This is a genomic window from Allokutzneria oryzae (genome assembly GCF_042429765.1).
GTDB lineage: Bacteria > Actinomycetota > Actinomycetes > Mycobacteriales > Pseudonocardiaceae > Allokutzneria > Allokutzneria oryzae.
Map to the genome: position 1 here is coordinate 390,914 of NZ_JBHLZU010000010.1, position 110,042 is coordinate 500,955.

Genomic DNA, 110,042 nt, shown 5'->3' on the forward strand with positions numbered 1-110,042 from the left:
GGGACCGGCTGGTACCGGTCGATGCCGGTCGCGTTCGAGGTCATGGCCCAAGACTCCAGCTTCGTCGGTCCCCGCTCCATCCGGCGGTCCGCACGACGTGGGTGGGGCTAGCCCCACCCCGCCTCACCTGCGCGGCGCCGTTCCCCGCAGCCGGTGTGGCAGCTCCTCGTGCGTCAGCAGGATCGTATGGTCCGTGGTGCCGGAGACGATCCGCGCCCGCTCCAGGTTGTGCGCCAGGTAGGCCCACTCGGTCTCGTCGATCTCCTCGATGCCGCGCTCGATGGTGGCGGTGTCCGGCGTGCCCCACGCCACGGGCACGGCGACCACGAAGTCCCAGTAGCCCATCCGCGCCCACGGGTGGTCGGGGGTGCTGGCGAAGCCACAGGTGACGGGAACCTTCTCGCCCACGGCGAGCTTGTGCCCCGGCAGGTTCTCCGCGCGCAGCGTGTGCAGCGCGAAGCGCCTAGGCACGCCCCGCGTCGTCGTCACGTCGGCGAGCACGAGCACCGTCGCGGCGCCCTTGCTGTCGATGTGGGCGATCATGCCCGGGTTCAGCGTGCCCCGGCGGAAGTACTGGTGCGGACTGCCGTTGGTGCGCCGCGCCCGCAGCAGGAACAACCCGCCGAGCGCCGCGAGCCCGAACGTCGCGGCCGCGAACACGTAGTCCCACCACTGCCCGTCGAGCACGAACCACACGCCGGCGGCCACCAGCAGCGCTCCGCCCGCCGCGACGGTGAGCAACCACGGGCGGTCCCCGCGCCGGTAGATCTCGTTGAACTTGCGGGCGTGCCCGCGATCGGGCTCGAAGTCCAGCCGCCGGTCGGCGAGCTTCCCGTCCGGTCTCGGCGGTGGGGCCGGCGAGGTGATCTGCGGGAACACCGGCACGGCCTGCGGGGAGATGTGCGGCTGGCCGCGCTCGTCCCACGCCAGCTCCACGCCGAAGCGCTGCCTCGGGTAGCGCAGCTCGGTCGGCAGCTTGTCTGCGGGCAGCACCATCGGCCGGTCCTTGCCCTTGAGCTGGCTCGCGCTCCTGGCGAGGTCGCCGAGCAGCACCCACTCCGCCGCGTCGATCGAGGTGCCGACCTCGCGCAGCACGTGCTTGTCCGCCGTGGCCCAGGAGACCGGGGCGGCGTCGAAGTTCGACCAGTACGCCGAGTTCTTGCCGCTGAGGTCGAAGGCGACGCACGGGATGCGCTCGCCCGGCGACCACATCGCGCCGCCCGGCAGCTGAACCAGCCGCAGCGCGAAACGCGGCACGGTGGTGGGGGAGCGCGACATCTCGGCCATCACCAGCAGAGCGGCCCTGCCGTCCTTGCCGACTTCGAGCACGACGCCGGGGACCACCTGCCCGCCCCGGTAGGGCCGCCACGGCTGCTTGCGGCCCGCGAGGATCAGGACCAGTCCGCCGAGCACGACCAGGGCGCCGACCGCGCCGAGCGCCACCGCCCACCACGGGCCGGTCAGCGCCCAGACGCTCAGCGCCAGCACCGGCACCCCGGCCCACAGGCCCCGCGAGAGCCCGGCCTTCCACTGCGCGTAGTGCCCGCTGGCGTTCCGCAGGTGCGCGTCGTCGACCTCCCACTGCTGGTAGCGCTGTGGGTGGGTGGCCGGAAGGCCGTGCCGCGGCTGGTTCAACTCCTGCGCTCCCATGATCGGACCCGTTCACCAGGAACTTACTTGAGCCGTTGCTCCGACTGCCGGACACACGCAGGCGTACATACGTATGACTGGAATAGGCTCGTTCCGTGGGACATCGTGAGGAGCTGCTCGCCGGAGCGAAACAGTGTCTGTACGAGCGCGGTTACGCGCGCACCACGGCACGGGACATCGTCGCGGTGTCGGGAACCAACCTCGCCTCCATCGGGTATCACTTCGGTTCCAAGGAGGCCCTGCTCACCCAGGCGCTGATCGAGGCGACCAAGGAGTGGGCGGCGGCGGTCGACGCGATCTGGGACACCGACCCGCGGGCGCCGCTGATCGAGCGCTTCGAGGCGATGTGGATCACGGTGGTGGACTCCCTCGTCGAGCACCGCAACCTGTGGCTGTCCACCTTCGAGGCGTTCAACCAGGCGGAGCGGCTGCCCGAGCTGAGGCGCCAGCTCTCCGGCGACGTGGAGACCGCGAGAGTGGCCTTCGGCGGGCTCTTCGGCCCGGCACAGGAACCGGCGGACGAGCGCACCGAACGCGCGATCGGCTCCTTCTACCTGGCGCTCATGCAGGGCGTGACGGTCCAGCGCCTGCTCGATCCGGAACGCGCGCCCACCGGTGAGGACATCGCACTGGCCTTCCGCGCCCTCCTCACCCGCTTCACCCCCTGACCCCGCCTCCGCCCCTGCCATTCGCGGGCTTATGGACGCCTTTCGAGCTCCGGACAGGTCCATAAGCCCGCGAATGGCGGTCAGGGGGTGAGGATGACCTTGCCGATGGTGGCGCGGGTGACGAGTGCGGTGTGGGCGGCGGCCGCCTCGGCCAGCGGGATCGGCGGGTTCACCAGCGGGACCAGCTCGCCCTTGGCCAGCGCCGCCATCGAGCGTTCCTCAAGGGCGCGGAGACCTCCGGCGCGCTGGATGACCGCGGGGCCGATCGCCACGCCCGCCGTGAGGCTCTTCGCCCACAGGTCGTCCTGGGTGAGCTTGGTGGACTCGCCCGCCGACCAGCCGAAGAAGTAGATCCGGCCGCCCGCGCCGAGCAGGTCGAGCGAAGCCCGGCCGACCGCTCCGCCGACGCTGTCCATGACCACGGTGACCTCGCGGTCGCCGAGCTGCTCCCGCACGCGCTCCGCCCAGTCCGGCCTGGTGTAGTCCACGGCGATCTCTGCGCCGAGGCCGCGCACCAGATCGACCTTGGCGGCGCTGCCTGCCAGGCCGACCACGGTGGCGCCCACGTTGCGCGCGTGCTGCACCAGCAGGTTGCCGATGCCGCCCGCCGCCGCGGTCACCAGCACGACGTCGCCCTCGGTGATCGCGGCGACGTGCAGGACCGCCATGGTCGTGCGGCCGGTGCCGATCATCGCGACCGCCGCGCCGTCGTCGACGCCGTCCGGGATCTCGTGCAACGCGGTCACGTTCGCCACAGCCAGCTCCGCGTAGCCACCGCTGGCCATGCCGAGGTGCGCGACGACGCGGCGGCCCAGCCAGGCCGGGTCGACGTCCTCGCCGAGCGCGTCGACGACTCCGGCGACCTCGCGGCCCGGGGTCATCGGCAGCTCCGGCAAGGGCATCGGGCCGCCGTCGGTCCCGGCCCGGATCGTGGTGTCCAGCAGGTGCACGCCGGCGGCCGCGACCGCGATCCGGACCTGGCCGCTTCCCGGCTGTGGATCGGGAACCTCTTGGTGGACAAGGGTTTCCGCTGGACCGAACTCGTGCTGGCGGATCGCGTGCATCGTCGTCTCCTGCTTCGGGGGTGGATCGTCAGGAGCGACGGTAGAAACCGAACCTTGGTTGAGGTCAAGTCGAGATCGGCCCCGGTCAGAAGGGCTGCTTGTTGGGCTTGCAGACCAGTCCTGCCGCGGGCAGTGCCAGCTTGGTCAGGTACTTCTCCACCGCGGAGTCCACGCACGCGCTGGACCCGATGCTGGTGTGCCCGAACGCGTCCACGTCCAGCAGCCGCGCATTGCCGAGTTGGGCGGCCATCCGCTTCGAGAACGAGTACGGCGTCGCCGGGTCGTTGTAGATCCCGACGACCAGCACCGGTGCCGAGGTCCTGGCGTTCCACGGCCCCCGATAGACCTCCTTCGCCGTCACCGGCCAGTTCGCGCACCCGGCGAAGTCGGTGAACGCCTGCCGCCGCCCGAAGGTCGGAGCCTCGCGTTCCCACGCGGCCGCGACCGAGGGCACGATCGCCGGCGTCCTCGGGAAGGGCTTGTCCGAGCAGTTCACGCCGTAGAACGCGTCGTGCCCGGTGTAGGGCGCGTCCGTGCCCGTGGTCCGCGGGGCCGGGACCGTGTGCAGCTCCTGGAGCTCGATCGCCAGCTTGGCGAGGTCGGTCTGGCCCAGCATCGCGATGGACTCCAGCACGTCGCCGACCTTGGCGGTGAACTGGCTCAGCGTGATGGTGCCGCCGCCGGGCAGGTTCAGCGGTCCCTTCCGCAGCCGCTCGCGGATCGCGTCGAACTTCGCCCGTGGGTCACCCTCGCTGAACGCGCACTTCGGGCCCTCGTCCTTGCAGCGCTTGAGAAAGGCCGACAGCGCGCGCTCGAAGGCCAACGCCCGCTCCCGGTCGTAGCGCAGGGCGTCGTTGGTGCGCAAGGCGGGATCGACCGCGCCGTCGAGGATCATCGCCCGGACCTTGTCCGGGAACAGGTTGGCGTAGGTAGCGCCGAGCAGGGTTCCGTAGGACAGGCCGACGTAGTTCAGCTTCTGCTCGCCGAGTGCGCCGCGCAGCACATCGAGATCACGTGCGGTGTCCTCAGTGGACATGTGCTTGATGATCGGCCCGCCGACGGTGCCGCAGCCCCGCCCGTACTCGGCGTAAGCGTCCACAGTGGACTTAATCTCCGACGTGGTGACCGGGACCGGGATCATCCTGGCCCGCACCGCGTCCGCGCTCTCCTGGGTGGTGAAGCACTTCAGCGGGTTGCTGCGGCCAACGCCGCGTGGATCGAAGCCGACCAGGTCGAAGTGGTCGGGAACGGACGAGGGGAACACCACGCTCGGGATGGTCGCGAGCAGCAGGCCGTCCGCCCCGGGGCCGCCGGGGTTGATCAGGATGGAGCCGATGCGCTCGGCCGGCTTGGAGGCGGCCCTGCGCACCAGCATCAGGTCGATGCTGCCCGCGCTCGGCTCGGCGTGGTCGAGCGGAACGGCCTGTTTGCCGCAGCCGTAACGGAAACGGTGCTCCGGCGGCACCAGTGCGAGGACGTCCTCCGGGCAGGGGCCCCAGGCGATGGAGCCGGTCGGCGCGGGCACCGCCGCGACCGCGGGCGCCGCGGACAGCGTCAACGCCGTGACCAGCAGGGCGATCCGCCCCGCCGATCTCGTCGGTAAACGAACCACAGTGGTCCTCCTCGGGGTTGGCCCGAAGCGTCCCATTCGCCCGTGCGGAGCGGAATTCACAAAAACACTGAGTCAGTCGAGGGCCCGCAGGAAGCCCTCGATGCCGTCCAGCGTCCTGGCCAGCCCGAACTCGAACGAGCCACCCTGCTCGCTGAAGGCGTCGGTGTCGAGAACCCTGGTCAGATTCGGGTAGTCGGCGCGCGTGAAGTGCTTCTCCCAGAAGAACTGCCGCGAGGACCACCACTGGTCGTCGCTGATCCCGGTCCGCTTCTCGGCCTGCGCGGAGTCGACGGAGTGGCGCGCCTTGCCGCGCACGTACCCCTCCACGAGATCGACGAAGGCGACCATGTCCCGCTCGTCGAGCCCCGCGTGCGCCAGCGCACCGAGCGCGTCGTCGTAGGCGCGAAGCTCGTTGGGCCCGAGCACCGGCCGGTGCCCGGTGACCTGGAGCATCCACGGATGCCGGTGGTAGAGCCGCCAGTGCTCGCGGGCGAACAGCTCCAGGCGTTCCCGCCAGCCCATGCCCTCCTCGGGGCGTCGCACCTCGGCGGTCGCGCGGTCGAGCATGAGATCGACCAGCTCGGCCTTGGCGGGAACGTAGGTGTAGAGCGACATCGTGCCGACGCCGAGCCGCTCGGCGACCTTGCGCATGGACAGCCCGTCGAGCCCGTCGGCGTCGGCGACCTCGATGGCGGTGGCGACCACCCGGTCGACGGTGAGCCGCTGCTTGGGGCCTCGGCTCGGTGGCTCGGCCGTGCCCCAGAGCAGGGCGATGCTGCGGTGCGGGTCGCCGAGGCCGCTGTACTCGGATGGGCTCACTCTGGCTCCTCGTCCCGGTCGCTTGACGCCCCATCCTAAAACTCCGTAGCTTGTACGAAGTAATAACTCCGTATGCGGTACGAAGTTTTAGGGGGCGCGGTGACGATCCTGGTGACAGGCGCGACGGGCAACGTGGGGCGCAACGTCGTCAGCCAGCTGCTCGAAGCGGGTCAGGGGGTTCGGGCGCTGACGAGGAACCCGGCGACGGCGAACCTGCCCTCGGCGGTCGACGTGGTGCGCGGGGACCTCGGCGATGTCACGTCGTGGTCAGCGGCCTTCACCGGAGTGGAACGCATGTTCCTGTTCCCCTCCGACGCCCCGGAAGTGGTCGCGGCAGCGGAGAGCGCGGGCGTGCGGCGCATCGTCGCACTGTCCTCCATCGCCGTGGGTGATGCCACCGACGAGACGGACCTGGCGGGCTACCACCACGCGAACGAGCTCGCCGCGGAGCGCGCGCTCCGGGCTTCGACGGTGGAGTGGACGATCGTGCGCCCGGGGGAGTTCATGGCGAACGCCTTGGGCTGGGCCGACGTGATCCGCGCTGGTGACGTGGTCCGGGCGCCCTCTGGCGACGTGGCGGGCGTGCCGGTCGACGAGATCGACACGGCAGCGGTCGCGGTGACGGCACTGCTCAATGACGGGCACGCGGGTGCGGTCCACGAGGTGACCGGCCCGGAGCTGATCACCCCAGCCGAGCAGGTCCGCGTGCTCGGCGAGGTGCTCGGCCGCGAGATCCCCTTCGAGGCCCTCTCGCGCGAGGAGACCCAGCGCTACTGGCAGGGCTTCGGCGTGCCCCAAGACATGATCGACTGGTTCCTGACGCTGGAGGACGCGGTGACGGAGCCGCTGAAGACGGTGGAGAACGTGGTCGGACGGCCGGGCAGCACGTTCCGCGCATGGGCGACGCGCCATGCCGCCGAGTTCGGTCCTCGGTGAGGCGCGGGCCGATCGCAAGCCATGCCGCGATCAGCTGCCCCTGGGGGTGGTTGCAACGAGGGCATTGTTCAACGCCTCGGCCGGGTTGTACCAGTCCAGGGTCTGGCGGGGCCGGGTGTTGAGCAGCCAGGCCACCTGGTCGCAGTCGGCCTGGGGCAGGGACCGCAGGTCGCTGCCCTTGGGCCAGTACCGGCGCAGCAGACCGTTGGTGTTCTCGTTGCTGCCGCGCTGCCAGGGTGAGCGGGGGTCGCAGAAGTAGACGGGCAGGCCGCGGGCGAGGGTGAACTGGGCGTGTTTGCTTATCTCCTTGCCCTGGTCCCAGGTCAGTGACCGGCGCAGGACCTCGGCCAGGGCGGTGATCATGCGGGCCAGTTCGCCCGTGACGATCTCGGTGGTGCGCTGTCCCGGCAGGGGCGCCAGGAGTGCGAACCGGGAGGCCCGTTCGACGAGGGTGATCACCGCGCCCTTGCCGGTGGCACCCAGCAGCAGATCGCTTTCCCAGTGCCCGGGGACCGCTCGGTCCTCGGGCTCGGGCGGTCGCTCGCTGATGTTGACCATCCCCGGGATCTTCCCGCGATCGTCCAGACGGCCCTGCGGTGTGCGGCCGGTGCGCAGGAACCGGGCCAGGTCTTTGCGCACCTCACCCCGGCCCTGGACGAACAGTCCCTCGTAGACCCCGAGGTAGATCGTCTCGTGCGAGGCTCGCATGCTCTCATCGTCGCCGAACATCCGCTTCAGCATGGCGCTGATCTGCTGCGGTGACCAGCCCGTCCCCAACAGCACCGCAACCCACCCCTGGGGCTCCAGCTTGCCCGGCCGCGCCCGCGTCCCGCTGCGCTGGCACCGCCCGGTTCACCAGTCACGACGGTTGACCCACTTCCCGGCCCGAGCCAACTCCCGAGGCACCGTCGACCGATCTCCGCCGCCGACAACCCCAGCGGGCTGGCGGTGGTGGGTGGTCAAGGAAATCCGCGCCCGAGTCCGGAAGAATTCCAGGGGGCAACCCGACGAGGTCGGGGCGGCAGCCACAACCACCCCAGCCAGTTAATAGTCCGGCAGGTGCGGCAGTGCGGTCTCGGACAACCAGGACTGGAACAGCGGAGCCAGGTCCGCATCGGAGTACCGCTGGGCAAGACCCACGAAGTCCGCGCTGGAAGCGACGGAGTGCCGGTACCGCCTCGTCCACTCCCGCAGCAGGGGGAAGAACCGCTCGTCCCCCAGCGTCAGCCGGAGCGCGTGCAGCGTGAGCGCTCCCCGCTGGTACACGCGGTCGTCGAAGATCCGCCGAACCCCCGGAGCCCCGATGCTGATGTCCTGCGGCAGCCGCGCCAACCCGGCCCGCGACCGCTGGGCCAGCTCGTGGCAGGACCGCCCGGCCTCCTCGGCCCACAGCCACTCCGCGTAGTTCGCGAACCCCTCGTGCAGCCAGATGTCCCGCCAGTCGGCCACGGTCACGCTGTTGCCGAACCACTGGTGCGCCAGCTCGTGCGCCACCAGGTGCTCCGCGCCCCCGCGGCCGTCGACGTGGTTGGCCCCGAAGATCGACATCCCCTGTGCCTCGACCGGAACGTCCAGGTCCTCGTCCACCACCACGATCCCGTACTCCGCGAACGGGTACGGCCCGAAGAACCGCTCGAACGCCCGCACCATCCGGGGCTGGTCGGCGAAGTCGTGCCGGAACGCCCGTAGCAGGCGCGCGGGAACGGCGGCGGGCTGCCGCACCGGTCCCGAGGCGATCTCCAGCAGCTCGTACCGTCCGATTTGGACAGTCACGAGGTAAGTCGACGTCGGCTCCGGCTGGTCGTAGACCCACGTCGTCCCGGCGCGCCCCGAGGTCCGCGAGACCAGGACCCCGTTGGCCACCACCGCGTACGCGGGCGCGGTCGTCACCGCGATCCGGTAGGCGGCCTTGTCCGCAGGCCGGTCGTTGCACGGGAACCACGACGGCGCACCCGTCGGCTGGCTCGCCACCAGCGCTCCGTCGTCGAGCTGGTTCCAGCCGATCTCACCCCAGTGGCCGCGGATCGGCCGGGGGATGCCCGAGTAGCGGACCTCCACGGTGAACTCCGTGCCCGGCGCGAGCTCACGCCCCGGCCGGACGCGCAGCTTGCCGAGCCGGTGCGCGAACCGGACCTGCCTGCCGTCGAAGAGCACCCGGTCCACTCGGAACGCGCCGAGGTCGAGGCTCACGCCGTTGAGCGCCGAGCGGGCCACCGCCGTGACCAGCGCCCGCCCCGCGAGCCGGTTGGAGCCCGGGTGGTAGCTGAGGTCGAGGTCGTAGCGCAGGACCTGGTAGCCGTCGTCCCCGTGCGCGTCGAGGTAGGGGAGCTGCTTCATCCCCTGCGGGCCTTCCCGGCCCGCCACGCCGTGATCGGGTTGCCGAGCCACCGGGTGTCCTGTGGCACGCTCTCCCCGCTCATCACCAGCGAGGCCGGGCCGACCGTCGCCCGCGCGCCGATCGTCGTGCCGGGCAGCGCGATGCCGTGCGGCCCCAGCGTCGCTCCGTCGTCGAGGGTGACCGAGTCCATCCGCATGATCCGATCATGGAACAGATGGGTCTGGACGACACACCCCCGGTTGACGGTCGCACCGGAGCCGACCCGCACGAGGTCGGCCTCGGGCAGCCAGTAGGACTCACACCAGGCGCCACGACCGACGCGTGCGCCGAGCCCGCGCAGCCACAGGTTCATCAGCGGTGTGCCGCCGACGAAGCCCACCAGCCATGGCACGGCCAGGACCTCGACGAAAGTGTCAGCCAGCTCGTTGCGCCACACGAAGGAACTCCACAGTGGACGCTCGATCTTGCGGAACCTGCCCACCAGGAGCCACTTCGCCAGACACGCCACCAGGCAGGCCATCACGCCCGCGCCCAGCAGGACCAGGCCGCCCACCGCCACCGCGACGGCGAGCCCCACAGTCTGGAACACCGCGAGCACCGCCACCGCGAGCGCCACCGTGCACATCACGGGAAGGACCCGGCACAGCTCGACCAGTGCCCGCGCGACCACCAGCTTGCGCGGCGGGTCGAACGTCCGGCTCTGGTCGCCGGTCTCCACGGTCCGGGGCAGCTTCATCGGCGGCATGCCGAGCCAGGAGCTCCCCGCCTTCGCCCGCTTCGGAGCCGCCGACAGCACGCCGACGAGTCCCCGGTTCGGCACCGAACGACCCGGCGCGGTCATGCCCGAGTTGCCGAGGAAAGCCCGCTTCCCGACCCGCGCCGCCGCGATGCGCAGCCAACCGCCGCCGAGCTCGTAGGTGCCGACCATCGTGTCGTCGGCCAGGAACGCGCCGTCGCCGACGGTCGTCATCGACGGCAGCGCCAGCACGGTTGACGCTTCCACGCGCCGCCCGACCCGCATCCCAAGCGCGCGAAGCCACACCGGCGTGAACAGGCTGGCGTAGAAGGGAAACAGAGCTACCCGAGAGGAGCTCATCAGACGCTCGGTCGCCCAGGCCTGCCACGCGATCCGCCCGTGGACGGGGTGGTAGCCCTCGCGCAGACCGATGCTGAGCACCCGCACGCTGACCAGCACCAGCACCGCGTAGGTCAGCATGAACAGCACGGTCACCAGGGGAACCGCCGCGAGCGCCCCGGTCAGCGGCGCCGGGCCGCCGAGGAACACGCCCAGCACGAACAGGCTCGGGACCGCTGCCGCCACCGGCAGCAGCTCCAGCGCCAGCGAGGTGAGGTTGTAGGTGACCGCCCACCGACGGCTGTGCTCCGGCCGCTCGTCAGGCCAGCGTTGCGCTGCCTTGCCGGAGCGCGCGGCCGGAACACCGGCCCAGCGTTGTCCGGCGGGCACCGAACCCATCACGCACGAGCCCGGCGCGATCTGCGCGCGCTTGCCGATCCGCGCGCCCGGCAGCAGCGTGCTCCGCGCGCCGATCGTCGCGCCCGCGCCGATACGGATCTTGCCGACGTGCAGCACATCGCCGTCGAGCCAGTGACCGGCAAGGTCGACCTCGGGTTCGACCGCGCTTCCCTTGCCCAGCTTGAGCATCCCGGTCACCGGCGGCATCGAGTGCAGGTCCGCGCCGGCGCCGATCCGCGCTCCCAGCGCCTTCGCGTAGTAGGTCGTCCAGGCGCCGGACAGCTTGGTCGCGCCGCTCAGCGCGGCCAGCTTCTCGGCCGTCCACAGTCTCAAGTGGACGCTGCCGCCCCTGGGGTAGTCGCCGGGCCGCAGACCGCGCAGCAGCAATCGGGCTCCGCCGACCGCGATGCACAGACGGCCGACCGGGCTGATGACCAACAACCAGCCCAGCGCCACCCACCACCACGACACCGTCGGTGCCCATGCGTAGGAGCCGAACCACGACAGCACGTTGTTCGCAGCGGCGAGCACGACGATCCACCGCAGCGCCACCAGGGTCAGCAGCGGCAGGAGCAACGCGACCTGCGCGAGCCCCGTGCCCACCCGTGTCGGCAGGACAACACGCTCGGTGGCCTCGGTGGTCTTGAGCTCGTCGAGCCGTGCGCCCAGTTCGCGGACCGTCGAGCGTTGGTAGACGTCGTTGACCGAGCAGCTCGGATAGCGCTGCCGGATCAGCGAGACCAGTTGCGCCGCGGCGAGACTGCCGCCGCCACTGGCGAAGAAGTCCGCGTCCTCGCCCGCCGGTGGACGGCCGAGGACTTCCGCCCACTGCTCGGCAAGCCATGCCTCGGTGCCGTCCAGGTCGGCGGTCTGCTCGGCGGAGCCGGGCAGCGGCCACGGCAACGCGTTGCGATCGACCTTGCCGGAGGTGCGGGTCGGGAGCGTGTCCACGACCGCGAGCAACGGCACCAGCGCGGCGGGCAGCGCGGCACGCAGGCGTTCGAGCGCCGCCGCCTGGTCAAACTCGTCCACTGTGGACACCAGGTAGCCGACCAGGATCTGGTTGCCGCCCTTGGTCCTGCGCACCGCCGCCGCCGCGCCAGCGACATCCGGCAGTGCCTGGAGCGCCGCGTCGACCTCACCGAGCTCGATTCGCCGACCGCCCAGTTTGACCTGTTCGTCCGCTCTGCCGAGGAACACCAGGCCCTCGGGCTCGGCGCGCACGAGGTCGCCGCTGCGGTAGGCGCGGTCCCAGCCCAGCGACGGCAGCGGCGCGTACTTCTCCGCGTCCTTGGCCGGGTCCAGGTAGCGCGCCAGGCCGACACCGCCGATCACCAGCTCGCCGGAGCCGCCCATCGGCACGAGCTCTCCCGCCGCGTCCACGACGGCCAGTTCCCAGCCGTCCAGCGGCAGCCCGATGCGCACCGGGCCCTCGCCGGTCATCTGCGCACCGCACGCGACCACCGTGGCCTCGGTGGGGCCGTAGGTGTTCCAGACCTCGCGGCCCTCGACGGCGACCCGCTCGGCCAGCTCCGGCGGGCAGGCCTCGCCGCCGAAGATGAGCAGCCGCACCTCGTCCAGTGCCTCCGACGGCCACAGCGCGGCCAGCGTCGGCACGGTCGAGACCACAGTGATCTCGTGCTCGACCAGCCAGGGACCGAGGTCCATTCCCGTGCGCACCAACGCCCTCGGCGCGGCGACGAGGCACGCGCCGTGCCGCCACGCCAGCCACATCTCCTCGCACGAGGCGTCGAAGGCGACCGACAGCCCGGCGAGCACGCGGTCGCCCGGTCCGATCGGTTCGTCCACAAGGAACATCCGCGCCTCGGCGTCGACGAACGCGGCGGCGCAGCGGTGACTGACCGCGACTCCCTTGGGCCTGCCGGTCGAACCCGAGGTGAAGATGATCCACGCGTCGTCGTCCGGGCCGGGCTCACCGGCGACGCGCATCGGAGTGCCGCGGAGGGCCAGCTGCCGCCGCTCGCCGAGGACAGCGCAGACCCCCGCCTCGGAGAAGACGAGCTCGGCGCGTTCTTCGGGGTCCTCGGCGTCCACGGGCACGTAGGCGGCGCCCGCGGCGAGCACCGCAAGGATGCTGACGTAGAGGTCCGTCGTGCCGGAAGGAACACGCACGCCGACCCGGTCGCCGACGCCGATCCCCGCCGCGGCAAGGGAAGCCCGAAGGGCCTCGACCTCCGCCAGCAGCGCGCGGTAGCTCAGCACGGTCGAGCCGGCGCGGAGCGCGTGTGCCGTCGGGTGCAGGCGGGCCGTCTCGGTGATGATGTCGAGAAGGGTGCGCTCCGGCGGTGCGGAGGAACCCGCGAACAAGGCCGGAACCAGCGTCTGCACCGAGGTCATGCGGTCCTCCGAACCATCTGGCGCTCTCCGCTGCGTGAGGTGTGGACGCGCTTTCCGGCTCTGTGATTCGGTTCTGTGCAAGGAAAATCCGATGGGCGCGACCGCCGAGCTTACCTCGGAGCCGGAAGAACCGCCGCACACGAGGTGTGAGCCGTGCGAGGAGTCACACCAGCCGGAGCCTCGGCCGTGCCTCGGTGAACCCGACGAGACCGCGCAGCGTCGCGACGTCGACGTGCAGGCAAACGGCGAGTGCCGACAGCGGAAGTCCGTGCTCCCCAGCGAGATCCGCCGCGCGAGAGAGCAACTCGGGTCGCTCGCCGGAGTGCTCCCTGTCGACCGGTTCAGCGGTTCGCCACCCGAGTTTGGTGATGGTCGTCAACAGCCGCCGGTGTGCCGCGTCCGTCAGCAGCCCGAGGCTCCTGCCCCGCGCGGCGAGCGCGGAGACGGAGACGCCGTAGGAGTCGCTGAGCTCCTTCAGCGCGGTGAGGTCGGCGCGTGCCGGGAACGTCTCGGTGATCTCCTCGGCCGGCATCAGGAACTCGGCGGCGAACGCGTCCGCCTCCGACTCGTGCTTGCGGCTGCCGGGCGCCGCGTCGGGGTGCAACAGCAGATGACCGAGCTCGTGCGCGACGGAGAACCGTTGGCGCAGAGCGTCCTGCTGCTCCGTCAGCACGATCATCGGCCTGCCGTGCAGCGCGGAGGAGAACGCCTCGACGCTCGTGCCGATCGTGCTCGGCAACCGGCTGACCACCACGCCGCGCGATTCGAGGTTGCGCACCAGGTGCGCGACGGGACCGCTGTGCACACCCCACGCCTTGCGGACGGCACGGGCGTTGTGCGCGGCGTCACCGTGCTGAAGGCCGAGCGGGAGACCAAGATCGATCCGAGGCAGCTCCACGACGCCGTCGAGCGCGTTGGCCACCTCCCACAGCAGCTCGACGTGCGCGAGGGCCCGCCCGCGCTGCGCGGCCGTGGTGGCACGCAGGGAGCGGAAGTGCGCGTGCGCGGTGTCCAGCCGCAGGTGCGGCCTGCCGGAGGAGAAGAACCCGACGCCGACGCCGAGCCGCTCCGCGCACCGCTCCAGCGTCTCCGCGGTCGGGCGTGCCTGGCCCAGCTCGTACTGCGAGATCGTCGCGGCGTGCCCGGCGATCGCCTCGGCGAGGTCGTGCCTGCGCAGGCCCGCGAGCTCGCGGGCCATCGACAACCGCGCCGGGTCGAAGGCCCGCGCTGCTGCGTGGGCATCCGTCGTCACGACGTCGTCTCCTCGGGTCATCGCCAGCAGCGACTGGCCCGAGCATCATCTCCCACCACCCGATCGGGTCGGCGCACCGGCCGGTCGGGTTCAGCCAGCCTCCGTGCCCGCCTCGTCCGTTCTCGGCCGCAGATCCACCTTCGGCTCGGGTCCGTCGAAGCCGGTCGCCAGGTGCGTTCCCGGTGGGCCGTCAGGTGAGCCGGTGACCAGGTGGTCGAACGACAGGCACCAGTCCCAGTCGATCTTCTTCTCGGCGTTGAGCGCGCCGGACCCGATCCACGCCTCGCGCAGGCCGCCGGTGTCGGTTCCCGCCCACGGGAGCAGCACCAGCTCGCGCCCGCCGAGGTGGAGAAAGGCCCCGGTGAGCAGTTCCAGCTGCCCGGTGTCCGCCGGCTCGTCGCTGAGCAGTTCCTCCCGGAAGTCGCCGGCGCGCACGAGTCCGTGCGGTGGGTTCTCCATCCGGAACTGGTAGATGGCGGCACCGTTGAGGTTCAGCACCAGCGAGCCGTGCGGGCGCGCGACGACCAAATCAGGCAGTTCCCTGACGAGCGTGTCGGCCGTGCGAAGCAAGAACTGATACCGATCTGTGCCGAAACTGTTCTGGTTGACCCAATCGCCGCGGGAACTCACCTCCCGCCGCTGCTGAAGGGTTCCGGCCTCGTAGTGGGCGTCGGTGAGCCACTGGAGAAGAACACCGCGCAGGACCGCCGGATGAACGGGGTGGATGAGGGTGGCGAGGCGGTGGAGACCGTCGAGCACGCATTCCCCCTTGACTCGGGTGCCGGGAAGCGTCGGCTGAGCCCGAATTCTAGGCCGAATTCCGCTCGATTTCCGATGTGCATTTTGCGAGCTTGGCAAATGCCTAGAGTCGTCGAAGGGGGAATTCCCCGATCGGCGGTTGACCTTCTGTCCGATTCTTCAGTTGATCACACGCCATTGACCAGCATGTCCACCGTTCTCGGGACAACTCATGCTGTTGTGGAAACTCGTTTGGGCGATCACGACGTGTAGCCGGTCGCTTACTGGAGTCGCTAGGCTGCTTGCTCTGCGCGCAAAGGAATCAGCGAGGAAACCGTGGCGTCACTCATCCCCGCGCTGTCCGAAGTCCTGGCCGGCGTCCGCTCCGGTGACCGGGTGCGATGACAGTTCCGCTCCCGGACCGGCCGTTGCACTCGGCGGAGACCAAGTCCTCCGCCGAGTCGGTGCGGCGCGCCCGCGCCAAGCTCGCCAGGAAGTGGGCGTACCTGGTCAGCACGACCACCTACATCCCGATGGCGCAGCAGGACATCGAGCGCACGCTGCTGGAACTGGTCGACGTCCTGTTCGAGGTGGTGGGCAGCGAGCCGTTCTCCGCCGACGACGCCAGCGCGGTGGGCGCCCGGCTGGTCGCGCTGAACTTCGCGGGCCGGACCAGCCTGCGGCGGACCGTTGAGGTCGTGGGCAAGTCGCTGCTCGGCATGGCCGACCTGCTGCCCGTCGAGCGGCTGCCGGAACGGGTCATCGGCCTGCTCGGCGCGCTCACGTCCGGGTACGTCGAGGCCGTCCGGCTGTCCCTCTTCGAGCAGCAGGAGAACCTCAACCGCGCGTTGATCAAGGCCGCGCAGGACGCGCAGCGCGACACCGAAGCCAGCGAGGCGCGCTTCGACGAGGTCTTCACCTCCTCCAGCAGCGGCATCGCCATCACCGACCCCGACGGCAAGTTCGTGCGCACCAACGCCGCGCTCGGCGAGATCCTCGACTACACCGTCGCGGAGCTCGGCACGCTGACGCTGTTCGACGTGATCGCGCCGGAGGACGTGCCGTTCGTCCGCAACGCCTTCCGCGACCTGCACGACGGCAAGGTCCAGCGGCTGCGCCAGCGCCGCAGCATGCTCGGCAAGGACGGCGAGACCGTGCAGGCGCAGCTGACGATCTCGCTGCTGCGCGACAACGACGGCAACCCCAACCACTACGTCACCATCGTGGGCGACGACACCGAGCTGACTCTGTTGCAGGGCCAGCTCAGCCACCAGTCGCTGCACGACGTGCTGACCGGCCTGCCGAACCGGCAGTTCTTCACCACCAGGCTGGAGCGGGTGCTGCGGCACGCCGACGAGACCTTCGGCGTGACCATGTACCACCTGGACCTCGACGCGTTCTCGGTCATCGCCAACGGGCTCGGCGGTCACGTGGCCGAGGCGCTGCTGAAGAACGTCGCCGAGCGACTGCTCTCGATCTTCGCGGGCGAGAGCGCCATGGTGGCCAGGCTCGGCGGCGACGAGTTCGGTGTCCTGGTGCAGAACGAGGTGGGCACACCGGACGTGGTGAGCACCATCGAGCGCATCAACGAGGCCCTCGCTGAGCCGTTGTACGTCGACGGCAACGGCGTCGCGGCCTCGGTGAGCATCGGCGTGGTGCACCGCCCGCCGTCGGACATCGAACCGAGCGAGCTGCTGCGGGTCGCGGACATGACGCTGCGCAGGGCGAAGCGCAACGGCCTGCGCCAGTGGGGCCTGTACGACCCGGAGCGCAACGAGCTCGACCGCTCGCGGTTCAGCCTCGCCGCGACCATGCCCGGCGCGTGGGAGAGCGGCGAGGTCGGCGTGTTGTCGCGGCCGCTCATCCGCCTCGACGACGGCAGGACCGTCGCGGTGGAGGCGTTGCTGCGCTGGCAGCACCCGGAGCTGGGGCTGCTGCCGCACGAGCGGTGCCTGGAGCTTGCCGAGCAGATCGGCCTGATCATGCCGCTGGGCACCTGGCTGCTGAGGTCGGCGTGCGGGAGCATGGCTGACCACGAGGTGCCGCTCGGCGTCGCACTCACCCCGAACCAGGCGACCGACCCCGACCTGGTCGGCGAGATCCTCCAGGTGCTCGACGACACCGGCCTCGACCCCGGCAGGCTCCAGCTCGGCTTCCCGGTCCGCGCGCTGCTCGCCGACTGCGGCGAGGAGGCCTCCGACAACCTCGGGGTGCTGGCCGAGGCGGGCATCGGCGTCGTGCTCGACGGCTTCGGCACGGCGGCCGCCGACCTCGCCTGCATGGAGGACCTGCCGGTGAGCGCGATCCGCATCGCCAGGTCGGTGGTCGAGCTCCAGGCCAGGCGCGCGGGCACGAGCTCGATGGTGGACCGCACGCTGACCGAGCTGGTCGGGCTCGCGCACGCCGCCGGCGTGACGGTGGTGGTCGACGGCATCGACACCGTCGACCAGCTCGCGTGGTGGCGCGTCGCGGGCGCGGACCTGGGGCTCGGCCGGGTGTTCGCCTCGGTGCCCGTGCTCTCCTGAGCTCGTGCTCCTGACCGGGGCGACTGTCCTAACCGGACTGGGGAACTCGGCTGCTTGTACGCTCGTTCACCTTGTGGCAGCGCTGCTGGTGGGGGACGGGAATGGTGATGGACGACGGCTCGCGAGCCGCCACGAGCGGGGAGAACTCACTGGTGCGCCGTTCGCGCTCCGAGGTCGTCGGCAGGGACATCGGCCCGCCCGCGCTGGAGGTCTACCGGCAGCTCTCGCAGTTCCTGCTGGTGTACAAGTTCGCCGTCGAGGAGCTGATGACGAAGCTGCGGATCCTCAGCGAGGAGTTCGACTTCGTCCACCGGCACGACCCGATCGAGCACATCACCAACCGGGTCAAGCGGCCGGAAGCGATCATGGAGAAGCTGCGCCGCAAGGGGCTGGAGCCCGACCTCGACGTGATCGCCGAGCACCTCGACGACGTCGCGGGCGTGCGGGTGGTGTGCCCGTTCGTCTCCGACGTCTACGGCGTCGAGGAGATGCTGCGCCGCCAGCACGACGTGAAGATCCTGCGCACCAAGGACTACATCGCCAGCCCGAAGCCCAACGGCTACCGCAGCCTGCACCTGATCGTGCAGATCCCGGTGTTCCTCTCCGACCGCGTCGAGCACGTCAAGGTCGAGGTCCAGATGCGCACCATCGCGATGGACTTCTGGGCCACGCTGGAGCACAAGCTGTTCTACAAGTACGACGACCACGTGCCCGCCGACTTCGCCGACGAGCTGGCCAGCACGGCCGCGATCGCCGCCCAGCTCGACGCCCGCATGGAGTCGCTCCACCAACGCCTGCACCACTAGCTCGCGCTCCGCACGCAGCGGCACCGGCCGGTCACTCGCGCTCCGCACACAGCGGCACCGGCCGGTCATCGGCCACCACCTCGCCGGAGCCCACCTCACGCGACCCCCGTTTCGCGTTTTGTCACCTTGATGCGAAATGGGAGCGCTCTTTCGCGCATTAAGGTGACAAAACGCGCACACCCTCGATCACGCCAGGTCTCCGGCGGCGCGCATCCGCGCTTCGCCCGCAACCTCGGCACGGCAGAGTACGGCGGGGTCGGCACCACGACGGCGCCGGTCGCCAACCACGTCCAGCACGACTCACGGATCTTGTTGCCGGTGTGGTGACCGCGTAGATTCGGCCGCTGAGGGTTCTCCGCCGCCATCCCGGTTCCCCGTGCTGTGGTGCGAAGGAGAGCGTGCATGAACAAGCTCGCGGCAGTGCTGGCCGTGCTCGTGGCGGTGGTGCTCGCGCCCGTGGCGAACGCCGCGCCGAACAAGCGGGTCGTCGTCTACTACCAGACCCAGTACAGCAACGGCAGCACCGGAGACTACGTCTCCCCGCTGCCGTTGCTGACCAACAACACCGGTGTGACGGACGTGATCGTCGGCGCGATCCACCTCAACGACAACAAGATCGTGCACCTCAACGACCACCCGCCCGCGCACGAGCGCTACAACCGGATGTGGCGTGACCTGCGGGAGATGAAGTCCAAGGGCGTCAACGTGATCGGCATGGTCGGCGGCGCGGCCCAGGGCAGCTACCAGCGGTTGGAGCGCGAGTTCGACACCTACTACCCGTTGCTGCGCAACGTGATCACCACCTACGGGTTGAGCGGTGTCGACCTCGACGTCGAGGAACGCATGTCACTGGCGGCGATCCAGAAGCTCATCGACCGGCTGCGCGCGGACTTCGGCAGCTCCTTCGTGATCACCATGGCCCCGGTCGCCACCGCGCTCTCCGGTGGCGGCAACCTCTCCGGCTTCAGCTACGAGGACCTCTACCGCAGCCACGGCTCGAAGATCGACTGGTTCAACGCGCAGTTCTACTGCGGCTGGGGAAGCCTGGCGAGCACGGCGGGCTACGACCGGATCATCGCCCGCAACCTGGTCCCGCCCGCCAAGGTGGTGGCGGGCGCGCTCACCAACCCGTCGGGCTGCCAAGGCTTCGTGGACGTGCCACGGTTGCGGAGCACGGTCACCGAGCTGGTCAGGAAGTACCCGACGTTCGGCGGCGTGGACGGCTGGGAGTACTTCAACTCCCTCCCCGGCGGGACCGCCCGCCCCTGGGAATGGGCCGCTGAGATGACCGCCGCGCTCCGAGGCTGACCGGAGCCCGCTGCCGGGTGTTCGTAACGCGGATGACGACCGAGGCCAAGAACTGTCGTCATGAACATCTGGGAGACGGGTGAGCGGATGAGCAGCCGACGACTGCGCGCGAACAGGGCGTGACCCCGCCGACTTCACCGGGGACCGCACCGTGGTGATCGAGACCTCGGGCGGCGGGGATGCCGCAGGGCTCCGGGTGAGCTTCGCCGAGGGGCCGGTCGGGGCGTGCGTGCCGGTGGACGCCCCGCGGCAGAACGAGTCCGGCAACAGCGGTGGCGGTTCGGACGAGAACCGGTGACCGCCGATCGCAGTAGGCTCGGCGGAGACTAGTCATTCTGAGCCGTGAAGCAGACGGAGCGATGAAGCAGCTGCCAGCGAAGGACCGCCCCGGTGTCCAGGCATGGCTCGGACCGCTCTCGCTGGGGCTCGGAACAGTCAGCTGGATCGTGCCCGGGGGAAACCTCGTCTTCGTCGTCGCGGCGTGCGTCTGCGGCGTCGTCTCGATCGCCACCAGGAAGTGGTACAGCGTCGACTGGACCGCTGTCGCGGGCATCTGCGTAGCGCTCGCCCAGGCACTGCTCTCGTTGTTGTTGCTGGCCGCGTCGATGCATCCGTAGGGACCGCCTCCACGGCTACCCGCCCAGCCGCACGGGGAAGGTCAAGCGCACCGTCGCGATCCCCGGAGCGAGGTCGCGCCCTCAGACTTCGACGGCGCGGCGGTGGGGATCGAGATCACCCTCGACCCGGTGCCGTCAGCGTGAGGTAGTCGGCGCCGCCGACGTAGACGGTGTGTCCCGTTTCGAGCGGCTCCACCACGGCCTTGGCCACCTCGGCGGCGAACTCGCCGACGGTGGGCAGGCTCCGCGCCTCGGCCCGGCGGGCGTCGACGATGCCGGGTTCGGCGCGGTCGAGCAGCGTGACCGTGATCGTCCCCTCGATCATGTCGCCCGACACCACGACCAGGCCGACACCCCGCTCGCGCAGCTCCGGGATCTTGGCCCGCAGCGCGTCCTCCCCGGCTCGCTTGCTCTCGGCGACCGCCTCGTAGGCCGCGTACCCGGGCCGCCTGCCGTGGAAGTGCGCCTGGTGGCTGGTCACGAACACCACCCGCGAGAGCGCGGGCATCAACGGCAGCGCAGTCTCCAGCACCCGCACCTGGGCATCCCGGTTGAGCCGCATCGCGTAGCCGAGGTCGCGATCCCGTTCCATGCCGCCAGAAGCGTTGAGCACCAACGCGTCCAGCCTTCCGCTGCGTTCGCGCACCTCGTCGAGCATCGCGGTGACGGCGATCGGATCGGTGAGATCGGCCTTGAGCGGCCAAGCTCTGCCGCCCGCCGCGACGATCTCGGCGACAACCCGTTCGGCGCGCTTCGCCTTGTCGCGGTAGTTGACGTACACGTGCGCGCCCGAGGTGGCGAGCAGCCGGGCGGTCTCCGCGCCGACACCGCGCGAGGCACCGGTCACGAGCACCACTCTGCCGGTCATCACTTCTTCCGTCCCGATGCTCGGAGCCGCTCCGCGGCCGCACCAATGCCTTCGAGCAGCTCCACGCTGCGGGGTGCTCGCCGCCGGGGGAGCTGGGAGTTGAGCGCGGTGCCGAAACCGGCCATGCGGATGGTGGCGTCGATGATCTCGTTGACGTCGTCCGGCCACGGCAGCGCGGGCTGGGTGATGAGCAGTGCGGCGCAGCCGTGCACGGCCGTCCACATGGTCAGCGCCAAGGTTTCCGGATTTCCTTGCAGCACACCGCTTTCCACACACGCCGTGACCGCGTCCACCATGTAGCCGAAGCACGCTGCGGAGGCCGGTGGGACCTCTGCGGAGGTGGCGGGCCGCATCATCAACAGCCGGTACTGCACCGGGTGGTCGAGTGCGAAGTGCACATAGGCGCGCCCGCACTCACCGAGCGCGATGAACGGATCGGTGACACGGCCGACGGCGTCGGTGATACGGCGGCCCAGCTCATCCCACACACGTAGGCAGACCGCTTCCACCAGCGCTTCTTTGCCGGTGAAGTGCAGGTACACCGAGGGCGTCGTGACCCTGGTGCGCTGGGCGACCGCGCGCAGGGTCAGAGCGTCCTCGTTGCCGGTCTCCACGAGCAGCTGTTCCGCGTTGCGGAGGATCTCCTCACGCAGGTGTGCTCCGTCGCCCGCGCGGGCGCGGACCCGTCTGGCTTCCACGCGGCCATGTTGACACCGTTAAGTTGACGGTGTCAATCTGTGGGCGTGATCGAGGTCAGGCCGTTGGGTCCGCAGGACCGCGCGAGGTGGGAGACCCTGGCGCGCGGCTACAAGAAGTTCTACGAGACAGTCGAATCCGATGAGTCATACGAGAGAACATGGCAGCGGTTGCTGAAAGGTGACGAGCTGCACGGATTTGCCGCGCTGCTCAACGGGAAAGTGGTGGGCATCGCGCACTTCCTCTTCCATGCCGCCGTGTGGACGGATGGTTCCTGCTACCTCCAGGACCTCTACGTCGATGAGGCGGCACGCGGTGAGGGAGTGGCACGTGCCCTCATCGGCCGAGTGGCCCAGGTGGCGCGAGACCGTGGTGTGCCTCGTTTGTACTGGCAAACCAAGCAGGACAACGCGACCGCGCGCACGTTGTACGACAAGGTGGCTCGCTTCCGCGGGTTCGTTGTCTACGACCTCCCGCTGAGCTAGCGGTTCGCGACCCCCTGTTTCGCGTTGTGGAGCCTTAACGCGACATGGGAGCGCTCTTTCGCGCAACAAGGTGACAAAACGCGAAAGCTCTGACCGCGCCAGCCAACCCGCACGCGCACCACGATGGTCGCTGTTTGACGCGCATGGGTTTCAGCGCTTTCTGAGCTGCACGATGACAAGCGCCGCGAGCACGACGAGCCCGCCGACGGCCTGGGACGCGGTGAGTTCCTGGTGCAGGACGAGCCAGCCCAGCGTGGTCGCGACCACAGGGCTGAGAAGGCCGAGGAACGTGACATCGGTGGGGGAGAGCGCTCGGATTCCCCTGAACCACAGTGCATACGCGAGCGCCGCGCCGATGATCGCCAGGTAGCCGTAGCCGAACAGGTTCTCCGTGCTCAGCGTCGCCGGTGGCAGTCCTTCGACGACGAGTGCGACCGGGACCAGCAGGACTCCGCCCGCCACGAGCTGCCACCCCGTGGTCGCCAGCAGCGGAGCGGGCGACGTCCACCGCTTGCTGAGGACGACCCCGGTGGCCATGACGACCGCGCTGCCGACCGCGGCCGCGATCCCGAGCGCGTCGAGCCGCGCGTCCGCACGGAGCACGAGCAGGCTGACTCCGACGACACCGGCCGCCGCAGCGAGCACGGTCCGCGTGGTCAGGCGCTCGCCCAGCAGGCCGGCCGCGAGCCCGGCGACCAGGAGCGGTTGCAGGGCGCCGATGGTGGCGGCGACACCGCCGGGCAGCCGGTAGGCGGCGACGAACAGCAGCGCGAAGAACGCCCCGATGTTGAGGGCGCCGAGCACCGCCGCGCGCCACCACCAGGCTCCCGTCGGCAGCCGCCTGGTGAGCGCGACCAGCAGCAGGCCGGCCGGCAACGCGCGCAGCACCGCCGCCAGGAGCGGCCTGCCGGGAGGCAGCAGCTCCGTGGTGACGAGGTAGGTGGTTCCCCAGATGGCCGGTGCCAGGGCGGTCACCGCGACCAGTCCGACCCGATTGCTTAGCACTAAGACAAACTAGCTTAGTGCTAAGTTATCTGTCGAGGGAGATCCGCCTCACGGTCGAGGCGCTGGCTAGGCTGAGCCGATGGCGGACCACGTCGACCTCGTGCTGGCGCAGTGGGCGGAGCAGCGTCCCGACCTCGATGTCTCACCGATGGCGGTGATCGGCCGCCTCAGCAGGGTGTCCACCCGGATCAGCGCGGAGCTGAAGCGCACGTTCGCCGAGCACGACCTGGACACCGCGTCGTTCGACGTGCTGGCCACACTGCGCCGCAACGGGCCGCAGCGCTGCCTGACCCCCGCCGAGCTGATGCGGTCGGCCATGGTCACCTCCGGCGCGATCACCCAGCGGCTCGACCGCCTCCAGGCGCGCGGCCTGATCACCCGCACGCCGAGCGAGTCGGACGGCCGTGTCGTGCTGGTCGCGCTCACCGAGGACGGCCGGGCGCTGATCGACCGAGCGTTGCCCGATCACGTCGACACCGAGCACAGAGTCCTCAGTGGACTGACGTCGGCCGAACGGGAGCAGTTGGCCGAACTCCTCCGCAAGCTCCTCGAATCCTTCGATATGTGACCCCGGCCAGCCGCCCCGTCACTGGGCCCGCCCACCCCGTCACCCCAAGCCCACCGCACGCACCCCTCATCTCGCGTTTTGTAGCCTTAATGCGAAATGGGAGCGCTCTCTTGCGCATTAAGCCTACAAAACGCGAAGACCCTGACCACCTCGCCGGGAGAGGAGACGCCGAAGGCCGCGCGGCTGCGGTGGGTCGAGCTCGCCAGGCATGCGCTGGTGTTCGGCCGAGCGGGGGAGTGAGGCCGGGAACCCTTCCGGCTCAAGCGAAAGCTCGGCCGGATAAGGCCATGACCGTTGTTGGTCGTGAAGGCCGCTCATACTGTCCGCCGTGTGACCCGCAGCCCGTTCGACCAGGCCAACGCAGGTAACCCCACTCGGCGAAAGTTCCTGACAGCCACCGGAATGGCTGCGGGACTCGCGTTCACCGGTGCGCTACCCGGCATCGGGACCTCCAACGCCTCCACCGTCGAGGTGAACCGGCTCCGCGACTACCCCTTCGCGCTCGGCATCGCCTCCGGCGACCCGTTGCCCGATGCCGTGGTGATCTGGACCAGGCTCGCGCCCAAGCCGCTCGACCCGTTCGGCGGGATGAACGACCGTCCCGTCGCCGTGGTCTGGCAGGTGGCCGAGGACGACCGGTTCCGCCGGATCGTCCGCAGCGGCGTCGAGTTCGCCAGGCGCGAGTCCTCGCACAGCGTCCACGTCGACGTTCGCGGACTGCGACCGTGGCGGCACTACTACTACCGCTTCATCGTGGGCGGGCACATCAGCCCCGTCGGCCGCACGCGCACGGCTCCCGCGCCCCGCCAGTCGGTGCCGGGCATGGCGTTCGCGTTCGCCTCGTGCCAGGCGTGGTGGGAGGGGTTCTACACCGCCTACCGCGACATGGCCCGCAAGGAACACGACGTCGTCTTCCACCTCGGCGACTACATCTACGAGTACGGCGTCGGCGCGGACTCCGGTGTTCGCCAGCAACCGGTCCCGGTGGACTTCACCCGCGAGACCATGACGCTCGACGAGTACCGGGGCCGCTACGCGCTCTACAAGACCGACCCCGACCTGCAAGCCGCGCACGCCGTCGCGCCGTGGATCGTCACCGTCGACGACCACGAGGTCGAGAACAACTGGGCCGGGCCGATCTCGGAGAACAACGCGCCGCGCAACGAGTTCCTGGTCCGGATGGCCAACGCGTTCCGCGCCTGGTACGAGCACATGCCGGTGCGGATCGCCCAGGCTCCGAACGGGCCGGGCGTCCAGCTGTACCGCCGGTTCCAGTACGGCGACCTCATCCGGTTCAACCTGCTCGACACCCGCCAGTACCGCGACGACCAGGCAGCGGGCGACGGGATGAAGCCGCCCAACCCCGGCTCGCTCGACCCGAACCGGACAATTACCGGGGCGGCGCAGGAGAAGTGGCTGCTCGACGGCTTGGCGGAGAAGTCCGCGCGGTGGGAGGTGCTCGCGCACCAGACCGCCATCGCACAGCTCGACCTCCAGCGCGGCCAAGGGTTGCTGGTTCCGATGGACACCTGGGACGGCTACGACGCCTCGCGGAAGCGAATCCTCGGCGGCGCAAGGGAACGCGGCGTCCGCAACCTGGTCAGCATCGCGGGCGACCTGCACCGCAGCGTCGCCTCCGAGCTGCGACCGGACTACGCCGACGCGTCCTCTCCTGTGGTGGGAACGGAGTTCGTCGGCACCTCGATCTCCTCCGGTCGCGACGGTATGGACCACGACGCGGACGGTCTCACCATCCTCGCGGAGAACCCGCACGTGAAGTTCCACAACTTCCAGCGCGGCTACGTCCGGTGCGAGGTCAACGCCACCCAGTGGGTCGCCGACTACCGCGTCGCGGACCGGGTGACGGTGCCCAACGGCACGGTGACCTCGCGCTCCCGGCTCGTCGTCGAGGACGGCAACCCGGCCATCCACGCCACCTGAACCCCGGAGAGGACAGTCCATGCAGCGCAGAGTTCTCGCCGTGACCGCCGCGGCGGTGATGTTCGGTTCAGCGGCGGCGCCGGCCAGTTTCGTCGCCCTGACCGTGAACCCGGAGCGCGTGCAGGTTGTCGGCATGCCCTGCCTGCCGAGTTCGGTGAAGGTCGGCCTGACCAACACCGGCACCGCGGACCGCTACGTCGACCTGGAGATCGGCGCACAGGCGCCGGTGACCCCGGACCGCAGGATCATCTCCACGTGGCTGCCCGCGTGGGACCCCGACCACACGGTGAGCACGGCGATCGGGATCACCGTTCCGCGCAACGCTAAACCCGGCGACTACGAGCTGAACCTGAGCGTCGACCGGACACGGCGCACCGTGCCGGTGAAGGTGCTTCCGTTGCCGTCCAAGGGAGAAGGCGACAACCTCGCGGTCGGAGAACAGGCCAGATCCTCGTCTACGCACGGCAGCTTCCGCACCTGTGGCGCTGTCGATGGCGACGCGAACCCGGAGAACTGGTCCACCAGCACCGGGTGGAACGACGCCACCCGTGGGGCTTTCCCCGACGACTACACGGTAACCCTGGTCGCGCCGACGACAATCGGCAGAGTGGAGCTCCAGACGCTCGACTCCGCGAAGTATCCCGCCGCGCAGAACGGTTTGCGTGACTGGGACGTGCAGGTGCGGAGTGCTGGCTCCTGGGCGACCGTCAGCCAGGTGCGCGGCAACGTCCTCGGCAGGGTGAAGTCCACATTCCCCGCTGTGACAGCGGACGCGGTGCGGATCGTGGCGTTGGACTCCAATGACCACGCCTACTCGCGGATCGTGGAGCTGGAGGTCTACTCGCGCTGAGCGCCGAACACGGCCAGCAGACGCTTCCAGAGCACGTCACTGAGGGCTTGCGCATCAGCGTCAGGACGCAGTTCTCCTTGTGCGACAAAGGTCTTCACCGCGTCGCGCAACCTCCTCCCGCTCGTGGAGTTCGATGGACTCCCGGAACAGCGCTTCCTTCGAACCGAACGCCAGCGCCTCCGGGCCCAGCCAGCCCGCGCCGAGACGGGTTCGGGAACGTCCTGGAGGGCAAGGGGTGGCGGTGCCTCCGCTCGACTGTTCTGTGTCGATCGACCAAGCACCAGCGCGGCCGGGCGGAGGCGGTCAACGACGCTGGGGTTCTCAGTAGTGCCTGGCCACCACGCCGATCAGGTCGTGCAGCGCCTGCCGCACCCGCTGGTCGAGCGTCATCGATGCCAGCGTCCGCCTGGCTGCGCGGACCCGCTCGCGCAGCATCGCGCGGACCTCCTCCAGAGCGCCGGAGGATTCGATGATCCTCCGAGCTTCGTCCACATCGGACTCGCTCAGGCCGGGGTCGCCCGCCAGCTCCAGCAACCTGTCGGTGGACGCCCGCGTCGCGCGCGCCAGCGTCGCGGCGATCAGCGTGGTCCGCTTGCCCTGGCGGATGTCCTCGCCGACCGGCTTGCCGACCTCCGCCGCGCTGCCGAAGACGCCGAGGACGTCGTCGTGCATCTGGAACGCCTCGCCCAGTGCGGCGCCGAACTCCTCGAACGCCCGGATGGTGTCCTGGCCGACGCCGCCCGCGATGGCGCCGAGCCGCAGTGGGTGGCTGATCGAGTAGTTGCCCGACTTCAGCCGGGCCAGCCGCAGCGCCGCGCTCATCGACGAGTCGCCGGAGTGCCCGGAGACAATGTCGAGGTACTGGCCGGAAATGAGCTCCAGCCGCATGTCGTCGTAAGCGAGACGGAACCGTTCCCGACGATCTTCCGGAAGCGGGTTCGCGTTGACGACGCGGTCCGCCCAGACCATCAGCGCGTCACCGAGAAGGATTCCGGCGGAAAGGCCGAAATGATCAGCGTCACCATCCCACGCGCGTTCCCGGTGCAGGGTCGCGAGCTGCTTGTGCGCGGTCGGAACACCGCGTCGGGTGTCCGCGCGGTCCATCAGGTCATCATGCACGAGCGCGAACACATGGAACAGCTCGATCGCGACCGCCAGCTCGATCACTCCGTCGCTGTCCGGCTCGCCACCGGCGCGGAAGCCCCAGTAGAACAACTGCGGCCGGATGCGCTTGCCGCCCGCCTCGGTCAACCGTGCCGCGGCAGTGACCAGGTCGGTCGTCTCGCGCGCGCTCTGACCGGTTACCTGCCGGAACTGGTCCATCGACGCCGCGAGCGCCGCGTCGATGCGGGCCACGAGCGATCGGCTCGAAGCCGCGTGCCCCGACCGGTCCGATCCCCGTGCGGGGGTGTGCGGAGGAGCCAACTTCGCGAAGGGAACGCTTTCGGCGGTCATCGTGATTCCTTCCGGCTCGACAATCTGCGAGGAAACGCTTCGCCCCCTGCCGGATCGAGTTGCGGGAACCCCTTCCTGTGATGGCCCTGTTCATTCTGTGAAGGCTCACCCCTGCGCCGTGTCTACCATGTGCCAGGGTCTGCGTCGATCGTCGGCATCGGTGACGAAATCTTGCCTCTCCGGTGATCCGGTCCTCCAAGGCAAATATGAACCCGCATCGGGTACCTGCGCCCCCTGCTCGATGCCGTATTTCCTCAACCGCCGAGCGGGTGTACTTCGGTCTCCAGCGGTGTTGTCCCGGCCATGGTCGGTTCTTGCGGTCCGCGGCAGTCGTCGTGTTACTGTCGTGCCGTGCCCCGGATGGGCCTACGCATGGAGGTAGCGGCTTTCTGAGCCACTAAGAGACCGGCAGGAGTCCGTTCTCTCGCACATGGCATCCCTTGTCCTGGGGTCATGACGTCGTTCTTCAACGCGTAGCCAGCATGCGGGGTTTTCTCGTGCCGTCTCCTGGTGGTTCTCCGTCCTCCGATCCCGTGGATCGACAAGGAAAGGACCACATGACCGATACGTACGACGACTTCGACTTCGCCGACTTCCAGCGGCAGGTCATCACCGAGTTCCGCGCCAGCGGTGGCAAGGTCGGCGGGATGTTCGAGGGCGCGACCCTCGCGCTGCTGACCACCACCGGAGCCAGGACCGGACTGCCCCGCACGAGCCCGTTGGGCTATCTGGAAATCGACGGGCAGCACGTGGTGATCGCATCCGCGATGGGTGCGCCAACGCATCCGGCCTGGTACCACAACATCCGCTCGAACCCGGTGGTCACGGTGGAGACCGGCACCGAGACCTACGAGGCGATCGCGGGCATCCCGACAGGTGACGAGCGGGACCAGCTTTTCGCCAAGGTGGTTGAGCAAGCGCCGGGATACAGGGAGTACCAACAGAAAACGACCCGCGTGATCCCGGTGGTCACGCTGCACCGCGTCGAGCCGACCCCGGGGGCCGACCGCGTCAGGGGGCTCGGCGACTTCGTGGTGGAAGTCCACGACTGGCTGCGCAAGGAACTCGTCGAGCTGCGCCGCGAGGTGGACGAGATCATCGACGGGCGCGCGGACTCCGTAACCGTCGACCGCTCACCTTCCGACCTCGCCAGGCAGATGCGCTCGCACTGCCTGGAGTTCTGTGGCGCGTTGACGAAACACCACACGGGGGAGGACTATGGCGCGTTTCCGATGCTGGCGCAACGGTTTCCCGCCCTGGCCCCAGCGCTGACGAAGCTCGGTGAGGACCACGAGGTCGTGGCGCGGCTCCAGGCGGAGATCCGCCAACTCGTTGACGACTACACGCCGGGCGAGAGCGATCCGGTCCGGCTGCGCGGGGACCTCGAACGCCTGGCAACGGAGTTGGAGGATCACTTCGCCTACGAGGAGAAGACGATCGTCACCGCCCTCAACGCAATGGGGCCGGCGCCTCAGGGGTAGGGCTGGCCCCATCGCGAGACGGGGCGGTACATGACGCCGGCGGGGGCGCGCAGCCCGGCACCGTGAGAACCATGTTCAGTCGAGTAGCCGCAGTTGTCGCAGCCTTGATGCTGACGATCGCAACCACCACTGCGAGCCAAACTGGTCGCGCTCCCGATCGAGAACAGTGACCTACGGACACCCCGATGCCATTGCTACGGCCACAGTGGACGGTCTCCGTGCGACTCGGGAGATCCCACGACAGCAAGGAAAAACGCTCGACGACGAAGTGCTGGTCAGTAGCTTCTCCCAGGGAGACCCGGCGACGACGACGGTGGGTCGCGCGCTCCACGAGGGCGCGGCCCCCTACTTCAAGCCGACGCCTGCCAGTGCGCAGGGCGCTTCCCCGGGTGCTGAGTCCCCCTAGCGCTGTCCTGCACGTCACCCCGATGCCCCGAGGGGGCGCGCCGCCCCCGTGCCCCCGTGGGCTGGCTGGCGTGGTCGGGGTCTTCGCGTTTTGTCACCTTGATGCGCGAAAGAGCGCTCTCATTTCGCGTTAAGCCTACATAACGCGAAATGAGGGGTGCGCGGGTGAGGGTGCCAGGGGGTGATGAGGCTGTGGCGCGATCTCCCCGCTCAGGCCGACCGCGCCGATCCTGGTGAGCGGGTACCAAGTGCCCGCCGAGCAGCTGACTGTCCCTTCGGCGTCGCACGAAAGCCCCTCCTGTTCCTGAATGGTGGACAACCTGAGATGCCCCTGTGTGGTCTTAACAAGTAGTTCGGACAACCGAACTCGTTGTGCTCCGGGGGAGAAGGCATGAAGACGCGTTTCGTTGGTGCTGCGCTTGTCGCGGCTGTGGCTGTCGGATGCATGACCGGTGTCGCTCAGGCGTCCGAACGCAACATCCTCGGTCCGACCGGCTACAAGGGAATCGAGCTCGGCGCGAGCGAGGCACAGGCCGTCGCGACCGGCCTGCTCGTGGACGGTGAGGGCGGCGAGTTCTGCCGCAGGTACTACTTCGCGCCGACCGAGGGCACCATGCCGAGGGCCAGCGGAGTGTTCATCTCCGGTAGTCGGGGCGTCACGCTCATCGGCGGCACCTCCAGGATGCGGACGAACGAGGGAGTCGGCCGCGGCTCGAAGCTGGCCGACGCCAAGCGCGTGTACCCGGACCTGACCAGGGACCCGGAAGCCGACTGGCTTTACACCTCGCCCGTTCCTGGAAACAAGGACGCGAAGTACAAGTTCGTGGTGCTCAACGACATCGTCGATGACTTCAGCCTGGAGTCCAACGACCGCGGCGGCTGCTAACTCCGCGGCCCGTCGCCATTTTTCACGTGTTCATCAGGAGAAACGAATGAACAAGCGTCTCGCCCTGTGCGCTGCCGCCGCGACGTCGATCGCGTTGGTCATGGGCGCCCCCGCCGCGATGGCCACTTCACGCGCGGCACTGCCGGAGGTCTCCGCCGACGCTGTCGGCCAGGTCGCGTTCCCCGGCGCGCTCAAGGTCCGGATCGCCAAGGCGCAGAAGTACGCCGAGAGCCGTCCCGGACTCACCGGTATCGTCGTCCGGGACCGCCTCACCGGCGCGGTCTGGCGCAACAACGCGGCGGGCACCCACGCGTGGGCGTGTTCGACGCCGAAACTGGCGATGGTCGTGGATCTGTTGCTGCGCAACGACTCCGGTGCGGTGAAGCTGACGGCTGAGGACCGCGAGCTGATGCACAAGATGCTCAACTCCAGCGACGACGACGCGGCCCACACGCTGTGGAACCGCTACGGCGGCGAGGCCGAGTTCGCCAAGCGCTTCCCGTCCTACGGCATGACGGACATGAAGTTCACCGACCAGCACAAGCACCACTGGGGCTGGATCCTCACCACGCCGAACGACCTGGACCGCCTGATCAACTACGTGCTGGAGAAACTGCCGGCCAAGCACCGCGAGTACATCGTCAAGGAGATGAGCGCGGTGGACGCCAACCAGCAGTGGGGCGTGTGGGGCGCGGGCGCGAAGGCCAAGCCGGGCAACAAGAACGGCTGGTCCGACGACAACGACGACGGCTCCTGGATCATGAACTCGGTCGGGTTCGTCGGCCCGCACCAGCGCTACACCGTGGCGATCATGAGCAACACCAAGGTGATCAAGGATGGCTACGACGTGGGCAAGGAAACCACGACGAAGATCAGCGAGATCCTGTTCAGCGGCTACTTCGGCTGACCAAGGGCCTCAGGAACCCGGTGGTCGACATTCCTGTCGACCACCGGGTTGCGTCTGTCAGGGGCGCCGGACGAGCAAGGAACAGCGCTGACTGGCGTGCTCGACACCGGGATGCGGACCGCGGTCGAGCCGCGCGACGACCTCCAGGCCGACCGAGCCCAGCGCCTGGATCTCCGCGACGGGGGCGAGGAACCGGAAGGTCAGGTCCACGTCGTGGCCCCATCAGTCGCTCAGCACCTTCTCGCCGCCCATCGGGACGTCGGCGTCACTGATGTGGAACGAGACCAGCGCGTGCCCGCCAGGCCGAAGCACGCGGGCGAACTCCGCGTAGGCGGCGGCGCGTTGTGCGGTGCCGAGATGGATGACCGCGTACACGCACACCAACCCGGCCAACGTCCGCGATCGCACGGGTAGCGCCGTCATGTCGGCCGCGCAGAACGGGAGCGACGTGCCCCGCTTCGCGACGTCGCACATCCCGGGCGACAGGTCCATGCCAACCACTCGGACCCCACCGGCTGAGAGGTAAGCGGCCACGTGCCCAGGACCGCATCCGACATCGGCGACAACCCCGCCGCTCGTGAGCTCAGCGAAGGCGTCCAGCATCGCCCGGTCCAGCGGCTTGTGCCGCAACTCGTCGCCGAGCGCAGCGGCATAGTGGTCGGCCACCAAGTCGTAACTCCGACGCGTCCGCGTCACCTCACCCATAGCCGACCAACCTATGAGCCCCTCACAACAGGACTTCTTCGTCCCGTTGCCGCCCCACCCGACCACTGCGGTCCGGTGCTCGCCCCCACCCGGCGGCTGGGGTCCGGTGCTCGCTCCCACCCGGTGACGGTGGTCCGTGCTCGCCCCAAATCGACCACTGGGGTCCGGGGGCGTGCCCCCGGCGCGGGGCCTGGGGGCTCGGCCCCCAGAAAACACAAAAGCCCGATCTTGTGAGCGTGGTTCGCGAACAAGATCGGGCCAATCGGGTGCCCCCGGCAGGATTCGAACCTGCGCTCCCGCCTCCGGAGGGCGGTGCTCTATCCCCTGAGCTACGGGGGCCCATCGCGCTTGCGACTGCTGAAGCTTAGCGCATGCCCCGGCGATGCTCGTGCGGGCACCCCCGGTGTGCCCCAGGGCACGATTGCTCATATGCGCATCTCGCTATATGTTCGTGGTGAGAGGAGGTCCGATGGGACACGGACATGGGCACGGCATCGCGGCGAACAACCCCGAGAGCGCGTCGGCCAAGCACCTCAACCGGCTGCTGGTCGCGGCGGGGCTCGGCCTGTTCACCCTGGTCGCGCAGGTGGTGGTGGGACTGAGCACGTCTTCGCTCGCGCTGCTGTCGGACTCCGCGCACGTGTTCACCGACGTCCTGGGCATCATCCTCGCCGTCGTCGCCATCCTGCTCGCCCGCGGGGCCCGCAGCTCCGCCAGCCGCACCTTCGGCATGTACCGCGCCGAGGTGCTCGCCGCGCTGGCCAACACGCTGTTGCTGTTCGGAGTGGCGATCGGGGTGCTGATCGAGGCGATCGACCGGTTGGGCGCGCCGCCGGAGGTGCCGGGGCTGCCGGTCACCCTCGTCGCGCTCGTCGGGCTCGCGGCGAACGTGATCGCGTTCTTCCTGCTCCAGGCAGGGGCGAAGGAGAGCATCAACGTCCGCGGCGCCTACCTGGAGGTCATGGCGGACATGATCGGATCGATCGGGGTGCTGGTGAGCGGCCTGGTCACGATCTTCTTCGGCTGGCGGTACGCCGACCCGGTGATCGGCGTCGCGATCGGGCTGTTCGTGCTGCCGCGGGCCTACGTGCTCGGCCGCAACGCGCTGCGCATCCTCTTCCAGCACGCGCCGGAGCGGGTCGACGTCGCCTCGGTGCAGGCGGACCTGGTGAAGCTGCCCGGGGTCGTCGAGGTGCACGACCTGCACGTGTGGACGCTGACCTCCGGCATGGAGGTGGCCTCGGCGCACCTGATCACCGAGCCCGGCATGGAGCACACCGAGGTGTTGCTCGCCGCGCAGCGGCTGCTGGCCGAGAACTACCACATCGAGCACGCCACGCTTCAGGTCGAGCCCGCGGACTGCGCGACGCCGTGCCGGGAACTAGCTTGGTGAACCCGGCGCGCTGACCGCGATCACGAAGGCCGCGCGGGCGGGCATGCCCAGGGCGCTCCACAGGTCGCCACCGCCTGGATCGGCAAGGCGCACAACGGTGTCGGCGGCCAGCTCCGGTGACGCGGTCAGAGTCCGCAGCGCGCGGTCGAGGAGGCGGTGTTCTCGTTCGATGTCCTCCGCCCGCGCGGTCACCAGGTAGCTGAGTTCGCGACGCCCCACCCCGGGCAGGGAGGGGTCGTCGCGCAGCTGGAAGAGGAACAGGTGCACGGTGGGCCGGGGATGGGGTTCGGCCAGCCAGCTCGGGGTCGGCGGGTCGAAACGCACGAGGGTCCCGCGCGACAAGGTCTCCCGCAGCGCCGCGCGGAGCGCCTCGTCCACTTCGCTGATCACCCGGGGACCCCCGCCCCGAGCCGGCCGGCGGTCAAATCAGCCCCTCCCGCAACGCGAACGCGACCGCGTGCGGGCGGTTGCGCAGCTGGAAGCGGCTGATGATGTCGTGCAGGATGCTCTTCACCGTCCGCTGCGAGTAGTTCAGCCGCTCGGAGATCTCCCTGGTGTCCAGCCCGTCGGCCACCATGCGCAGCACCTCCGTCTCCCTCGGCGTCATCCCGGTGACCGTCCCGCCCCTCCGGGACCCCGGCCGCCGCAACCGGGACATCCGCTGGATCAGCCTGCCGAGCAGCTCCGGCGGCAGGGTGCTCTCCCCGCTCGCCGCCGCCACCACCAGGCGCAGCAACGCCTCCGGGGTCGCCTCGGCCCTTCGGAGCACCCCGCAGACCCCGACCTCGACCGCCGTCAGCAACTCCGCCTCGTCGAACTCCGACGCCACCAGCACCAGCTTGGTGAGCCCCCGGTACCTCAGCTCCCGCAGCACCTGCGAGCTGCGTGCGTCCGTGCGGTCGGTGACCACCATGGCCACCGCGTCCGGCCGCGCTTCCTCGACGCTGACGAACCGGACCTCCTGTCGTGGGCCCAGCGCGGCGGCCACACCCGCGCGGGAGATGCCGTCCGTCGCATGCAGCAGCAGCGATAGCCGTTCGGTCATCAACGTGCTCACTTCTTCGATCCCCCTAGATCGACCCTGCCTTGGTTCGCCTCACCAGAGTGGACCGGAGGGTGTCCCGGGCACATGGGACCGCGAGTCCCGTCTTTGCCCGGAGGGGCCGCTACAGCCCGGCCTCGCGGGCGCGCATGATCGCCTGCGCCCGGTCGGCCACGTGCAGCTTGCTGAAGATGTTGGACACGTGGTTGCGCACCGTCTTCGGGCTGATCACCAGCTGCCGCGCGATCGCGGGGTTGCTCTCGCCCTGCGCGATCAGCGACAGCACCTCGCGCTCCCGCGAGGTCAGCTCCGGGAACGCCTCCACCGGCTGGGCCGGGGTGCTGCCGAAGAACCCGAGCAGCCGGGTCGCCACCGCCGGGCCGAAGATCGCCTCGCCCTGGCCGACCGCGCGGATCGCCCGGACGATCTCGTCCTCACCCGCGCCCTTGAGCAGGTAGCCGCGGGCGCCCGCGCGCATCGCCGCGAACACCGACTGGTCGTCGTCGAACATGGTCAGCACCAGCACCCCGATGTGCGGGCTGGTACGGGTGATCCGCCTGCTCGCCTCGACCCCGTTGAAGTCGGGCATGTTCAGGTCCATCACCACCACGTCCGGCTGCAGCGACGCCGCGAGCGACACCGCGGCCGTTCCCGTCGCGGCTTCGCCGACCACCTCGATCTCCGGCACCGTCGACAACATCGCGCACAGCCCGTACCGGAACAGCGGATGATCATCGACAACCAGGACGCGCATCGGCTCCATCCTCAGGCTCCCCCTTCTGACAACGGCAGGCGGGCGAGCACGCGGGTCCCGCGTCCCTCCGCCGGCTCCACAACGCAGCTCCCGCCCAGCTCCAGGGCGCGCTCCCGCATCGAGTGCAGCCCGACCCCGTCGCGGTAGCGGGACGGCAGCCCGACCCCGTCGTCGGTGACCTCCAAGGCGAGGTGACCGTCCAGCCCCAGCCGGACCGAGCAGCGCCGTGCCCTGGAGTGTCGCGCCACGTTGGTCAGCGCCTCGCACACGATCCGGTACGCGGCGACCTCGACAGCGGCGGGCAGAGCGGGCAGCTCCGGTGGCAGGTCGATCTCCACGCGCAACGGCCCGAGGCGCCCCGCGAGCGTGTTCGCGTGCTCCCGCACCGCCGTCACCAGCCCCAGCTGGTCCAGCACGGGCGGCCTCAGCTCGTTGGCGACGCGGCGGATCTCACCGATGGCGTTCTGCAGGTCGTCTTCGAGGCGGTGCAGCATCTCCTTGGCGGCAGGGGGATTCGTGGCCAGCAACCGCCGTGACGCCTGGAGGCCCAACGTGGCCGCGGCGAGCGTCGGGCCGACCCCGTCGTGCAGGTCGTGCAGCAGCCGCCGTCGCTCCTCCTCGCGCGCCTGCACGATCTGCGCGCGGCTGCGGGCCAGGTCGGTGGTCAGGCGCGCGGTGTGCACGATCGCTCCCGCGTGCCGCGCGATGTCCGCGAGCACCCCGCGGTCCTTGCGGTTGAACCGTTCGCGAGGAGCCTGCGCCACGACAAGATCACCGAGCACTTCGCCCTGGTATCTCAGGGGAAGCCGCGTCAACTGGCCCACCGGCGTGCCGAACACGGCGACCTGCTCGGAGTCCTCGCCACGCCGTAGCTCGATCGCCGCATAGGGGAGCCGTAGTGCCTGGCCGACCGTCTCCACCACGGCCTGCACGGTCTCCTGCGGTGTCTTCGTGCCCTGGAGCCGGTCGGAGAGCACCGAGACAACGCGATAGGGGTCCTGGCGCGCGCCGAACAACCGCTGGTTGATCACCGCGTGCACCCGGTCGCGCAGCGGCAGGATCAGCGCGGCGGCCACACCCGCCGCAATCGCCTGGTGCCACAAGCTGTTCAGCCCTGGCAACGTCGCCGACAGCATGCCGACGATCACCGCGTAGCCCGCGCCGACACAGGCGGACAAGCTCGCGTACGCCAGTGACCGGCTGACGACGACCTCGATGTTCAGCGCGTGGTAGCGCAGAACCGCGGCGGCGAGAGCGAGCGGCGCGGGCATGAACGCGACCGGGTACAGCTCCCGTGGCAGCAGCGGGGTTCCCTGCGCCATCTCCGGGAGCACCCAGAGCAGCACGTACAGCAGCGACGCGCCGCCGAGAGTCGCGGCCAGCCATCGCAGTCGCTGTTGTGCGAGCGCGTCCTCGCAGGTGCGATAGCGGTACAGCAGCATGCCGAAGACCATTGCGGGGTAAAAGAAGACCAGTAGCCGCACCGGTGCTCCGACCAGCTCCCAACGGGCGAGCGGCGTCACCGCCCACGGCAGCCGCATCGCGACGTCCGCCGCGTACAACAGCACCGGGCCGAGGTAGGCGAGCACCACCCAGCGCGGTCGCATCGGCCCGGTCAGCGCCGTCGGGAAGGACAGCGCGAAGTGCAGGATCGAGCTCCACAGCAGCGCGAACCCGGCCTGTGCGAGGTACCAGCGCCAGAACTGCGTTCCCGCGACGAGGTCGAGCGCCTCCAGCTTGAAGTAGCCGCTGCCCGCGCTGCAGAAGTGCGAGGTCATCGCGATCAGCAGGGACGCGCGGGCGGCCGGGTCCCGTGGCCGGTTGGCGAAGACGAACAGCGCGACGCTGATGATGATCGAGATGAGCAGCACCATCGGCCACTGGTGGGCGAGCGCGGCCACCACGGGGAAGCGCACGAGCGGGACCGAGACCTCGACGCGCTCGCCGCCGCGCAGCACCACGTAGGTCAGCCGGTCCCCGACGGCGGGGGAGAGTGCGCCGGGCCGGATGTCCTCGGCCAGCACCCTGCCGCCGATCGAGACCACCTCGTCGCCCGCGCGCAGCAGTCCGTCGGCGCGCCCCTGCTGCACGACGACCTTTCCACCGCTGAACGCCACGTCGCCGACGTTGACGACGGTGCCGTCCGACGGTGCCGCGGTCCGGGACCAGAAGCACAGCACGCTGAGCACGAGCAGGACCAGGGAAGCGGCCGCCAGCGGCACGGTGCTTTTCCGATCCCCCCGATCGTCGAGGGCGACCACCCGCTCAGTGTGCCGTCGATACCCTGCCCCGGTCACGGGAGTAGGTGTCCCGAATGGGGCAGGACATCGTCACGACTTCCTGGGCGCCTACGGCTCGGTCAGGAACTCCTCGCGGATCTCCTTGGGGCCGAACGGCCACGAGCCCTCGCGACGGGCCCAGACCAGGAACGCGACCACGCCGAGCGCCACCCAGCCGAGGGACAGCATGAACTGGTTGATGCCGGTGCCCGGGATCTCCTGCTGGCCGGAGTGCAGGTAGACGAAGCCCCAGCCGAGCAGGGCGATGACGCACGGGATCGGGTAGAGCCACTGGCGGTACGGCCGCGCGAGGTCCGGCTGCCGCCGCCGCAGCACGATCAGCGCGAGCACCTGGGCGATCGACTGCACCAGCACGAACACCGCCGTCAGCATCGCGATCACGGTGGTGAGGTCGAACAGCGAGCCGAGCGCGGTGACCACGCCCATCGCCAGCAGGCCGACGTGCGGGAAGTGCAGCCGCGGGTGCAGCTTGCCGAACCACGACAGGAACACCCCGTCCTTCGCGGCGTTGTAGGGCACCCGGGAGCCGCCGAGCAGCCCGGCGAAGATCGACGCGAACGCGGTCACCACCACGAGCACGGTGAGCACCTGCGCGGCGGCGGCACCCCAGTTGTGCTCGACGACGGTGGAGGCGATCGGGCCGGGCTTGGCGGCCTCCTCCCACGGCAGCACGCCGAGGATGCCCACCTGCAGCACGAAGTACAGCGCCATGATGCCCAGGATCGACAGCACGATGGAGCGCGGGATGTTGCGGCCGGGGTCGCTGATCTCCGCGCCGAGGTAGGCGCTGGTGTTGTAGCCGAGGTAGTCGTAGATGGCGATCATCAGGCCCGCGCCGAGGCCGAGCCAGAACGAGCCGCCGTCCAGGGAGAACGTCCCCGGGGTGAAGGTGAAGGCCAGTTCCGGGTGCCAGTTCGAGTACGCGGCGATGATCACGGCGAACACCGAGACGAGCATGACGCCGAACAGGACCGTGGTGAGCCGGGTGATCTCGCCGATCCTGCGGTAGAGCATCAGCACGACCAGCGCCACGACACCGATGCCGACGGCGTGACCGGTGAAGGTGGTGGCGCCGTCCGCGTCGACCAGGCCTGGCACCAGGTACCCGAGGTAGGTGACGAGGCCGATCACCCCGGTGGACATGATCAACGGGATGAACAGCATCGCCGTCCACGCGAACAGGAACGGCATCAGCCTGCCGGTGCGGTACTGGAACGCCTCGCGCAGGTAGAGGTAGGTCCCGCCGGCGCCGGGCATGGCCGCGCCGAGCTCCGCCCAGACCAGCCCGTCGGCCAGCACGATCACCGCGCCGATCAGCCAGCCGAACATGGCCTGCGGGCCGTTCATCGCCGCGATCATGCCGGGGATGGTGATGAACGGCCCGATGCCGCACATCTGGGTCATGTTGATCCCGGTGGCCTGGAGCAGTCCGATCCGGCGCTCGAAGCCTCCGTCCGGGGAGGGTGCGGGTGGGGTGACACCGGCCACGGGAACCTCCTGGTCGAATTTGGAAAACTTCTTAACATAGGCTGGGGGTGAAGGGAATCCTCTGCTCGGCCGCCGCGCTGAATAGACTTCCGTGGTTCTCGGACGAAGGCAGGTCGCCTTGACCCCTCCCCTCGGCACCCCGTCGAGCATGCGCACGCTCAACCAGCGAGCCGTGCTGGACCGGCTGCGTCACGTCGGACCGGCCACCAGGCCGCAGATCGCGAAGGACACCGGGCTGTCGAAGCCGACGGTCGGTCAGGCCCTGCTCGGCCTGGAGGAGGCGGGACTCGTCCGCGCCGCCGGGCGCACCTCGGCCGGACCGGGCCGCTCGGCCGTGGTCTACGAGGCCGACCCCACCGCGGGGCACGTGCTCGTCGTGGACATCGGCCGCCAGCGGTTGCGGCTGGCCGCGGTCGACCTCACCGGCGCCGTCGTCGCCCGCCGCGACGAGCGAAACCGTTGCCGCTCAGCCAGTTCGCTGGTGCGCACGGTCCGCCAGCTCGCGGAGGAGCTGCTCGACGGGGCCGGGCTGTCGCTGGACTCCGTTATCACCAAGGTCGTCGGCAGCCCCGGCGTCCCCGACAGCGGCAACCGAGCACTGCAACACGCCCCGAACCTGCCGGGCTGGGGGCGCAAAGGCCTGCTCGACGAGCTGGAAGCGGAGCTCGGCGCGGGCCTGATGGTGGAGAACGACGCCAACCTCGCGGCGCTGGGCGAACGCGAGCAGGGCGCGGCGCGCGGTGCGAACTCCTTCGTGCTGATCACCGTGGGCACCGGCCTCGGCATGGGCATCGTGGTGGACGGCAAGCTGTTCCGCGGCGCGCACGGAGCCGCGGGCGAGATCGGCTACCTGCCCTACGGCCGCTTCGACGAGGCGATGCTGCTGAAGGGCGGGCTCACCCCGCCGCCGGGCGGCATGCTCGAACGGGTCTCCGCGGCGAGCTCGGTGGTCGAGCTCGCGGCGGCCTTCGGCATGGCCGAGCCGGACAGCGCCCGCGAGGTCTTCGACGCCGCCCGCGCCGGAGACGGCCAGGCACTGCGCGCGGTGGAGCTGGTCGCGGTCCGGCTGGCCTTCGGGGTCGCGGCGGTGACCGCCGTGATCGACCCGGAGCTGGTGGTGCTCGGCGGCGGCGTCGGCCGCAACGGCGACCTGCTGCTCGAACCGCTCCAGCGGGCGCTGCACGGCTTCACCCCGTTGGTGCCCTCCATCGTCGAGGGCGAGCTCGGTGAGGACGCCGTGCTCTCCGGGGCGATCGCGGTCGGGCTCAGCAAAGCGCAGCAGCTGGTTTTCGACCGCCACCTCGGCAGTGCCTGATCAGGCGGGGAACCGCTGCTCGTTCCGGTCCATCTTGGCGTGCGCGGCGGCGAGCAGATCGATGCCGCTCGCGTTCGCCAGCTGCATCAGGTAGAGGAAGACGTCGGCGGCCTCGTCGGCGAGCCGCTGCTTCAGCGGGCCCTCCGCGAGGCCTTCGGTGATCTCCGCGTCGCTGAGCCACTGCAGCTCGGCGACGACCTCACCCGCCTCGCCGGCCAACGCCATCGCGAGGTTCTTCGGCGTGTGGAACGGTTCCCAGTTCCTGGCGGCGGCGAAGGCGCGCAGGCGTGCGGAGAGTTCGGCGAGCTCGGACATGCCGCCACCGTAGACAGGCCGAACCCCGGCCCGAGCGCGGGCCGGGGTTCACGCGGGCTCCGCTACTCCCAGCGGAACCAGCGGGCCGCCACCAAGCCGGCGAGCACCGTGAAGCCCAGCATCACCAGCAGGTGCAGCGGCTGCGGCCACGCCCCCTCCCAGGCCGCCTTGATCGCCTGGCTGCCCGCGCCGAGCGGGCTGAACGAGGCGATCCCACGCAGGAGCTCCGGCATGACCGGCCCCGGCGTCCACAGACCGGCCAGGAACGCCACCGGGAAGAACAACAGCGAGCCGATCCCGGAGGCGAGACGGCCGGTCCTGGCGAGCGCGGCGATCATGAGCCCGATCGCGAACACCGAGGTCGTCGCGAGCAGCAGCGCAAGCGCGAACCCGAGCGCGTTGGCTGGCATCGGCAACGCGAACCCGATGCCGCCAACGGCCAGCAGCAGGCCGACGGCGACCAGCGCCATCAACAGGTGCGTCACGAGCTGCGCGGTCAGCAGCAGTCCGGGCCGCACGGGCGTCGTGGCCAGCCTGCGCAGCACTCCCTTCTCGCGGTAGGAGGCCAGCACAGTCGGTAACGAGCTCAGCGCCAGCATCGCCAGCGAGGTGGCGATCAGGGCGGGCACGTACACGTCGATGAAGCGTTCCCCGTCGAGGTCCGGGTTGGGCGCGGCGAAGGACGGGATCGATCCGAAGATCACCAGGAGCAGGGTCGGCAGCGCGATGCCGAAAAGCACGGTCATGGGCTCGCGCAGGAAGAGCCGGAGCTCGACGACGGTGATGCGGGCGAGGCGGGTCATGGTGTTCTCTCCGGTTTCTCAGCCGACCAGCTTGCGGCCGGTCAGCGCCAGGAAGGCGTCGTCGAGGGTGGTGTGCTCCACGCGCAGGTCGGTGGGGGTGACGCCGACCGCGCTGAGCGCGGAGGAGACCTGGGTGAGCAGGTCGCCGGTGCCGGTGACCAGCACCTGGGGGCCGGTCCTGCGCGCCGATGTCACGCAGGGCAGCGCGGTGAGCACGGCGGTGTCCAGCGGGCCGGACACCCGGAACCGCAGCCGCAGCTCCGCGTCGACCCGCGCGATCAGCCCGGTGGGGCTGTCGGTGGCGACCACCCGGCCCGCGTCGATCAGCGAGAGCCGGTCGCAGAGGTACTCGGCTTCCTCCATGAAGTGGGTGACCAGCAGGACGGTCACGCCGCGGTCCCGGACGCGCTGGACCACCTCCCAGGTGTCCCGGCGGGCCTGCGGGTCCAGTCCGGTCGTCAGCTCGTCGAGCACGGCGACCTCGGGGTTGCCGACCAGCGCCAGGGCGATGGACAACCGCTGCTTCTGGCCGCCGGAGAGCTTGCGGAAGGCGGTGTCGGCCTTGTCCGCGATACCGAGCTGGTCCAGCAGCTCCCGCCAGTCGGCGGGGTCGGGGTAGAAGGAGCTGTAGAGCTCCAGCGCCTCGCGCACCCGCATCCGCTCCGGCAGCTCGCTCTGCTGCAACTGCACGCCGACCCGCGCCGTGAGCCGGTCACGGTCCCGGACCGGGTCCAGGCCCAGCACGGAGATCGTGCCGCCGTCGGGCCGGCGCAGGCCGATCACGGACTCCACGGTGGTGGTCTTCCCCGCGCCGTTCGGGCCGAGGATGCCGAAGATCTCGCCCCGCTCGACGCTGAAGGACACGTCGTGCACGGCTACCTTGCCGGGATAGCGCTTGTGCAGGTTGGTGACCTCGATGACCGGCATCTCGCCCGCCCCTTTCGACTGTGCTGCGGTGACGGGAAGAACGCTATGGACCGCGACGCCTTGCCAGAATCCGTCTGGCTCCCGAGTGGGGGTGGGCCTAGCACCACCCCACCGGGGCCCTGGGCGCAGTGCGCGGATGAGGTGCCGGGCCGCAGACTTGTCCGCGTTGTGGTTGGTGTCGAACAGTCAGGAGCGGTCCATGGTGCGCAGGTACGCCGTCGCGATGGCACGAGGAGTCGCGCTCGCGGGCGTCGCGCTGCTCGGGTTGGCGGCGTGGATCGTGACACTGCTGGCGCTGCTCACGCTCATGGTCGGTCTTGTCATCACGTACATGCCCGCCGTGAAGCACACCCGCTTCGTGCCCCGGCTCGCCAGGCGCCTCGCGGGCAGGTGGTCCACAGTGGACATACCGGATCCGTACCGGCCCGAACCGGAACCCGCCCAGCCCGGCGAGGACGGCTGGTACCGCGACGGGAACCAGCTCTACAAGACCGGTTGGTGGCTGAACTACCAGCGCAGGCTGACGTGGTACGCCGAGGACCCCGCCACTGGGCGCGACTGGCTCTGGATGCTCACCAACGGAGTCGTCGGACTGGTGCTCGGTCTGCTGCCGGCCGCCGCGTTCGGCTACGGGCTGTTCGGCATCGCCGCGCCCTGGCTGCCGTCCGGAACCCATTGGTACGCAGGCATTCCGCTCGGCTCTCTCCAGTGGGCCTCGGTCCCGGCCGGCCTCGCGATCGCGGCGACCGGAGTGCTCGTCGCGCCCTGGCTGGTCCGGCTGCACGGCAGGTGGACCAAGGTGCTGCTCGGCCGCCGTCGCGAGCGCGGCCCCAGGTCGAAGCCTCGCGTGTGGCTGGCCGACCGGCTCACCGCGATCGGTCACGGAGCGGTCATCACCGCGTTCGGCGTGCTGGGCTTCCTGCTGTTCCTCGCCCACCTCCTCGGGATCGTGCTCTTCACCTTCCTCGGTCTCAGCGGTCTGGCGTGGGCGCCGTTGGTGGAGGCCGGTCGTTCCCTGCCCAACCTCGTCCGCACCAAGGTCAAGGAGGTGCTCGGCGAGCCGATCCCCGATCCCTACCTTCCGGAGCCCGGCCTGCCCCGGCCGCGCCCCGACGGCATGTACCTGGCCGGTCGCACCCTGCACCGCAGCGCGGGCCCGGTGATCCGTCACGAGCGCTGGAAATGGGTCATGTCCGACCGAGCCACCTGGAGGGACATCGCGTGGATGGCGGCGAACACCGTGGTGAGCCTGCTGCCGCTCCTGCCTGCGATCCTCGCCTGCATCGGCGTGTTCGGTCTGGTGTTCCCGTGGTTCTGGGAGCCGCTGATCGCCTACTTCTTCGACGCGACACCGAAACCCGGGTACACCGTCGCCGACCTGCTCGCGCCGAAGGCGACCCTGCTCGGTCACCTGCCCGGTGTCGTCGAGCCGGTCCTCGGCGTGCTGCTGACGACGCTCGCCCTGGTGATCGCCCCGTGGTTCGTCCGGACCTACGCGAGGTGGAACGGGGTGCTGCTCGCTCCCACCCAGGCGGCGCTGCTCGCCAAGCGGGTCCAGGCGCTGACGACGTCCAGGGCCGAGGCGTCCGACGCCCAGGCGGCCGAACTGCGCCGCATCGAGCGGGACCTGCACGACGGCGCCCAGGCCCGTCTGGTCGCGATGGGCCTGAAGCTCGGTGCAGCCGAAGCCCTGATCGAACGGGACCCCGCCGCGGCCAAAGCCCTGGTCGCCCAGGTCCGCGAGGCGTCCTCGGTGGCCCTGCGCGAACTCCGCGACCTCGTCCGCGGCATCCATCCACCGGTGCTCGCCGAACGCGGCCTGGTCGACGCCGTCCGTGCGCTGGCCCTGGACAGCGCGCTCGACGTCGAGGTCAGCGGCACGCTCACCGGCCGGCTGGAGGCGCCGGTCGAGTCCGCGGCGTACTTCGGCGTGTCCGAGACGTTGGCCAACGTCGCCAAGCACGCCGACGCGGTCCGCGTGTCGATCGCACTCGACCACGACGGCGACCGACTCCGGATCACCGTCACCGATGACGGGCACGGCGGAGCGGACCCGGAGCGGGGTAGCGGGATGCGGGGAATCGAACGCAGGTTGGCGACATTCGACGGTACGTTCACCGTCGACAGCCCGAGGGGCGGGCCGACCAAGGTGATGATGGAGCTGCCGTGCGTGTTGTCCTCGCTGAAGACCTCTACCTCCTTCGAGACGGCCTGACGCACCTGTTGCAGGCGCACGGGTTCGAGATCGTGGCGGCGGTGGAGAGCGGCCCGGAGCTTCAGCACGCGCTCACCGAACTCCGCCCGGACGTGGCCGTCGTGGACGTCCGGCTGCCGCCGACCTTCACCGACGAGGGCCTCCAGGCGGCGCTGACCGCCCGCCGCGCCGTCCCCGGCTTGCCCGTTCTCGTACTGTCCCAACACGTCGAGCAGCTCTACGCCAGAGAGCTGCTCGCGGACGGCACGGGCGCCATCGGATACCTGTTGAAGGACAGGGTGTTCAACGCCGAGCAGTTCGTCGACGCCGTCCGCCGGGTCGCCAGGGGCGGCACGGTGATGGACCCAGAGGTCATCTCGAAGCTGTTGGCCAGCAACGCCCGCAACGAACCCATCGGTCAGCTGACCGCCCGCGAACGGGAGGTGCTGGAACTGATGGCCGAGGGCCGCTCCAACGCCGCCATCGCGCAGCGGTTGTTCATCAGTGAAGGCGCCATCGGCAAGCACACCGCGAGCATCTTCACCAAGCTCGGCCTCACACCCTCCGACGACGACAACCGCCGCGTGCTGGCGGTCCTCGCCTACCTCAACGGCTCGCTCCGGCCCCGCTAGCTGCGCACCTACCCGGACGTCCTGGGCTAACGCCAAGGTATGTACTTACCAGCAGTAAGCCTGGCGGCTAGCGTGCGCTCGACACCGAGTCCCGTTCGAAGGGGAGCACCATGGTCGAGTCACGCCCGGTCGCCTTGATCACCGGAGCCGGAAGGGGAATCGGCGCGGCCATCGCCCGCGATCTCGGCTCCCGCGGCTACCACGTCGTGGTCAACTACCGCAGCGACGCGGAGGCAGCCAGGGTCACGGTGCGCTCGATCACCGACGCCGGTGGCACCGCGCAGGCGATCGCGGCGGACATCCGCGACGCGGACCAGGTGACCGCGTTGGTGGAGACGGTTCTCGCCGAGGCGGGTCGAGTCGACGCGTTGGTGTGCAACGCCAACATCCAGCCGCCGTTCCTGGACCTCCAATCGCTGTCGTGGCAGGTGTTCCTGGACAAGGTGGGTGGCGAGCTGGCGAGTGCCTTTCACGCCACCCAGCAGGTTCTCCCGTCGATGCGGGAGCGCGGTCGGGGTCGGATCGTGTACATCTCCAGCAGTGTCACGAGTAAGGCCGGACCAACCTTGCTCGCGCACGGCGCTGCCAAGACCGCACTGGAGGCGTTGATGCGCAACGTCGCCGCCGACGCGGGCCGGTCGGGCATCACGGTGAACGCGGTCGCGCCCGGAGCGGTCGACACCGACGCCACGGTCGGGGTGCTCCCGGCTGAATACCGTCAGCATCTCGCCGGTCGGTCAGTACTCGGCCGCATGATGGCTCCCGAGGACATCGCCCGCGTTGTCGGGCTTGTCCTGGATGACGGATTCGCGGCGGTGACCGGCCAGGTCATCCTGGTGGACGCCGGATTCGACATCCTCGAGCCCACACCCGTCTAGCGCTGGCGTCGTCACGGATCTCCACCCGTGTCTCCACCCGTGGGAGGTCCAACTCCACAGTGCTCCCGCCCTAGCTTTCTCACCGGAGAAAGGGGAAGAGATGGAGCACGTGATGGAGTTCTACCTGATGCGGGTCGGCATCATCGCCGCAGTTGTCGTAGGGCTGGTGATTCTGGGCATCGTCCTCCTGGTGGTGTTGAAGAAGCTGGGGTTGCTGGGGCAGGCGAAGTCCGTTGTCGAGCCGGTGTTGCGGCGAAGCACCCGTGACACCGGCGTCAAGGGCGCGGTGGCCAAGGTGGTGCTCGACCGCCTCGATGACTCCCACCGTCGGTAGCCGCGGCGAGCCGCCAACCGCGTGGCCGGTGATACTGGCCGGAAGCGGAGGTGTGTGCTGATGGCTGGGCTGGTGGCACGACTACGGCTTGCTGAGCGGCTCGCACCCGGTTGGCTCGTCGTCCAGGTGCTGGGCACATTGGTGCTGATCGCGACGGTCGGCACCGCGAAGCCGACGCCGATGTGGGTGTGGCTGCTGTACGTGTCGAGCCTCGCCTGCTGGCTGCTGTGGCTGGTGGTGGATTCGTGGTTGCCGCGAACCTCCCTCCTGTTGTTGGTGGCGGCGTCGGCGCTGCCCGCCTTGGCTGTCGGTGCGAGCACCGACAGCACCGCCTTGATCATGCTGTGCGTGGTCCTGGGGCGGTTGGCCACGCTGTCCACGGTGAGCGCCGCCGTGATCGTTGCGGTGACCTTCCTCAACGCCGTTGTGGTCGTCGCCAGCTCGCTCGCCTTCGGTGGCTCGGCGAGCCTGGCCTTCGGTAGTGCGGTCGCCTGCGTGTTCGTGATGTTGGTGGGCATGCACCCTCGTCACTACGAGCTCCAAGCCGTCCGCTCCCGCGAGCTGTTGGAGCAGACCCGCCTCGCCCAGCAGGAGCACGCCCGCGCGGCCGCTCTGGACGAACGTGCCCGCATCGCCAGGGAGCTGCACGACGTTCTCGCGCATTCCCTTGGGGCGCTTGGCGTTCAGTTGGAGGTGGCCGAGGTTCTGCTCACCGACAAGGGCGACGTCGCGGGCGCGGTGGAGCGCGTGCGCCGGTCCCGTCGGCTGGCCGCGGAAGGGCTCGCCGAGGCCCGCCGTGCGGTCGCTGCACTGCGAGCCGATGTGGCTCCACTGGCCGAGGCGGTGGCCGAGCTCGCGGAGCAGCACCGCACGAACCACGCCGTGGACATCGACGTGATCACCGAAGGTGAGCCACGATTCATCTCCTCGGCTGCCACTGTCGCCCTGCTGGGTACGGTGCGTGAGGCATTGACCAATGCGGCCAAGCATGCGCCGGGCGCATCCGTCACACTCGCCCTGAGCTACCAGGTCACGGGTATTCGGGTCGACGTGCGCAACGCACCACCGAATCGGGTGGTCGTTGCCGGTGACGAGGTGGGTGGCTTCGGCCTCACCGGAATGCGTGAGCGAGTCGCTTTGGTCGGTGGCACTCTCGCAACGACGCCGACGGACGACGGCGGTTGGCTGGTGACAGTGGAGGTCCCGGAGTGAGTGAGCCGATCCGGGTGGTCGTGGTCGACGACCAGCAGATCATGCGCGAGGGATTGGTGGCGTTGCTGGACCTCCTTGACGACGTTGAGGTGGTGGGGAACGCGGGCAACGGTCGCCAGGCGTTGGAGCTGCTGAACGAGACCTCCGCCGACGTCGTGCTGATGGACCTGCGGATGCCGGTCATGAACGGTGCCGAGGCGACACGCCTCATCACCGAACGGCATCCCGACGTCGCCGTGCTGGTGCTCACTACCTATGACGACGACGAATCGATTGCCTCCGCCCTGAGCGCGGGTGCACGTGGGTACCTCACCAAGGAAGCCGGTCGCGCCGAGATCGCGACTGCTCTCCGCGCGGTGACAGCGGGACAGTCCACTTTCGACGTTGCGGTGTCCAAGCGGTTGGTGGCCGCGTTCGCCGGAGGCACCGAGGCAGCGGCGACCAGGCGGCCCGCGGACGGACTGACCCCTCGTGAGGCTGAGGTGCTCGCTCTGATCGCGCGCGGACTGAGCAACAGCGAGATCGCGAAGGAGCTGTACATCGGTGAAGCCACAGTGAAAACGCACATCAACAACGCGTTCGCGAAGATCGGTGCGCGCAATCGAGCGGACGCCGTGCGGTACGCCTACCGGCATGGCCTCGACGCAAGAGGAGCAGGCGAACCCGGGCTCGGTTAGCCTCGGTGCGTGGGGGTTGACTCGATCGGCTGGAGGGCGAAGCCCGAAGGGATCCGCGCGTGGGGACCGGTGACGGTCGGCGTGCTGCTTGGGCTGCCGATGGCGTTGGTGGACCTCGGGTTCCTGCTGTGGGCTTTGGTCGTGTCCTTGCCCGGGCTGGTGTGGCAGGGGGCCCGGCGCACAACCAGAAGAATGGTCCTTGCCCAGGCACGTGCCCTGGTGCGGCTGGAGCGCCGACGGCTGGTGCTGTGGTGCGCAGCGGAACCGGGAAGGGACAACGACGGTCCGAGGGCCCTGCGCTACCTCATCGCGCGTGCCCCCATCGGCCTGCTCGGCGGCCTCGTTGTGATTATCGGTTATTGGTACGGCCTCAGCTTCCTGCTGCTGTACCTGTACGTCCCACCGGGTTCTCCGTTGGAAGGCAGTGTCGGCTGGGCTGTGAAAGCAGACCCCCGCGACGCCACCAACGCGTTTTACATGATCGCCCTGGCCTTGTTGGGGCTCGCCGGTATGTATGTCACTGCCCTGTTCACTTTCGCCCAGGCCGCCGTCGAGCGGTGGTTGTTGCGGAGGCTTCTCGGCCCGAGCGCGGTCGAGGTGCTGGAACGCCGGGTCACTCAGCTCTCGGCGAGTCGCGCCGAGATTGTGAAGGCCGTCAACGACGAGCGCCGTCGCATCGAACGAGACCTGCACGACGGTGTTCAACAACGCCTCGTCGCGCTCGGAATGTTGCTGGGCAGGGTTCGTCGTGGCACGGACCCGGACAACGCGCAGGAGCTGCTGCGCCAGGCGCATGAGGAGTCGCAGCAGGCGTTGACCGACCTGCGCGAAGTGGCGTGGCGGGTGTACCCGAGCGCCCTCGACGACTTGGGCCTCGAGGAGGTGCTCACCGCGCTCGCCGAGCGGTCCGAGGTGCCCGTGCGGATGCACTACCGGTTGGAGGAACGGCTCGTCTCCCCGGTCGAGGCGGTCGTGTACTTCGTCGTGTTCGAGGCGGTGACCAACGCCGTCAAGCATTCGACTGCCTCCTGCATCGAGGTCCACATTGGACGAATTGGGGATGAGATCGTGGTCATCGTCGGTGACGACGGAACGGGTGGAGCCGATCCGGCCGGCCGCGGGTTGAGCGGTCTTGCCGGTCGGGTCGCCGCACTGGACGGCGAGTTCGTGTTGCGCAGTCCCGCAGGAGGGCCGACGGAGATCCGGGTGATGCTGCCGTGCGCGTGATCCTCGCCGAGGACTCGGCGTTGTTGCGGGAAGGACTTGTCCGCCTGCTGGCCGAGGAGGGCCACGAAGTGCTGGCAGCGGTTGGAGACGCCGCCGAGCTCCTCGCCTATGTCCGGCGCGAGCAACCGGACGTTGTCGTGGTGGATGTCCGAATGCCCCCGACACACACCGACGAGGGGTTGCGCGCCGCGTTGGAAATTCGGCGGACCTGGCCCTCAGTGGGTGTTCTCGTGCTGTCGCAGTACGTGGAGAAGCGGTACGCCACCGAACTGCTCAGCGCCGATTCCGAAGGAGTCGGATACCTGTTGAAGGACCGGGTGGTCCAGGTAGGCGAGTTCCTTGACGCGTTGCAGCGCGTCGCCGAAGGTGGCGCTGCGTTCGACCCGGAGGTGGTCCGGCAGCTGCTGTCCCGGACCACCCACGTCGATCCGTTGGGGCGGTTGACGACCAGGGAACGTGACGTGCTCGGCAGGATGGCGCAGGGACACACGAACAATACGATCGCCGAGCAGCTACACGTTTCCCGGAGCGCGGTGGAGAAGCACGTCAACGCCATTTTCGAGAAGCTGGACCTCTCGCACGCGACGGGCTACAGCCGCCGCGTGCTCGCCGTGCTGCGTTACCTGGGCTCCTGAACCCGTCTGCGCTTCATCGTCCGCGTCACCACGAACCAGATCACTGCGAGCACGACGGCACCGGCCACGCCCTTGGACAGGATTCCCGCGTACTGCTCGACCAGACTCCAGTTCTCGCCGAGTGCGTATCCGGCGAGCACGAACGCGGTGTTCCAGATCAGGCTGCCCAGGGTGGTGAAAAGCAGGAAGGTGGGAATCCGCATCCGTTCGACCCCGGCTGGGACAGAGATGAAGCTGCGAAAGATCGGGATCATCCGTCCGAAGAACACCGCCTTCACCCCGTGCCGCGCGAACCACGCCTCGGTGCGGTCGATGTCGGAGACCTTGACCAGCGGGAGCTTCGCGGCGATCGCGCGGGTGCGCTCACGGCCGAGCAGCGCCCCCACCGCGTAGAGGACCACGGCGCCGACCACAGACCCCAGGGTGGTCCACAGGATCGCGCCCAGCAGGCTGAGGCTCCCCTTGCTCGCGGTGAAGCCCGCCAGCGGCAGGATCACCTCGCTGGGTAACGGCGGGAACAGATTTTCCAGCGCGATGGCCAGGCCGGCGCCTGGTCCGCCCAGCGCCTCCATCAGACCGATGGCCCAACCGGTGATGCCGTCGGGGTCGGGGCTGGTCGCCAACTCCATGACTTCGTCGATCACGATGACGACGTTAGGTACCCGGCGGTCTCGCGTCGCTGAGGAAGACCAGCTACTTCGAGGTGGACGACCGCAGTAAAACCTTGAAGAAGACCTCAGTGCGTCCCGAGCCTTGCCCAGTCAGACTGAGCAAGGAGCAAGAGCGGATGGTCTCGGTGGCGGACTACTGGCTCCCCTTCAAAAATCTGACCGCGAAGCAGAGGTGTGTGGCGCGCGGATCACGAACCGCACACCTCCTGAGAGAAGTACTCAGCAACCTGGCCTGACCTACCAGGCGTTGCTGATGAACCGGTCGGCCACAGAGCCGTCCTCAAGATTGGTCACGCCCGGACCAACGCAACGGTCCTTCTCCGCACGGCTGGCGATGACCCAGCGGACACGGATGGTGGTGGATCCGGGACCGCAGTGGTTGTACTTGGCGTAACCGTCACGACGCCAACGCCACAGTTCATTCGCGCGGTGTGCTCAGAACCCTGCTCAAGGGGAGCGGCAGTGGCAGCAGACGCGTTGACCGGGCTGCCACTCAAGGTCAGCACGCCGAGGGCGAGAGCAGTGAGTACGCGGTTCTCCGCATTGTGCGGAGATCTCCCGACCTGTCACCGCATGTGGCGGTGGTCATCTAAGGAGTCGGCACTCAATGCCGGCTCACCACCGGGTAAACGTCTGCGAGGGACAGCGGTCGCATCGCTCGACGGAGTGAGAACAGGAGGCTTATGACGAACTTCAGGACGCAAGGTCGCTCTTCGGCCTTTGGAGCACGCGCTCGACATCCCGGATAAGCGTGGGGAGCTCAGCGGGCACAACTGGCCGTCAGGACAACGGCGATGAGTGGCGTGATGAGCCAGCCAGGCTCGGGCTGCGCTTCAACCACGAGTACTTGTCGCCACGGCCGGCCGAGAACCGGTGTGACGCGCTGTGGACCTAACGCGTCAGCACAAGAACCAGGAAGTGACCACTCAGGGACAAGAGTTGGTGATCAAGGCGGTCGGACTTCGGAGAAGGACCTGACCACAATGTCCGCTCATAGCCGAATAGCGTGCGTTCATTCCGGGTACTGGCGGCCTCGGGAGGGTTCGATCTCAAGTCGTGCGGTTGCGCCCCCGGTGATCTGGTGGCGCTGGGTGATGGCGTGGTCGAGCTGCTTGGCCAGCCGCGGGATGGTGGTCGAGCTCAGATAGTTGTCGGCGCCCGCGTCGAGCATGCGGCGAACCGGGCCGTGATAGCTGACCCCGAGGACGTCGTCCTCGATCTCGGCGATGATGACGCGGGCCTTCGGGAACATCAACCGGAGGCTTCCGATCAACTGCGGGCTGGTCGGCGGCACCAGCAGCACCTCGGCGGTCGTCGGCGCCGCGTGCAGGTCCAGCACGATGTAATCCGCACCGAGCTCGGCGGACAGCGACGCCCGGGCCGAGGCCGACAGCTTCATCGCGGTGGCGACGACTGTCACGTTGTCGTAGTCCATCAGTGGTTGTTCGGCGGTCTCGTCTGGCGAGCCGGGCTCAATGATGGCCCCAGATAGCGCGCCGCGCGTGCTGGAGATCGCCGCGACCGGATCGCCGTCCCGCGTGATGATCAGGTCCTCGCCGGGCGCGAGGGCGTCGATGAGTTCCACGACGTCCTCGGGCAGGCGCGTCACGTCGATCCGCCACGCTGCCGGGGCGGCGCGTTCGCCGGTCATGAGACGCGGACCGAGCGCAGGGCGGCGACGGCAAGAGCCTGTTGGGTGCCGCGGGCCTGGACCAGCCGGTCCGGCTCGACTCCCACGGCGGACACAGTCGACGATGTCGTCGTCATGAACTCGATCTCCCCCCACCTGGCCGGATCACCGTCTGACGCTCGTCCTGCGGGAGACGGCATCCGTCAAGACGCTCGGCGGCAGTGCTGGGTTGCCCGGCGGCGAAGTAGCCGCTGAGCGAGCGCTGCGCAGCGGCACCTTCGATGACCGGACCCGACCGCGCTTGGCACGATCAGGCACCGGGGTGGTTCGGGCTGCGTCACATTTCGATCATGAAAACGCTGGAGAGTGACCTGCGTGGGGCCGGTGGGACTCGAACCCACACTGGCACGGACCTAAACCGTGTGCCTCTGCCAATTGGGCTACGGCCCCCAGGGTGCACAGCCTATAGGGCGTCGTCGGGCTCGATCGCGGGCTGTTCGGAAACGTCGTTACCAAAAATTCGACCGGCTGTTGGGCGTGCCGGTGTCGGGTTGCCCCGAGACGCTGACTACCGTGTTGGGCCGGAGTGTGTCGTGAGCGAGGAGGAGCCGTGGCCCGCGACCCGGACACCATTGAGCGCGAGATCGAGCAGGCGCGAGACGCGCTCGCTACCACGTTGGACCAGCTGAGTGTGCGTGCGCACCCGAAGCGCTTCGTGGAGACCGGCTCGGAGGCCGTGCGTCACAAGCTCGACGACCCCAAGATCAAGCTGCCCTTGATCGGGTTCGGCGTGCTCGTCGCGTTGACGCTGGTGCGCAGGCTGTTCCGCTAAACGGCGGGCTGTCAGCGCAGCAGGGGCATCAGGGCCTCGTCGACCAGTCGGTCGATGTAGGTCGGATCCGCGGGCTCACCGATCAGCATCAGCCGATGGGTGAGCGCCGCTCCGGCCAGCTCGACGACGATTCCGTGCGGGGCGTCGGCCCGGACCTCGCCACGCACGGTGCCCGCCTCCAGGATCCTGCGCAGCATCGCCCGCTGTGAGCTGAGGAACCCGGCGCGGAAGGCAGTTGCCAGCTCGGGCTCGTGCGGCAGCTCGCCGACCAGAGCCTGTGCCGCCTTGCCGATCGGTCCGGTCAGCAGCGTGGCGTAGGTGGAGAGGAACTCGCGCAGGTCGCCGGCGACAGTTCCGGTGTCCGGCTGCGGGATGTTGCGGCTGACCAGCTCATGACAGGTGTCGATGACCAGTTCGAGCTTGGACTCCCAGCGGCGGTAGATGGTCGCCTTGCCCGCACGTGCACGTGCGGCGACGGCGTCCATGGTCAACGCGCGGTATCCGACATCCGCCATGACCTCCAGCGTCGCCCTGCGCAGCGCGTCGTCCCGGCTGGCGTCGCGGGGTCTTCCCCGCTGGGCTGTCCTGGGCTCTCCCGCCTGGGGCGCTGTGGCCACCATGCCTCCCTGTGACCGGTGCGGCCGTGTGCCCGCCCACCAATCCTAGGCGCGGCGCATTGCCCGTGCGGGGGCGGTGCTCAGCCTGCGGCGCTCGCGGGTTCCTCGGGGTCGGTCCCGGCTTCCGTAGGGGCCGAGTCGGGCGCGCCTGCCTCGGCGGGGCCGGCCGAGTAGCTCGTGGTCATGCCGTGCCGGGCGGTCAGATAGGCGGTGGTGAAGGCGAAGGCGTCGCCTTCGAGAAGGTGCACGACGGTCCGCTGCTTCTTGCCGGTGAGGATCTTCTCGACGATCTGGTCCGCGCTGTCCCGTGCCGCGATCAGACCCGGCGCGTGCGCGGTCGTGCTCTCCGGGCCCGCGTCGACTGTGATGGTCCAGTCGTCACCGTCGGGAACGTAGTTGATCGTGATCGGTGTGCTGTCCATGTGCGCCTCCCCGTGGGCCTGGTCCCATGGTGCGAGAGGGTTGGCGACTCCGCATGACGAGATCGGCCGAGATGTCACTCGGACGGACCGCTCAGTCACGAACGTGTGTGAGTTCTTGGCGGCCCGTAACGACTTCGGCCCCTAAACGGACATTCCAGGTAGCAGGGGTCCGTTCTGCGCGGAGTTGGTCAGGAGGGTCGGCGTGCGCCTACTGGGTTCGGTGGTGGTCGCCTTCGTTCTCGCGTGTGCGACCCCGGCCTTCGCGGGCGCCGCGCAGAGCCCGGACTGTGGTGTCGCCGCGGTCCTCGGTCTCGGTTCTGCGGAGTGCCAGCCCGCTCAGCCGTCCGTGCCGATGCCGAAGACCGCGTGCCCGCCGACGTCGTCAACGGTCGCCCAGTACTTCGTCAGCGACGACTTCACCTCCGGGTCGGCCACCTCCGAGGTGGAGACGGTCACCACGTTGTCCGCGCCGCCCGTCGACCGCGACCGCGGCGAACCGGCTCCCACGCTCGCCATCGGCTTGGCGCTGCTGGCCGTCGCCGGAGTCGGCGCGGTCGCGGTGCGGATCGTCCGGGACTGAGCCGGGGCGGCGGTCGGCCGCCACCCCGGCCCACGGCTCACGCCGGTTGCAGTCGGCTCGACCGGTCGAGCCGGTGCACGGCGAGCGTGCAGACCACGCCGACCAGGGTCAGCGCCAGCCACGGCAGGTACCGCGCGCCTGCCTGCTCCGCGATGTCCAGCGCGGCGCCGGTGAGCAGGTTGCCCAGAGTGATACCGATGCCGGAGATCGTGTTGTACAGCCCGTAGTGCGTTGCCACGAGGCGTCCTCCGGCCAGCGAGACGATCGTGTCCATCTCGAACGGGTAGCCGACCATCGTGCCCATCGTCAGCACCGCCGCGGCGATCATCGCGGGAGCGAGCGCGAGCACCGAGCCGGACTCGTCGAAGCCGAGCGACGACGCGGCCAACAGCACCGCGAAGGCGAGCGACATCAGCCCGATGCCGAGCACGAGGCAGCGGCCTGGTGCCAGTTTCCGCTTGCACCAGGCCGTGATCCGGACCTGGCCGAAGATCGCCACGAGCGCGGAGACCGCGAACAACGCGCCCACGGCGATGGTGCCGCCCAGCTCGGTTCCCGCGACCTCGCGGACGTGCAACGGCAGGAGCAGGTAGACCTGGAACGACAGCACGTACGAGCCGATCATGGCCGCGGAGAACAGCAGGAACGGCCGGTTGGTGAGCACGGTGCGCCATGAGGTGGCGCGCTCTTCGGCGACGGCCTCGTGCGCGGGCAGTGCGCGGATCTGGGCCACGGTCAGGCCAAGGAAGACCACCGCCGCCGTCAGGCACGTGAGCCGGAAGTCCAGGCCGGTCAACGCGAGCCCGACGAGCGGGCCGACCAGGATTCCCGCCTGGTAGAAGACGTTGAACAGCGCGAACGCCTCGACCCGCCGTTCTCCGGCGTCGGCGGCCAGGTAAGCGCGGACCGCCGGGTTGAACAAGGCTCCGGCGAACCCGGTCGCGAACGACGCGATGATCAGCGCCGGCAGTGAGTCCACCAATCCGAGCAGGGCGAAGCCCCCGGTGCGGAGGGTGCAGCCCGCGACGATCAGCGGCTTGTAGCCGAACCGGTCCGCGAGCGCGCCGCCGAGCAGGAACATGCCCTGCTGCGAGAGGTTGCGCACGCCGAGGACGAGTCCGACGAGCCAGCCCGCGAGGCCGAGTGTGCCGGACAGGTGGGCGGCCAGGTACGGCATCAGCATGTAGAAGGCGACGTTGATGGCGAACTGGTTGATCACCAACATCCGCGCGGGGCGGTTGAAGGACCGGTACTGCGCAAGGGTTTCCCGCATCACGCACGCACCGGGTCGATCACGCTGGTGCAGCGGGTCCAGCGGTGGATCTCGCGTTCGGCAGGACTTGCGACCTCATCGGGGTGCTCTGCCGGTCGGCCGTCCAGCAGGCCGTGCTCCGCGCAGAACTCGTCGTTGAACACGGTGTCGTAATAGCGTTGCGGCCCATCGGGGAACACGGCGGCGATTCGCGTGCATGTGCTCGACGTCCGCGCCAGCCAGCCCGCGACGAGTGACACCGCGCCGACACTCCATCCGCCGCTGGCGAAGCGGGTAGCCGCCAGTTCGCGGCAGGCCCACACGGCCTCGGCGGGTGCGACCCAGTGCACCTCGTCGAAGTGTTCGTAGGCCACGTTGCGCGGGTAGATGCTGGAGCCGAGGCCGCGCATCAGCCGGGGGCGCGCGGGCTGGCCGAAGATGGTCGAGCCGACGGTGTCGACTCCGACCAGCCGCAGGGTGGGGAAGTACCGCCGGAGCACGCGGGAGACTCCCGCCGAATGGCCGCCGGTGCCCACCGAGCACACCAGCGTGTCCACTCGGCCCAGCTGCGCGATCAGCTCGTGCGCCAGTGGCGCGTAGCCGTCGACGTTGTCGGGGTTGTGGTACTGGTCGGGGCAGTACGAGCCGGGGTTGAGCGCGAGCAGTTCCGTCACGCGCTGCCTGCGGGCCTCCTGCCAGCCACCGGTGGGGTGCGGTTGCCGCACCAGTTCGACCCGCGCGCCGTAGGCGGCGAGCAGCCGGTGCATGATCGGCTCCAGGCCCGGGTCGGTGACCAGGGTGACCGGGTGGTCGAAGGCGATCCCGGCCAGCGCGAGGCCGAGCCCGAGCGTGCCGCTGGTGGACTCGACGATCATGCCGCCGGGTGCGAGGTCGCCGCGTTCCCTGGCCTTGGCGATCATGTGCAGCGCGGGGCGGTCCTTCATGCCACCGGGGTTGCTGCCCTCCAGCTTCGCCCAGAACCCGCGCCCGGCCGGGGCGAACGGCTCGTCGACCCACAGCACCGGGGTGTTGCCGACGGTGGCGGTCAGGTCCTGGCAGCGGGCGGCCGAGCTGACCAGCGCGGCGGGCGAGTACGTGATGGTGTCCATGTGCGTTGTCCCTTTGGGGATTCCCGGCCGTGCGTCAACCGCTCGGCGCGCGGTGCGCGTCGGGCCGGGGAGCGTGTGTGACAGCGGTCCGTCCCCGCGGAGGCGGGGCGGTGGGGCTGTCAGTTCCGCGCCACGCAGATGGTGAGCAGCAGTGTTCGTCCGCTGTGGACTGTGCTGCGTGGATGGTTCCGCCGTCGCCGGACGGCGGTGGGCGGGACGACGAGGCCGAGGAACGGCAGCACCACGGCCGCGTCGGTGAGCGGTGGCAGGTCGCTCTTCGCGCGGGGCGGGGCGCTGCACGCCACGTCATCGGCGGAGTGCGCGTGCGGGTCGCACGGCAGGTCGTGCGAGTGCCCGTGCGACACGTGGTCGGCCGCGACGACTGGTGCGGAGTGGCTGGTGCCGTCCGGGTGGCCGCAGCAGACCGACAGGTGCAGCGTCACGTAAACGGCGAGAAACACGAAGGCCAGGAAGCGGCTTCGGTCACTCATCGTGGCCGTTTCGTGTCGCACGGAACACAGCGTACCCAGGTCGCGGAACGCCGCGCACCGGACGAAGGGATCACATCATCATCACTGATCCCAGTACTCGTCGGTACGGACTGCCATCTGTCGGGGGCGCCGTGTAGGAAGGGCCGATGAGAACTCCGAGCACGCGACAGGCCCCTGCTCCGGCCGGCGCGCGACCGGGCTCGCGAACCCGGCGCGGCCTGGCCGTCCTCGCCCTGCTCCCGATGCTGGCCGGTGTGGTCTCCACCGCGCCCGCCAGCGCAGGACCGGACGAGCGCGCGGGGTGGCCTGGCACGGCCAAGCGCGCGACCGCGACCGGCTACGGAGGTGGCGTCGCCACCGTCGACCACGACGCCACCAAGGCTGGCATCGAGGTCCTCGCCAGGGGCGGTACCGCGGTGGACGCCGCTGTCGCTGCTGCTGCCGCACTAGGGGTTACCGAGGCGTACTCCGCTGGTATCGGCGGAGGTGGCTTCTTCGTCTACTACGACGCTCGCACGAAGAAGGTGCACACGCTGGACGGGCGGGAGACCGCGCCCGCGGCGATGCGCCCCGACTCCTTCGTGGACCCCAAGACCGGCAAGGCGATGCCCTTCGACCAGGCGGTCACCTCCGGCTTGTCCGTCGGCGTGCCCGGCACTCCGGCGACGTGGGACCGGGCGCTGCGCAAGTGGGGCAGGTTCGACCTCCGGCAGAACCTCCGCCCGGCGATCGAGCTGGCGCGCAAGGGTTTCGTCGTGGACGAGGAGTTCCGCGGTCAGACGGCGCTGAACGAGAAGCGCTTTCACGCCTTCCCCGCGACGGCAGAGCTCTACCTGCCGGGCGGAAAGCTGCCGGAAGTCGGGACGACGCTGCGCAATCCCGACCTCGCCGACACCTACGAGCAGCTCGGGCGCAAGGGCGTCGACTGGCTGTACAAGGGAGAGCTCGGGCGTGACGTCGCCCGCACCGCCGAGAAGCCGCCCGTCGATCCGGCCGCGGGGCTGACCGTCGCACCGGGGCTGATGAAGCCGTCCGACCTCGCCGCGTACCAGGTCGCCGAGCGCAAGCCGACCAGGACCGGCTACCGCGGTCTCGACGTGTACAGCATGGCTCCGCCGTCCTCCGGTGGCACCACGGTCGGCGAGGCGCTGAACATCCTGGAGAACCACCGCCTTTCCGGCAAGGACGAGGCGCAGGCCCTGCACTACTACCTCGAAGCCTCCCGGCTGGCCTACGCCGACCGGAACCGGTGGGTCGGTGATCCGTCCTTTGTGGACGTTCCGGTGTCCGGGCTGCTGTCCGACGACTTCGCCAAGCAGCGCGCGTGTTTCATCAAGCCCGACAAGACGATGGGCCATCCCGCGCTCGCCGGCGACCCGAGCAAGGTGGTTCCCGGCCAGCCCTGCCCCTCGCCGACGATGCCCGCTGCCCCGCAGACCTACGAGGGCCCTTCGACAACACACCTGGTCACGGCCGACCGGTGGGGCAACGTCGTGTCCTACACGTTGACCATCGAGCAGACCGGCGGTAGCGCGATCACCGTTCCCGGCAGGGGTTTCCTGCTCAACAACGAGCTCACCGACTTCGACATCACCCCGCCTGCCCCCGGCGCGCCGCTCCCGGCGAACGCGCCCGCGGGCGGCAAGCGGCCGCGCAGCAGCATGTCGCCGACGATCGTGCTCAACGACGGCAAGCCGCTGCTGGCCGTGGGCTCCCCCGGGGGAGCCACGATCATCACCACCGTGCTCCAGACGCTGGTGAACCGGCTCGACCTCGGCAAGTCGCTGCCGCAGGCGGTCGCCGCGCCCCGGATCTCGCAGCGCAACGCGGCCAAGACCGAGGCCGAGCCGGGTTTCATGGACGGACGGCTGCGGCCGGTGCTGGAGCGGAAGGGACATGAGTTCACCCTCGCTCCGAGCAACTTCGCACCGAAGCCGGAGATCGGATCGGTCACGGCGCTGGAGTTCCTCGGCCACGGCCGGATCCAGTTCGCCGCCGAGCCGGAACGCCGTGGCGGTGGCAGCGCGATGGCGCTCGTTCCCACGCGTTAGGCCTTGCGACGGCGACGGTCCCCGGAACGGTCTTCCGGGGACCGTCGCCGGTTCCGCAGGGGGGAACCCTGAAAACACCCCCAGATCACCTTCGCGACGGCTTTGAACAGGTGGTTCGCGGCTACCGTTCATGGCATGGAATCGTTCTGCTCCTTCGACGAGGCGCACCGCAGGCCGGAGCTCGCGCTGGCGCCCGGAGCGCGGCCGTTGGCGGGTCCGCCGCAGGCCTCCGGCAGCACTGTCGTGCCCGTCGGCCGGACCATGGCCAGCACCGACAACGTGACTGTCGGGGTCACCGCGGTGTGGGCCTACCCGCAGGGCTGTCACCTGGAGGTCGGCGTGACCGCCAGGGCCGAGGGGCTCGGCAAGGCGGAGTGGGACGAGATCCGGGCGAGCCTGACGGGCGAGGCGAAACCGCCCCGCTTCGCCGTGCGGTTCGCCGACGACACCTTGGCCGTGGAGCACGGTGGCGGCTGGCCGAGCTACCGGCGCTCCGACGGCGCGTGGCGGCTCGAACCGTCGTTCACCGTGACCTGGGCCGACGCCACCGTCAGCGCGGACAGCGTGCGGACGTACGCGATGCTGTGGATGTGGCCGTTGCCCCCGGAGCAGCCCTTCGAGTTCCTGGTCGAGTGGTTCACCGCCGGGGTCGAACCCGCGGGAGTCACCCTGGACGGCGCGGAGATCGCCGCCGCGCTCCGACCCGCGTGAGCACCCGTGTCGCAGGGCACGTGTGTCAGCTGACGTCGCGTGACTCCACGGTCTTGTCGTCCTTGACCAGTGACACCCGCGCCTTGGTGTTCTGCGGCAACACGGCGAAGCCCTCGCCACTGGCCGTCGGTCGCGTTCCAGACGGCAGGTTCAGCTCGCCGTCCTGCGGGTCCCACACGAGCACGCTCGTCCTGCCGGCCGGGAACACGTGGAGCGGCCGCTTGGCCTCGGCGGCGGAGAAGGCCGGAGCGCCCTTGTCCGGCCGCCACACCATGCTCGTGGTCAGTGCCCCGGAGACGAGCTGCCAGCGCAACACCGTCAGCGTCCCGAAACCGGTGCCCGGCACAGTGATCCGCGCGGGAGCCGAAGCCGTCACGGTGTTCAGTGGCCCGTTCTGCGCGGCCGATCTGATCACGCCACCCGGGTCGGTCGAAGCTCGGCAGGTGTCCAGGTCCTTCAGAGCGTCGGCGACGGCAGCCGCCTGGTCGTCGCGCAGGACCGGCGAGGTCACCGGGGCGACGCCGGCACCGAGGTCGAGGTAGCTGGCGACTTCGCCGCCCGCGGGCACGTCCAGCGCGGACACCTGGCAGCGCCGCGTGGTGGCCCGCTCGCTCATGTTGCCTGCCACCTTCAACCGCTGGCCGCCGACGACCACGACCTCGAACGCACCGCCGGAGGTGAGGTAGCGCGGCCCGCAGCAGCCAGAACGGATGGGCACCAGGTCCCGGCCGCGGCCGAGCAGCCCGCCGACGTACGACGTGTCGGCCGTGACCACGAGCTGTTCGACCGAGGCGCCACTCGCCTCGACTATCCAGTACGAGTCGCCTCTGTTCAGCTTGGCCGCCGTGACCGCGAGAACGGTGCCGTCGAGCCGTCCCGCCCACAGCAGCCGCGACAGGGACACGTCCACGTCACCGTCAGGAACCGGTGCGCGCCAGTTCACCAGCAGGTCGGTCACTCTGCGGCGCAGCGCGTCGTCCTTGGCGAGCTCACCCTGGCCGAAGTACACCGAGATGCCTAGGCCGATCGGCTTCGGGCCGGACGGGGCGGGCGGTGGCGCGGCGCACCCGGCCATCACCATGAGCACGAGGACCGCAACCAGACTGCGGATCATGCACACATTCTTGTCACACGCCGACGTCCTCGCATCGTCACTCGGGCTGTGCCCCGTATTCGCCACCCAGCCGTACCAATTGGACGTTCACCCACGCGCGCAGCTCCGGTCGGTTCGGCGGCCAGCTCGCTCGCACCGACGGGCTGTCCGCGCCGGCCCAACGCCAAGCGTCCCTGGGACTCAGCTGGAGAGCGGGAGGCTCACCCGCACGTGCAGGCCACCCTTGGCCCGTGCCTCCGCGACGACCTCCCCGTCGTGGGCCTGCGCGATCGACTGCACGATCGACAGTCCGAGGCCCGCGCCGCCGTCCGCCGAGCCGGTGCGCTCCTTCCCCCGCCGGAAGGGTTCGAACAGCAACGGCACCGTGCTCGGGTCGATCACCGGACCCGTGTTGACGACCTGAAGGCCGCTGCGCGAGTTGGTGCGCACCCAGATGCGACCGCCATCGACGTTGTGCCGCACGGCATTGCCGACCAGGTTCGTCACCAGCTGCGTGAGCAGGACGCGATCTCCCAGCACCAGCAACGGTTCCGCGCTCACCTCGACCTCGATCGAGCGCGCCCCCGCAGCGGCGGAGTGCTGTTCGACGACGTCGGCGACGACGTCGTGCAGCTCCACCGGGCCGCGGTTCTCCAGGCCGCGGTCGCTGCGAGCCAACAACAGCAGCCCGTCGATCAGCCGTTCGCTGCGGCGGTTGGCCTCCAGCATCTGCTCGCTCACCTCGGCGAGCCGCTCCTTGTCCGGGTTCTTCAGTCCGATCTGGATCGCGGCGCGCTGAATGGCAAGGGGCGTGCGGAGCTCGTGCGAGGCGTTGGCGATGAACCTGCGCTGGCTGTCGAAGGCGTGCTGGAGCCGGTCGAGCATCGTGTCGAAGGTTCCGGCCAGCTCGGTCAGCTCGTCGCGGGGACCGGACAGCGAGATCCGCTCGTGCAGGTTCTCCGAGGACAGCCGCTTCGCGGTCGCGGTGATCTGGTGCAGCGGTCGCAGCACGCGGCCGGAGATCCACCAGCCCGCCGCCACCGACAGGGCGGCGATGGCGATCAGTGCCAGTCCGGAGTACAGCAGCAGCGAGTCCAACGCGGCGTCGGCGCTGACGGCCGCGATGTCGTGCGTCAGCGCCTTCAGCCGCTCCGAGGTGATCGGCTGTGCCGGGCTTACCCGGGTCACCGCAACTCCGGGCACCACCGTCTGTGCCGGAGCCTCCTCGACGCTGTCGAGCTTGCTGAGCATCAGCGCGTCCGCGGGCACAGCGGACGCGCTGACCGCCAGCGTCACCCGGTCCGTCACGGTCTGCGCCATCAGGAAGTAGACCACCGCGACCAGCACGGCACCGGAGAACAGGAACAGTCCGCTGTAGAGGGCCGTGAGCTTGGTGCGCACCGTGGGCCGCAGGATCGTCATGGCCGCGCTCTCAGATCCGGTAGCCTGCGCCGGGAACGGTCTCGATCACCTGCGGATCGCCGAGCTTGGCCCGCAGCTTCGACATCGCCACCCGGACCGCGTTGGTGAACGGGTCGGCGAACTCGTCCCACGCCTGCTTCAGCAGCTGTTCGGAGCTCACCACGGTTCCCTGCGCCCGCAACAGCACTTCCAGCACGGCGAACTCCTTCGGCGTCAGCTCGATCCGCTTGCCGTCCCTGGTGACCCTGCGCCGCGCCGGGTCCAGCTCGATGCCCTTCGCGTTGAGCACAGGTGGCAGTACCGGGGCCGCGCGGCGGGCGAGCGCGCGCACCCGCGCGACCAGTTCCGGGTACTCGAAGGGCTTGATGAGGTAGTCGTCCGCGCCCAGCTCAAGGCCGTCAACGCGGTCGTCGAGCGAGCCAGCCGCGGTCAGCATCAGCACCTTGGTCCGGCTCGCCGAGCGGGCGAGGTCGCTGCAGATGTCGTCGCCGTGCATGCCAGGCAAGTCGCGGTCGAGCACCACCACGTCGTAGTCGTGCACCGCGAGCCGTTCGTGCGCGGTGAGCCCGTCGTAGGCCACGTCGACGGCCATCGCCTCGGATCGCAGTCCCGCGGCGACCAGGTCGGCCAGGACTTTCTCGTCCTCGGCCACCAGCACCCTCATCCGGCCCTCCACCAGCTCGGTTGTACCCGTAAACCCGCTCACCGTGCCATTGACGGTGTTTCCGCGATGTTTCCCGGCGACGAAAACATTCCGAAACACCTCACCACGTAGACCTGTCGCCGTACCGCCGGAGACGGCGAAGTCAGCTATTCGAGTCATCGAGGAGCACAAGGCGATGAGAACACTTCGGCTTGCGGGAGTGAGCGCGGTCCTGATGTCGGCACTGCTGCTGGCCGGGTGCGGTGGTCAGCCCGACAACAAGGTCGCGTCGCTGGGCGGGGACAAGAAGAACACCGCGGCGGAGAACGACCCCGACGTGCCCAAGGACCCGAAGGAACGCATGCTCAAGTTCGCGAAGTGCATGCGGGACAACGGGGTCGACATGCCCGACCCGACGTTCGGGGAGGGTGGGGCGTCGATCACCCTGGGCCGGGGCGACGCGGACATGGGGAAGCTCGACAAGGCCAACAAGGCATGCGAGAAGTACTCCGGCGCGAAGGACTTCAACCCCGATGACCCGAAGTTCAAGGAAGAGCAGTTGAAGTGGGCGAAGTGCATGCGGGAGCAGGGGATCGACATGCCCGACCCGGGTGCCGGTGGCGCGGCCCAGGCGATTCCCATGGACCAGGACCAGAAGAAGATGGAAGAGGCGTTCAAGAAGTGCAGCCCGGACGGCAAGGGCGGCGCCATCGCGATTCGGCCGGAGGCGGGGAAGTGACCGACAGGCACGTGCGCCGCGGCCGCAAGCCCGCGGTGTTCGTCACCGCCGCCGCGGTGCTCGCGGCCGGTGGCATCACCGCGGCCGCCCTGCTCAACGGGGGAGACCCCGCGGCAGCCACCGACACCAAGCAGAAGCCCGGGGCCGCCTCCGAGGTGGAGAAGACCACGCTGGTGCAGCAGGAGAAGGTCGACGGCAAGCTCGGCTACGGCGGGAGCTACGACGTCACGGCCGGTGGCGGTGGCGGCATCTACACCGCGCTGCCGAAGGAGGGCCAGCTCATCCGGCAGGGCCAGCAGCTCTACTCGGTCAACGACCGGACCGTGCCGCTGTGGCGGGGCGATGTCCCTTTGTGGCGCAAGCTCTCTTCCGGGGTGACCAAGGGCTCCGACATCAAGCTGGTCGAGCAGAACCTGCGCGATCTCGGCTTCTTCAAGCAGACCCCGGACGAGAAGTTCAACGACGCCACCGCCGCCGCGATCAAGAAGTGGCAGAAGGCGCTCGGCGTCGAGCAGACCGGCGCGATCGACGTCGGTGACGTGGTGATCCTGCCGAGCGACATCCGGATGACCAAGGTCGAGGGCACGCTCGGCGGCGGCGCACAGGGCAAGGTGGGCACCGCCAGCAGCACCGACCGCCTGGTCACCGTCGACATGCCGGTGACCAAGCAGGGCATCGCCAAGGTCGGCGCCGCGGTCGAGGTCGCGCTGCCCGGTGGCAAGCGCGCGCCCGGCAGGATCACCTCGGTCGGCACCGTGGCGACCAAGGCCGACGACGACAAGGGCTTCGGCGGCTCCCCGCCCACCGTCAAGGTGGAGGTCACCCTCGACGACCCGCGGGCGGCAGGCACCCTCGACGGCGCCCCGGTCTCGGTCTACTTCACCAGCGAGAGCAAGGAGAACGTGCTCGCGGTGCCGCTCAACGCGCTGCTGCGGCTGGCAGAGGGCGGCTACGGCGTCGAGCTGGTGCAGCCCGACGGCAGCACCAAGCTGGTCGGCGTGGAGCTGGGCCTGTTCGGCAACGGCAAGGTCGAGGTGACCGGATCGGAGATCCGCGAGGGCGCCAAGGTCAGGGTCGCGGCATGAACCCGGCAGGCAACCCCACCCTCGGCACCGTGATCGAGATGGAGCGGGTCTCGCGCACCTATCCCGGTGAGGTGCGCGCGCTGCGCGAGGCCTCGCTGCGGATCGTGGAGGGCGAGCTGCTCGCGGTGGTCGGCCCGTCCGGCTCCGGCAAGTCCACGATGCTGCAGCTGATGGGCACGCTGGACCGGCCGAGCGAAGGCGTGGTGCGGTTGCTCGGGCACGACGTCGCCACCTTGTCGGACCGGCAGCTGTCGGCGGTGCGGGCGAACTGGATCGGCTTCGTGTTCCAGCAGTTCTTCCTCACCCCGCACCTCACCGCGGCGCAGAACGTGGCCACCGGCCTGCTCTACCACGGCGTCGGCCGGGCGGAGCGGGAGCGCAGGTCGCTGGAGGCGCTGGAGCGGGTCGGCCTCGGCCACCGCGTCGAACACCGGCCCGCCGAGCTCTCCGGCGGTGAGAAGCAGCGGGTGGCCATCGCCAGGGCACTGGTGGCGCGGCCCGCGATCCTGCTCGCCGACGAACCGACCGGCGCGCTGGACTCCCGCTCCGGCGCGGGGGTGCTGGCGCTGCTGCACGAGCTCAACGCCGAGGGCACCACCATCGCGGTGATCACTCACGACCACGAGATCGCCCGCTCACTGCCGCGCCGGGTCGAGCTGCTCGATGGCGTGATCCGGCACGACACCGCGCATCGGGAGGCCGCATGACCACGCTGGTGGACCGACCGGCGAGCGCGGCCCCTGAGCCGCGTCCGCTGCCGAAGTCGGCCAGGGTCGGCCTGGGCGACCTGATCCGCGCGGGGCTCGCCGGGGTGGTGGGCAGACCGACGAGGGCCGTGCTCTCCGCGCTGGGCATCGCGATCGGTGTCGCCGCGATGGTCGCGGTGCTGGGGATCAGCGCGGCCAGCCAGGCGGCGCTCAAGGCACAGCTGGACAAGCTCGGCACGAACCTGTTGCAGGTGACCGCGGGCAAGTCCTTCTTCGGCGACGAGACCAGGCTGCCGAAGGAGGTGGTGGAGATGGTCCAGCGGATCGGCGGCGTGCAGAAGGCGAGCGGGACCGGCGCCGTGCCCAACGTCAACGTCTACCGGACCGACCTCAGCGACGCGCGGGAGACCGGCGGCATCAGCACGCTCGCCGCGAAGCTGAACCTGCTGGACACCGTCGGCGGCACCGTCCGAAGTGGAACGTGGCTCAACGGGGCCATCGCCAAGTACCCCGGGGTCGTGCTGGGGCACAAGGCCGCCGAGCACCTGGGCATCGACAGGCCGGGCACCCAGGTGTGGCTGGGCGCGCAGTGGTTCACCGTCGTCGGCATCCTGGACCCGGTGCAGCTCGCGCCGGAGCTGGACCGCGCCGCGCTGGTCGGCTGGGAGGTCGCCGAGCAGAAGCTGCGCTTCGACGGTCACCCCAGCACCGTCTACGAGCGCTCCGACGACGACGCCGTCGACCAGGTCCGCGAGGTGCTGGCGGGAACGGTCAACCCCAAGAGCCCCAACGAGGTCAGCGTCAGCAGGCCCTCGGACGCGTTGCAGGCGCAGATCACCGCGCAGAACACCTTCGCGACGATGTTCCTCGGGCTCGGCGCGGTCGCCCTGCTGGTCGGCGGGGTCGGGGTGGCCAACACCATGGTCGTCTCGGTGCTGGAACGACGCTCGGAGATCGGGCTGCGGCGCGCGCTCGGGGCGGGCCGGGGACAGGTCCGGGCGCAGTTCCTCACCGAGGCGGTGCTGCTGTCCGGGCTCGGCGGGATCTTCGGCGTCCTGCTCGGGCTGGGCATCAGCATCGTGTGGTCGGTGAACAGCGGGTGGCCGGTCACGGTGCCGGTCGTGGCGATCGCCGCCGGGGTCGGGGCCTCGGTGCTGATCGGCTCGCTGGCCGGGTGGTTCCCGGCTGGCAAGGCGGCGAGGCTCTCGCCGACCGAGGCGCTGGCGACGGCCTGAGCACACCGTCCACACAGGAAGCCGGGGAGAAGTAGGGGCCTCCCCGGCTTCCGCCGTGCGCCCTGGTACGCGGCCACGTTACCGGTCGGGGCGGTGGATGGCTCGCGCCTAAGCGGCGTAACCCTTGCCGCCGATCCAGGTGCCCAGGTTCTCGGTGCTGATCCAGTAGGCCCTGGGCACGTTGGCCCAGCCGCCGCCACCGGAACCCTCACCGGCGGGGTCGGCGATCAGCGCCTCGGCGCCGCCGGAGCGGTAGCCGACAACGGCGACGTAGTGGTAGATGGTGCCGCCGGGGTAGCCGGGCGGGCGCCAGCCGCTCACCACGTTCGCGACGATCGGGTAGTTGTTGTCGATGTTGAGCACGAGGTCCCTGCGCAGCAGGTCGCGCTGCGCCTGGCTCGGCGGGTCGGCCATGTTCTTCGCCTCGAACCAGCTGGTGCCGAGGTAGTGGTTCAGTGCGTTGCGCACCAGCCCGATGTGGTCGGTGCCGCCGGTGTGGGTGCCCATGAAGTTCGCCAGCTCCTGCTGGCTCGGCGGGGAGATCCTGGTGCTCAGCGCGATCTGCGTGGAGCCGGGGCCGCACCAGTAGCCGGTCTCCTGGCGCCGCCAGGTGTAGTTGAGGACCTTGTTGTCGGCCTTGGCCGTCTCCAGGGTGGTGGAGGTGGGTGCGGGATTCGCGCCCGCCACTCCGACCGACGCGAGGGCCATGGTCGATGCGCCTACGACCAGCAGGGTGGCCAATCGTCGAATCATGGTGTTTCTCCAATGGGGATAACGTCCCTCCACAGTGGATAGACACTGTGGAGGGACTGCGGTTCCTAGGCCGTGTAACCCTTTCCGCCGATCCACGTGCCCAGGTTGTACGTGCTGATCCAGTAGGTGCGCGGCACGTTGCCCCAGCCGCCGCCACCGTGGCCCTCCGCCGCGGGGTCGGCGATCAGGGCCTCGGCCCCGCCCGCGCGATAGCCCATGACCGCGACGTAGTGGTAGATCGTCCCGCCGGGGTAGCCGGGCGGGCGCCAGCCGCTGATCACGTTGGCGACGATCGGGTAGTTGTTGTCGATGTTGAGCACCAGGTCTCGGCGCAGCAGGTCGCGCTGCGCCTGGCTCGGCGGGTCGGCCATGTTCTTGACCTCGAACCAGCTGGTGCCGATGAAGTTGTTCAGGGCGTTGCGCACCAGACCGACGTGGTCGGTGCCGCCGGTGTGCGTGCCCATGTAGTTCGCCAGCTGCTGCTGGCTCGGCGGCGTCCGCCTTGAGCTGATGGCGATCTGCGCCGAGCCCGGGCCGCACCAGTAGCCGGTCTGCTGGCCGTACCAGCTGAAGTTGAGGACCTTGCTGTCGGCCATCGGCGTGACGGCGGTGAGCTCGGCGGCGGACTTCGGCGCGGGGTTGGCGGAGGCGGCTCCGCCCGCGAGGGCCATGGTCGATGCGGCTGCGACCAGCAGGGTGGCCAATCGTCTGATCATGTTGTGCTCCGTGGGGCAGGGTGGGTGATCCGAACACGGAGTGTGAGTGGCCTCACACGAGAATCAGGTTCGCGTCTGGCCGCCGCTCTCTGCTCCCCCCTTCAAGGCTGATCGAAGAACGGGGGAGGATCGCGGCCCCGAATTGCTCCGTTCGGCCCAAGCGAACGCCGCCATATCGAGGTCTTGTCCGCATCTGTTGACTCCGCATCGCGGCGTGTGAGTCTCTTCAGAATCCAGTTCGCCGGGGAGAACGGGAGAGACCATGCTGCGCATCCACTTCACTGCCGAGGACCTGGGCAGGACGCGGGTCGCCGCCGCGCCGGACCCGTTGTGGGAGACGGTGCTGAGCGTGCAGCGCCTGCTGGCCCGTGACGGCGACGTCGTCTTCGACGGCTGGCGGCAGCGCGTGCGCGCCGCCTTCACCCAGCCCAGCCTGCTCGACCAGCTCCGCCTGCTGCTCCCGCTGCTGCCGCCGCGCGGCTACTTCCCGGACTTCCTCACGCCCGCCAACGGTGCTCAGGGACTGCGCGCGGGCATCGAAGCGATCCTCAGCACGCCCAAGCAGCGCCTGCGCGCCGAGCTGGAGCTGCTGGACAACCGCTACCAGCTGCCGTCGTGGGTGGGCGCGCTCGCCAACGGCGACCGGGAGGTCCTGCAGCGCCTCACCTCGGCGATCCTGTGCTACCACGAGGTCGCGCTCGCGCCGTACCAGTCGCGGTTGCAGGCGTGCGTCGACTCCGACCGCGCGGTCCGCGCCCGCACCGTGCTCGACGCGGGCTCCGAGGGGCTGCTGTCCGGGCTGCGGCCGTTGATGCGGTGGTCCTACCCGGTGCTCGAAGTCGAGTACCCGGTCGACCAGGACCTGCGCCTCGAAGGCCGGGGCTTGCTCCTGCTGCCGTCGTTCTTCTGCTACCAGTACCCGGTCTCGCTGATGGACCCGACGCTCACGCCGGTGCTGGTCTACCCGGTCGAGCGCGAGGTGCAGTGGCTCGGCGACACCTCCGAGCGCGGGCAGAGCGAGACCGAGCGCTCGCTGGCGGCGCTGCTGGGCAACACCCGAGCGGGAGTGCTCGAAGCGGTCGCACCCGGGCACACCACCAGCGAGCTGGCCCGGCGGATGGGAATCTCCCCGGCCTCGGCGAGCCAGCACGCGACCGTGCTGCGCAACGCGGGCTTGGTCGCGAGCCGCCGCTACGGCAGCGCGGTGCTGCACACGCTCACACCGCTGGGCGCGTCACTGCTGCGGCGTCCCCCAGCGGACCGGAAGCGCGAACAGCCCGCGCATGATCGGGCTGGGCCACCAGCGCAGCTGGTCCGGGGGCACGGCAAGCGCTAGGCCGGGGAACCGCCGCAGCACGGCGCTGATCGCGATCTCGGCCTCCATCCTGGCCAGCCCCGACCCGATGCAGAAGTGCGGGCCGAGCCCGAACGCCAGGTGCTCGTTGCCGCGGCGCGGCCGGTCCGGGTCGAAGCGCTCCGGCTCGCCGAAGGCCGCCGGGTCCCGGTTCGCGGCCAGCAGCGAGACCAGCACCGGCTCACCAGGGCCGATGGTCACGTCGCCGAGCCGGACGTCCTCGGTGGCGAAGCGCCACGTCGCGTTGCGGACCGGGCCGGCGTAGCGCAGGACCTCCTCCACGACGGCGGGCAGCCGCGACGGGTCGGCGGCGGCCCTGGCCAGCTCCTCGGGATCGCGCAGCAGCGTGAGCATGGCGTTGCCGATCAGCGCGACCGTCGTCTCGTGCCCGGCGACCAGCAGCAGGAACAGCGTTGACCGCAGCTCGTCCGCGGTGATCACCCCCGCGCGCTCCTGCTCGATCAGCTCGCTGAGCAGGTCGTCATCGGGGGAGCGGCCGCGGTCGGCGACCAGCCCGACGAGGTAGCCCTCCAGGGCGTCGGTGGCGACCCAGACGTCGTCGGCGGCCTCGGCCGCGGCGGAGTCGATCACCGCGGCCCACCGGTGGAACTCCGCGCGGTCGGACTCCGGCACACCGATCAGGTCGCAGATGATCGTGATGGGCAGCGGGTAGGCGAGGTCGGCGATCAGGTCCGCGTGCCCGTTGCCGGCCACCCGGTCGAGCAGCTCCTCGGTGACCTGCGCGGTCCGCGCCCGCAGCGGCTCGATCCGGCGGGTCTGGAACGCGCCGCTGACCGCCCGTCGCAGCCGCTGGTGGTCGGGGGCGTCGGCGTTGAGCATGTGCCGCGCGAGCGTCGGCCGGTGGTCGAAGGGCAGCCCGAGCCCGGCCAGCTGCCACGGCTTGCACGCCTTGCCCGGGTCCTTGGCCAGCCGCGCGTCCGCCAGCGCCCGCTTGGCGAGCGCGTAGTCGGTCACCAGCCAGGCCCACGTCCCGCCGGGCAGGTCGACGCGGTGCACCGGAGAGTGCTCGCGCAACCAGCGGTAAGCCGGATAGGGATCCGCTTCGAACTCAGGACCGAAAAGCGCGGGGCAGCTGGATGACACGCTCCATATAGAACACTCAGCGGCCGAGTTTGGCGATTCTCCCGCGTTCACCCGAAGCCCAGCACGCCCCGTCCCAGGCGCAGTCCACCGTGTCGAAGCTGCCGTCGTCGAAGCGCGTCCAGCTCCGCCCGCCGTCCCGGCTGACATCGCTGCCGGTGGGCCCGACGGCGATCGCGGTCCACGGCCGCGTCGGGGGCACGGCGACTCCGGATCGGTACCCACCGAGCTGCTGCGCCCCGGCACGCCACGTGCGCCCTCCGTCGCCGGTCAGCGCGACGGTGCTCGGCCCGGCGACGTTGGCGAAGTCGCCGCCGACCGCGATCCCGTGCCGCCTGCCGACGAACGCCACCCCGAAGGTGCCTGCGCTCTCGCTCGCCGCGAGCGGGCTTTCGCTTACCCGCCAGGTGTTCCCTCGGTCGGCGGAGTGGAAGACCCGCGACCTCGCTCCACCCCCGGTAGCGAACCACGCGTCCCGCCCGCCGGAGGAGACCAGGCACTGCCCGCTGGCGGCGAACCCGGCCTCCTTGTCCAACGCGGGCGGCATCCCCTTGTCGGACAACACCTTCCAGCTCTGACCACCGTCCGAAGTGGACAGAATGCGGAACTTCCCGCCGACCGGGTCGCTCAAGGCGATGCCGTTGCGCGAGTCGAAGAACGTGAGGCAGTCGTAGAACGCCTCCGGGTCGGGGTTCTGGAACGCCACCTGCCAGGTGCGCCCGCCGTCGGAGGTCCGGTACACCCGCGACGCCGCGCCCTCGCCGATCGAGAGCACCACCGCGCGCCGTTCGTCGAACGCGTGGACGTCACGGAACTGCAGCTCCGCGGCGCCGGGTGGATCGACCCGCTGCCACTCGCGCCCACCGTTGACGGTGCGCAGCACGACACCGCCGCTGCCACCGGCCCATGCCACCCGCCCGCTCACCGCGGACAGGCCACGGAAGCGCGCGTCGGTGTTCGTCGGTGTCAGCTGCCACGACGCGTCCGCCGGTGCCGCCACGGCCGGGACCGGCGTCACGGCGAGCGCGGTGCAGGCGAGCAGCGCGGCACTGCGGGTGAGCCACCTCATGACGCCGCAAGGTAGCGGTCGGCGACCCCGGTTCCTAGAGCTGGAAGGAGCAGTGGGCGGTGTTCCGCCGGCGGCGCGGCCGGGAGGCTCAACTGTTCACAGTGGACGTTCGCGAGCCCGGCGAGCTGGGGCCGGCGGAAGGCCCCGCCGTTGGCCACCGGCGCTCGCCCAGGAGCGAGGCGGTGCTGGCCGCCCTGGCCTGACCTGCGGAAAATGAACGGGCGGCGAGCCACTAAACTGGCTTCGACCCGCTCTTGCTCAACCAAATGCTGGGGAGACCATGTCCGGCGCGTCCTTCATCTCCACGACGATTCCCTACGTCAACGCGAGCCCGCACCTGGGCCACGCGCTGGAGTGGGTCCAGACGGACGCGTTCGCCCGGCACATGGCCATGCGCGGCCAGGACGTCTACGTGCTCAGCGGCTCCGACGAGAACGCGCTCAAGAACGTGCTCGCCGCGGAGAAGGCCGGCGTGTCCGCCAAGGAGCTCGTCGCGAGCAACGTGGTGTTCTTCGAGGAGCTGATGAAGCGCCTCGAAGTGGGGCTGACCCGCTTCATCCGCACCAGCGTCGACCAGGACCACATCGACGGCGCGGTGGAGATCTGGCGCCGGATGGCCGCCAGCGGCGACATCTACACCAAGGAGTACTCCGGCCTGTACTGCGTGGGCTGCGAGCAGTTCTACGCCGAGGACGAGCTGGTCGACGGCAAGTGCCCGGAGCACCTCACGGTGCCGGAGCTGGTCAGCGAGACCAACTACTTCTTCAAGCTCTCCCGGTACGGCGACCGGCTGCTCGACGCGCTGGAGTCCGGCGAGGTGAAGATCGTCCCGGAGACCCGCCGCAACGAGGTCACCAGCTTCGTCCGCGCGGGCCTCGAGGACATCAGCGTCTCCCGGTCGATGTCCCGCGCCCGTGGCTGGGGCATCCCGGTGCCCGGCGACGACAGCCAGGTCATGTACGTCTGGATCGACGCGCTGACCAACTACACCAACGCCCTCGGCTGGTTCCGCGACGACGAGAACTACCAGAAGTACTGGGTCAACGCCGACGACCGCGTGCACGTGGTCGGCAAGGGCGTTACCCGCTTCCACGCGGTGTACTGGCCGGCGATGCTGATGTCCGCGGGTCTGCCGCTGCCCACCGAGATCGTGGTGCACGGCTACATCACCGCGGGTGGCCGCAAGATCGGCAAGTCCCTCGGCAACGCGGTCGACCCGGTTGCCCTGGTCGAGCAGTTCGGTGTGAACGCGATCCGCTACTTCCTGCTGGCCGAGTTCTCGCCGTTCGGCGACGGCGACTTCAGCGAGGAGCGGCTGGTCTCGCGCTACAACACCGACCTCGCCAACGGCCTCGGCAACCTCGTCAGCCGGGTGACCAGCATGACCCAGCGCTACCGCGAGGGCGTCGTCCCGGAGTCCGGTCCCGTGGCCGAGCCCGAGCAGTCCCTCGCCGCGCAGGTCGAGGCCAGCGCCCGTGAGTCGATGGAGGCGATGGTCCGCTACGACCACCGCGAGGCCCTGACCAAGGTGTGGGACCTCGTGCGCCGCACCAACGCCTACGTGGACGAGCGCGCTCCGTGGCACCTGGCGAAGGAGGGCACCCCCGAGGCGGAGGCCCTGCTCGACACGACGCTGCACCACCTGGTCGGCGCGGTCCGCCAGCTCGGCGCGCTGATCCAGCCGTACCTCCCGGTGCCCAGCGCGGTGATCCTGGAGGCCCTCGGCGAGAAGGCGGAGGGCGTCCCCGCGCCCGAGGCGTGGCTGTCCGGCATCGCCGGTCGCGCCATCAGCAAGCCCCCGGCGCTGTTCCCCCGCCTCGAACTCCCCGCAACGGACTGACCTCGACACACCGCCCCGGTGAACGTTCGACCAGAACGTTCACTGGGGCGTTCGTCGTCAGAAGCTGATGTTGCCGGTGATGTCGCGGGCCTGGACGACCTTGCCCGTGACGGTCCCGGAGATCTGGTTCACCACGCTGCCGTTGTCGGCGTGGATCTCGACGTCGGCCTGCTCGTACTGCTCCCGCAGCCGCCGCCCGAACTCGGGGTCGGCCTGCTCGGCGCGCTCCAGCTCCCTGCCGAGCTCCTCGACCCGCTCCGTGTCGTCGGGCGCCTCGACGGCGGCCTCTAGCACCTGCTGCGCCTCGGGGCTGAACTGCTCCTTCACGTAGCGGTAGAGCCCGCCCAGCGCCGTCGTCGCCAGCGCCGTCGCGGCCCTGCCCGCCAGCACGGCGGCAATACTCATGATCGTCGGTTCGGGCATCTCGTCCCCCGGGTGCGTGTACGGATCCTGACTCAACGTAGCAGCGGGCCTGCCGCGCCGAGTTTGGTTGACTCCACCCCATGCGGATCGTCTTGGACACCGACCCGGGGATCGACGACGCGCTCGCGATCCTCTACCTCGCGGCGCAGCGGGACGTCGAGCTCGTCGGCGTCGGCACTGTGCACGGCAACGTGCCCGCCGACATCGCCGCCGAGAACGCCCTGCGCGTGCTCGAACTGGTCGGCTGGGGTGACGTTCCGGTCGCCGTCGGCGCACGGCGGCCGATGGCGCAGCCCCTCAAGACCTACGAGTACGTCCACGGCGACGACGGCCTCGGCAACGTCGCGGGGCCGAAGCCGAAGGGCAAGCCCACCGCCGAGTCCGCCGTCGAACAGCTCGTGCGGCTGGCGCGACAACACCCCGGCGAGCTCGACCTGCTCGCGCTGGGGCCGCTGACCAACGTCGCCATCGCGCTGCTCGTCGAGCCGGATCTGCCCGAACTGCTGCGCAGTGTCGTGGTGATGGGCGGCGCGGTGTGGGTGCCCGGCAACGCCACTCCGCACGCCGAGGCCAACATCTTCAACGACCCCGAGGCCGCCGATCTGGTGCTCGGCGCGGGCTTCGACCTCACGCTCGTGGGGCTTGAAGCGACGGCGCACGCGATCGCGGATGCCACCTGGTTGGATGAACTCGCCGCGCACGACAGCCCCCGAGCGCGGTTCGCGACCGGTGTTCTCGGCCACTACGTGGGCTTCTACGAGCCGCTCGTCGGAGTGCGCCAGTGCACGCTCTACGACCCGCTCGCCGCCGCGATCCTGCTCGACCCCGCGCTCGCCACCTGTCGGGAGCTGCCGGTGCACGTCGAGTTGCGCGGCACGCACACCAGGGGAACCACCGTCGCCGACCTGCGTGGTTACGTGGACACCACGTCCGAGCGGCCCGCGGTGAAGATCGCCGCCGGGCTGGACAGCGCCGAGTTCCTTGATCGGATGCTCGGCGCGCTGCGCGCGGAGACCGTCGGCGCACCTTGATCGGCAAGGGCGGCTGTCTGCTTCCACTGTCGCCGGGGCACGCTACGATATTTGCAGGAAGAGATGCCCAGACAAGCGGAGCCGCCTACGGGTACCGGCCCGCTTGTCCTCGTATAGGGAGGTCGAGCTATGGGGCGCGGCCGAGCCAAGGCAAAGCAGGCCAAGGTGGCGCGGGAGCTCAAGTACAGCTCTCACCCAACTGACCTGCAGGCCCTCCAGAACGAGTTGTCGGGCGGGAGGTCGTCGGCCGATCGCAGGCCCGATGACCGGCTCGAACTCGACGACCGGTACGACGATTACCGCGGGTGAACATCTGAGCTGAGCCGCCCGGCCACGCGCCTCCGTGGGCTGGGCGGCTTAGTCATGCCCTCACCGCTGGTGTCGCTCGACGAACCCGCTCAGGCTCGCGATGGACTCCAGCGCGTCCAGGTTCAGGTCCTCGGCTGCCACGTCGACGCCGAACCTCTCGTGCACGGCGTCGAGCAGTCGCGCGCCCGCGAGTGAGCTCAACGCGATCTCCGGGCCGAACAGCCGGGTGTCCTCGGGCAGTGCGGCGACCACCGCTTCGTCCTGCCCGACGGCGGCGGCGATCAGGCGCCGGACCGCGTCGCCAGTACTCATGACGCCTCTCCTTCGATGACCGTCAGCCAGGACGGCGCGTCCGGCGGCGGCGATCCCACTGGGGAGCTCAGCACCGCGAGGTCCGGCTCGGGCTGTTCCACAACGCGCATGCCGCATTGGCGGAACAGCACCCTGAGTTCAAGGTTCGCGCTGGTGGGTCGCATGAGGACTTCGAAGCTCGCGTGGCCGGAGCGCTCGATGAGCCAGCGCAGGAACGCCAGCGCCACGCCGCGCCCGGCGACCCGGCACGACAGCGACAGCAGCCGCACGCGCCACACGGTGTCTCGCCGCTCCACCAGGGCGGCGCCGATCATGCCGTAGTCACCGAAGCGGTCGGACAACCGCGCGACGGGCACGAACCACTGCGGCGAGGTCAGCATCGAGCGCAGCTCCTCGGCGGTGGGAACCTCGCCGGTGGAGTTGAGCCGGTGGGTTCGCGCGGCCAGCTCCAACAGGCGGTCGAGGTCCTCGGGACGAGCCTCCCGCACCGCCAACCGCATGTCGCAGTCCCGCAGGAAGTCCTCGCGCGCGCCCGTGAACGTCGCCGCGGCCGCCTTGCGGTGCTCGTCCTCCCGGTAGCGGCGCACCCGCGCCCGGCTGTCCTCGGTCAGCACCTCGGGCAGCAGCGGTGGCTCGTCCAGGCTCGCGGCCAGCTCCTCCGGGGACAGCACCAGGACCTCGGGGGCGAGCGCGGCGACCTCGGCGCGCTCGTACGGGGTGTCGTCGACGAAGGCCAGGGTGTTCAGGCCGATGCCCAGTTCGTCGGCGATCCGGCGCAGCGCCTCGCTCTTGTCGCCCCACCCCAGCTGCGGGGCGACGAAGCGCTCCGCCAGCTCGGGCGACGCCTTGAGCAGCGGCAGCAGCGACGGGTCGGTGCGGCTGGCGACGCTGCTCAGGATGCCGCGCCCGGCCAGCACGTCGATCGCGCTCAGCACCTCCGGGCGCGGGGTCGGTAGCGTCCGCTCCGCCCCCTCGATGGCGACCTCGTCCCACACCGTGCCGTCGAGGTCCCAGACGACGCACTTGACCGTCCGGTCCCCGGTGCTCATCTCCTGGTGTCCAGGCGCATCGACAGGTGCGTCGACTCGAAGCCGAACTTCCGGTAGAGCGTGCGCATGCCGGTGTTGCCGACATGCACCTTGCCGGTGACCTCGGTGATGTCGTTGCGCTTGGCGAAGGCCAGGCCCTCGGCCAGCAGCAGCTCGGCCACCTCGGTCCGCTCCGGCAGCTCCGCCACGGCGAGCGAGCGGAAGTTGGCGTAGCGGTCGCCGGTGAGGAAGTTGGTGTTCAGCGCCATCCACAGCCAGCCGATCGGCGCCGCGTCACCGGCGGCCGCGACGAACATGCCCTCCGGCTGCTTCTTCATCGCGTTGGCAAGCTTCTTGCGATGGGTGGCGGGGTCGTCCACCGCGTCGTCGCCGAAGGAGATCTTCGCGATCTCCACCTCGAAGTCCGCGATCGCGTCCAGGTCCCGCTCCTCGGCCTGGCGCACGGTGTAGCCGCTCATTCCGCGACCAGCTGCAACGGGCGGAACGGGCCGCCGCCGCACTGGGGGCAGCCCGCGTCGCGCAGGTCGGCGACGGAGTTCCACCGCGCGCCCGCGCCGACGGGGAACCGCGCCGAACACGAGACGCACTCGTACTCGCGTTGCCGCGAGCGCTTCTCCCTGGTGTAGAGCGGGCCCTCGTAGGTGCCCTCGACCAGCGACGCGGTCGATGCCGTGGTCAGCAGGTGCTGCAGGAAGCCGGTTCCGGCGAGGATCCCGCTGCCCTCGTAGGAGTTGAAGTTGCGGATCATCCCGTGGGTGACCAGGCCGAGGCCGAGGATCTCCTGCTGGACCTCCAGCATCTCCTCGGTGCCCTTGGCGCCGAAGGAGAACAGGATGTTGCGCGCCGCGCCGGGCTTGAGACCCTCGACCACGCGGGACAGGAACAGCCGCGTGCCCTCCGCGGTGTAGGGCGGGTCGGTCATGCCCGCGTCGAACTGGCCGCGCAGGCGCTGCGGCAGGGGCTCGCGAAGGTCGTGCTGCTCCAGATCGACCCGCAGGTCCAGTGCCGAGGCCGTGTCGGCGATGTGGTCGAGGATGTCGGTGGAGATGTCCACCACACCGACCCGGCTGGCCAGCGGAACGCCGAGCACGTCGCCGACGACGCCGATCGCCACCGAGACCAGGTCGTCGTCGCCGACCAGCAGCACCGAGCCCCCGGGCAGCACACCCGCCCTGATCAGCGCGAGGACCCTGCGGACCTTGGTCTCGGCGGTGCACAGCGACTGGTCGAGCGAGACGTCCGCGTTCGGCCCGTCCGCCATGATCCGGCGCAGCCGCTCGACGGCCTCGTTGAGCACCGACGGGATGGCGATCTCCAGACCGCCGCAGCGGTAGCAGTCCGGGTCGAGGTTGAGTTCCACACCCAGCTCGGCGGCGAGCGCGAGGCCGCGTTCGGTCAGCCGGGACGGCCGTTCCTGGCCGAGCAGGCCGCGGCTGCGCAGCTCGTTGCCGACGGCGGCGACGATGGGCAGCGGCAGTCCGGTGCGGCGACTGATCGCGCGGGTGGGCGCGGGGGCGAGCTGACGGAAGGCTTGCAGGATGGCGCGGACGCCCATCTCGCCTTCCTGGAGCCGTACGGCCTCGGCGACCTCGGCGAGCAGCGCGATGTCGGAGTTCGGGGACGCGGCGTTCATGAGGCGGATCGCTTGCAGGTCAACATGGTCCGTCGAGCTTAGCAACCGAGATGCTCACCAGCGGGTTTGCCGTCCTCACTTGGTGGCGCGCAGCAGCCTGGACACGTTGATGCGCACCGGGGACAGGCCCGCCTCGATGGTGGCGATCATGCGTTCGGCGTTGATCCGGCCGTAGGCGAGCAGGTCGATGTTGGCCAGGTTGAACTCCGGCCAGGTGTGGATGCTCAGGTGCGACTGGGACAGCACCAGGACGGCGGTCACCGCGCCGTTGGGGAAGATGTGCCGGGACTCACCCAGCACGTTGGCGTTGCCCGCCTCGGCCGCCTCGGTGAGCAGCCGCAGCAGCGCGGCCTCGTCGGTGAGGATCGCCGGGTCCTCCACCCACACGTCCACCGCGTACGAGCACAGCTCGTCAACCTCGACCTCACCCTCAGCAGCCATGGCGCGAGGGTAGTGGAGAAACCGGCGCACAGCCCGGCGTGCCGTCGAGGTTCTCGGTGCCGCACGGCATGGTCGGTTGGCCCACATTCCGCACTGGACGGCTCGTGTCCGCGCGATTCGCTTGTGCGCCAACGTCAAGGTGCGGTCGATCGGATCGCGTTCTGGCAGAGGCCATACCGCTGAGCCTGCTCGTTCACCTGGGTGGACGCTGTTCCTGTACGACTACCGGTGTCGTGGCTGGCCACCCGTACGATGACGAACTGGTGCTTGCCGGTGGGCAAGCGACTTCGCTGAGGGTCGGGTCACCGGGGGCGAGTGGGGAGACCGAGGTGTCGGAACCAGTGCGGCCAGGCCGTGCGCGGGGACCAGCGGAACTGGCACGCCCGCTCCAGCCGGGTCCCAGCGACATCACCGTCCTGCTGGTGGAGGACGACGACGGCGACGCCTTCCTGGTCGAAGAGCACCTCGTCGCGCACAGCAGGCACATCCGGCTCAGCCGGGTGCGCACGCTCGCCGAAGCCGAGTCCGAGCTCGCCCAGCGTCGCGTCGACTGCGTGCTGCTGGACCTCCAGCTGCCCGACGCGACCGGCCTCGACGGGCTGCGGCGGCTGCGCTCGGCGTCCAACGGCGTCGCCTTCCTCGTGCTCACCGGCCTCGACGACCAGCAGCAGGGTGTGCACGCGGTGGCCGCGGGCGCGCAGGACTACCTGATCAAGGGCGATGTCGACGGACGACTGCTCGGCAGGGCGATCCGCTACGCGGTCGAGCGGCTGCGCGCGGAGGAGACCCAGCGCCAGCTCGACGAGGCCCGGCTGCGGGGCGAGGAGAACGCGCGCCTGGAACGCGGCCTGTTGCCGTCGCCGCTGTTGCGCGACCCGAACACGACCTTCGTGGCCAGGTATCGCGCCGGCGGGGCCAGGATGCTGGTCGGCGGCGACTTCTACGACGCGGTGCAGACCGAGGACGGCACCGTGCACGTGGTCATCGGCGATGTCTGCGGCCACGGTCCGGATGAGGCCGCGGTGGGCGTGTGCCTGCGGATAGCGTGGCGCGCGCTGGTGCTCTCCGGGCAGAGCACCGAGGTGGTTCTCCGGACGCTGCAACAGGTTCTGTTGAGCGAGCGGTTGCGCAGGGGCGTGTTCGCGACGATCGCGACGGTCTCGGTGAGCCCCGACCAGCAGACCGCGACGATGCACCTGGCCGGGCACCCCGAGCCGCTGTTGATCGCTGGTGGCCGGGCGCGCCCGGTGCCGAGGAACGACGCGGGCATGCCCCTGGGCATCGACCCGCTGGCGAGCTGGTTGCCGATGCGGATCGACCTGCCGCCGGACTGGGCGCTGGTGCTCTACACCGACGGGCTGATCGAGGGCCGGACCGGCGCGGGGCCGCAACGCCTTGGCGTTGAAGGACTCCACGAGCTGGTCGACACGCGGATCCGCGATGATCCCTGCTGGCGTTCGCATCCGGGGGAGCTGCTGGACCACCTCATCGAGACGACCGAGGCGATGCACGGCCAACGGCTCACCGACGACGTCGCGGTGCTGTTGCTGACGTCGAACTACCGGCGGCCCCGATGAGAAGGGGCAGGACGCGGTCGCTGTCCCGATGGTTGCTGGGGGCCGCCGCGTTCATGTTGGTGTTCGCGGCGACCGCGATCCTGATGGGCGCCTACGCGATCACCGACCTCACCTCCGCCCGCCGAGAGGGGGTCACCTACGCCCAGCCCGCCGCTCGCCTCGCGCAGACCCTGACCACCTCGCTGCTTGACCAGGAGACGGGCCTGCGCGGCTATGTGCTGACCGGGCGGTCCGACTTCCTGGAGCCGTACCTCAACGGTGTGCGGCAGGCGGACGGAGTGCGCGCGAAGCTCACCGAGCTGCTCAAGAACGGCGGCGAGGTGGAGCGCGCCAACCTCGATGCCGTCGGCAAGGCGCATCAGGAGTGGATGACCGGCTACGTCGAGCCGACGCTGGAGATCGTGCGCACCAGGGGAGCCTCCGGCAACACCGGGAACTCCGCGCGGGGCAAGGCGTTGTTCGACGTGCTCCGCGCCGCGCTGGACCGGCAGACCGAGAGCCTCGACGAGCTCCGCGTGAAGATACAGCGCCAGGTGGACGATGCCGCGTCGACCCTGGTCACCGTGTGCGTCACCGTCGCCGTGTTGCTGGTGCTGGCGATCATCGCGTTGTTCGTGAGCACGCGCCGGGTGGTGCTGCGGCCGCTCGCCGACCTCCGGAGCGAGGCGCGCAGGGTGGCGGGCGGGGACTTCCACCACAAGCTCGCGGTGCGTGGACCGCAGGAGATCCACGACCTCGGCCATGACGTCGACGAGATGCGCGGCCACATCCTGCGCGAGCTCAGGGCACTGCAGGAGGCGCACCGCGCGCTCGACCAGCAGGCCAAAGAACTCCAGCGGTCCAACGCCGAGCTCGAACAGTTCGCCTACGTCGCCTCGCACGACCTGCAGGAGCCACTGCGCAAGGTCGCCGGGTTCTGCCAGCTGTTGTCCACCCGGTACCGCGGTCAGCTGGACGAGCGGGCCGACCAGTACATCGACTACGCGGTGGACGGCGCCAAGCGGATGCAGGTGCTGATCAACGACCTGCTGGCGTTCTCCAGGGTCGGCCGGATCAGCGTCGCGGCCACCACGCTGGACAGCGCGGCCCTGGTCGCCCAGGCCGAACGCAACCTGGCCGCGGCCATCGAGGACACCGGCGCGGAGATCGTCACGGCGGACCTGCCCACAGTGCACGGCGAAGCGTCGCTGCTGACCACGGTGTTCCAGAACCTGATCGGCAACGCGATCAAGTTCCGCGGAGAGGAGCCGCCGCGGGTGCGGATCGACGCCAGGCGCGTAGCCGACATGTGGGAGTTCTCCTGCACCGACAACGGGATCGGCATCGAACCGCAGTACGCCGACCGGATCTTCGTGATCTTCCAGCGACTGCACCCCAAGGAGACGTACGCGGGAACGGGCATCGGCCTGTCCCTCTGCCGCAAGATCATCGAGCACCACGGGGGCACCATCCGGCTCGACACCGACCACCACGAGGGCACGCGGTTCGTGTTCACCCTGCCCGCCGGGACCGCAGCGACAACCGAAGGTGACCATGACTGACCAGAACCCGTTCTCGCCGTTCGACGTCCTCCTCGTCGAGGACGACCCCGGCGACGTGCTGATGACCCAGGAAGCCTTCGAGCTGCACAAGATCCGCAACAGCCTGCACGTGGTCGCCGACGGCGTCGAGGCGCTGGCCTTCCTGCGTCGCGCGGGACCCTACGTCGACGCGCCCCGGCCCGGGCTGATCCTGCTGGACCTGAACCTGCCGAGGAAGGACGGCCGCGAGGTCCTCGCCGAGATCAAGGCCGACGAGTCGCTGCGCACCATCCCGGTGGTCGTGCTGACGACCTCCGAGGCGGAGGAGGACATCCTGCGCAGCTACAACCTGCACGCCAACGCCTACGTCACCAAGCCGGTGGACTTCCACCGCTTCGTGGAGATCGTCCAGCGCATCGACGACTTCTTCGTCACGGTGGTCAAACTCCCGCGCTGAACTAGATTGGCGTCATGGCAGCAGGTCAGGGCGACCAGGTCGTCTCACGCAGCGTCGTCATCAAGGCTCCCGCCGAGCGCGTCTTCGAGGTGCTCGCCAACCCCTACGAGCACGCGAACTTCGACGGTTCCGGCAGCGTCCGGGGGCAGTTGCACGGACCGACCCGGCTCACCCTCGGCGACAAGTTCGGCATGCGGATGCGCATCCTGCTGCCGTACCGGATCGAGAACGAGGTCGTGGAGTTCGAGCAGGACCGGTTGATAGCCTGGCAGCACACCGGGCGCCACCGCTGGCGCTACCGGCTGGAGCCGGTCGAGGACGGCACCAAGGTCACCGAGAGCTTCGACTGGGGCACCTCGCGCTCGCCGAAGGCGCTGGAGCTGCTGGGCTACCCCAAGCGCAACGCGCGGTCGATCGAGCAGACCCTGGCGCGGCTGAAGGCGCTCATCGAACAGCGCGTGGCCTGATCCACCACTGACCGTGACGTCGCCGTGCCCTCCCCGCGGCCGCCGAGTCGGATCATGAGTCACTCCTGACTGGACAGGGGGGACACATGGCGTGGAGAGTCCGGGGCGTCGTCGTGCTGCTCGTGCTCGTCCTGAGCGGTTGCGGACTGGAGGGCACCGTCAAGCTGGCACCGCCGTTCCTGCCGATCGCCTTCGGCATCAACAACAAGGGCGAGGTGTCGGTCTCCTACGACAAGACCTTCGTCACGCCGCTGGGCAGGATCACGCTCGAAGCGGACCTGCCCGCGGTCGACGAGGAGGAGGGCCACCTCTTGGTGGTCCAGCAGCGGATCGCGGGCCGGGACGTTCGTGACCTGTACACCCTGCGGATCGAGGGCAACGTGGCCGCCTGCCTCACCGGGCGGTTCCACCTGGGTGTGTCCGGCAACGTCGTCACCCTGGTGCTGCTGACGCCGGTCAGCAGGTTCTGGCTGGTCAGCGCTCAGGAGGACGCGCGTTCCGCGTGCCCGCCCGAGCCGGGCATCACCCGGGCGGTACCGACCACGAGACCCAGGCCGGTCACAACCACGGCCCGGCCGACGACCACCACGCGTCCGCCATTGACTACGACCACCATGCGCCCGCCTGTGACGACCACGACCCGTTAAAACCGTTCGCAGGTCCTCGCGCTCGGGCTCGGGCTCGGGCGAGTTGCCGAACATCGCCGCAATCGCGTCAAGCGCCAACGAAACGACTGCGCGGCACCGATGCGGTCACGGCTTGGTCACCACCGTCGCTGCCGATGCGCCCGGATCGACCGGTTCCGGGACAGCGGTGCTTGTCCGGAGTGGTGAACGACCGGGCGCTCGGTGCGCGGCAGCTGGTTCACCTCGCGGACCACGCGGACGGCGGTGGTCTCCGGAGACAGCTCCCAGGCGCGGAGATCGCTGGGGTACGGGTGGAAGCCGTGGCAGCGCAGGGTGTCTCTCAGGGCCCACATCGGCGGCGGGACGTCGGGGTCGTGCTCGACCCGGAACTCCACCGACTCACCCACCCGCATCACCCAGTGGGTCTCCGACTTGCGGTGCAACCGAGCGGTCTCGGGGCGGATGGTGATCATCTGTCCTCCGGTTCCGGCTTCCGGGAGAACGAAGCCACCGGATACTTACCCTGACCTCAGGCCGCTAACCGTCGCTGGTCGGAAAACCGCTGTGTGCGTGCTCACCGACGGGATCGGCGTAGACGCGGTTGATGCTCGTGCCGAGCTTGCCGATGTCCGCGCCGTAGACATGGATCGACACCGCGAGACCGTCCCCGTTGTTGCGCACCCGGTGCACGTCGCGGTTCGGCGGCACGAGCCAGCACACCTCGCCCGCCGTGTTGTGGCTCGTCGACCGTTGCCGCGGCACACCGGCTTCGTCGAGCTCGTAACAGATTTCCTCCTCACGACCCTGCAACACACCGACCACGCACCAGCACACGTGGTCGTGCACGGGCGTTTGCTGGCCGGGCAGCCACACCAGGGACACGATGGAGAACCGGGACAACGGGTCGACGTGCACCACGTGCTGGCGGTAGCCGTCCTGCGCCGGTTCCCGGTGTTCCGGCCGGAGCACATCCCCGTCGTGCAGCAGGTCGCGCAGTGCTTCCGCCACGTCCGCAGCTCGCACCCCCGGCCGGGGATCGGCTTCCACCAACAGTTCGACGTCAAGGATGAACTCACGCATGTGGTCAGTCAGCATCGGCATCGCCTCCGCCGTCTGATCGTGCTGACGCTCGGGGGAGAGGTCCAATCACGGTTGCGCAGGGTTTCCCCAAGCCCTGCTTATGAAAGCGGCCCAGGTCTCGACATGCGTGGTACTGCTGGGGAATGCTCGAGCTACGCCACATGAGGATGCTGCGTGAGATCGCGCGCACCGGTTCGTACTCGGCCGCGGCGACGAACCTCGGTTACACGCAGCCCGCGATCAGCCAACAGGTCAAGGCGTTGGAGCGTGTCTACGGCACGCCGCTGCTCGTCCGCCTCGGCAGACGCATGCACTTCACCGAGGCCGGTTCGGAGCTCGTTCGGTCGGCACAGGTGATCCTCGCCGGGGTCGCCGCCGCGGAGCAGCGGGTCGACGCCATCGCGGGGCGCCGCGCCGGTCGGGTGCGACTGGTGGTTTTTCCCAGCGGCAGCGCCACCCTCGTGCCACCCGCCGCCGCGCAGGTCCGTCGTGACCACCCGGGCATCCGGATGTCCCTGGTCGAGGCGGAGCCGCCGGAGTCGATCGAGCTGGTCCGGTCGGGCGAGTGCGACCTCGCGCTGACCTTCGCCTTCCTCGACGAGCCCAATGCTGCGGGACTGTTACAGGTAAGGCTGTTCTCCGACCCGCTCGTGGTGCTGTTGCCCTCGGGCCACAGCCTCGCCACCGCCAAGACCGTGTCGTTGGCCGACCTCTCCGAGGAGCAGTGGATCGCCGGCTGCGCCCTCTGCCGCGGCCACCTGGTGCGGATCTGCCAGACCGTGGGCTTCGAGCCGGACATCAGCTTCGCCACGGACGACAACCTCGCCGTCCAGGCGCTGGTGGCCGCGGACCTCGGCGTCGCCGTCGTCCCGGAGCTCCTGCTCACCGCCGCGTTGCGACCGGACATCGTTGCCAGGCCGGTGAATCCGGAGATGCGCCGCGAGGTCTTCCTGTACACGTGGCCGGACCTGATGCGGGTGCCGAGCGTGCGGACCACGGTGGACGCGCTGCGCCAGGTCGCCCGGTCCGTGAGCTCCCGCTAGAGGTCGTCGACGAGCTGCACGGCCTCGGTCAACTCCATTCCCGGGTAGGTCCGCCGTACCTCGCGTACGGCGTGCACCCGACCCGTTCGGTCGCGGACCTCCCGGAACCGGGACAGGTCCTCGGTGGACTTGATCTGCTCGACCGACCCGTGCTCGGCCACGAACGCCGCGCGCTTGCGCTTCTTGTCCAGGTTCCCGATGAAGGCGGAGAACACCACCGACACCAGCGCGGCCCCGGTCGCGGCCATCGAGTAGCCCAGCGCGATCAGTACCAGCACCGCCGCGACCAGCACGATGTTGATAATCCACAGTAGACGAGTTGACATGTCGACATTATCTTCCCCGCCGCGCGGCCCGCGCCAATCCCGACTCGTAGGCGATGATCACCAACTGGGCCCGGTCCCGCGCGTGCAGCTTGGCCAGCAGCCGCCCGACGTGCGTCTTCACCGTGGCCATGCTCAGGTACAGCCGTTCGGTGATCTCGGTGTTGGACAGTCCTTTCGCGATCAGGGTCAGCACGTCCAGCTCGCGCTCGGTCACCCCGGACAGGGAGTGCGTCGGCGGCTGCTCCGGGCGCCCGGCGAACTCCGCGACCAGCCGCCGCGTCACGCTGGGCGCGATCAGGGCGTCCCCCGCCGCGACGACCTTGATCGCCGAGAGCAGCTCGCCGGGCGGGGTGTCCTTGAGCAGGAAGCCGCTGGCGCCCGCGCGCAGCGCCGCGTAGACGTACTCGTCCAGGTCGAAGGTGGTGAGGATGAGAATCCTGGTGGACCCGGAGATGCGCCGGGTTGCCTCGATCCCGTCCAGCTCCGGCATGCGCACGTCCATCAGCACCACGTCGGGCCGGACCCGTTCGGCGAGCTCGACGGCCTCGGTCCCGGTCGCGGCCTCGCCGACCACGACGAGCCCGGGGTCGGACTCCACCAGGACGCGGAAACTGCCGCGCACCAACGCCTGGTCGTCGACGATGAGCACCCGGGTCGGGTCGGTCACGTCGTCTCCCCGCGCCGATAAGGCAGCAGCGCACGCACCTCGAAGCCGCCTTCCGGCCGTGGCCCGGCGCTGAACGTCCCGCCGTGGGCCATCACCCGTTCCCGCATGCCGACGAGCCCGTTGCCCGGTGGCGACTCGTCGGCCGGTCCGTCCCCCTCGTTGACCACCTCCACTCGCGCGAGGTCCTCCGCCAGGTCCACCGTCACCCGGCACGGCACGTCCCCGGCGTGCTTGGCGACGTTGGTCAGCGCCTCCTGCACGATTCGGTAGACCGCCAGCCCCACCCCGGCCGGTGGGTCCGCCGATCCGCGGATGTCGAGGTCCGTCCGCGCTCCGGCGCGCCCGACGAGCTCGGGCAGTCCGGCGACGCCCGGGGCCGGGCCGAGGTCGGCCGCGTCGCCGCGCAGCACTCCCAGCACTCGGCGCATCTCCAGCAGAGCGCCCCTGCTCGTGTCCTCGATGACCCGCATCGCGTCCCGTGCCTCCTCCGGTCTCGTGTCGGTGACGTGGTTGGCCACTCCCGCCTTGATCGCGATCAGGCTCATGCTGTGCGCGACCACGTCGTGCAGCTCGCGGGCGATGCGCAGGCGTTCCTCGGTGACCGCCTGGAGCACCGACTGGTCCGTCGAGCGCGCGTGGTGCTCGCGCCGTTCCCGTGCGATGCGGCCGAGCGCCCAACCCGCGCCCATCCACGACACGGTGGCCAGTTCGTACGTGAGGGCTCCGGCCCCGAGTAGGCCGCCCACCACGGACGCCGTCGTCGCCAAAGCCAAGGCCACCAACGACTTCCACTGCGTCATCGTGGTCGCGGCCGAGTACAGCACCGGGCCGAGCACCAGTGCGGGAAGCCAACCGACGCCGACGCTAGCCGCGGGCACCGACAAGATCAGTCCGGTGGCCACCGCCACGACCGGCCACCTGCGACGGAGGGCGAGCGGGAGCCCGAAGGCGACCGCGACCGGGACCGTCAGCCAGCGCGACAGCTCCGCTCCCCACACACCGGCGAGCAGGTTCGCCAGGGCTCCGGCCGAGACCGCCACCGCCGCGACGACGTCCAGCGCGAGGAGCTGACCGGGGCGCAGGCGCCTGCTCAGGGGAATACGCACGCACCGAAGCTAACCCGGGCCGACCGGCATGAGGTCATGCCACGGTATGACCTACCCAGCTCCGATCCGCGACAGCGCCCGAGCTGGGACCGTGCTGGGCATGAGAAGAGCACTCCTCCTGGTCATCGCCCTCGCGATCGCCGTGGTCCTGCCGGTGTCGGCGAACGCCGTGCCGGACAAGGGATACGGGCGCGCGCAGTTCCAACGCGACCTGGACGTCCGTCATCGGGCGGGCGTCATCGGCGTGCACGGCCGCATCATCACCGGATCGGGTCCTGACATCCTGGCGTCGAGCGGCTTCGCCGACCTCGGCACCGGGCGGCCGGCCGACCCGCGCGGCCACTACCGCATCGCCAGCAACACCAAGACCTTCGTGACCACCGCCGTCCTCCAGCTCGTGGGTGACGGCAGACTCGGCCTCGACGACAGCCTGGAGCGGCACCTGCCGGGCGTGGTGCCCAACGCGCGTGACATCACGGTGCGCCACCTGCTCCAGCACACCAGCGGGGTCGCCAACTACCACCGCGCCCTGCCGTCGGGGCCGGAGGCGTTCGAGCGCAACCGGTACCGCCACTACTCGCCGGAGGAGCTGGTGCGCCTGGCAGTGGATCTGGGGCCGGACTTCGAGCCGGGCACCACCTGGTCGTACTCCAACACCGGCTACACCCTCGCCGGAATGGTCATCGACAAGGTCACCGGGCGGTCGTGGCGGGACCACGTCCGCGAACGCATCATCACACCCTTGCGGCTCAAGGAGACCAGCGTGCCCGACCGGAACCCGGGACTGCCGGACCCCCACGCGCGGGGGTACGTCCAGTGGGTGCCGGGCGGTCCGTTGACCGACGCCACCGAGCACAGCACGAGCACCAGCAACTCGGCGGGCGAGATCATCAGCACCACCAAGGACCTCAGCACGTTCTTCTTGGCGCTGCTGCGTGGCGATGTGCTCCGGCCCGACCTGCTGGCCGAGATGAAGCGCACCGTGCCGACCGGTGCTGCGGAGTTCGGTGAGTACGGTCTCGGGATCGCCCGCTCCGCCCTGTCCTGTGGTGGCGAGTACTGGTCGCACGGCGGCAACGGGGCGGGCTACGTCAGTCGTGAGGCGTTCGCACCTGACGGCTCGCGCGGTGTCGCCATGGCCTTCAGCGGTGTGACGGGCCGGACGGCGGAGGAGATGACGGCGCATGGACCAGCGGTGCGGGCACAGCTGGACAGGGTCATGTGCGGATTGGAGAAAAACAACTGAAAGTTCTTCCGCGACGGGTCGAGTGGCGTGCACCCGAAGGTTACGATGAATTTTTCGGCGACAATCGCTACCGGCAGGCAGGAGAGCGACATGGGTGCGCCACGTGCGCCGTTTCGGTTCGGCGTGGTTCTGGTCTCCGAGGCGTGTTCGCGGGCGGAGTGGGTGGCGAAGTGCCGCCGTGCGGAAGAACTCGGTTACGACGTCGTCTCCGCCTGTGAGCACGTGAACCTCCCTTCGCCCTTCCCGTCCGTGATCCTCGCGGCGGAGGCGACGGAGCGGCCACGAATCGGCATCTACGTGCTGAACACCAGTTTCCACAATCCGACGCTGCTCGCCCGTGACGTCGTCACGGTGGACCAGTTCGTGGAAGGACGCCTGGAACTCGGACTGGGCACCGGTTACGTTGAATGGGAATTCGAGAAGGCCGGTATTCCGTTCGGCACGCCGGGCAGCCGGGTGGACCGGCTGGAGACCACGATCAGCGAGCTCCAGCGCCTGCTCAACGACCCGGAGCACCCCAAGTCGGTGCAGCTCCCGCACCCTCCGATGCTGGTGGGAGGCCATGGAAACCGGGTGCTGCGGCTGGCGGCGCGCAACGCGGAGATCGTCAGCTTCGTCGGTGCGCAGTTCCGGGCGGAGTACGGGCGAATGGTCATCGCGACCGCCGAGGAAATGCTTGAGCGGGCCGAGTTCGTGCGCGCCGCTGCCGGAGTGCGGGCCGACGAGATCGAGTACAACATCCTCTCCAAGGCGACTGTGCTCACCAAGGACCGCAAGTCCGGTCTCGACCAGGTTCGCCGTTTCGCCCCACATTTGGACGACGAGCAGATCCTTGCCGCACCGACGATCTCGATCGGCACTCCGGAGCAGATCGCGGAACAGCTTCGGTACAACCGCGAGGTATATGGGATCAACTACATCACGGTGATGGAACCGGCGATGGAGAACTTCGGCAAGGTGATCGAGGCCATGCGCTGAGGCGGCTACAGTGGGTGGCCCGGTAGGAAATACTGGGCCGTCCGTTTTCGTCCCGCCCCGGAAAAGAAAACAAGCGCCACGTCGTGGACGCGGCGCTCTCCTCGCTCGCCTTTCTGGCCGGGACCGGCCACCCCGGTTCGGGGCAGCCGGTCCCAGCTCCGCTGATCGTCGTGGCTGCGAGCCGGCGGTTATGTCGAGTACGTGTCAGAGGACGTGGACCTCGGGGACGTACAGGATCCACTTGCCGCCGGCCTCACGGAACGCCTTCTCCTTCGCCATGATCTCCTCGGCGTGGTTCCAGGCGAACAGCAGCGCGTAGTCCGGGTAGGGGTTGCTGAACGCCTCGGGGTTGCGCACCGGGATGTGCGTGCCCGGGGTGACGCGGTTCTGCTTCTGCGGCGTGGTGTCGCAGACGAAGGACACCAGGTCCGAGCTCAACCCGCAGAGGTTCGCCACGGTCGCGCTCTTGGCCGTGGCGCCGTAGGCCACGACGGTCTTGCCCTCCTCGCGCAGCTTGGTGAGCAGCGCGACCAGGTCTTCCTTGATCTTGGTGACCTTGGCGCCGAACGCCTCCAGGGTCGGCAGCGTGGCCAGGCCCGCCGCGTCCTCCTCGGCGATCAGCTCGGCGACGGCCGGGCTGGCCTCACGGGCGCCCGCGCGGGCGATCGTGTAGCGGACCTCGCCGCCGTGCACCGGGTAGCGCTCCACGTCGACGAGGTCGAAGCCGAACTTGCGCGCCATCGCCTGCACCGAGCGGGCGGTGAACAGGTAGTAGTGCTCGTCGTAGATCTGGTCGAAGGAGGTCCGCTGGTTGATGTCGCCCAGGTACGGGTCCTCGAAGACGAACACGCCGTTCGGCTTCAGCAGCGCGTCGATGCCCCGGAAGATCGAGTCCATGTACGGGATGTGGCAGATGGTGTTCGCGGCGAAGATGACGTCCGCGTGCCCCTCCTCCTTGGCCACCTCGACCGCGGTGGACTCCTCGAAGAAGGCGGTGCGCACCCGGATTCCCTTGCTGCGGGCCACCTCCCCGACGCCGCCGGAGGGCTCGACGCCCAGGTGCTTCACGCCCGCCTCGGCCGCGGTCTTCAGCATGATGCCGTCGTTGCAGCCGATCTCGACGATGAACGGGTCCGGGCCGGTGAGCTCGGTCTCCAGGAACTTCCGCGCGGTCAGCTCGAAGTGCTTGCGCATCACCGAGGAGCCCGAGGAGAAGTACGGGTAATCCTCGTGGAACATCTTGTCCCTGGGGACCTCCTCCATGAGCTGCACCATGGTGCAGTCCGAGCACAGGCCAACGGCGAGGCGGAAGAAGAACTCGCCTTCGAGGTTGTCCGGCTCCAGGAAAGCATCGGAGAGGGGCTGGCGTCCGAAATCGTAGAATTCGGTGAGAACGCCGCCGCAGATACGACAATCAGCCATATCGCACAACCTAAGTGGGGCCAAGGGGCTGGCCAACCCCTAACCTCCACTCCACCCCTAGCCGTCCGCACCCCTATCGCGGACACCCCCGCGCTGAGCTGCGATCGAGCGCGTCGCAGGTGATCACAGCCCCGAGTCGGGGCGGGCCGTGGTCCCGGGCAGACGCCAATTCGCCGCATCCGGTTTTGATCTTTTCTGTCCCGGGTTTTCGTGCCTCGTTGCCATCGTCGAAACTCTCTCGACACGTTCATGTGCCCGTTCTGGTGGCAGCGGCGGATTTCCTGGAGTCGTGCGGATGAGTTTCTGGGTCGCCCTCGGCGTAGTGGGGCCTGGATGCGGCGCGACCAGGACGGCGAGCCGGCCACGAGGTCGGTTTTCTTCATGAGCGGGAAGAGTCGCGTATGCGTCTTGTTGAACTCGTCGACGTGCCCGGAAAGTGATCCTGGTGAGCGGCTTGCGGTTCGCGGGGGAACCCGGTTGCATCAGGCTTTCGCCTGCTTGGGAGAGCTGCTGATGCGTCGGTAGCGCCAGGCGAAGATATCGATTCCGGAGTTCATATCCGCAGGTCGTGGACGGTTCGGCTCGCCGCTGACTTTGGGGCGAGGTATGGTACCGGAACTCGCAAAAAATTGCCGCTCCATCCTCACTGTTCTTGCATAAGAGAATTGAGCGCGTTTGTGTAGAACTCCACGGTATTCGAAACGTCTTGATGTGTGCGATGAGTCGACTTGCTGAAGGAGAATGCGTGCGTTCATCACCACGTCCACGAGCGTGGGCCATGCGAACCGCGCTCGCCATAGCCCTGCTGGTGGCGGGCATCGCCGTGGTGTCCTGGGTGGGAACCCACGGACAGGCCGACGCCGAGCCGGGCTTCGAGGTCCCTCGTGCGCCCGCCCCCCAGCAGCCGTCCGCGCGCAAGGCCGTTCCAACTCTGGACACCGCGACCGCGGAACAGGTCCGCAGCGCCCCGCAGGGCCGCGTCGTCGCCAAGGGGCCGGCGATGGTCGCCGACGAGATCACCTCGCCGACCGGCCGGGGGCCGCTGGTCCGGCTGACCATCACCGGTGACTTCCCCGTGCGGTCGCTGGACTTCACCGTTCTCGTCGACGGGCAGCCGGTCGGCCGCGGCATCCAGACCGAGAACCTCGACGCGATTCGGGTCGTCCTCGGCGAGCCGCGCACCGGCGCCGTCGTGTCGTACCAGTACGGCGATGGTCCGCGGACCACTGTCGGCTCGCTCAAGGCGGAGGGCAAGTGAAGCGCATCGGTCTCCTCACCGCGGCCACCGTCCTCGCCGCCTCGCTGATCGGAGTGGGGCCGGGGGCCGGCGCGGGGGCTGCAGCGCCCCAGCTGGATCCGCTCGTCCCAGGACCGCACAAGGTCTCCGAAGCTCCGTACAACCTCGGCGACGACGTGTTCCTCCCGAACGCCTTCCCCTGGCCCGTCGAGCTGGCCGGACATGTCTACTACCCGGACAAGGTGGCCAACGAGGCGTACCCGGTCGTGCTCTTCATGCACGGCAGGCATGCCACGTGCATGTCCTCGACAGAACCGAGACCGAAGCTCGGCTGGCCGTGCCCGCCGGGCTACGTGCCCATTCCGAACCACCGCGGCTACGACTACCTCGCGCGCCAGTTGGCCAGCCACGGCTACGCGGTGATCTCGGTCAGCGCCAACGGCATCAACGGCAAGGACAACCTGGACATCAACTACGGCCAGCGCGCGCGTGGCGAACTGGTACTCAAGCACATCGCAATGTGGAACGAGTGGCGCACCAAGCCCGGCGCGCCCATTCCGACGACGGCTGTGCGGTCGTTCGACTTCAACCGCATCGGGTTGATGGGTCACTCCAGAGGCGGTGAGGGGGTCGTCAACGCCGTTGAGCAGAACGCGCTGCTGGAGAAACCGTTCCGTCTGCGGGCGTTGCTCCCACTGGCCGCGACGAACTTCGAACGCCGCATCCCGGTCGGCATCACGATGGCCACCCTCCAACCGGAGTGCGATGGTGACGTCAGGGACCTCCAGGGTGTGCACTACTACGAGAGCGGCCGCTACTACGTCCACACGGATCGCGCGACCCGCAACAACATCACCGTGCTCGGCGCGAACCACAACTACTTCAACACCAACTGGTCTCCCAGCAGCGGTCTGCCCGGTGCGGTCGACGACTGGCGCGGCAGTCCGAGCGGGCCGAAGTCCTCGTGCGACCCCAGCCAGCCGACCCGGCTCACCGAGCAGCAGCAGCGCAACGTCGGAATCGGCTACATCGGTGGGTTCTTCCGGCACTACCTCGGCGGCGAGAAGGCGTTCGCGCCGTTGTGGCGCGGCGCGGTCGGCACTCCGGCGTCGCTCGCCCCGGCCACTGTGCTCGTCTCCTACCACCCGCCGTCGGCGTCGGGGCAGCGCCTGGACCTGAACCGGCAGGACGACTTCACCCCCAACACCCTCGGCGGTGAGGTCACCGCCATCGGCGCGAAGCAGACGCCGTGCGGCGGCCCGAGCCCGGAACCCCGGGCCTCCTGCCTCAGCAAGCCCGGGGAAGTGGTGTCCGAGCCGCACCGCGGTTTCGGGCGCCCCGGTACCTACTCGGGGCGGACCACCTGGGCCGCGAGCGGGGGCACGATCACCAATGACGTGCCCGCCCGGTACGGGGACGTCCACAAGTTCACCGCGCTCCAGTTCCGCGCGGGTGTCGACTTCACCGACCCGGCCAACCCACAGGGGAAGCCGCAGGACCTGCGGATCGTGCTGACCGACACGGCGGGCAGGTCCGCCTCGGTGAAGGCGTCGGAGTACGGCAAGGCGCTGGACTACCCCAGGGCCGGTGGCGACCAGTACGACGTGCTGCCGAGGATGCACCTCCACCAGGTTCGGGTCCCGCTCGCCGCCTTCACCGGCGTCGACCTGACGAAGATCAAGTCAGTGCAGTTCGCGCTCGACGTCAACCCGACGGGTGCGATCGCCGTGTCCGACCTGGTGTTCGCCGACTGACGGCACCACGGATTCCGGTGCGGTGGCAAGGAAACTGACGTCGGCGGTGTTCCACCGAGCACCGTCGGCGTCGGTCGCCGCCGCACCCGCCCCGGAACACCGTTCAGCGTTGCTTGACGAACTGGCTGCTGACGACCTTCTTGTGAGTACGCCCCAGAGCTTGGTAGGTGACCTCGGCCTGCCAGGCCCCGGCTTCGTCCCTACCGCGCCACACGAGGTGTCCAGGCACCCAGTGCCCGTCGATCAAGACGAAGCAGGGCTTCAGTTCGTCCTGCTTCTCGGTTGGCGGTTGACGGTTCCTGGACAGCCATGCCTCGGTGCAACAGCCCTTGCAGCTGCCCAGGCCGCGCGTCATCGCCTCCGCCCAGGACACCGACTCGGCTGCGTGGGTCTCCTTGCCCTGGCGCGCCGACTTCCGTTGGCCGTCCAACAACATCCAGCACTGCTGGTCGTTGTGGAAGACGGACCCGCCCTTCGTGACCCACACCCGCGCACGTACTCCCGGCGGCAGCGGCCGGCAGTCCACACAGGTCCCCGTCGGAAGATCGTGTTTGCACCGTTCCTCGGCCATGTCCCCTCCCCAGGAGCGCGCCGGAAGGAGGGCAGTGGAGCACGGGGCGACCGGTGCCGTCCGGCGTTTCGCTTGCGGCAGGGGCAGGTGCCGGAAAAGGGGACCCGGAGACCGTCAGGAACCTGATGCGGGGTGGACAGCGAGACCACTGTGGACGGTGGGGAAACAAAAAATCCCTTCCGTCGCAACGGAAGGGATTTCTGTGATGTGCGCCGCCAGGGACTCGAACCCCGAACCCGCTGATTAAGAGTCAGCTGCTCTACCACTTGAGCTAGCGGCGCGTTGTCCGGCTTGTGGAAGCTCCGTCTTCCGGACGGGAGAAAACTTAGCACAGGGGGTCGCGCGGTTCCCAATCGGCTGGTCAGGGGCGGTTTTCGGGGTTCCGGGGGCCTGCGGTGGGGACGGGAAGACGTTGTCGCGCCGGGGCTTTCGAGGCGGGATGGCATCGGAAAGTGATCAAGGTTACGTTCGTGGCCGTGGGATCGCCCATAACGGGCAACCTGCGAAGTGCGACTTACGTCTTGATAGGTGGTCGGAGTGATGCGGACTACGTGCCGTCGCCTCGCCGGGGCACTCCGCCCCGACCAGGTGGTGTAGCACACTGGATCGTGCACAACCTGTGGGAACGAGTGGAACGGACGGTCGTCGATGTTGGTGCCGAGAAGCCCGAAAGATCGAGTCGTGCTGGGGCGGCGCCGTGCGCTCGCGGTAGGGACTCTTGGGCTTGTGGCCGCATTCGTCTCCGGGTGCACAGGGGGCGGTGCGACCGGCGGTGCGCCTTCAGGCGGTCAGTCCACCGGAGGCGGCGGCACACCGCAGACCCCGTCCGCACCCGGCTCGCTCGCGCTGGTGCCCGCCGACGGCGCGCAGGGGGTCGCCCCGGGTGAGCCGGTGACGGTCACCGTGACCAACGGCAAGGTCGGCGCGGTGACGCTGGTCAACGCCGAGGGCAAGCCGGTCGCCGGGCAGGTGTCGCCGGACGGTCTCAAGTGGACCTCGACGGAGTCGTTGGGCTACAACAAGTCCTACACGCTCAACGCGTCAGCTACCGGCTCCGACGGCAAACCGCTCACGGCCAAGTCGGCCTTCGCCACGGTGAAGCCGCGCAAGCAGGCGTTCGTGTCCATGAACCCGCTCGACGGGCAGACGGTCGGTGTCGGCCAGCCGCTGGCGTTCATCTTCGACGTGGCGCCGCCGAACAAGGACGCGGCGGAGAAGGCCATCCAGGTCACCGCGGAGCCCAAGGCGGAGGGCGCTTTCTACTGGTTCTCCGACAAGGAGGTCCACTGGCGGCCCCGGGAGTACTGGAAGCCGGGCACGAAGGTCGCCATCGACGTGAAGGTCTACGGCAAGGACCTCGGCAACGGGATCTACGGCCAGGAGGACCGCAAGGCCACGATCACCATCGGCGACGCGGTGATCGCGGAGGCCGACGGCGGCTCGCACCAGATGGTGGTCAAGGTCAACGGCCAGGTGGTCAAGGAGATGCCGGTTTCCCTTGGCAGCGCCCGGTTCCCGTCGAACAACGGCGTGCACGTGGTCACCGAGAAGCACCCGACCAAGGTCATGGACTCCACCAGCTACGGCCTGCCCCTCGACCAGGGCGGCTACCGCACGAAGGTCAACTGGGCCGTCCGCATCTCCAACGGCGGCGAGTTCACGCACGCGGCCCCGTGGTCGGTGAAGGACCAGGGGCGCCGCAACGTCAGCCACGGCTGCATCAACATGTCGACCGAGAACGCCAAGTGGTACTTCGACCTGGTGAAGAAGGGCGACATCGTGGTGATCACCAACTCGGGCGGCCCGAACCTGCGCAGCTGGGACGGCTTCGGCGACTGGCAGATCCCCTGGGACGAGTGGCTCAAGGGCGGCAAGAAGTAGCCCGCACAGACCGAAGGCCCCGGCGTGCCCGAGCGCCCGGGGCCTTCTTATGTCCCCGCCCCAGCCAGGCTGAAAAGGTCACAAGAACGCACCGCGGCATCATCAAGGGCAACGGGAAGGGCCCCCCGCACGAGGTGCGAGGGGCCCGAACACGATCGAGGGTGAGTGACGGGACTTGAACCCGCGACTTCCTGGACCACAACCAGGTGCTCTACCAGCTGAGCTACACCCACCATGCCTTCCCAGCCGGTCCGGCCGAGGCAGCTGCACCAGCCTAGCGTGCCGCGCGCCGGGAACGAAATCGGGTTACCCCTTGGCGTGGTTCGCGAGCAGGTCGGCCGCGATGGCCTGGGCTTTTTCGGTCGTCGGGCCGGGCGGGTCGACGAAGAGGGCCCGCCGGTAGTAGGCCAGCTCCATGATGGACTCGCGGATGTCGGCGAGGGCGCGGTGGGCGAGGCCCTTGGCCGGCTGGCCGTAGTAGACCTTCGGGTACCAGCGGCGGCAGAGCTCCTTGATGGAGGAGACGTCGACCATCCGGTAGTGCAGGTGCGCGTCCAGGGTCGGCATGTCGCGGGCGATGAAGCCGCGGTCGGTGGCGATGGAGTTGCCGGCCAGCGGGGCGGTGCGCTTGTCGGGGACCCATTCGCGGACGTAGTCCAGGACCGCGCGCTCGGCCTCGTCCAGGGTGACCGCGGAGCGGCGGACCTCCTCGGTCAGCCCGGACTTGGCGTGCATGTCGCGCACGACGTCGGGCATGCTCTCCAGCACCTTGTCGTCGGCGTGGATCACGATGTCCACGCCCTCGCCGAGCACGTTGAGGTCGGCGTCGGTCACCAGCGCCGCGATTTCGATGAGCGCGTCCTTGCCCAGGTCAAGGCCGGTCATCTCGCAGTCGATCCACACTAGACGGTCCGTCACGCGGGTGAGCCTATCCCTTACCGTCCGCGCTCAACGGTCAACGGTGAACGCGGACGGCGGTCAGGGCGTCGGAACGCGCTCCAGGAACGGTGTGAGCAGGCCGGGCAGCGCGGTTTCGGCCAGGTGGACGGCATCGCTCTCGCCGATGTCGGCCACCGCGTAGGCGCCGCGCTCGGTCTCGCCCCGGCCACTGCTCGCCCCGGTCGTCGCGTGCAGCGTGACCAGTCCGACCCGGCGCTGGAAGATCGATCTGGTGATCTTCCAGCCGATGATCCCGTGCTGGTGCAGTGCGATGGTCTGCCGCATCAGCGATCCGGACCGGCTCACCAGGTAGTCCTGGGTGTAGGCGTGGCCGAGGTTGCGGTAGCGGTCGATGCCCAGCGGCACCGACAGCGGCAGCAGGCACAGCGCCACGATCCACGGCCAGTCCGGGAACGAGAGGTAGATCCGCAGCGCGCCGAGCGCGGCCGCCAGCACCAGCACCGGCGCCGCGGCGCGGAACACCCGCCTGGCGAACGCGGCGCGCGGGTGCCGGGTCAGCGCGGCCGTTGTCGGTGACTCGTCCAGCTGGAGCGCGGCGGCGGCGACGCGGTGCGCCTCCGCGCGCGGTGCCTGGGGGAGCAGCATTCCGCTGCCTTCACCCGTGCCGAGGCCGGTGGCGACCGCGCTGCACTTGGCGCCCTTGCCCAGGCGCAGCAACAGCGGCTCATCGACCTTCACGCCGCGCATCCGCTGCTGCTCGATCGACACCGATCGGACTTCGAGCAGGCCGTAGCGCACCAGCAGCGAGCCGTGTTCCTCCCTGCTCAGCTGGTAGTTCCAGTAGAAGATCACGTACGCGGCGACGGCGGCGACGCTCGACAGCACCAGCGCACCCGCCGCGACCAGCGGGACGGTGGTGAGCAGGGGCATCGATGTGAACCAGTCGAGGACCGCCTGGACCGGGCCGAGGTGGAAGAGGTCGACCTTGATCTGCCTGGCGAGTGCCATCGCACCACCGAACAGGGTGCCGACCGCGATCACGCCGAACAGGGTCAGCGGCGCGAACCTCAGCCACTTCGGGTCCATAGTGGACAGAACGGTGCCAGGCCCGGTCTCGGCCGGAGTGCTGTCCTGTTCGGACGGTTCGGGCTGTTCGCGCTCCGGTGTCCGGGTGGTCGCGGTGCGCCGCAACAACGTCAGCCGAAGCCGCTCGGCCTCGACCTTGGTCACCGCGTTGAGCGTCAGCTCGTCCTCTGTGCCCGCGTCCTGGCGCCCGGTACCGAGCCGGACCACCGAGAGACCGACGAGGCGGTGCGGCACCGACGCGGTCAGGTCGACCGTGCGCAGGCGGTCCCGCGCCACCTGGCGGTGTTTGCGGACCAGCCAGCCGGAGTGCAGCTCCACGTGCTTGTCGGTGATCCGGTAGCGGGTGGTGAGCCAGCGGACCATGGCATAGCCGATGAGCGACCCGGAGATGCCCAGCGCGGCCAGGCTCTCCCAGAACTCCAGCTCGAACCGGCCGCGCACGACGAGCAGCAGCACCACGACACCGAGAACGCTGGCGATCTCGTTGAGCGGGTCGGCGACCATCACCCGCGGGTTGAGCCGGTGCCACTCGGTGTCCGGCTCCTCCAGCGGCGGCGCGGCGGGCAGGCCGTCCAGTCCCGTGGGGTTCGGGTTCACGTCGCGTCACCCTGGGCGGCCTCGGCGACGACGGTGAGCTCGTCGACCAGGCGGGTGGCGACGTCGTGGTCGAGCCCGGCGATCTCCAGCGGTCCCGCGGCGGAGGCGGTTGTCACCACGACGGTCGCCAGCCCGAGCCCCTGTTGGAGCGGCCCGCGCTTGATGTCCACGGTCTGCACCCGTGACACCGGCGCGACGCGCGCGTCCAGCCAGAACCAGCCGGACTGGACGTACACGGCCTGGTCGGTGGTCTCCCAGCGGTGCACCCGGTACCGCCAGAACGGCATCACCGCGGAGTGCGCCACACCGAAGACGATCACGACGACCAGTGCGGTGGTCATCCACCAGGACGTCCAGTCGAACAGGAGGCGACCGGCGACGAGTGCCGCGGCGAGCACGGCCCACTCGATCACGGCCTGGATCGCCCACCAGCCGATGGCCTTGCGGCTGACCTGGTTCGCCGGCGGCCGCAGACGCAGCTGCAAGCGGGGTTCTGCTGTGTTCACATGCCCACTCTGCCCGACCGTGTCGGCCACCGCGTTCGTTCTGCGGTCAATGTCGCCTTTGGTGAGCGTGGCCCACGACTTTGGTAGCGGCCACCGGCCCACCGAGCCGACTTTGGTCTAGCGCCTGTCCTGCGAGTTGTCCCGACGCCCCGTGCCCCCGTGCCCCCGTGCCCCCATGTGCGCGTGGGCTGGTTGGTGTGGTTGGGGTTTTCGCGTTTTGTCACCTTGTTGCGCAAGAGAGCGCTCCAATTTCGCATGAAGGCTACAAAACGCGAAATGAGGGGGAGGGGGGTGAAGGCGCCAGGGGGTGGTGAGGTGGTGTTGGCACGTGCAGGAGAGGACCTAGCCGAGGTCGCGTTTGACCACCTTGCCGGTGGCGTTGCGGGGCAGTGCGTCCAGGAACGTCACGTCCCTGGGCACGCAGAACCGCGTGAGCGTGGCGCGCACGTGCTTGCGGAGTTCCTCGGCGTCCAGCAGCACCCCTTCGACGGGCACCACGTAGGCGGCCAGCCGCTGGCCGAACTCTTCGTCCGGGACGCCGACCACGGCCACCTCGCGGACGTCCGGCAACGCCGCGAGCACGTCCTCGACCTCACGCGGGTAGAGGTTCTCGCCGCCGGAGATGACCATGTCGTCGTCGCGGCCCGCCACGAACAGCAGGCCGTGCCGGTCGAGGTAACCGACGTCCCCTGTGGACAGCATCCCGTCGCGCACCTGTTTGCCGGAGCCGTTGGTGTAGCCGTCGAACAGCATGTCGTTGACCACGAAGATCCGCCCCTTCTCGCCCCGTGGCACCGCTCGGCCGTCCTCGTCCAGGATCGCCAGCCGCGTGCCGAGCGGCGGCTTTCCCGCCGTGCCCGGTGCGATCCGCAGCTCCTCCGGAGTCGCGACGGACACCCACGACGCCTCAGTCGAGCCGTAGAAGTTGTAGAGCACCGGCCCGAAGGCGTCCTGGAACTCGGTGGCGAGCTTGCCGGGCAGCACCGATCCGGTGCAGGCGACCGTGCGCAGTGCGGACGTGTCGTAGCTCGCCCGCGTCGAGCGCGGCAACTCCATGATCCGTTGCAGCATCACCGGAACCGCGAACATGGCGGTGCACCGGTGCTTCTCGATCGTGGACAGCGCGGTCTCGGGTTCGAACTTCCGCCGGAGCACCACGGTCGAGCCCAGCACGAGGCTGATCTGCAACGCGCCGATTCCCCAGCTGTGGAACATCGGCGCGGGGATGTACAGCGGTTCTTCCGCCCTCAGCGGGATGCGCGACAGGAACGACGCCGCCGAGCCCAGTAGCCCCTTGGGGTGCGGCCGCCGGGCCCCCTTCGGGGTGCCCGTTGTCCCCGAAGTCAGCACGATCAGCCGTCCCGCCGGGGGCTTCGGCAGGTCCAGCGCGGGGGAGGAGGCGATCAGCTGCTCAAGGGTGGTGCTCCTGGTCGGGCCGTCCGTCCACGCCGTCACGCGCTTCACCCCGCGCGGCGAGTTCGCCAGCAGCGGCCGGAACTCCGTGTCCGCGACGACCAGGCACACCTCCTGTTCCCGGAGCACCGCACCGAGCTGGGCGGGGCTCGCCCCCGTGTTCAGCAGCACCGTGTGCGCGCCCAGCTTGGCCAGCGCAACCACCGACTCGACGAAGCCGCGGTGGTTGCGGCACAACACCCCCACGGAGGAGCCCGCCCGAACGCCCTGGCGGGCGAGGCCGTGCGCGAGGCGGGTCGTCCGGTCGTCGACCTCGGCCCACGTCAGCGTGCCCAGCTCGTCGATGATCGCCGGTCGGTCCGGTCGCAGCGCGGCGCCGGTCGCGTATCCCGCCGCCGCGCTGTACTCGTACTTCAGCAGCGCGCGCACCGCGCCGAGCAGCCGGTCGGGCCTTCGCGGCATCAGCACGCGGCTCCTGGCGAGCACGAGCAGGCCCTTGGCCTGGGTGACCGTCCGCTCGGCCAGTCCCTTGGTGAACCGCATCGTCGCGTCCCTCCACAGTGGATGGTCAAGGCGTGCGCCGTGGTGCCTCCGGCATCAGGCGGTACAGCAGCTGCATCGCGCGGTCCACGGCCTTGGGGGTGACCGCGTACGCGGCCTGGACGAGCGCGCCCGATGTGGAGCCGACCCGCTTCGGCCGCGCGGCCAGCGCCCGCACCACCAGCTTCGCGCCCTGTTCCGGGGTTGCCGCGGGAAGCCGGTCGTATGCCGAGGTCGCCTGGCTCATCGGGGTTCTGACGAGTCCCATGTGGACGGTGCTGAAGGTGACGCCGTCGGCGATCGTCTCGCTCGCCACGACCCGGCTGAACATGTCCAGTGCGGCCTTCGACGCCAGGTAGGCGGAGTACCTGGGTGTGCCGATCTGCACGCCCTGCGTGGACACGTTGACGATGTGCCCGAAGCGCCTGCCGGTCATGTGCGGCAGCAACGCCAGCACCAGCCGCACCGCGCCGAAGTAGTTGATCGCCATGGTGCGTTCGTAGTCGTGCAGCCGGTCCAGCGAGTTCAGCACGCCGCGCCGGATCGACCGCCCGGCGTTGTTGACCAGCATGTCGATGCCCTCGTGGTCGCTGAGCATCCGCTTCACCGTCGCGCGCACGGACTCGCTGTCGGTGAGGTCGCACGGGTACACGTGCGCCTGGCCGCCCTCGCGGACGATCTCCTCGCGCACCGCCTCCAGCTCCTCAGCGCGGCGGGCCACCAGCAGCGGCACCGCGCCCATCCTGGCGACCTGCAGCGCCGTCGCCCGCCCGATGCCCGAGGACGAGCCGGTGATCACGATGCGGCGCCCGCGGAGGCCGTCACGGGAGCGCCGCGCGCGATCCGGGTCCATGCGCCGCTGCCAGTACCGCCACAGCAGTCCCGCGTACTCGCCGAACTCTGGCTGGCGGAGGTCGCCGAGCGCGCTGTCGGTGTTCGAGCGGTCGAAGGTCGCCGAGAACGTCATGTGCGGCAGCACTTCCGGTGGCACGCCGAGCCGGCTCAGGACAGTGCGGACACCGGGCAGGCCGCCGAGCCCGGCCAGCGCGCGCACCGGGACGACTCCCGGCGCGGTCACCGCGATCCTCGGCGCGCCCGCGGCGTCGGCGAGCGCGTTGTAGACCTCGCTCAGCGGCTGCGACCTCGGGGCGGTGAGGTGGAACGTCCTGCCTGGCTCGAAGTCCTGGTGCACCAGGCGGTCCAGCGCCTCCACGACCCAGTCGACCGGCACCAGGTTGGTCGAGCCGAGGTCGGTGGCGACCAGCGGGAGCGCGGCGGGCAGCCGGGAGATCCCGGCGAGCGCGCCGAAGAAGTAGTACGGCCCGTCGATCTTGTCCATCTCGCCGGTGCGCGAGTCGCCGACCACGGCGGCCGGGCGGTAGACCTGCCACGGCACCCCGTCCTGCTCGCGGACGACGCGCTCGGCCGCGAACTTCGTCGCGTGGTACGCCGAGCCGAACCGCTGGCCCAGGTCGAAGTCGTTCTCGGTGAAGACACCGCGGTGGTTCCCGGCGACCGCGACCGACGACACGTGGTGCAGCTTCGGCGGGCCCGGCAGCGACGCCGCCAGCTCCACGACGTGCCGGGTGCCGTCGACGTTGGCCGCGGTGGCGGTGGCCTCGCTCGCTGTCAGGTCGTAGCTGGCGCCGAGGTGGACCACGTGGTCCACCCGGGTGAGCCGCGCGCGGTCCTCGGCGGAGAGCCCGAGGCCGGGCGCGCCGAGGTCACCGAGCAGGGGCAGCACCCGCTCCGGCTGCGGCCAGCGTTGCGCGAGCTCGTCGAGCTTCGTTCGCGAACCGGGCCTGACCAGCACGAACACCCGCTCGCACGCGGCACGGCCGAGCAGTCGCTCGACAAGTCGGACACCGAGGAACCCGGTCGCCCCGGTCACCAGGTATGTGGTCATGGCTCACCTCACCCGGCCGATACTGGCACTACCTACCCGCGAGTAGGAAGACCTGGAGTGAGGTAGATCACCGCAAAGCTGAGGGCCGGCACGCGAGGAGCAGGGGCCCAACGTGCCGGCCTGGTCAGTGGTGGGTCAGGGGTGGCGGCGCAGGCGCTGTTCGAGGACCTGGCCCGGCCAGTCCCCGACCTCGAAGCCGTGCAGCCTGGTGAAACCCGCCGAGACGTAGAAGTCCACGAGCGCTCCGTCACCACCCGCCCAGCAGTCGACCCGCAGCCGGGACACCCCCGCCGCCACCGCCTTGTTCCGTGCCGTCTCCAGCAACTTCCGACCCGCGCCGCGCGCTCCGGCCTGCCGCCCAGAGACCAGGCCGACCACGTACAGCTCGGGTTCGTCGGAGACCGGCACGTAGGCCGGGGCCACGGGCAGCAGCACCATCGCGCCGACCGGTTCCCCGTCCCGTTCCGCGAGGTACAACCCGCCGGAGTCGCACCACTGCTCGATCTGCACCACGCGCTTCGGACTCTCCGAGAACAAGGTGGTGCCCCACTGGCCCGTCTGCCCTCGGGCCGTCAGCCAGCGCACCGCGTCGTCGAAGAGTCCGAGCACCGTGTGGGCGTCGCTGACCGTCCCGCTCCGTACGGTCAGCTCACCCCGCTCGGGGAGGCCCCGAGCCGTTCTCCCGTCCCGCTCGCTCACAGCTCGGCACCCACCGCCGCCACCGCCGCCTGGCGCAGCGCGGACCGCAGTTCACCGACCTCCAGGGGCGCGAGCACGGCCGCCTCGCCCGGCGGCGAGATCAGCACGACCTGTCCCTGGTTCACCAGCACCGTGAGCGACCGCCGCCGTCCGGCGACATCGCGGCAACCCACGACCCACTCCCTCCGGACAACCACGTTCCCCGACCTCCAGCCTTGGTCCGCTCGGTGATGCGAGAAAGGGACCACGCCGGGCAGCTGGCATGACGCGGCGCTTGAGCGGGTTCCTCCGATCGGCTGAGCCACGGCGAGGAGCCTTGAAGATCTTTGGTGCGCTGACCAGGGACTGAACGGCTCAACTCGCGATTGAGCCGTTCGCCAACGTCACTCCGACGAGGGGCCTAGTGCGCGTTCGGCCCAACGTCGGCAGTGGTCAGCGGCGCCCGCTCGGCCCCGGAGCCGGAGCGCTCGTCGGCGCCGACGTCCTTGCGGCCCTCGCGCCGCTGCCCGTCGATGTCGAGCTCCACCGCCGGGTACGAACCCGCCGAGGCGTCCACCGCGGGGCTGTCGGCCGCGGGGCGGCGCAGCTCGCCGGACAGCTTCGGGTCCGCCGTCCGGTAGCCGCTCGCGGGGATGTCACCGGCCGAGCCGCCCCACAGCAGGTTGCCCTCCCAGGTGAACTTCGAGAACTGCGTCTGCCGCACCAGTTGGCCGCTACCCGTGACGATGTTGTTGGCGATCACGCACGAGTCGGGCCCGTACGTCCGGTTCTCGCCCGCGATCCCGCCCGCGTTGCCGGACACGGTGTTGAACGCGAGCAGGACGCGGTCCGGGCGGTCCTTGCCGGTGCTGCTGGTGTCGTCGATGACGTCGCCGCTGCCGACGGTGATCCCGTTGCCGGAGCTGCCGGTGACCAGGTTGTTCACGATCACGTGGTCGTTGCCGTAGAACCGGATCCCGGACGCTCCGCCCAGCATGATGTTGCCCTCGACGCGCGTGCGGTTGCCGTGGCGCAGCACGATCTGGCCCTTGCTGTCGCGGATCGTGTTGTACCGCACCACGTTGTCCGAGGACTTCACCGAGATCGCCTCGGGGTCGCCGTTGGCCTTCTCGAAGAGGTTGTTCTCGATGAGGGCGTTCGCGGAGAACCGCTGCTTCGAACTGACCCCGAGCCGAATCGACTCGCCGCCGTTGGAGCCGGTGAACGAGTGGTTGTAGAAGTAGTTGTGGTGCACGTGAATCCGTTGCGCCATACCGCTGCTGGGGCCGAACACCGACAGGTAGACGCCCTGCGTGCTCTTGCCGGTGAAGGTGTTGTGGTCCACCTCGACGTCGTCACCGTCCACGTTCACCCAGTGCTTCTCCGCGGGGGACTTGAGCTGGAAGACGTTGCGGCTCAAGCGGATGTGGTGCGAGTTCGACGGCACCAAGACGGTCGCCGTGTGGGTGAAGCGGAAACCCTCCACCGTCACGCGCTCGGAGGAGTCGAAGGTGAAGCCGGACGCGCCGTAGATCTCGACCCCGCCGACGGAGGCGGCGGCGACGGTGACACCGGACTTGCGGGTGATCCTGATCGGCTGCTTGGCCTCGTAGCGCCCGGCCGCGAGCACGACGCGGTCGCCGGACTTGGCGTTGTCGATCGCGGTTTGCAACGCCGTCAACGAGGTGACGGGAGCGGCGTTGGCCATCGGGGCCATGCCCAGGAGCAGAGCCGCCGTCACAGGGATGAGCGCATGCTTCATCGCTGGTTCTCCTTCGGTTCGGAGTGCCCGCGACGGCCTTCGTCAACCTAGACCGGCCGTGCCCGTTCGGTCATCGACCAGAAGTAGGACAGAGCCGTTCGAGTGCGTGAACCGCTTTGCCGGTCCCGTCTTCGGCGCGGATCCGCTCGCCGAGCGCCGCCGCCGCCGCGGACCGGCTCAGCGCCTCCTTGATCGACGCGGCCAGCTCCCCGCTGTCCAGTCCGCGCTGCGGGAGCGCGGGCGGGGCCACACCGAGCTCGTGCATCCTCCGCCCCCAGTACGGCTGGTCGGCGAGGAACGGGCACAGGACCTGCGGTCGTCCGGCGGCGGCCGCCGCGGCGGCGGTTCCGGCGCCTCCGTGGTGCACAACCGCGTCGACAAAAGGGAAAAGTCGGTCATGGGGGACCTGATCGACCATCATCACGTTGTCGGGCAGGTCCGGGGCTGCCAGGCCGCCCCAGCCCTTCGCCAGGATCGCGCGGACACCGGCGAGCCGCACGGCCTCCAGCACGACCTCAGTCCTCCGACCGGGGTCGTCCCTGGTCATGCTGCCGAATCCGATGTAGACGGTCGTGCCCTTGGCGAAGTCCTGAAGTGCCTGGGGCAGAACGTAGTCCTCAGGACTGGGCAGGAACCAGTAGCCCGTGGTGAGCGCGGTGGCCGGCCAGTCGCGCGGGCGTGGGACGACGTGCTCGCTGAACGCGTGCATGACCACGTCCTGTCGTCCCCGGCCCGGCGGCAACCCGAGCGTGTCCGCGCGCCACTGGGTGAGCAGCTTCCGATAAGGCAGGCTGATCCCGTCGACGAGCCGGTAGCTGATCCGGTTGAACGCCGGAGGCGTCCACGACGGTAGCAACGGCATCGGGAACGCGGCCGTCGGCACGTGCAGCGGGGTGAACGCGCCGAGCACCGAAGGCACGTCGAGCCGCTCGGCCAGGTGCGGTCCCACCATGACCCCCGGGTGGTGCACCACGATGTCCGCGCCCTCCGACGCGACGTCCCACGCGTCCGCGAAGGTCTTCGACAGCATGCCCATCGCCTCGCGGACGAGTGCGAGGGTGCCGCGCCGTTCCGTGTTGTCCACGAGGCGCATGGGGCCCTCGTCCAGCTCGACGAAGCGGAACCCGAGCCCGGCGAAGATCCCACCCGAACGAGTGGCCGCGGCCAGCACCGGCTCATGTCCCGCGGCCTTGAGGGCCAGCGCGAGCGCCGCGTAGGGCTGCACGTCACCTCTGCTGCCCGCGGTGACGATGAGAACCTTCATCGGACCTCCTCGGCTCGGGACCGATCGTAGTGATCACCAGCCGTGCCAGACTGGTCCCGCCGCGACGCCTGCCCGGAAGGACGCACGGATGGCCGAGGATCCGGTGACCCTCGCACTGACCGAGTCGGCCGCGCTGTGCCAGTCCGGCAAGGCGGCCAAGGCGATCAGGCTGCTGCGCCCGGTCGTGGCCGCCAACCCGGCCGATGTCGACGCCTGGTGCGCGCTCGCCGCCGCCTACCTCTCCGACGACCAGCCGAAGAAAGCGCTGGAAGCCGCCCAGCGCGCTGCGGTCCTCGGCTCGGCCAAGGAGGGCCCGCACCGCCTGGCCAGCTGCGCGCTCACCCAGCTCGGCCGCTCCGCCGAGGCGGTGGTCGCCGCCGACTGCGCGGTGCGCGCCGACCCGTTCGAGTGGCGCTGCCACATCGCCCTCGCCGAGGCGCTGATCGGCTCGGGCGCGGTCGAACGCGTCCAGCGCTCCGAGGACGACGCCGACGCGAAGCGGGCGCTGCTCGCCGCCCACCGGGCCTCGGAGCTCGCCCCGACGGAGTACCGCCCCTTCGAGGTCCTCGGCGAGATCGCCGCCTTGGCCCGCCGCTGGGACGTGGCCGAGCAGGCGTACCTGACCGCGTTGCAGCTCAACCCGGCCAACGACCACGCCCGCGAGGAACTGGCCAGGGTGCGCAGCGGCTCCACCTCCGCGTCCCAACCCACTCCGGAACCCACCGTGCCCGACGCCGAACCGGTGCTGTGGGACCTGTTGTGGCGCTTGGTGGTCCTGCAAGGAGTCGGTTGCCTGGCGCTGGTGATCGGCGGCCTGCCCCAGCCGAGCTCGGGCTACGCCGTGTTCGGAGTGGTGCTGCTCGCGGTGATCGCGGCTGTGCTGTGGCGCTTCGTGTCCAAGGTGCCGGTGGTGGTGCGCCCAGGACTGGTCCGGCTGGTCCAGTCGCGATGGCTGCTGATGCTGGCGGGTGGCTTGTTCGGGCTGGGCACGCTGTTGGTGGTGGTGTGGACCCTGCTCCTGGCGTTGTGGCCCGGCGTGTTGCAGACGGCTGTGGTGGCTTGTGTCGTGACCGCGTTGTCGGGAGTTGTGGTGATGGCGGGTCGGCGCCTCGCCCGTTGGCGCACCCGCCGCACTTCGTGACTCGCTACGGCGCAACTGCCTCCGACAGCGCGCCTCGAAGGGTGATGTCGGCGAGCTGTGCGGCGCGGGTAGCCGGGGACAACGCCTCCGGGTCCGCCAGCCACGTGCTCGTCACCCCGCTCACCGTCGACACGATCGCGAACGCGGCCACGTCGACGTCGATGCCCTGCCGCAGCCCGTCCGCCTCGCCGAGCACGTCCGCGATCTGGCGCACCCACAGCCGCATCACGTCCTGCTTCAGCTCCAGGCCCGGCGCGCTCTTCGGCAGCGAACCCGACTTGTAGATCGTCACGCTCAGGATCGACCGCATGGTGTCATTGCGTTCCAGCGCCTCGAAGTACCGCACCAGATGCCGCCTCAGCCGCTCCTGGGCCGGGCCGTGCTCGGCCAGCGGTGCCCACACCGGAGCCGCGGCCTCCGGCCACTT

The 110,042-nt window shown here is 69.7% G+C and carries 112 protein-coding genes and 4 tRNA genes (2 of these 116 running past the window's edge); 50 read left to right on the forward strand and 66 right to left on the reverse strand.

The window, feature by feature from the left end:
- Positions 1-44, reverse strand: the 5' end (the start) of a protein-coding gene (locus ACFFQA_RS13180) for a sensor histidine kinase (RefSeq protein ID WP_377852086.1). Its footprint begins 1,237 nt before the window's first position; the window shows 44 of its 1,281 coding nt (coding positions 1-44); the start codon lies at positions 42-44; the stop codon falls past the left edge of the window.
- Between the two features lie 79 nt (positions 45-123).
- Positions 124-1,650: a DUF3239 domain-containing protein gene (locus ACFFQA_RS13185; RefSeq protein ID WP_377852087.1), complete on the reverse strand. Its 1,527-nt coding sequence runs from the start codon at positions 1,648-1,650 to the stop codon at positions 124-126.
- A 95-nt stretch (positions 1,651-1,745) separates the two neighbouring features.
- Between ACFFQA_RS13185 and ACFFQA_RS13190 the strand changes: the two genes are divergently transcribed.
- Positions 1,746-2,318: a TetR/AcrR family transcriptional regulator gene (locus ACFFQA_RS13190; protein ID WP_377852088.1), complete on the forward strand. Its 573-nt coding sequence runs from the start codon at positions 1,746-1,748 to the stop codon at positions 2,316-2,318.
- 80 nt (positions 2,319-2,398) lie between these two features.
- On the opposite strand, the gene ACFFQA_RS13195 is transcribed toward ACFFQA_RS13190, so the two are convergent.
- From ACFFQA_RS13195 to ACFFQA_RS13205, 3 genes are all read right to left on the reverse strand, one after another.
- Positions 2,399-3,382 (reverse strand): zinc-binding dehydrogenase, encoded by a 984-nt coding sequence (locus ACFFQA_RS13195; protein WP_377852089.1) that lies wholly within the window; start codon positions 3,380-3,382, stop codon positions 2,399-2,401.
- A gap of 85 nt (positions 3,383-3,467) precedes the next feature.
- Positions 3,468-4,994, reverse strand: coding sequence for an alpha/beta hydrolase (locus ACFFQA_RS13200; protein WP_377852090.1), 1,527 nt, complete (start codon positions 4,992-4,994; stop codon positions 3,468-3,470).
- Between the two features lie 72 nt (positions 4,995-5,066).
- On the reverse strand, positions 5,067-5,813 hold the full coding sequence (locus tag ACFFQA_RS13205) for a TetR/AcrR family transcriptional regulator C-terminal domain-containing protein (protein ID WP_377852091.1): 747 nt from the start codon (positions 5,811-5,813) through the stop codon (positions 5,067-5,069).
- Between the two features lie 99 nt (positions 5,814-5,912).
- On the opposite strand from ACFFQA_RS13205, the gene ACFFQA_RS13210 reads away from it, so the two are divergent.
- Entirely contained in the window at positions 5,913-6,749 is an 837-nt protein-coding gene (locus tag ACFFQA_RS13210) for an NAD(P)H-binding protein (protein ID WP_377852092.1), read from the forward strand.
- Positions 6,750-6,779: 30 nt separating this feature from the next.
- Here ACFFQA_RS13210 and ACFFQA_RS13215 read toward each other — a convergent pair whose 3' ends face one another.
- The 5 genes from ACFFQA_RS13215 to ACFFQA_RS13235 form a co-directional block, all read right to left on the reverse strand.
- Positions 6,780-7,532 carry an IS30 family transposase gene (locus ACFFQA_RS13215; protein ID WP_377852094.1) on the reverse strand — a complete coding sequence of 251 codons (753 nt, stop codon included), beginning with the start codon at positions 7,530-7,532 and terminating at the stop codon, positions 6,780-6,782.
- A gap of 261 nt (positions 7,533-7,793) precedes the next feature.
- Positions 7,794-9,086: a M1 family metallopeptidase gene (locus ACFFQA_RS13220; RefSeq protein ID WP_377852096.1), complete on the reverse strand. Its 1,293-nt coding sequence runs from the start codon at positions 9,084-9,086 to the stop codon at positions 7,794-7,796.
- Positions 9,083-12,919 (reverse strand): Pls/PosA family non-ribosomal peptide synthetase, encoded by a 3,837-nt coding sequence (locus ACFFQA_RS13225; RefSeq protein ID WP_377852097.1) that lies wholly within the window; start codon positions 12,917-12,919, stop codon positions 9,083-9,085. The genes ACFFQA_RS13220 and ACFFQA_RS13225 overlap by 4 nt, the downstream gene beginning before the upstream one ends.
- Before the next feature lie 163 nt (positions 12,920-13,082).
- Positions 13,083-14,171 (reverse strand): XRE family transcriptional regulator, encoded by a 1,089-nt coding sequence (locus ACFFQA_RS13230; protein WP_377852098.1) that lies wholly within the window; start codon positions 14,169-14,171, stop codon positions 13,083-13,085.
- A gap of 90 nt (positions 14,172-14,261) precedes the next feature.
- On the reverse strand, positions 14,262-14,930 hold the full coding sequence (locus tag ACFFQA_RS13235; RefSeq protein WP_377852099.1) for a hypothetical protein: 669 nt from the start codon (positions 14,928-14,930) through the stop codon (positions 14,262-14,264).
- A gap of 380 nt (positions 14,931-15,310) precedes the next feature.
- On the opposite strand from ACFFQA_RS13235, the gene ACFFQA_RS13240 reads away from it, so the two are divergent.
- The 6 genes from ACFFQA_RS13240 to ACFFQA_RS13265 all read left to right on the forward strand — a co-directional run bounded on the left by ACFFQA_RS13240 (position 15,311) and on the right by ACFFQA_RS13265 (position 20,165).
- On the forward strand, positions 15,311-17,434 hold the full coding sequence (locus tag ACFFQA_RS13240) for a putative bifunctional diguanylate cyclase/phosphodiesterase (protein ID WP_377852100.1): 2,124 nt from the start codon (positions 15,311-15,313) through the stop codon (positions 17,432-17,434).
- Between the two features lie 107 nt (positions 17,435-17,541).
- The gene (locus ACFFQA_RS13245; protein WP_377852282.1) at positions 17,542-18,240 is read left to right on the forward strand and encodes a GTP pyrophosphokinase; all 699 of its coding nucleotides are present in this window, start codon (positions 17,542-17,544) and stop codon (positions 18,238-18,240) included.
- A 162-nt stretch (positions 18,241-18,402) separates the two neighbouring features.
- Positions 18,403-18,567 (forward strand): hypothetical protein, encoded by a 165-nt coding sequence (locus tag ACFFQA_RS13250; protein WP_377852101.1) that lies wholly within the window; start codon positions 18,403-18,405, stop codon positions 18,565-18,567.
- Between the two features lie 75 nt (positions 18,568-18,642).
- The gene (locus tag ACFFQA_RS13255) at positions 18,643-19,548 is read left to right on the forward strand and encodes a glycosyl hydrolase family 18 protein (RefSeq protein ID WP_377852102.1); all 906 of its coding nucleotides are present in this window, start codon (positions 18,643-18,645) and stop codon (positions 19,546-19,548) included.
- Positions 19,549-19,699: 151 nt separating this feature from the next.
- Complete coding sequence (locus tag ACFFQA_RS13260) at positions 19,700-19,846, forward strand: hypothetical protein (protein WP_377852103.1); 147 nt, start codon at positions 19,700-19,702, stop codon at positions 19,844-19,846.
- Positions 19,847-19,907: 61 nt separating this feature from the next.
- Positions 19,908-20,165, forward strand: coding sequence for a hypothetical protein (locus ACFFQA_RS13265; RefSeq protein WP_377852104.1), 258 nt, complete (start codon positions 19,908-19,910; stop codon positions 20,163-20,165).
- Between the two features lie 115 nt (positions 20,166-20,280).
- Here the strand turns inward: ACFFQA_RS13265 and ACFFQA_RS13270 are convergent, their stop codons facing one another.
- Positions 20,281-21,033: an SDR family oxidoreductase gene (locus ACFFQA_RS13270; RefSeq protein WP_377852105.1), complete on the reverse strand. Its 753-nt coding sequence runs from the start codon at positions 21,031-21,033 to the stop codon at positions 20,281-20,283.
- Complete coding sequence (locus ACFFQA_RS13275) at positions 21,033-21,731, reverse strand: TetR/AcrR family transcriptional regulator (RefSeq protein WP_377852106.1); 699 nt, start codon at positions 21,729-21,731, stop codon at positions 21,033-21,035. Before ACFFQA_RS13275 ends, ACFFQA_RS13270 begins: the two co-directional genes overlap by 1 nt.
- Positions 21,732-21,770: 39 nt before the next feature.
- Here ACFFQA_RS13275 and ACFFQA_RS13280 point away from each other — a divergent pair, with 39 nt between their 5' ends.
- A complete protein-coding gene (locus tag ACFFQA_RS13280; RefSeq protein ID WP_377852107.1) occupies positions 21,771-22,214 on the forward strand; it encodes a GNAT family N-acetyltransferase in 444 nt (147 codons plus the stop codon).
- Positions 22,215-22,364: 150 nt separating this feature from the next.
- Here ACFFQA_RS13280 and ACFFQA_RS13285 read toward each other — a convergent pair whose 3' ends face one another.
- Positions 22,365-23,219, reverse strand: a complete 855-nt coding sequence (locus ACFFQA_RS13285; protein WP_377852108.1) for an EamA family transporter — start codon at positions 23,217-23,219, stop codon at positions 22,365-22,367.
- Positions 23,220-23,298: 79 nt separating this feature from the next.
- On the opposite strand from ACFFQA_RS13285, the gene ACFFQA_RS13290 reads away from it, so the two are divergent.
- The 3 genes from ACFFQA_RS13290 (at position 23,299) to ACFFQA_RS13300 (ending at position 26,578) form a co-directional block, all read left to right on the forward strand.
- Positions 23,299-23,787, forward strand: a complete 489-nt coding sequence (locus tag ACFFQA_RS13290; protein ID WP_377852109.1) for a MarR family winged helix-turn-helix transcriptional regulator — start codon at positions 23,299-23,301, stop codon at positions 23,785-23,787.
- 330 nt (positions 23,788-24,117) lie between these two features.
- Positions 24,118-25,728, forward strand: a complete 1,611-nt coding sequence (locus tag ACFFQA_RS13295; protein WP_377852110.1) for an alkaline phosphatase D family protein — start codon at positions 24,118-24,120, stop codon at positions 25,726-25,728.
- Between the two features lie 19 nt (positions 25,729-25,747).
- Entirely contained in the window at positions 25,748-26,578 is an 831-nt protein-coding gene (locus ACFFQA_RS13300) for a discoidin domain-containing protein (protein ID WP_377852111.1), read from the forward strand.
- A gap of 321 nt (positions 26,579-26,899) precedes the next feature.
- On the opposite strand, the gene ACFFQA_RS13305 is transcribed toward ACFFQA_RS13300, so the two are convergent.
- The gene (locus ACFFQA_RS13305) at positions 26,900-27,934 is read right to left on the reverse strand and encodes a polyprenyl synthetase family protein (protein WP_377852112.1); all 1,035 of its coding nucleotides are present in this window, start codon (positions 27,932-27,934) and stop codon (positions 26,900-26,902) included.
- A 656-nt stretch (positions 27,935-28,590) separates the two neighbouring features.
- Here ACFFQA_RS13305 and ACFFQA_RS13310 point away from each other — a divergent pair.
- The 3 genes from ACFFQA_RS13310 (at position 28,591) to ACFFQA_RS13320 (ending at position 31,712) form a co-directional block, all read left to right on the forward strand.
- On the forward strand, positions 28,591-29,514 hold the full coding sequence (locus ACFFQA_RS13310; RefSeq protein WP_377852113.1) for a nitroreductase/quinone reductase family protein: 924 nt from the start codon (positions 28,591-28,593) through the stop codon (positions 29,512-29,514).
- A gap of 850 nt (positions 29,515-30,364) precedes the next feature.
- The gene (locus ACFFQA_RS13315) at positions 30,365-30,805 is read left to right on the forward strand and encodes a hypothetical protein (RefSeq protein WP_377852114.1); all 441 of its coding nucleotides are present in this window, start codon (positions 30,365-30,367) and stop codon (positions 30,803-30,805) included.
- A 100-nt stretch (positions 30,806-30,905) separates the two neighbouring features.
- Complete coding sequence (locus tag ACFFQA_RS13320) at positions 30,906-31,712, forward strand: serine hydrolase (RefSeq protein ID WP_377852283.1); 807 nt, start codon at positions 30,906-30,908, stop codon at positions 31,710-31,712.
- A 57-nt stretch (positions 31,713-31,769) separates the two neighbouring features.
- Here the strand turns inward: ACFFQA_RS13320 and ACFFQA_RS13325 are convergent, their stop codons facing one another.
- The 3 genes from ACFFQA_RS13325 to ACFFQA_RS13335 all read right to left on the reverse strand — a co-directional run bounded on the left by ACFFQA_RS13325 (position 31,770) and on the right by ACFFQA_RS13335 (position 32,756).
- The gene (locus ACFFQA_RS13325; RefSeq protein WP_377852116.1) at positions 31,770-31,922 is read right to left on the reverse strand and encodes a hypothetical protein; all 153 of its coding nucleotides are present in this window, start codon (positions 31,920-31,922) and stop codon (positions 31,770-31,772) included.
- Between the two features lie 12 nt (positions 31,923-31,934).
- Positions 31,935-32,378, reverse strand: coding sequence for a class I SAM-dependent methyltransferase (locus ACFFQA_RS13330; protein ID WP_377852117.1), 444 nt, complete (start codon positions 32,376-32,378; stop codon positions 31,935-31,937).
- A gap of 306 nt (positions 32,379-32,684) precedes the next feature.
- Positions 32,685-32,756 (reverse strand) — tRNA-Arg (locus ACFFQA_RS13335).
- 130 nt (positions 32,757-32,886) lie between these two features.
- On the opposite strand from ACFFQA_RS13335, the gene ACFFQA_RS13340 reads away from it, so the two are divergent.
- Positions 32,887-33,810, forward strand: coding sequence for a cation diffusion facilitator family transporter (locus tag ACFFQA_RS13340; protein WP_377852118.1), 924 nt, complete (start codon positions 32,887-32,889; stop codon positions 33,808-33,810).
- Here ACFFQA_RS13340 and ACFFQA_RS13345 read toward each other — a convergent pair.
- From ACFFQA_RS13345 to ACFFQA_RS13365, 5 genes are all read right to left on the reverse strand, one after another.
- On the reverse strand, positions 33,799-34,200 hold the full coding sequence (locus tag ACFFQA_RS13345) for a Pvc16 family protein (protein WP_377852119.1): 402 nt from the start codon (positions 34,198-34,200) through the stop codon (positions 33,799-33,801). The genes ACFFQA_RS13340 and ACFFQA_RS13345 overlap by 12 nt on opposite strands.
- A gap of 31 nt (positions 34,201-34,231) precedes the next feature.
- Positions 34,232-34,855: a response regulator transcription factor gene (locus tag ACFFQA_RS13350; protein ID WP_377852120.1), complete on the reverse strand. Its 624-nt coding sequence runs from the start codon at positions 34,853-34,855 to the stop codon at positions 34,232-34,234.
- 121 nt (positions 34,856-34,976) lie between these two features.
- Positions 34,977-35,615, reverse strand: coding sequence for a response regulator (locus tag ACFFQA_RS13355; RefSeq protein WP_377852122.1), 639 nt, complete (start codon positions 35,613-35,615; stop codon positions 34,977-34,979).
- A 2-nt stretch (positions 35,616-35,617) separates the two neighbouring features.
- The gene (locus ACFFQA_RS13360; RefSeq protein ID WP_377852123.1) at positions 35,618-37,867 is read right to left on the reverse strand and encodes a histidine kinase; all 2,250 of its coding nucleotides are present in this window, start codon (positions 37,865-37,867) and stop codon (positions 35,618-35,620) included.
- Positions 37,868-37,954: 87 nt separating this feature from the next.
- Entirely contained in the window at positions 37,955-39,394 is a 1,440-nt protein-coding gene (locus ACFFQA_RS13365) for an APC family permease (RefSeq protein ID WP_377852124.1), read from the reverse strand.
- A 148-nt stretch (positions 39,395-39,542) separates the two neighbouring features.
- Here ACFFQA_RS13365 and ACFFQA_RS13370 point away from each other — a divergent pair, with 148 nt between their 5' ends.
- A complete protein-coding gene (locus ACFFQA_RS13370; protein ID WP_377852284.1) occupies positions 39,543-40,709 on the forward strand; it encodes an ROK family transcriptional regulator in 1,167 nt (388 codons plus the stop codon).
- On the opposite strand, the gene ACFFQA_RS13375 is transcribed toward ACFFQA_RS13370, so the two are convergent.
- The 3 genes from ACFFQA_RS13375 to ACFFQA_RS13385 all read right to left on the reverse strand — a co-directional run bounded on the left by ACFFQA_RS13375 (position 40,710) and on the right by ACFFQA_RS13385 (position 42,754).
- Positions 40,710-41,024, reverse strand: coding sequence for a nucleotide pyrophosphohydrolase (locus tag ACFFQA_RS13375; RefSeq protein ID WP_377852126.1), 315 nt, complete (start codon positions 41,022-41,024; stop codon positions 40,710-40,712).
- Positions 41,025-41,086: 62 nt separating this feature from the next.
- Entirely contained in the window at positions 41,087-41,827 is a 741-nt protein-coding gene (locus ACFFQA_RS13380) for an ABC transporter permease (RefSeq protein WP_377852128.1), read from the reverse strand.
- Positions 41,828-41,845: 18 nt separating this feature from the next.
- Positions 41,846-42,754, reverse strand: a complete 909-nt coding sequence (locus ACFFQA_RS13385; RefSeq protein ID WP_377852129.1) for an ABC transporter ATP-binding protein — start codon at positions 42,752-42,754, stop codon at positions 41,846-41,848.
- 199 nt (positions 42,755-42,953) lie between these two features.
- Between ACFFQA_RS13385 and ACFFQA_RS13390 the strand changes: the two genes are divergently transcribed.
- The 8 genes from ACFFQA_RS13390 to ACFFQA_RS13425 all read left to right on the forward strand — a co-directional run bounded on the left by ACFFQA_RS13390 (position 42,954) and on the right by ACFFQA_RS13425 (position 50,543).
- Complete coding sequence (locus tag ACFFQA_RS13390) at positions 42,954-44,969, forward strand: sensor histidine kinase (RefSeq protein ID WP_377852131.1); 2,016 nt, start codon at positions 42,954-42,956, stop codon at positions 44,967-44,969.
- The gene (locus ACFFQA_RS13395) at positions 44,921-45,580 is read left to right on the forward strand and encodes a response regulator transcription factor (protein WP_377852132.1); all 660 of its coding nucleotides are present in this window, start codon (positions 44,921-44,923) and stop codon (positions 45,578-45,580) included. The genes ACFFQA_RS13390 and ACFFQA_RS13395 overlap by 49 nt, the downstream gene beginning before the upstream one ends.
- A 110-nt stretch (positions 45,581-45,690) precedes the next feature.
- A complete protein-coding gene (locus ACFFQA_RS13400; protein ID WP_377852133.1) occupies positions 45,691-46,458 on the forward strand; it encodes an SDR family oxidoreductase in 768 nt (255 codons plus the stop codon).
- Positions 46,459-46,558: 100 nt separating this feature from the next.
- Positions 46,559-46,792 carry a hypothetical protein gene (locus ACFFQA_RS13405; protein ID WP_377852134.1) on the forward strand — a complete coding sequence of 78 codons (234 nt, stop codon included), beginning with the start codon at positions 46,559-46,561 and terminating at the stop codon, positions 46,790-46,792.
- Positions 46,793-46,852: 60 nt separating this feature from the next.
- Positions 46,853-48,004 (forward strand): sensor histidine kinase, encoded by a 1,152-nt coding sequence (locus ACFFQA_RS13410; RefSeq protein ID WP_377852135.1) that lies wholly within the window; start codon positions 46,853-46,855, stop codon positions 48,002-48,004.
- Positions 48,001-48,681, forward strand: coding sequence for a response regulator (locus ACFFQA_RS13415; protein ID WP_377852136.1), 681 nt, complete (start codon positions 48,001-48,003; stop codon positions 48,679-48,681). The genes ACFFQA_RS13410 and ACFFQA_RS13415 overlap by 4 nt, the downstream gene beginning before the upstream one ends.
- Positions 48,682-48,690: 9 nt before the next feature.
- Complete coding sequence (locus ACFFQA_RS13420; protein ID WP_377852137.1) at positions 48,691-49,908, forward strand: sensor histidine kinase; 1,218 nt, start codon at positions 48,691-48,693, stop codon at positions 49,906-49,908.
- A complete protein-coding gene (locus ACFFQA_RS13425) occupies positions 49,899-50,543 on the forward strand; it encodes a response regulator transcription factor (RefSeq protein ID WP_377852138.1) in 645 nt (214 codons plus the stop codon). The genes ACFFQA_RS13420 and ACFFQA_RS13425 overlap by 10 nt, the downstream gene beginning before the upstream one ends.
- Here the strand turns inward: ACFFQA_RS13425 and ACFFQA_RS13430 are convergent.
- The 4 genes from ACFFQA_RS13430 to ACFFQA_RS13445 form a co-directional block, all read right to left on the reverse strand.
- Positions 50,528-51,184, reverse strand: a complete 657-nt coding sequence (locus ACFFQA_RS13430; RefSeq protein ID WP_377852285.1) for a DedA family protein — start codon at positions 51,182-51,184, stop codon at positions 50,528-50,530. The two genes, ACFFQA_RS13425 and ACFFQA_RS13430, sit on opposite strands and share 16 nt — an antisense overlap.
- A gap of 267 nt (positions 51,185-51,451) precedes the next feature.
- Positions 51,452-51,631 (reverse strand): DUF6355 family natural product biosynthesis protein, encoded by a 180-nt coding sequence (locus ACFFQA_RS13435; protein ID WP_377852286.1) that lies wholly within the window; start codon positions 51,629-51,631, stop codon positions 51,452-51,454.
- A 595-nt stretch (positions 51,632-52,226) separates the two neighbouring features.
- Positions 52,227-52,865 (reverse strand): hypothetical protein, encoded by a 639-nt coding sequence (locus ACFFQA_RS13440; protein WP_377852139.1) that lies wholly within the window; start codon positions 52,863-52,865, stop codon positions 52,227-52,229.
- A 355-nt stretch (positions 52,866-53,220) separates the two neighbouring features.
- Positions 53,221-53,294 (reverse strand) — tRNA-Leu (locus ACFFQA_RS13445).
- Between the two features lie 160 nt (positions 53,295-53,454).
- Between ACFFQA_RS13445 and ACFFQA_RS13450 the strand changes: the two genes are divergently transcribed.
- A complete protein-coding gene (locus ACFFQA_RS13450) occupies positions 53,455-53,676 on the forward strand; it encodes a DUF3618 domain-containing protein (protein WP_377852140.1) in 222 nt (73 codons plus the stop codon).
- A gap of 11 nt (positions 53,677-53,687) precedes the next feature.
- On the opposite strand, the gene ACFFQA_RS13455 is transcribed toward ACFFQA_RS13450, so the two are convergent.
- Positions 53,688-54,293: a TetR/AcrR family transcriptional regulator gene (locus ACFFQA_RS13455; RefSeq protein WP_377852142.1), complete on the reverse strand. Its 606-nt coding sequence runs from the start codon at positions 54,291-54,293 to the stop codon at positions 53,688-53,690.
- An 80-nt stretch (positions 54,294-54,373) separates the two neighbouring features.
- A complete protein-coding gene (locus ACFFQA_RS13460; RefSeq protein ID WP_377852143.1) occupies positions 54,374-54,715 on the reverse strand; it encodes a hypothetical protein in 342 nt (113 codons plus the stop codon).
- A 202-nt stretch (positions 54,716-54,917) separates the two neighbouring features.
- Between ACFFQA_RS13460 and ACFFQA_RS13465 the strand changes: the two genes are divergently transcribed.
- Positions 54,918-55,295: a hypothetical protein gene (locus ACFFQA_RS13465; protein WP_377852144.1), complete on the forward strand. Its 378-nt coding sequence runs from the start codon at positions 54,918-54,920 to the stop codon at positions 55,293-55,295.
- A gap of 37 nt (positions 55,296-55,332) precedes the next feature.
- Here ACFFQA_RS13465 and ACFFQA_RS13470 read toward each other — a convergent pair whose 3' ends face one another.
- From ACFFQA_RS13470 to ACFFQA_RS13480, 3 genes are all read right to left on the reverse strand, one after another.
- Positions 55,333-56,568 carry an MDR family MFS transporter gene (locus ACFFQA_RS13470; protein ID WP_377852145.1) on the reverse strand — a complete coding sequence of 412 codons (1,236 nt, stop codon included), beginning with the start codon at positions 56,566-56,568 and terminating at the stop codon, positions 55,333-55,335.
- A complete protein-coding gene (locus ACFFQA_RS13475; protein ID WP_377852146.1) occupies positions 56,568-57,656 on the reverse strand; it encodes a PLP-dependent cysteine synthase family protein in 1,089 nt (362 codons plus the stop codon). Before ACFFQA_RS13475 ends, ACFFQA_RS13470 begins: the two co-directional genes overlap by 1 nt.
- Before the next feature lie 119 nt (positions 57,657-57,775).
- Positions 57,776-58,147, reverse strand: a complete 372-nt coding sequence (locus ACFFQA_RS13480; RefSeq protein ID WP_377852147.1) for a hypothetical protein — start codon at positions 58,145-58,147, stop codon at positions 57,776-57,778.
- Between the two features lie 146 nt (positions 58,148-58,293).
- Here ACFFQA_RS13480 and ggt point away from each other — a divergent pair, with 146 nt between their 5' ends.
- Together ggt and ACFFQA_RS13490 are read left to right on the forward strand one after the other, a co-directional pair.
- The gene (gene ggt, locus ACFFQA_RS13485; protein ID WP_377852148.1) at positions 58,294-60,198 is read left to right on the forward strand and encodes a gamma-glutamyltransferase; all 1,905 of its coding nucleotides are present in this window, start codon (positions 58,294-58,296) and stop codon (positions 60,196-60,198) included.
- Positions 60,199-60,333: 135 nt separating this feature from the next.
- Positions 60,334-60,909, forward strand: a complete 576-nt coding sequence (locus ACFFQA_RS13490; RefSeq protein ID WP_377852149.1) for a hypothetical protein — start codon at positions 60,334-60,336, stop codon at positions 60,907-60,909.
- A gap of 25 nt (positions 60,910-60,934) precedes the next feature.
- Here the strand turns inward: ACFFQA_RS13490 and ACFFQA_RS13495 are convergent, their stop codons facing one another.
- From ACFFQA_RS13495 to ACFFQA_RS13505, 3 genes are all read right to left on the reverse strand, one after another.
- On the reverse strand, positions 60,935-62,023 hold the full coding sequence (locus ACFFQA_RS13495; protein WP_377852150.1) for a hypothetical protein: 1,089 nt from the start codon (positions 62,021-62,023) through the stop codon (positions 60,935-60,937).
- Positions 62,024-62,203: 180 nt separating this feature from the next.
- Complete coding sequence (locus tag ACFFQA_RS13500; protein WP_377852151.1) at positions 62,204-63,424, reverse strand: sensor histidine kinase; 1,221 nt, start codon at positions 63,422-63,424, stop codon at positions 62,204-62,206.
- A gap of 10 nt (positions 63,425-63,434) precedes the next feature.
- Positions 63,435-64,088, reverse strand: coding sequence for a response regulator transcription factor (locus ACFFQA_RS13505; RefSeq protein ID WP_377852152.1), 654 nt, complete (start codon positions 64,086-64,088; stop codon positions 63,435-63,437).
- A 175-nt stretch (positions 64,089-64,263) separates the two neighbouring features.
- Here ACFFQA_RS13505 and ACFFQA_RS13510 point away from each other — a divergent pair, with 175 nt between their 5' ends.
- Genes ACFFQA_RS13510 through ACFFQA_RS13525 form a run of 4 tightly spaced genes read left to right on the forward strand, consistent with a single transcriptional unit; the run spans position 64,264 to position 67,833 of the window.
- Positions 64,264-64,806 (forward strand): hypothetical protein, encoded by a 543-nt coding sequence (locus ACFFQA_RS13510; protein WP_377852153.1) that lies wholly within the window; start codon positions 64,264-64,266, stop codon positions 64,804-64,806.
- Positions 64,803-65,891 (forward strand): peptidoglycan-binding protein, encoded by a 1,089-nt coding sequence (locus ACFFQA_RS13515; protein ID WP_377852155.1) that lies wholly within the window; start codon positions 64,803-64,805, stop codon positions 65,889-65,891. Before ACFFQA_RS13510 ends, ACFFQA_RS13515 begins: the two co-directional genes overlap by 4 nt.
- Positions 65,888-66,598, forward strand: coding sequence for an ABC transporter ATP-binding protein (locus ACFFQA_RS13520; protein WP_377852156.1), 711 nt, complete (start codon positions 65,888-65,890; stop codon positions 66,596-66,598). Before ACFFQA_RS13515 ends, ACFFQA_RS13520 begins: the two co-directional genes overlap by 4 nt.
- On the forward strand, positions 66,595-67,833 hold the full coding sequence (locus ACFFQA_RS13525) for an ABC transporter permease (protein WP_377852157.1): 1,239 nt from the start codon (positions 66,595-66,597) through the stop codon (positions 67,831-67,833). The genes ACFFQA_RS13520 and ACFFQA_RS13525 overlap by 4 nt, the downstream gene beginning before the upstream one ends.
- Positions 67,834-67,941: 108 nt before the next feature.
- Here ACFFQA_RS13525 and ACFFQA_RS13530 read toward each other — a convergent pair whose 3' ends face one another.
- Together ACFFQA_RS13530 and ACFFQA_RS13535 are read right to left on the reverse strand one after the other, a co-directional pair.
- Entirely contained in the window at positions 67,942-68,586 is a 645-nt protein-coding gene (locus tag ACFFQA_RS13530; protein ID WP_377852158.1) for a C39 family peptidase, read from the reverse strand.
- A gap of 65 nt (positions 68,587-68,651) precedes the next feature.
- The gene (locus ACFFQA_RS13535) at positions 68,652-69,302 is read right to left on the reverse strand and encodes a C39 family peptidase (protein ID WP_377852159.1); all 651 of its coding nucleotides are present in this window, start codon (positions 69,300-69,302) and stop codon (positions 68,652-68,654) included.
- A gap of 262 nt (positions 69,303-69,564) precedes the next feature.
- On the opposite strand from ACFFQA_RS13535, the gene ACFFQA_RS13540 reads away from it, so the two are divergent.
- Complete coding sequence (locus tag ACFFQA_RS13540) at positions 69,565-70,638, forward strand: ArsR/SmtB family transcription factor (protein WP_377852160.1); 1,074 nt, start codon at positions 69,565-69,567, stop codon at positions 70,636-70,638.
- On the opposite strand, the gene ACFFQA_RS13545 is transcribed toward ACFFQA_RS13540, so the two are convergent.
- Positions 70,537-71,760, reverse strand: coding sequence for a cytochrome P450 family protein (locus ACFFQA_RS13545; RefSeq protein WP_377852161.1), 1,224 nt, complete (start codon positions 71,758-71,760; stop codon positions 70,537-70,539). The genes ACFFQA_RS13540 and ACFFQA_RS13545 overlap by 102 nt on opposite strands.
- Before the next feature lie 16 nt (positions 71,761-71,776).
- Positions 71,777-72,826: a WD40/YVTN/BNR-like repeat-containing protein gene (locus ACFFQA_RS13550; protein ID WP_377852162.1), complete on the reverse strand. Its 1,050-nt coding sequence runs from the start codon at positions 72,824-72,826 to the stop codon at positions 71,777-71,779.
- Positions 72,827-72,885: 59 nt separating this feature from the next.
- On the opposite strand from ACFFQA_RS13550, the gene ACFFQA_RS13555 reads away from it, so the two are divergent.
- Both ACFFQA_RS13555 and ACFFQA_RS13560 read left to right on the forward strand, forming a co-directional pair.
- On the forward strand, positions 72,886-73,029 hold the full coding sequence (locus tag ACFFQA_RS13555; protein ID WP_377852163.1) for a hypothetical protein: 144 nt from the start codon (positions 72,886-72,888) through the stop codon (positions 73,027-73,029).
- Positions 73,030-73,106: 77 nt separating this feature from the next.
- Complete coding sequence (locus ACFFQA_RS13560; RefSeq protein ID WP_377852165.1) at positions 73,107-74,666, forward strand: methionine--tRNA ligase; 1,560 nt, start codon at positions 73,107-73,109, stop codon at positions 74,664-74,666.
- Positions 74,667-74,723: 57 nt separating this feature from the next.
- Here ACFFQA_RS13560 and ACFFQA_RS13565 read toward each other — a convergent pair whose 3' ends face one another.
- Positions 74,724-75,089 (reverse strand): hypothetical protein, encoded by a 366-nt coding sequence (locus ACFFQA_RS13565; RefSeq protein ID WP_377852167.1) that lies wholly within the window; start codon positions 75,087-75,089, stop codon positions 74,724-74,726.
- Between the two features lie 80 nt (positions 75,090-75,169).
- Between ACFFQA_RS13565 and ACFFQA_RS13570 the strand changes: the two genes are divergently transcribed.
- On the forward strand, positions 75,170-76,120 hold the full coding sequence (locus tag ACFFQA_RS13570; RefSeq protein ID WP_377852169.1) for a nucleoside hydrolase: 951 nt from the start codon (positions 75,170-75,172) through the stop codon (positions 76,118-76,120).
- Positions 76,121-76,249: 129 nt separating this feature from the next.
- Complete coding sequence (locus tag ACFFQA_RS13575; protein ID WP_377852171.1) at positions 76,250-76,429, forward strand: DUF3073 domain-containing protein; 180 nt, start codon at positions 76,250-76,252, stop codon at positions 76,427-76,429.
- Between the two features lie 60 nt (positions 76,430-76,489).
- Here ACFFQA_RS13575 and ACFFQA_RS13580 read toward each other — a convergent pair whose 3' ends face one another.
- The 5 genes from ACFFQA_RS13580 to ACFFQA_RS13600 all read right to left on the reverse strand — a co-directional run bounded on the left by ACFFQA_RS13580 (position 76,490) and on the right by ACFFQA_RS13600 (position 79,864).
- Positions 76,490-76,741 (reverse strand): phosphopantetheine-binding protein, encoded by a 252-nt coding sequence (locus ACFFQA_RS13580; RefSeq protein ID WP_377852172.1) that lies wholly within the window; start codon positions 76,739-76,741, stop codon positions 76,490-76,492.
- Positions 76,738-77,790 (reverse strand): hypothetical protein, encoded by a 1,053-nt coding sequence (locus tag ACFFQA_RS13585; protein ID WP_377852173.1) that lies wholly within the window; start codon positions 77,788-77,790, stop codon positions 76,738-76,740. Before ACFFQA_RS13585 ends, ACFFQA_RS13580 begins: the two co-directional genes overlap by 4 nt.
- The gene (locus ACFFQA_RS13590; protein WP_377852174.1) at positions 77,787-78,248 is read right to left on the reverse strand and encodes a GNAT family N-acetyltransferase; all 462 of its coding nucleotides are present in this window, start codon (positions 78,246-78,248) and stop codon (positions 77,787-77,789) included. Before ACFFQA_RS13590 ends, ACFFQA_RS13585 begins: the two co-directional genes overlap by 4 nt.
- On the reverse strand, positions 78,245-79,423 hold the full coding sequence (locus ACFFQA_RS13595; RefSeq protein ID WP_377852175.1) for a bis-aminopropyl spermidine synthase family protein: 1,179 nt from the start codon (positions 79,421-79,423) through the stop codon (positions 78,245-78,247). Before ACFFQA_RS13595 ends, ACFFQA_RS13590 begins: the two co-directional genes overlap by 4 nt.
- A gap of 75 nt (positions 79,424-79,498) precedes the next feature.
- Complete coding sequence (locus tag ACFFQA_RS13600) at positions 79,499-79,864, reverse strand: S-adenosylmethionine decarboxylase family protein (RefSeq protein ID WP_377852176.1); 366 nt, start codon at positions 79,862-79,864, stop codon at positions 79,499-79,501.
- A 329-nt stretch (positions 79,865-80,193) separates the two neighbouring features.
- On the opposite strand from ACFFQA_RS13600, the gene ACFFQA_RS13605 reads away from it, so the two are divergent.
- The 5 genes from ACFFQA_RS13605 (at position 80,194) to ACFFQA_RS13625 (ending at position 84,532) form a co-directional block, all read left to right on the forward strand.
- A complete protein-coding gene (locus ACFFQA_RS13605; protein WP_377852177.1) occupies positions 80,194-81,441 on the forward strand; it encodes a PP2C family protein-serine/threonine phosphatase in 1,248 nt (415 codons plus the stop codon).
- Entirely contained in the window at positions 81,438-82,982 is a 1,545-nt protein-coding gene (locus tag ACFFQA_RS13610; protein ID WP_377852179.1) for a sensor histidine kinase, read from the forward strand. Before ACFFQA_RS13605 ends, ACFFQA_RS13610 begins: the two co-directional genes overlap by 4 nt.
- On the forward strand, positions 82,975-83,418 hold the full coding sequence (locus tag ACFFQA_RS13615; RefSeq protein WP_377852180.1) for a response regulator: 444 nt from the start codon (positions 82,975-82,977) through the stop codon (positions 83,416-83,418). The genes ACFFQA_RS13610 and ACFFQA_RS13615 overlap by 8 nt, the downstream gene beginning before the upstream one ends.
- 14 nt (positions 83,419-83,432) lie before the next feature.
- The gene (locus ACFFQA_RS13620; protein WP_377852182.1) at positions 83,433-83,885 is read left to right on the forward strand and encodes an SRPBCC family protein; all 453 of its coding nucleotides are present in this window, start codon (positions 83,433-83,435) and stop codon (positions 83,883-83,885) included.
- A gap of 86 nt (positions 83,886-83,971) precedes the next feature.
- Positions 83,972-84,532, forward strand: a complete 561-nt coding sequence (locus tag ACFFQA_RS13625; protein WP_377852183.1) for a hypothetical protein — start codon at positions 83,972-83,974, stop codon at positions 84,530-84,532.
- A gap of 116 nt (positions 84,533-84,648) precedes the next feature.
- Here ACFFQA_RS13625 and ACFFQA_RS13630 read toward each other — a convergent pair whose 3' ends face one another.
- Positions 84,649-84,984: a hypothetical protein gene (locus ACFFQA_RS13630; protein ID WP_377852184.1), complete on the reverse strand. Its 336-nt coding sequence runs from the start codon at positions 84,982-84,984 to the stop codon at positions 84,649-84,651.
- A gap of 64 nt (positions 84,985-85,048) precedes the next feature.
- Complete coding sequence (locus ACFFQA_RS13635) at positions 85,049-85,606, reverse strand: cysteine dioxygenase family protein (protein ID WP_377852185.1); 558 nt, start codon at positions 85,604-85,606, stop codon at positions 85,049-85,051.
- Positions 85,607-85,752: 146 nt separating this feature from the next.
- Between ACFFQA_RS13635 and ACFFQA_RS13640 the strand changes: the two genes are divergently transcribed.
- Positions 85,753-86,634, forward strand: a complete 882-nt coding sequence (locus ACFFQA_RS13640; protein ID WP_377852186.1) for a LysR family transcriptional regulator — start codon at positions 85,753-85,755, stop codon at positions 86,632-86,634.
- Here ACFFQA_RS13640 and ACFFQA_RS13645 read toward each other — a convergent pair.
- The 3 genes from ACFFQA_RS13645 to ACFFQA_RS13655 are packed head-to-tail and all read right to left on the reverse strand — an operon-like array spanning position 86,631 to position 88,733.
- Positions 86,631-86,960: a hypothetical protein gene (locus ACFFQA_RS13645; protein ID WP_377852187.1), complete on the reverse strand. Its 330-nt coding sequence runs from the start codon at positions 86,958-86,960 to the stop codon at positions 86,631-86,633. The two genes, ACFFQA_RS13640 and ACFFQA_RS13645, sit on opposite strands and share 4 nt — an antisense overlap.
- A 7-nt stretch (positions 86,961-86,967) precedes the next feature.
- Positions 86,968-87,627: a response regulator gene (locus ACFFQA_RS13650; RefSeq protein WP_377852188.1), complete on the reverse strand. Its 660-nt coding sequence runs from the start codon at positions 87,625-87,627 to the stop codon at positions 86,968-86,970.
- A complete protein-coding gene (locus ACFFQA_RS13655) occupies positions 87,624-88,733 on the reverse strand; it encodes a sensor histidine kinase (protein WP_377852191.1) in 1,110 nt (369 codons plus the stop codon). The genes ACFFQA_RS13650 and ACFFQA_RS13655 overlap by 4 nt, the downstream gene beginning before the upstream one ends.
- Before the next feature lie 100 nt (positions 88,734-88,833).
- On the opposite strand from ACFFQA_RS13655, the gene ACFFQA_RS13660 reads away from it, so the two are divergent.
- A complete protein-coding gene (locus ACFFQA_RS13660; RefSeq protein WP_377852192.1) occupies positions 88,834-89,979 on the forward strand; it encodes a serine hydrolase domain-containing protein in 1,146 nt (381 codons plus the stop codon).
- 90 nt (positions 89,980-90,069) lie between these two features.
- Positions 90,070-90,957: a TIGR03621 family F420-dependent LLM class oxidoreductase gene (locus ACFFQA_RS13665; protein WP_377852194.1), complete on the forward strand. Its 888-nt coding sequence runs from the start codon at positions 90,070-90,072 to the stop codon at positions 90,955-90,957.
- A 204-nt stretch (positions 90,958-91,161) separates the two neighbouring features.
- Here the strand turns inward: ACFFQA_RS13665 and ACFFQA_RS13670 are convergent, their stop codons facing one another.
- Positions 91,162-92,379 (reverse strand): methyltransferase domain-containing protein, encoded by a 1,218-nt coding sequence (locus ACFFQA_RS13670; protein WP_377852195.1) that lies wholly within the window; start codon positions 92,377-92,379, stop codon positions 91,162-91,164.
- 778 nt (positions 92,380-93,157) lie between these two features.
- On the opposite strand from ACFFQA_RS13670, the gene ACFFQA_RS13675 reads away from it, so the two are divergent.
- Both ACFFQA_RS13675 and ACFFQA_RS13680 read left to right on the forward strand, forming a co-directional pair.
- Positions 93,158-93,637 (forward strand): hypothetical protein, encoded by a 480-nt coding sequence (locus ACFFQA_RS13675; protein WP_377852197.1) that lies wholly within the window; start codon positions 93,158-93,160, stop codon positions 93,635-93,637.
- Positions 93,634-95,370, forward strand: coding sequence for a poly(ethylene terephthalate) hydrolase family protein (locus ACFFQA_RS13680; RefSeq protein ID WP_377852198.1), 1,737 nt, complete (start codon positions 93,634-93,636; stop codon positions 95,368-95,370). Before ACFFQA_RS13675 ends, ACFFQA_RS13680 begins: the two co-directional genes overlap by 4 nt.
- 103 nt (positions 95,371-95,473) lie before the next feature.
- On the opposite strand, the gene ACFFQA_RS13685 is transcribed toward ACFFQA_RS13680, so the two are convergent.
- The gene (locus tag ACFFQA_RS13685; RefSeq protein WP_377852199.1) at positions 95,474-95,941 is read right to left on the reverse strand and encodes a hypothetical protein; all 468 of its coding nucleotides are present in this window, start codon (positions 95,939-95,941) and stop codon (positions 95,474-95,476) included.
- Positions 95,942-96,149: 208 nt separating this feature from the next.
- Positions 96,150-96,222 (reverse strand) — tRNA-Lys (locus ACFFQA_RS13690).
- A gap of 445 nt (positions 96,223-96,667) precedes the next feature.
- Here ACFFQA_RS13690 and ACFFQA_RS13695 point away from each other — a divergent pair.
- Positions 96,668-97,822, forward strand: coding sequence for a L,D-transpeptidase (locus ACFFQA_RS13695; RefSeq protein ID WP_377852200.1), 1,155 nt, complete (start codon positions 96,668-96,670; stop codon positions 97,820-97,822).
- A 160-nt stretch (positions 97,823-97,982) separates the two neighbouring features.
- Here the strand turns inward: ACFFQA_RS13695 and ACFFQA_RS13700 are convergent.
- The 10 genes from ACFFQA_RS13700 to ACFFQA_RS13745 form a co-directional block, all read right to left on the reverse strand.
- Positions 97,983-98,055, reverse strand: a tRNA-His gene (locus ACFFQA_RS13700).
- Between the two features lie 73 nt (positions 98,056-98,128).
- Positions 98,129-98,740, reverse strand: coding sequence for an oligoribonuclease (orn, locus tag ACFFQA_RS13705; protein ID WP_377852202.1), 612 nt, complete (start codon positions 98,738-98,740; stop codon positions 98,129-98,131).
- A 60-nt stretch (positions 98,741-98,800) separates the two neighbouring features.
- Complete coding sequence (locus ACFFQA_RS13710; protein ID WP_377852204.1) at positions 98,801-100,405, reverse strand: PH domain-containing protein; 1,605 nt, start codon at positions 100,403-100,405, stop codon at positions 98,801-98,803.
- The gene (locus ACFFQA_RS13715) at positions 100,402-100,911 is read right to left on the reverse strand and encodes a PH domain-containing protein (protein ID WP_377852207.1); all 510 of its coding nucleotides are present in this window, start codon (positions 100,909-100,911) and stop codon (positions 100,402-100,404) included. Before ACFFQA_RS13715 ends, ACFFQA_RS13710 begins: the two co-directional genes overlap by 4 nt.
- A 342-nt stretch (positions 100,912-101,253) precedes the next feature.
- Positions 101,254-102,867 (reverse strand): AMP-binding protein, encoded by a 1,614-nt coding sequence (locus tag ACFFQA_RS13720; protein ID WP_377852210.1) that lies wholly within the window; start codon positions 102,865-102,867, stop codon positions 101,254-101,256.
- Positions 102,868-102,892: 25 nt separating this feature from the next.
- Positions 102,893-104,770, reverse strand: coding sequence for an SDR family oxidoreductase (locus tag ACFFQA_RS13725; RefSeq protein ID WP_377852214.1), 1,878 nt, complete (start codon positions 104,768-104,770; stop codon positions 102,893-102,895).
- Positions 104,771-104,905: 135 nt separating this feature from the next.
- Positions 104,906-105,469, reverse strand: a complete 564-nt coding sequence (locus tag ACFFQA_RS13730; protein WP_377852217.1) for a GNAT family N-acetyltransferase — start codon at positions 105,467-105,469, stop codon at positions 104,906-104,908.
- Entirely contained in the window at positions 105,466-105,642 is a 177-nt protein-coding gene (locus tag ACFFQA_RS13735; protein WP_377852220.1) for a hypothetical protein, read from the reverse strand. Before ACFFQA_RS13735 ends, ACFFQA_RS13730 begins: the two co-directional genes overlap by 4 nt.
- A 227-nt stretch (positions 105,643-105,869) precedes the next feature.
- Positions 105,870-107,210 (reverse strand): polysaccharide lyase 6 family protein, encoded by a 1,341-nt coding sequence (locus ACFFQA_RS13740; RefSeq protein WP_377852223.1) that lies wholly within the window; start codon positions 107,208-107,210, stop codon positions 105,870-105,872.
- A 70-nt stretch (positions 107,211-107,280) separates the two neighbouring features.
- Positions 107,281-108,474, reverse strand: a complete 1,194-nt coding sequence (locus tag ACFFQA_RS13745) for a glycosyltransferase (RefSeq protein ID WP_377852225.1) — start codon at positions 108,472-108,474, stop codon at positions 107,281-107,283.
- An 88-nt stretch (positions 108,475-108,562) separates the two neighbouring features.
- Between ACFFQA_RS13745 and ACFFQA_RS13750 the strand changes: the two genes are divergently transcribed.
- Positions 108,563-109,615, forward strand: a complete 1,053-nt coding sequence (locus ACFFQA_RS13750) for a tetratricopeptide repeat protein (RefSeq protein ID WP_377852228.1) — start codon at positions 108,563-108,565, stop codon at positions 109,613-109,615.
- 4 nt (positions 109,616-109,619) lie between these two features.
- Here the strand turns inward: ACFFQA_RS13750 and ACFFQA_RS13755 are convergent, their stop codons facing one another.
- Positions 109,620-110,042: the 3' portion of a TetR family transcriptional regulator gene (locus tag ACFFQA_RS13755; RefSeq protein ID WP_377852231.1), read on the reverse strand. It continues 192 nt past the right edge of the window; 423 of the gene's 615 nt are visible here — the last part of the coding sequence; its start codon lies off the right edge, out of view — the gene reads right to left on this strand; it ends in the stop codon at positions 109,620-109,622.

What these genes read in the sequence shown, in the direction of transcription:
- ACFFQA_RS13490 (WP_377852149.1), top strand. Translation starts at nt 60,334, where the DNA reads ATGGAATCGTTCTGCTCCTTCGACGAGGCGCACCGCAGGCCGGAGCTC.
- ACFFQA_RS13480 (WP_377852147.1), bottom strand. Translation starts at nt 58,147, where the DNA reads ATGAGTGACCGAAGCCGCTTCCTGGCCTTCGTGTTTCTCGCCGTTTAC.
- ACFFQA_RS13240 (WP_377852100.1), top strand. Translation starts at nt 15,311, where the DNA reads ATGACAGTTCCGCTCCCGGACCGGCCGTTGCACTCGGCGGAGACCAAG.
- ACFFQA_RS13615 (WP_377852180.1), top strand. Translation starts at nt 82,975, where the DNA reads ATGACTGACCAGAACCCGTTCTCGCCGTTCGACGTCCTCCTCGTCGAG.
- ACFFQA_RS13470 (WP_377852145.1), bottom strand. Translation starts at nt 56,568, where the DNA reads ATGCGGGAAACCCTTGCGCAGTACCGGTCCTTCAACCGCCCCGCGCGG.
- ACFFQA_RS13660 (WP_377852192.1), top strand. Translation starts at nt 88,834, where the DNA reads ATGAGAAGAGCACTCCTCCTGGTCATCGCCCTCGCGATCGCCGTGGTC.
- ACFFQA_RS13265 (WP_377852104.1), top strand. Translation starts at nt 19,908, where the DNA reads ATGAAGCAGCTGCCAGCGAAGGACCGCCCCGGTGTCCAGGCATGGCTC.
- ACFFQA_RS13410 (WP_377852135.1), top strand. Translation starts at nt 46,853, where the DNA reads ATGGCTGGGCTGGTGGCACGACTACGGCTTGCTGAGCGGCTCGCACCC.
- ACFFQA_RS13720 (WP_377852210.1), bottom strand. Translation starts at nt 102,867, where the DNA reads ATGCGGTTCACCAAGGGACTGGCCGAGCGGACGGTCACCCAGGCCAAG.
- ACFFQA_RS13620 (WP_377852182.1), top strand. Translation starts at nt 83,433, where the DNA reads ATGGCAGCAGGTCAGGGCGACCAGGTCGTCTCACGCAGCGTCGTCATC.
- ACFFQA_RS13460 (WP_377852143.1), bottom strand. Translation starts at nt 54,715, where the DNA reads ATGGACAGCACACCGATCACGATCAACTACGTTCCCGACGGTGACGAC.
- ACFFQA_RS13315 (WP_377852114.1), top strand. Translation starts at nt 30,365, where the DNA reads ATGACCGGTGTCGCTCAGGCGTCCGAACGCAACATCCTCGGTCCGACC.
- ACFFQA_RS13475 (WP_377852146.1), bottom strand. Translation starts at nt 57,656, where the DNA reads ATGGACACCATCACGTACTCGCCCGCCGCGCTGGTCAGCTCGGCCGCC.
- ACFFQA_RS13505 (WP_377852152.1), bottom strand. Translation starts at nt 64,088, where the DNA reads ATGAGGGTGCTGGTGGCCGAGGACGAGAAAGTCCTGGCCGACCTGGTC.
- ACFFQA_RS13350 (WP_377852120.1), bottom strand. Translation starts at nt 34,855, where the DNA reads ATGACCGAACGGCTATCGCTGCTGCTGCATGCGACGGACGGCATCTCC.
- ACFFQA_RS13725 (WP_377852214.1), bottom strand. Translation starts at nt 104,770, where the DNA reads ATGACCACATACCTGGTGACCGGGGCGACCGGGTTCCTCGGTGTCCGA.
- ACFFQA_RS13640 (WP_377852186.1), top strand. Translation starts at nt 85,753, where the DNA reads ATGAGGATGCTGCGTGAGATCGCGCGCACCGGTTCGTACTCGGCCGCG.
- ACFFQA_RS13565 (WP_377852167.1), bottom strand. Translation starts at nt 75,089, where the DNA reads ATGCCCGAACCGACGATCATGAGTATTGCCGCCGTGCTGGCGGGCAGG.
- ACFFQA_RS13320 (WP_377852283.1), top strand. Translation starts at nt 30,906, where the DNA reads ATGGGCGCCCCCGCCGCGATGGCCACTTCACGCGCGGCACTGCCGGAG.
- ACFFQA_RS13745 (WP_377852225.1), bottom strand. Translation starts at nt 108,474, where the DNA reads ATGAAGGTTCTCATCGTCACCGCGGGCAGCAGAGGTGACGTGCAGCCC.
- ACFFQA_RS13665 (WP_377852194.1), top strand. Translation starts at nt 90,070, where the DNA reads ATGGGTGCGCCACGTGCGCCGTTTCGGTTCGGCGTGGTTCTGGTCTCC.
- ACFFQA_RS13525 (WP_377852157.1), top strand. Translation starts at nt 66,595, where the DNA reads ATGACCACGCTGGTGGACCGACCGGCGAGCGCGGCCCCTGAGCCGCGT.
- ACFFQA_RS13560 (WP_377852165.1), top strand. Translation starts at nt 73,107, where the DNA reads ATGTCCGGCGCGTCCTTCATCTCCACGACGATTCCCTACGTCAACGCG.
- ACFFQA_RS13370 (WP_377852284.1), top strand. Translation starts at nt 39,543, where the DNA reads ATGCGCACGCTCAACCAGCGAGCCGTGCTGGACCGGCTGCGTCACGTC.
- ACFFQA_RS13185 (WP_377852087.1), bottom strand. Translation starts at nt 1,650, where the DNA reads ATGGGAGCGCAGGAGTTGAACCAGCCGCGGCACGGCCTTCCGGCCACC.
- ACFFQA_RS13225 (WP_377852097.1), bottom strand. Translation starts at nt 12,919, where the DNA reads ATGACCTCGGTGCAGACGCTGGTTCCGGCCTTGTTCGCGGGTTCCTCC.
- ACFFQA_RS13685 (WP_377852199.1), bottom strand. Translation starts at nt 95,941, where the DNA reads ATGGCCGAGGAACGGTGCAAACACGATCTTCCGACGGGGACCTGTGTG.
- ACFFQA_RS13550 (WP_377852162.1), bottom strand. Translation starts at nt 72,826, where the DNA reads ATGAGGTGGCTCACCCGCAGTGCCGCGCTGCTCGCCTGCACCGCGCTC.
- ACFFQA_RS13625 (WP_377852183.1), top strand. Translation starts at nt 83,972, where the DNA reads ATGGCGTGGAGAGTCCGGGGCGTCGTCGTGCTGCTCGTGCTCGTCCTG.
- ACFFQA_RS13630 (WP_377852184.1), bottom strand. Translation starts at nt 84,984, where the DNA reads ATGATCACCATCCGCCCCGAGACCGCTCGGTTGCACCGCAAGTCGGAG.
- ACFFQA_RS13290 (WP_377852109.1), top strand. Translation starts at nt 23,299, where the DNA reads ATGGCGGACCACGTCGACCTCGTGCTGGCGCAGTGGGCGGAGCAGCGT.
- ACFFQA_RS13635 (WP_377852185.1), bottom strand. Translation starts at nt 85,606, where the DNA reads ATGCTGACTGACCACATGCGTGAGTTCATCCTTGACGTCGAACTGTTG.
- ACFFQA_RS13380 (WP_377852128.1), bottom strand. Translation starts at nt 41,827, where the DNA reads ATGACCCGCCTCGCCCGCATCACCGTCGTCGAGCTCCGGCTCTTCCTG.
- ggt (WP_377852148.1), top strand. Translation starts at nt 58,294, where the DNA reads ATGAGAACTCCGAGCACGCGACAGGCCCCTGCTCCGGCCGGCGCGCGA.
- ACFFQA_RS13355 (WP_377852122.1), bottom strand. Translation starts at nt 35,615, where the DNA reads ATGGAGCCGATGCGCGTCCTGGTTGTCGATGATCATCCGCTGTTCCGG.
- ACFFQA_RS13510 (WP_377852153.1), top strand. Translation starts at nt 64,264, where the DNA reads ATGAGAACACTTCGGCTTGCGGGAGTGAGCGCGGTCCTGATGTCGGCA.
- ACFFQA_RS13580 (WP_377852172.1), bottom strand. Translation starts at nt 76,741, where the DNA reads ATGAGTACTGGCGACGCGGTCCGGCGCCTGATCGCCGCCGCCGTCGGG.
- ACFFQA_RS13385 (WP_377852129.1), bottom strand. Translation starts at nt 42,754, where the DNA reads ATGCCGGTCATCGAGGTCACCAACCTGCACAAGCGCTATCCCGGCAAG.
- ACFFQA_RS13300 (WP_377852111.1), top strand. Translation starts at nt 25,748, where the DNA reads ATGCAGCGCAGAGTTCTCGCCGTGACCGCCGCGGCGGTGATGTTCGGT.
- ACFFQA_RS13495 (WP_377852150.1), bottom strand. Translation starts at nt 62,023, where the DNA reads ATGATCCGCAGTCTGGTTGCGGTCCTCGTGCTCATGGTGATGGCCGGG.
- ACFFQA_RS13310 (WP_377852113.1), top strand. Translation starts at nt 28,591, where the DNA reads ATGACCGATACGTACGACGACTTCGACTTCGCCGACTTCCAGCGGCAG.
- ACFFQA_RS13440 (WP_377852139.1), bottom strand. Translation starts at nt 52,865, where the DNA reads ATGACCGGCGAACGCGCCGCCCCGGCAGCGTGGCGGATCGACGTGACG.
- ACFFQA_RS13245 (WP_377852282.1), top strand. Translation starts at nt 17,542, where the DNA reads ATGGACGACGGCTCGCGAGCCGCCACGAGCGGGGAGAACTCACTGGTG.
- ACFFQA_RS13575 (WP_377852171.1), top strand. Translation starts at nt 76,250, where the DNA reads ATGGGGCGCGGCCGAGCCAAGGCAAAGCAGGCCAAGGTGGCGCGGGAG.
- ACFFQA_RS13600 (WP_377852176.1), bottom strand. Translation starts at nt 79,864, where the DNA reads ATGGCTGCTGAGGGTGAGGTCGAGGTTGACGAGCTGTGCTCGTACGCG.
- ACFFQA_RS13610 (WP_377852179.1), top strand. Translation starts at nt 81,438, where the DNA reads ATGAGAAGGGGCAGGACGCGGTCGCTGTCCCGATGGTTGCTGGGGGCC.
- ACFFQA_RS13670 (WP_377852195.1), bottom strand. Translation starts at nt 92,379, where the DNA reads ATGGCTGATTGTCGTATCTGCGGCGGCGTTCTCACCGAATTCTACGAT.
- ACFFQA_RS13390 (WP_377852131.1), top strand. Translation starts at nt 42,954, where the DNA reads ATGGTGCGCAGGTACGCCGTCGCGATGGCACGAGGAGTCGCGCTCGCG.
- ACFFQA_RS13675 (WP_377852197.1), top strand. Translation starts at nt 93,158, where the DNA reads ATGCGAACCGCGCTCGCCATAGCCCTGCTGGTGGCGGGCATCGCCGTG.
- ACFFQA_RS13195 (WP_377852089.1), bottom strand. Translation starts at nt 3,382, where the DNA reads ATGCACGCGATCCGCCAGCACGAGTTCGGTCCAGCGGAAACCCTTGTC.
- ACFFQA_RS13535 (WP_377852159.1), bottom strand. Translation starts at nt 69,302, where the DNA reads ATGATCAGACGATTGGCCACCCTGCTGGTCGCAGCCGCATCGACCATG.
- ACFFQA_RS13645 (WP_377852187.1), bottom strand. Translation starts at nt 86,960, where the DNA reads ATGTCAACTCGTCTACTGTGGATTATCAACATCGTGCTGGTCGCGGCG.
- ACFFQA_RS13750 (WP_377852228.1), top strand. Translation starts at nt 108,563, where the DNA reads ATGGCCGAGGATCCGGTGACCCTCGCACTGACCGAGTCGGCCGCGCTG.
- ACFFQA_RS13570 (WP_377852169.1), top strand. Translation starts at nt 75,170, where the DNA reads ATGCGGATCGTCTTGGACACCGACCCGGGGATCGACGACGCGCTCGCG.
- ACFFQA_RS13220 (WP_377852096.1), bottom strand. Translation starts at nt 9,086, where the DNA reads ATGAAGCAGCTCCCCTACCTCGACGCGCACGGGGACGACGGCTACCAG.
- ACFFQA_RS13740 (WP_377852223.1), bottom strand. Translation starts at nt 107,210, where the DNA reads ATGAAGCATGCGCTCATCCCTGTGACGGCGGCTCTGCTCCTGGGCATG.
- ACFFQA_RS13375 (WP_377852126.1), bottom strand. Translation starts at nt 41,024, where the DNA reads ATGTCCGAGCTCGCCGAACTCTCCGCACGCCTGCGCGCCTTCGCCGCC.
- ACFFQA_RS13540 (WP_377852160.1), top strand. Translation starts at nt 69,565, where the DNA reads ATGCTGCGCATCCACTTCACTGCCGAGGACCTGGGCAGGACGCGGGTC.
- ACFFQA_RS13400 (WP_377852133.1), top strand. Translation starts at nt 45,691, where the DNA reads ATGGTCGAGTCACGCCCGGTCGCCTTGATCACCGGAGCCGGAAGGGGA.
- ACFFQA_RS13500 (WP_377852151.1), bottom strand. Translation starts at nt 63,424, where the DNA reads ATGACGATCCTGCGGCCCACGGTGCGCACCAAGCTCACGGCCCTCTAC.
- ACFFQA_RS13340 (WP_377852118.1), top strand. Translation starts at nt 32,887, where the DNA reads ATGGGACACGGACATGGGCACGGCATCGCGGCGAACAACCCCGAGAGC.
- ACFFQA_RS13405 (WP_377852134.1), top strand. Translation starts at nt 46,559, where the DNA reads ATGGAGCACGTGATGGAGTTCTACCTGATGCGGGTCGGCATCATCGCC.
- ACFFQA_RS13595 (WP_377852175.1), bottom strand. Translation starts at nt 79,423, where the DNA reads ATGAACGCCGCGTCCCCGAACTCCGACATCGCGCTGCTCGCCGAGGTC.
- ACFFQA_RS13255 (WP_377852102.1), top strand. Translation starts at nt 18,643, where the DNA reads ATGAACAAGCTCGCGGCAGTGCTGGCCGTGCTCGTGGCGGTGGTGCTC.
- ACFFQA_RS13585 (WP_377852173.1), bottom strand. Translation starts at nt 77,790, where the DNA reads ATGAGCACCGGGGACCGGACGGTCAAGTGCGTCGTCTGGGACCTCGAC.
- ACFFQA_RS13530 (WP_377852158.1), bottom strand. Translation starts at nt 68,586, where the DNA reads ATGATTCGACGATTGGCCACCCTGCTGGTCGTAGGCGCATCGACCATG.
- ACFFQA_RS13270 (WP_377852105.1), bottom strand. Translation starts at nt 21,033, where the DNA reads ATGACCGGCAGAGTGGTGCTCGTGACCGGTGCCTCGCGCGGTGTCGGC.
- ACFFQA_RS13590 (WP_377852174.1), bottom strand. Translation starts at nt 78,248, where the DNA reads ATGAGCGGCTACACCGTGCGCCAGGCCGAGGAGCGGGACCTGGACGCG.
- ACFFQA_RS13520 (WP_377852156.1), top strand. Translation starts at nt 65,888, where the DNA reads ATGAACCCGGCAGGCAACCCCACCCTCGGCACCGTGATCGAGATGGAG.